Below are 115,343 nucleotides of genomic sequence, written 5' to 3' on the forward strand. Positions count from 1 at the left end.
AATTTCTTTGATGTAGTTTTCTGCAGTTTGTTTCTTTGGTGTTTTCATAATAATTCAAATTTAAGGATTTTGAAAACACTCTCTTAGTTTTTGTCTAAATCAATACACTTTTTGCTGACGATTTACAGGCTCCACACAAATTTTCACCTTATCGTTTAAAAACAAAGTAGGAATGTCACCCACTACCTTCATACACCAACTCCGGAAATCAGATGAAATTGTAAAGGAATAAAGTTGCTACATCCCAAATTTAATAACATGAGCTTTTTCCGCGTCAGTCAAAGTCACGGCAAATAACGTATTTGAACGTATTAAGCTATAGAACTCGCAGCTCATCAAAGGTAATCTCAAAAAAATGTAGCAAATTGCACAAGTAAGAAACCCTAATTTTAGTAACGTTTACTAAGTTTCACAAAAAAAACTTTCCATTTTTCTTTCCCTTTCTGATTCGCTTCTGAAAAGAAACCAATCCAACCCCCCACATTTGCACCATAACACGAAATAAACAAGTTATGGTCACCCTCCTATTCCCATCCCGCAACCAATTCAACCTCCTAAACAATTTTACCCGCCCCTGTCATGCTGAACTCGTTTCAGCATCCACCCTTAAACAATTAACCCCTTAACCGATTAAACAACCTCAGAACCTTAGCACCTTAGTACCTCAGCACCTCAAAACTCCTCAAACATGACCCCATCTCTCCTTCTCACCGCATTCATCAAAAAAGCACAAACCGATAAAACCCTAAAAACATCGCACATAAGCCTATACATAGCCATCATCAAATGCTGGGAAGAAAACAACCAAATAAACCCGGTAAGCATCTCCCGAAGCGAACTAATGAAAATGAGTAAAATAAACGCCAAAGCCACCTACCACAAATGCATCAAAGAACTACACAACCTCAGCTACATTCTATACCAACCCTCCTACCATCCCCTTAAAAAAAGTCAAATCACCATAATCCATATCCCAAAAACTCCACACCCTCTCAGGCCAAACATTTCGCAACACCCCCCTTAAACACATAAACCTTTTAAACTTTTAAACAATTGTAAACCTCAGCAAGTCAAAACCTCAGAACCTTAGCAGCTCAGTCCCTCAGCACCTCCAAAAAAAAAAATGAAAAAACCCCTCTCACCAATCCAGCTCCTAAAAATCAAATCCTTCTGGAAATGGTTTGCCCAAAACGAAATGCAAATCATCAAAGCATACGTAAGTGCTACCGATGAAAAAAGCATATTGAAAACCCTAGATCGCAAACTCGCCTATGTATCCAAAAGAATTGGATTCTTTTTTGAAGTACAAAACGCAAATCCCGTGCGTTTAAAACTTACCATCTCATCAAAGGGATATAGCAAACTATTCCCAAAAATAGAAGCCCTAGTAGAACACGCTCCAAAATTAGAATTGTGGCTATTCGAAGCACTCGTAAAACCACACAGCGACATAAATAAATTCAAATTGGGTCTGGACTATAATATTACATATAAAGGCGTACCACTCAAAATCAGCAAACTCTATTTTTCAATAGAAGAGGTAAATTACATTCGGAAAGAATTAAAAATTAGGGTATACTTGTATAACTATGATGATTGCTCTGATAATCCATATGTGTTCGAGGCAATAGAATTGTGCATCTTAGATATAATTGGAGAAATATATTATCGAAAAAATATAGCAGCTTTCCAAGTCGCTCAGTTACCACAAAACCCAAAAAAACTGATTCCTTTTTATGAACTTTTAGAAAATGTAGAATACATAAGAAATATCAACAAAAGAACAAACAAAACAATCTAGAATATTTCCTTAAGCAAATACCACCCGCAAAAACCTATTCATCGCTGAATAAGTTTTTTTATGTAAAAAAAAACTAAGACGCTATACCTAACTCGTACCTTCCCCTAAAAAATAGTAGCCAAAATAATTCGTTAAAATCGGCGTTCCAATACGCTAAACTCAGTATCTCAGAAACTTTAAATCACGAATTTTCTTATAACTATTTTCATTTGGTAACTCTATAGCAATCCCATAGTAATCCCATAGTAAAGCCATGGAGAAGCCATGAATGTTAAAGCTTTTAATAGTAGGTTATTTCTCATCAAGAAAAACAAAAAAAAGCAACGTTATATTCTGCCTCACCGCAACCAATTAACCGCTAAACCAAATCAAATCTTGCCCCTTGCCTATTGCCTTTTGCCTTTTGCCTTTTGTCAAAAAAAAACCCCGCTATAAAAATAACGAGGTTAAATATAGTAGTATAATGGTTTTAATCAGGCGTACCCACTAATCCCGTAGCATCAGACAAAAGCTTTAGCTTAACAGCTACTCCTTTATCATCCAACATTGTCATTTGAAAAGAATCTTTACTGGCCATAGCATACGAAATCAAACCGGTAAACTTGTTATAAGAGATATTAAGCTCTTTTAAGTTCTTTAATTTCTCAATTTCAAAAGGCACTTGCCCAATGAAATTATTTTCAAACAAACTCAAGTTTTCAAGTTGCTTTAAATTCTCAATTTCATAACTCAAACGTCCTGAAAAGTTGTTGCTGCTCAACATCAACACTTTTAATTGCGTTAATTCATAAAGTCCCTTTGGTAATTCACCTTCTAGACTATTGTTAAACAACGAAAGGTTTTCTAACTTTTTCAATTGACCAATTTCAGAAGGAATAGATCCGGTTAGATTGTTCATATACAACTCCATACTTTCCAAATGCGTAAGCTTAGCAATACTGCTTGGTAAAGTTCCCGTTAATTTATTGAAAGAAATATTCAAATGTTTTAATGAAGTTAAATTCCCTATAGATGAAGGAAGGCTACCACTAATATCGTTTCTGAATAAATGTAGCGTTTCAAGAGAAGTGAGTTGAGTCAAAGCTTCCGGAAATTGTCCGCTGATATTATTATTAGGCAAAGAAATACCAACAACCCTATTGTTTTTTACGGTAACCCCATAAAAATTCTCTACAGGTCCTGAAATGTTCCAAGTGGTTTTCCAGTGCTTTCCATTTGTGGCTTCATAAAATTTTATAAGTGCCTCTTTTTCTATTGACGATACTTCAGCCATTGCCGAAAAAGCAATAAAACTTAACAAAAGTGATGTAATTTTTCTCATAAGTATAGTAGATTTGGGTTCAAATACAGTGTAAATATATAAAACAAAATCGTTTAAATACAAATTTAATCGACAAAATGCGTTAATTTTGATTTTTAAGTGTTTTTTTTCTTACAATAATAAGTGTAGTTTATCAATTTAATTATCGCCAAGCAATAAACCGTTAAAAGTGTTAAATAAAAACTAAGTAGAAAAGGTATTAGAAGATTAAAAATTAAATTTGACACACAATATACCAAACAAATCCAGCAAAACTTTACTTCTTAATGAAAATAAAACACGTACTCATTTGGTTAGTAGTTATAGGGCTACTAGCTCTAATCATTTTCAGAATTTTTTCAAATAAAGAAAAAAACGAAAGCTCAAAAGGAAATGGCCAAATGCCAAAATCAGTAGCAAAAGTAAATGGGATGGTGATCACTCCTCAAAATTTTGCCAATGAACTAACTTTATCAGGTTCGATTGAAGCAAATGAACAAATTGAAGTAAGAAGTGAAGTATCAGGAGTTGTACAAGGTATCTATTTCAACGAAGGCCAAATGGTTTCCAAAGGACAGCAATTGGTAAAAGTAAACGACCTGGAACTGAGAGCTCAACTATCGCAAGCCAAAACCAAACAAGCCCTTGCAGCGGAAAACGAACGAAGAGCTAAATTGTTGCTTCAAAAAGAAGCCATCAGTCAAGAAGAATTTGATATGGCCTCTGCCGAATTACAATCGGCTCAAGCACAAACCCAATTAATTCAGGCTCAAATTGCCAAAACGTCAATAGTGGCTCCCTTTTCAGGAAAAATTGGATTGCGTTCCATTTCACCGGGAACCTATGTTTCTCCAACAAATCTAATCGCTATTTTAGTAAACACCACACAAGTGAAACTAACTTTTTCAGTTCCCGAAAAATATGCCGGTTTGATAAAAATCAACACTCCTATTTCATTTACAACCGCCAATTCTAAAGAAACACACACCGCCAAAATTTATGCTTTAGAGCCTGCAATAGAACAAACAACCCGCACCATGCAAATTAGAGCTGTTGCAGAGAATAAAGAAGGAATGTTGATTCCGGGAACTTATGCCAACATTGTTTTACCACTAGAGGCTATCAATGACGCTATTTTAATTCCAACAGAAGCGATTATTCCAATTCAAAACGGAAAAAAAGTATTCATTTCTGAAAAAGGATTGGCCAAAGAAGTAATTATCGAAACATCGAATCGAACGGAGAAAGAAATTTTAGTTACCTCAGGGTTAAAAGTGGGTGATACGGTGATCACCTCCGGAATTATGGCCATTCGAAATGGGGCTCCTTTAAACATCAATTTGTCTAAAAACTAAATCGAATGAGTTTATCCACTATAAGTATCAAGCGACCGGTTTTAACAATTGTGATGAATCTAATGATCATCCTCTTTGGAATCATTGGATACACCTACTTGGGTGTTCGTGAATTTCCATCCATAGACCCGGCACAAATCACAGTGCAAACCAATTATACAGGAGCTAATGCTGATATTATAGAATCCCAAATCACAGAACCTCTAGAAAAAGCAATCAATTCAATTGATGGTATTCGAAACATTTCATCAACCAGTGCTCAAGGAACAAGTGTGATTTCTATTGAATTTAATCTGGGTAAAAATTTAGAAGAAGCGGCTAATGATGTTCGAGATAAAGTTTCACAAGCCGTTAGAAGCTTACCTCAGGATATTACCGCTCCACCAGTAGTTTCTAAAGCAGATGCCAACTCTGACCCTATTCTTACCATGACCATGAAAAGTGAGAATAAAAACGTTTTGGAATTAACCGATTATGCTGAAAATGTAATTTTACAACGACTACAAACCATTCCGGGGGTGAGTAGTGTGCAAATTTGGGGGCAACGAAAATATGCCATGCGATTGTGGATTGACCCGGTAAAACTTTCCGCTTATGGTTGTACAGCATCCGATGTTTTAAATGCATTAAACAAACAAAATGTAGAGTTACCCTCAGGTAAATTAACAGGAGACAACACAGAACTAACAGTAAAAACACTAGGAAATCTTTCAACAGAAGAAGATTTTAATAATATTATTGTAAAATCAGAAGGCGAAAAAATTGTACGTTTATCTGATGTTGCTAAAGCGAGTTTGGAAGCCGAAAATTTAGAAACCCGATTGAGTGATTCCGGACAAACTATGATTGGATTGGCCATTACGCCACAACCGGGAACAAACTATCTGGACATTTCGGAAGAATTTTATAAGCAATATGAAATTCTTAAAAAGGATTTACCACAAGATTTTGAACTTAATGTAGCCATTGACACTACCATTTTTATAAAAAAAGCCATTCTGGAAGTAGCAGAAACTTTATTAATTGCATTACTACTTGTTACATTAGTAATCTATTTTTTCTTTAGAGATTGGGCCATCGCATTTCGTCCTTTAATTGATATTCCGGTTTCTTTGATTGCCACCTTTTTTATCATGTATGTTTGCGGATTTTCCATTAATGTATTAACACTTTTGGCAATTGTATTGGCAACCGGGTTGGTGGTTGATGACGGGATTGTCGTCACAGAAAACATTTTCAAAAAAGTAGAAGAAGGCATGTCGCCCATTGAAGCCGCCATAAAAGGCACCAATGAAATCTTTTTTGCCATCATTTCAATTTCCGTAACACTTGCCGCTGTGTTTTTGCCCATTATCTTTTTAGAAGGCTTTGTGGGAAGACTGTTTCGCGAATTTGGTATTGTCATTGGAGCAGCCGTTTTAATATCCGCCTTTGTTTCACTGACATTAACACCAATGCTAAATGCTTATTTAATGAAAGGCGGCAAACAAAAAAGGTCTAAATTTTATGAAATGACAGAACCATTTTTTGTTAATCTGAATAAAGGTTATGCCAACTCACTAGGTAAATTTATGTCAAGAAAGTGGTTAAGTTTTCCTATTTTGATTGCTTGTTTGGGGCTTTCCTATCTTTTTTATTCCATACTTCAAAAAGAAACAGCACCTTATGATGACAGAAGTATGGTTTTGGTCAATGTTACTGGCCAAGAAGGTGCCACATATGATTATATGGACCGATTCATGCAGGATTTATCACAGTTAATAACCGATTCTATTCCTGAAAAAAAAGTAAGTTTGATTGTAACCTCACCGGGCTTTGGTGTGGGAGCAGTAAATCGTGGATTTGCACGATTATCACTAATTGACCCCGAAGAAAGAGACGCTTCACAAAAAGACATTGCAAACAAACTAACACAATGGACACGCGGTTTTAATGATGCAAAAACGGCAGTTTCAGAACAACCAACCATATCTGTGAATAGACGAGGTGGACTGCCTATACAATTTATTATTCAAGCCAAAAACTTTGAAAAGTTAGAAGAAAAAATTCCTGAATTTATGGAAGAAGTTTCTCAAGACCCCACTTTTTCAATTTCTGATGTTAATTTAAAGTTCAACAAGCCTGAAATTTATGTAACCATTGATCGTGAAAAAGCTGAATCAATGGGTGTTTCTGTTTTGGATGTTGCCCAAACGCTACAACTCTCTTTGAGCGGACAACGTTTTGGCTACTTTATTATGAATGGAAAACAATATCAAGTGATTGGACAGTTTGATAGAAAAGACCGCTCTCAACCTCTTGATTTAACATCCATTTATGTGCGGTCTTCAGGTGGTCAACTCATTCAATTGGACAATGTGGTAACTGTTGAGGAGCAAAGTAGTCCGCCACAATTATTTCACAATAACCGTTATATGTCGGCTACCGTTTCTGCCGGTTTGGCTCCCGGAAAAAGTATTGGCGATGGCATTGAATCCATGGAACGCATAAAAGACAAAGTTTTAGATGAAACATTTACAACCGATTTAGGAGGTGAGTCTCGTGATTTTGCAGAAAGTAGCTCCAACACCATGTTTGCTTTTGGATTGGCATTATTATTAATTTTCTTGATTCTAGCCGGTCAGTTTGAAAGTTTTATTGACCCGTTAATTATCATATTAACGGTTCCAATGGCAGTAGCAGGAGCGTTGTTTTCGCTATGGTTATTTGGTCAAACATGGAATATTTTTAGTCAAATTGGCACCGTAATGCTAATCGGTTTAGTAACTAAAAACGGAATCCTGATTGTAGAATTTGCCAACCAACTTCGAGAACAAGGCAAATCAAAATATGATGCCGTTATGGAAGCGGCAGAGTCCAGATTGCGTCCCATTTTAATGACAAGTTTGACCTTAGCTTTAGGAGCCATGCCAATTGCTGTTTCCATTGGAGCTGCTTCAAAAAGCAGAATGGGAATGGGTATTGTAATTGTTGGCGGAACCATATTTTCGTTAATCTTAACTTTATATGTTATTCCCGCTGTATATTTAATGTGGTCTCGCGAGAAAAAACTCAAAAAAGAACTCGAACTATTAGACCAATATGACAAAGAGTCAATTTAACTACATGAAAAATATTCAATATATCGTTATCTTTTTTGGAATTACCTTTGGCCTCAAAGGTCAAAATCTACTTTCATTGGAAGAGGCGATTTCAAAAACATTAGAAAATAATTTTGATATTCGAATCGCCCGAAATGAATTAAAAATTGATGAAACAAATGTAACCGTTGGAAATGCCGGAATGCTACCTCGAGTTAACGGGATTATTACTAACAACAATACCATTTTAAATATTGATCAAACTTTTGCAAACGGAAATGAAGTTGAAATTGATGGTGCTAAAAACTTGAACATCAATTATGGAATTGGTTTGGAATGGACACTTTTTGACGGTTTTAGGATGTTTGCCCGACACAATCAACTAAAAGAAATTCAAAAATTAGGCGAAACCGAATTAAAAGTTTCTATTCTATCAAAAGTAAGTCAAGTATATGAAACTTATTTTCAACTGGTAAATCAACAACAACTTTTAAAAAATATTGACAGTATTATAGCTGTTTCAGAATTTCGGTTGAAAACTGCCCAAAACCGATTTACTATCGGAAAAGCATCAAAACTAGAAGTTTTAAATGCAGAAGTAGATTATAATGCTGATGTTTCAACCAAAATTCAACTCAATGAACAATATGCCATTTCTAAAGTGCTTTTGAATGAATTATTGGTGCAACCAGCTGAAACCGATTTTGTAGTTGTTGAAATCATTTTAATTGATGAGTCTTTAAAATTAAATGACTTATTAACCGCCGCAAAAGAACAAAACCCGGAACTCCAAATTCAGTTTATCAACAAGAAGATTCAAGAGTATGAATTGAAACAAATCAAAGCCAATAGATATCCTACTTTTAATTTAACAACAGGGTATAATTTGGTTAGATCACAAACTCCATTTGGATTCGTAACCGAATCAACAGGACGAAATTTCAACTACGGATTTGTAGCATCTTTGAATTTATTTGACGGTTTCAATCAAAATAGAAACGAGAAAACATCAAAACTTCAATTGGAAAATACGCAACTTCAAATTGAAAAACAAAGTCAGGCTATTCAAACCCAATTGAACACGCTATACCAAAGTTATCTTTCCAATTTGGCCTTATTGACTATAGAACAAAAAAACGAAAAAATTGCCAAACAAAATTTAGACATTACACTTGATAAATATAAAATTGGTACAATCTCTCCTGTAGAATTCAGAACCGCCCAAGTTAATTATGCCAATGCCGTAATTCGATTAGCTAACGCAGAATTAAATGCAAAGCAAACAGAAATTAATCTGAAAGCAGTTGCAGGAAGTTTAAACCTATAACCGAAAACTTTTTATTTCCTAAAAACACAAGTTATTTATTTTTTGCTACTTTTGATAGACTAACCAATAACTAATTAACTTTATGGAAATGAATTTTATAGCAATTCTTGTTGCTGCCTCAACCACATTGGTGGTCGGTTCAATTTGGTACAGCCCTATTTTATTCGGAAATGCTTGGATGAAAGAAACGGGACTTACAGAAGAAGATTTGAAAAAAGGAAGCATGCTGAAAATTTTCGGCTTAACTTATGTTTTTTCAGTATTCTTTGCCTTGATTTTTCAAGTGTTGTGCATTCATCAATTTGGCCCTTTAGGAATGATTGGCGGACCTGAATTTATTGATGCTGCAAAACCTTCCTATGCCGCTTTTATGGCTGATTATGGGGATGCTTTCAGAACATTCAAACACGGAGCTCTTCACGGATTCATGTCCGGATTGTTTCTAGCCTTCCCTTTGATAGCAATCAACGGATTATTTGAAAGAAAATCTTGGAAATACATCTTTATCCATACCGGTTACTGGTTGGTAACCATGACCATCATGGGAGCCATTCTTTGCGGATGGGTATAATTACAATTGGTCTATTTCTGTAGCCAAAGTAAAGTCTTTATCCGTTAAACCGCCACTATCATGTGTGGTCAAACGGATGGAGACTTTGTTATAGACATTGGTCCATTCCGGATGATGGTTTTGCTTTTCTGCAAGCAATCCTACTTGAACCATAAATGCTAATGCTTCAGAAAAACTTTTAAATGTAAATGCCTTAAAAATCCCGTCGTCTTTAAACTGCCATTTTTTTAACGATTCCAATTTTGATTTAGCAGTAGCTTCTGTATACGTTTTCATATTTTTTTTATTTATATAAAGTTAAATAATAATTGTAATTAAGTAACATACTTTAACTTTATTGGCTTAAATCACAAACTTTACTATTCCTTTGGAAAACAACTATTCCTTTAAAATTTATACCTCTACACAAGAATTAAATGGCCAATGGGATGTGATTGCAAAGTCAAATATCTTTCTGTCCAAAGCATATCTCGAAATTTTGGAAGAGGCAGCTCCTATCAATATGACTTGTTTTTTTATTGGTTTTTTTGAAAAGGAAAATCTGGTAGGAATCGCTATCGCTCAATTTTTAAATCTAAATAAGTTAGAATCGTTTGGAGAAAGAGAACGATGCATTAAAACGGCCGTTAGAAATTTTATATTCAAAAACTTTTGTTCGCATGTTTTATTCTTAGGAAATAATATGCTTAGCGGTCAGAATGCTTTTGTTTTTGACAAACATTTGGCTGCAAAAAAAGGAACACACTTACTTTATCAAGCTTCAGAAGAAATAAAAAAAATACTAAAAAAGAAAGGCACAAAAGTACATATCACCACCTTTAAAGATTTTGAAGAAGAAGAAATCAACGATTTTACATCGCCTCATTTCAAACAATTGTATCAGTTTACCATACAACCTAACATGGTTTTTACGGCAGACCCAAACTGGCACTCTTTTGAGGATTACATCGCTTCACTCTCAAAAAAGTACCGCGACCAATACAAACGTTGTCGAAAAAAAGCGGAAGGTATTCACAAACAAAAGATGAATCTGGAAGAAATAATCGCTAATGAAGATACCATTTATAATTTGTATCACCATGTGGCTCAAAACGCCCCTTTTAACACCTTCTTTCTATCAAAACATCATTTCAGAACAATGAAAGAAAAACTAAAAGACCAGTTTTTATTTTATGGTTATTTTGAAAACGGCAACTTAATTGGATTCAATACATTAATTAAGAATGGCACTCAAATGGACACCTATTTTTTGGGCTATGATGAAAAAGTGCAACGCGAAAAAATGTTGTATTTAAACATGCTTTATGACATGATTGCCTATTCAATCAACAAAGGTTTTGCTGCAATAATTTTTGCTCGAACAGCTCTGGAAATCAAAAGTTCTGTTGGGGCAAAACCAATAGAAATGTTTGGTTTTATTCAACATGCCAACGCAATGATAAACAAAAAAATGGAACGCTTATTTTGTTATTTAGAACCTAAAACGGAATGGAAAGAACGCAATCCGTTTAAGTAGTTGCGGGTTTAAAAGTTGCAGGTTGCGGGTTTTTGCCACAAAGAAAGAAAGGCACTAAGCTTGTGAAAACTTTAAACTTAAAACCTGAAACTTCTTTTTACCACTAAACCCTTAGCCCGGATTGAAGTGGAAAGCCTTTTGCCGGATTGTTGTATTTTTTCTTGCTGAAAAAGAGCGACCGGAGGAAGCTCCTTTTTTAGCTTAGAAAAAAACAATAAGAAAAAAAAGCTTGTAACGGAAAGCCGGATTAGCTACAAATTATCAATGTCGCCTTGAACAACTTCCCAATCTTCAAGAAGTTGATCCAATTCTTTCTTTTTCTTGTTATAAGCAACAAAAAAATTGGCATCTTCAATATGTTTGTCATAATTGGAAGCTAAAGCTTTATCATCGTTTTGAATGTCAATTTCCAATTGTTTGATTTGACTTTCAATTTTGCTCAAACGGTTTTGAAGGGATTTGCTTTTCTTTTGATCTTCATAGGAAACCGATTTGTTTTCTTTGGTGTTGGAATTGACAACTACGTCTTTTTTCTCAATTTCACGCATGTTCATGGCGTTGCGTTGTTCTAAGAAGAAATTAATATCCCCTAAATATTCTCTGATTTTTTGGTCTTTAAATTCATAAACCACATTGGCCATGCCTTGCAAAAAATCCCTGTCGTGAGAAACTAAAAGCAAGGTTCCTTCAAACTTATTTAATGCGGCTTTCAATACGTTTTTAGACTTAATATCTAAGTGATTGGTGGGCTCATCCATCAATAAAACATTAATGGGCTGCAATAGAAGTTTACACAAAGCCAATCGATTTCGTTCACCTCCCGAAAGTACTTTTACTTTCTTTTCTACATCATCACCACGAAACAAAAACGAACCCAACATGTCTCTGACTTTAGAGCGATTACTGTCTGTTGCGGCATTAACCATGGTCTCCAACAAAGTAATTTCGCCATCTAAATATTCGGCTTGATTTTGAGCAAAATAGCCCAATTGCACATTGTGACCTAACTTGATACTTCCTTCATAAGGAAATTCATTAACAATGGCTTTGATAAACGTAGATTTCCCTTGTCCGTTTTGACCCACAAAAGCAATTTTGCTACCGCGTTCCACCAACAAGGAAATGTCTTTTAAAATCGTTTTATCGCCATAAGCTTTGGTAACATGTTCGGCTTCAATAACCACTCTTCCCGGAGTCACAGAAACAGGAAAAGAAATATTCATTACCGAATTGTCATCTTCATCAACTTCAATCCGTTCTACTTTATCTAATTTCTTGATAAGCGATTGAGCCATAGAGGCTTTGGAAGCTTTTGCCCGAAACTTTTCAATCAACTTTTCAGTTTCTTCAATTTTTTTAGCTTGGTTTTTTTGGGTGGCCAATTGCTTTTCGCGAATTTCCTCACGCAAGACTAAATACTGTGAATAGGGCTTATTATAGTCATAGGCTTTACCTAAGGAGATTTCAATGGTTCGGTTAGTAACGTTGTCTAAAAACATTGTATCGTGCGATACAATCACCACAACGCCCGGAAAGTTTCTAAGAAAACTCTCCAACCAAATAATACTTTCAATATCCAAGTGGTTGGTTGGCTCATCCAACAACAAAATGTCATTGGATTGCAATAACAATTTAGCCAATTCAATACGCATTCGCCATCCGCCGGAAAAAGTATCGGTAGCGTTATTAAAATCTTCTCTTTTGAAACCTAAACCTAATAAGATTTTTTCGGTATCACCCACATAATTATAGCCCCCTAAAACTTCATAATGATGGGTTACATCACTCAATTCATCTATCAATTCAGAATAAATCTGGCTTTCATAATCAGTTCGTGTAGCCAGTTGATGGTTGATTTCATCAATTCTTCGTTCTGTTTTTTTAATGTCTTCAAAAGCTTGGTAGGCTTCTTCTAAAACAGTTCTTCCCTGCTCAAAATCAATATCCTGACGAAGAAAGCCCATCCTTACTTCCTTTTCGGTAGCAATACTTCCGGAATCGGGTTTAAAATCGCCGGCTAAAATTTTTAGCATCGTTGATTTACCGGCACCATTTTTACCTACCAATCCCACTCTGTCACCTGAACCTAATCGAAAGGTTACTTCTTCAAATAAAAATGTTCCGCCAAAGGAAACCGATAAATTGTGTATGTTTAGCATAATTTTGTTACAAATGTTACATTGGATAACTTATGAAAAAGATACCTTTGTATAAAATTTTTGCAAATGTTAAAAAAAGGATCCAAATTGAATAGCATTTTAACAGGAAGTTGTCCTAAATGCCATGAAGAAAGTATGTATTTGGAAAAAAACCCCTATAAAATGGGTAAAATTTTTGAAATGCATGAAACATGTAGCCATTGTGGTACGCGTTATAAAATTGAACCTTCGTTCTTTTACGGAGCAATGTATGTAAGTTATGGTTTAAGTATTGCTTTTGGAGTTGCCGCATTTATTATTGCCAATGTATTTATCGGCTTGGGGTTGATTCATTCCTTTATAGCCATTGTTGCTACATTAATCCTTGCTTTTCCCATAATTCTAAGATTATCAAGAAATATTTGGATTAGTATGTTTGTACAATTTGATCCAAACTGGAAATCAAAAACAAATTAATCCCAATTGATTTTTTTAAATCGCTTGATATCAACCGCCGGATCTAATGGCACTTCATTTTCAATAAAATTGAAAAGTACTTTTGCCATAGCTGGAGCCAACATCACGCCACGAGTGCCGAGACCATTTAATACATGTAAGTTAGAATAGTTAGGATGTCTTCCAACCATAGGTCGTCTGTCTTTCACAGTAGGTCGCACTCCGGCTAAATGACTTACAACTTCAAAATCGCAGTGTAAGAGTTCTTTCAAATGAGAAAGTAATTCTTGTTTACCTTCCTCTGTAGGTGTTGGCGTTTTATCCTCCCAATTATAAGTAGCTCCAACTTTGTATAAATCATTTCCCAATGGAAGTATAAAAACGGATGATTTGATGATAACGTCCAGTTTTAAATCAGGTGCTTTTATAATTAACAACTCCCCTTTTGTGCCATCTAAAGGTAAAAGTGAAAAATAGGGATTGGAATGAATGCCATAACCTTCAGCAAAAATGACATGTTTGAATTTTTCATTATTGTAAATGACAAAGTCACGAGTCACTTCCAATGCATAGTAATCAAACGTTTCTTTAATTAAAACTTCCGATTTTGACAAAAACTCATGATAATTATTCAACAGCAAAGCAGTATCAACATAACCGGATTGCATCACTTCACCATAACCGAAAGGAGAAGCAATGCCATTATAGGTGGTATGATTTAATTTGGTTGCTAAAAAGGGAGCCAAATTGGGTTTGTCTGAGGCTACAAACCAATTGTTTTGTTCTTCCACAGAAAAGAGTTTTCTGAAAATGGGAATTTTAAAATCAAGTTTTGAATTTAATTTAGACTCCAGATCAGCATAAAAATGATTGACTAAATCAATTTGCTCTTGCGATTTCCACACTTCACTAAATCGTTTTAATATGACCGGATTGTACAAGCCACCGGCTATCGTAGAAGAATTTTGAGAATAATTTTCATAAACTCGTATTGTTTTATCGTTTCTAAGTGCGATTTCTGAAAAAGCAATTCCTGCTAAACCCGAGCCAATAATTAAATAATCTGTCATGTGGTAAAAATAAAAAACTCTTACCTAATGGTAAGAGTTTTTAGTTTATTTATTTAGGAATTAATAATTCCACATATCTTGTTCAAAATTTCTGATTTTTTCTTTCACTCTTTCAGATTCTAACAATTGATTAAGAGCGTTGTCTTTCATATACTTTTGAATGTCTCTATCACCATAAACATTTTCTTCTCTGTAAATTACAGCGTTAAAACGTCTTGAATTTAACAAGTGATCAAACGTTATTGGCATGGCAGAATTTCTATCATTGAATGCTTTGTATTCATGAAGAACGTCACGAGCAGCAGGGAAATAAACCCAAAATAACTCAATATAATCTTGTTCTTCCTTATCTAATGTAAAGATATCCGGAGTAACAGGACAAATACCTAATAGCCTGTATTTCAATTCACCTTGACGTTTGTCAAAATACCAATAGCCTTTGATTTTATAATCAGAAACGTGAAACGATTCGATGTTATAAGGAACGATATACTCTTCCGAAATAGGTATACCAGCATTATATTGTTCTCTACCGGCGTCTGTCGTGTCTTTACGAGTTAATGCTGATTCAATATCTTTCATAGACTTCTTAGCAGTGAAATAACTGTCGGTGTAAACCTCTGTAAGTTTACCTGACTTCATTGCTTCTGTCAATACATCATATAAAGGCTTTCTATCCGGTCCTAAATCACCGTCAACAGGAAAATACAATGGAAAATTGATACGTTCATCTAAATCAATGATTTCCCATACTGTTTTACCCATTAAAACATCACGGTCATGAACATAACCATATTGCAATGGCTTGTCATTATCTGCCTCTAATTGAGCCGCTGTTTTTAAACCTATTTGGTCCGGTGTTTTAGCGTTTAATAGATTGGATTGAGCAACTGTGGGTACAGTTACAAAACCAAACGACAGAGCTACTAATAAATATCTTAAATTCATCATTTAAAGAATTGTAGGTTAATTTGAAAGATAACGCTTATCTCTTTATTTTTATTGTACTTCGTAGATTACCGGAGCTGTTTTAGGCAACATATACTCAGGTGAGCCTACTAATCTTGTCTTAATTTCTGAAATAGTAATTTGGTCACCTCTACCAGCTTTTTGAATAGCTGCAGCAGCTTGTGCATTCATTCTAGCACCTTGTACCACAACAGTTGGTTGACCTGTAACTTTGATGTTGAAACCTGTTACATCAATGCTTAAATCAAAATCAAAATCAACTAATTTAGCCCCTACAGTAGAAACTTCAAGACTGCTTTTTGGTCCTTTTACCAAACCTAATTCACCACGCACAGTTCCTTGTGGTGCAGGAATCCCTTTGATTCTAAAAGCCTTTTTATCAGAAACTGATGTGCCATCAGGAAGCTTACCACTAACATTGATAACAACTTCAGTTCCAGATTGTGGACGCATAATATATTTACCAGCAGCCCCGCCAGATAAACCAGGAGCAGTAGCCGTAACTAAATTTGCAGGAACACCGGCAAAAGAAATTGTCATTGGGTTATCAACTCCTCTATATACTACGTTCATTTTATCAGCAGAAATTGTTGCTGAATTTGGACGAGGAATTACAGAATATGATGATTCTACAGGAATTTCAAATGCTTTTCCATCAAAATCTGTAAATGTCATTTTACCCTTAATAGTTTGTTCTCCAACATTACCAGAAGGAAACTCTAAAATTGTTTGTCCCTGTTGCATTGCAGAAGCAGGCAACTCTCTTCCATTGATTACAACAGAATTAGCTTTAAGCGTTGCATCTTTTTTACCAAGAATAATTTTTCCTTTGAAAGACTCACCACTAAAGAAAGCTGTTTTATCCGGAACAACGATAGCATCAAAATTGGTTAAAGAGGCTTCTACTTTCAACTTTTCAGCCACCATAGATGTCAAAACGTCTGATTGTGTTTTTCTAATATCAGATTGTAACGCTGACAATTTAGTCATAGATGCAACCATTGGATATCCTTTATAATGATAATCTAACCAATCTATTGATTTTCCATCACGGTTTTTTACCGGTTCTGTACTAAATGCACTGTTAGCAGAAGCAAGTACACCAGCATATTTAGGGTCATTACCTAATACTTTAGCTAAACCGTCTTTGTAACCTTTAATTTTATTTAAAAATTCTTGACCTGCCGGTTTTAATTTATCACCAATAAAGAATTTTTCATCTAAGAAATCTGCTTTATCTTGTATTTCATAATCTTTTGGATCTTCAACAGTTTTCATCATCTCAGTTTTCAATCCTTCAATATGAGCATAAAAATCATTTGATAATTTTTCAACTTCTTTTGCTTTTGCAACTAATGGAGCAAACTTTTCTGGCTGTGATTCCATTTGTTTTTCCATTGCTTTTAAGTCATTATCAATACGACTTTTAGCATCTTCATTTGACAAAGCAAGTTTTTCTGTCATCAATCCAAATGCCGATAATACTTCTTTTGACATGTTTAATGCCAACATCGCGATGAAAACCAAGTACATTAGGTTAATCATCTTCTGTCTAGGGGTTAATTTTCCTCCTGCCATTTCTAATTAGTTTTTAAATTGTTTGTTAAATTGATAAAACTAATTATCCTTTATTTCCCATTGCAGACAACATTCCGCCATAAACATTGTTTAGGGAAGCAATATTAGCCGTCATAGCTTGCATTTGATCTTTTAATTTAGCTGCATTTTCTGCAATTTCTTTGTTTGCTTCTGCATTTCTAGAAGCACTTTCCAATTGTACTTTATATAGGCTGTTCAAAGATTCCATTTGAGCTGCTGCCATAGATAATTCTTCGCTGTATTTTTTCTGACCTACCATTGAATCTACAGTTGGTGCAATTCCTTTTGCTGCTGATTCAAAATTTCTAATGCTGTTACCTAAACTAGACATTAATTCTCCGTCTAACTTGGCTTCTTTTAACATTGCATCTAATTTTTGTGACAACAAACTTTGAGCATCTTCTTTTACTGCTTTGTTAGATTTAGCTTCTCCTCCTGCTAATTCAGGATATACTAATGACCAATCCAATTCATTATCTACTGGTTCAAATGCAGAAAGTGCAAAAATAATTGCCTCAGTCACAAGACCGATAGTAAGCATTACGTTTCCTGTTAAAGGTCCTATTTCAAAGTGAATAATTTTAAATAAAGCTCCTACGATAACAACTGCTGCTCCCATACCGTAAGCGAAATTCATTGCTTTTTTACTTAAAAGTGCCATAATAATAATTTTTAGTTAGTTAATTTTAATTTATTGTTTGTTTGATTAGATAAAATTTTATTTTGCTCTACCTCTGTTGTTCGCATTTCTGGTAACTTGTGTTCCCATGTAATCTTGAACAGTTCTAAAGCCGATGTAACTTCTTGCTGAATCTGCATATTCATAATCTCTTGAACTCACTTGAAGGAAATAAGCAACATCCTTCCAAGAACCACCACGAATTACTTTACGCTTGTTTTTCAAATCACCTACAGTTGGGTTCATTGTTGAAACATATTCATAAGAAGCAGCATCATAAGAAGAGTCTGTCCATTCTGAAACGTTTCCTGCCATGTTGTAAAGATTATAATTGTTTGGCTCATATGATTTGGCTTCAACAGTGTAAAGTGCACCATCTGCAGCATAATCTCCACGATTTGGTTTGAAGTTTGCTAAATAACAAGCTCTGTCATTTTTAGCATAATTACTTCCCCAAGGATAAGTAGCCGATTCTAAACCACCTCTTGCAGCATACTCCCATTCTGCTTCAGTTGGCAATCTAAAACTATTGATCAAATCTCTTTTATTCTTTTTTGATTTGATATAAATATTTTTCTTCAATGTTCTCCAAGCACAAAATGCTTTAGCTTGCGTCCAAGAAACTCCTACTACAGGATAATCACTATATGCTTGATGCCAAAAATAATCATTGTGCATTGGCTCATTATAAGAGTATTCAAAATCTTTAATCCATGCTGTTGTATCAGGATATACTTTTACATTTTCACTTCGAATAAAATCAGAACGTTTTCCAGTTTTAGCTTTGGCCGCAGCTTGAATATCCATCCAGGTATAACGAAACTTCAATTTGTTCACATCCATAGTTCTTAAACCATTATAAGATTCAGAAGCAGGAAGATACAATGAATCCATAACCTCAACGTAATACTCGTCTGGATATTTAGATGTATCAGTATGTAACTTTACACTTCTATTAAGTCTTCTACCAGCATAAGGATCTTCTTCAGTTCCTATACTATAATAGTTCTCATACATATATTTATCGTATGGAGACATTTTTTCAGGATCAGTATCCTTGAAGGCATAATCACCAATTGACGCACCACCTTTTTTCCCTGAACCTTTACCGGTTGCAGTTGAAGTTTGTCCAAGTTCATCAGCCAAAATAGCTAACCGAACTCTGATGGTTGAATCTTTTACCCATTCTACGAATTCTCTGTACTCGCTATTGGTAATTTCTGTTTCATCCATATAAAAAGAACGAACTGTAACAGTTTTAGTTGGAGCATCTAATACATTGGCTAAATCATCATCTGATTTACCCATAATGTATGCTCCTCCGGGAATTAATGTCATTCCGTAAGGTTTTTCAGGATGCCACTTTTTTCCGGGCACACCTACCAGCTCTCCTTTATCACCTGAACTACAGCCGATGAGTAAAAAAGACAATGTTGAAAATGCAATGAACTTCTTCATATAAATTTGGGTTATCATGTATTCAAATTTTGAGGTCGTAAACCTATTTATTATTTTTTAAAAAAACAATTAAATGCCATACTTTTTAATTTCATGTCCAAAACTATGTATTAAATATGAAACTTGAAAATATTTTATCGATAAAATACTTGTTTTATCGATAAAATGCAATTTTTTAATCATTTTGTAAGTTTATAATTACTTTAAAAAGATAAACAAAAGCCAATTAACACAACTTTAATAAAGTTTTTATGTTTTAAATATCACAAAATATTTTTTCTTTGTGCTTTCCACCATCTTTCTGGAATATCTTGGTCACAAGCAGCCAAATAATCTTGATGGGAACAAGGCAATAACGTATTTCTTTTTAATTTATTATTAACATTTAAAATAAACGGAATTTCAATCCACCATCTCTCAGTTAATATGCTTTTATAAAATATCAATTCAATATCATCAATAAGGACAATATACCTAATAAAATTATTTTTGTTACTGTAAGGACTTTCAAAAGTACGATAGTTATAACCTTCTATAAAATACCAAATTATTTGAGCTACCAAAGGGCTCTCTTTTGAAGTGTTGTTATGATTAAACAAACCTAATACGGCAACTTTTTCACTTATACCAGCATATCTCGAGAGGGAACAAATTTCTTTACCATCAAAACCATTGGGTATAAATGTAGTAAAATTTCCGGAAGCAATCGATTTTACGGATGTTAAATCTATGGATACAACATCAGCATCTCTTAAAACCGGCTCAGCAATACTTAAATTTGAAACTACATCGCCTAATCTAAAAGCATCAAAATACAATTTTTCAATTAAATCAATCTCTTCTTGAGAATTGTAATAGGTTTGAAAACCCAAATTACTAAAATTAAAAAGATTTGTAGGCTCATTAATAATTATCTTAGAAAGATAAGAATCCGAAGTGTTTCTGGATTCTTCCTTTCCAAAATCAAACTTATTATCAATGGCTACCAAATTAACCATTTGATCTAAATTATCATAACTACGATACAAAGCATATGTCAAATCCTGAGAGCCTCCTAAAACAATGGGAATAATTTGTTTTTTTATTAATTCTGAAATAATCTTGGAAACTGCAAAATAAGTATCTTCTTGAGAATTTCCTTGTGGAATATCACCTAAGTCAGCAATAATGGAATGCCAATTACCCGGGTAAAGAGCATAAAATTCTTTTCGAGTTAGGCTTAAATCTACAGCTTCAAATGAATTATTTCCTCTATTGTCTAAAACACCAACAATTGCAATGTTAATTTTATCTAAATCGGGAAAATCTTCTAGAGTATGAAACACCGTTTTTTTTCCAAGTGTTTGTGAATTTAGATTTTTTACAAAGTCTAAAACCGAAACGTCAACAGGTTCTAAAAAATCAAATTCCATAAATTATTTCTTTTTTGCAGGTGATTTTTTGGTTGTTGATTTTTTAGCAGCTGTTTTCTTTACTGGAGCTTTCTTCTCAATTAATTCTTGCACTTGAGCTAACGTTAATTTTTCTGCATCAACATCTTTGCTCAATTCAATTTTAATTTTTCCTTTGGTAATAACAGAACGACCCCAACGGGCTTTTTCAACTTTAATCCCTTCGGTTTTCCAATCATGGATAACTTTGTCAATTTCTTTTTGCTGCTTATCTTCAATCAATTCAACTAAATCGGATTGCGATAATTTATCAAAATTATATTTTTTACTTACATTAATAAACATCCCATTCCATTTGATAAATGGACCAAATCGACCAACTCCTTTTTGAATTGGTAACCCTTCATATTCTCCAATTGGAGCATCGGCTTGATTTTTTTCATCAATCAACTCTTGTGCTCTTTCTAAAGTAACATCCAGTGGATCCTCTCCTTTTGGCAAGGAAACAAATGTTTTTCCAAATCGAACATACGGCCCAAAACGACCATTGTTTACTTCAACTTCTTCTCCTTTATATACACCTAAATTTTTTGGCAATAAAAACAAGTTTAAGGCTTCTTCTAAAGTAATGGTTCCAATATTTTGATCAGTTCCTAAACTTGCAAATTGTTTATTCTCATCATCAATATCACCAATTTGTGCCATCGGACCAAATTTTCCTAAACGAACCGAAACCGGTTTTCCAGTTTTGGGATCTTTTCCTAAAATACGTTCGCCGCTTTCTCTATCAGCATTTTCTTCAACATTTTTAACAATCGGGTGAAAATGATTGTAGAAATCACGCATCATTTTTGTCCAATCTTCATTTCCTTCGGCAATTTCATCAAAATCTTGCTCCACTTTTGCCGTAAAATTATAATCTAAGATGGTAGAGAAATTTTTTACCAAAAAGTCATTTACAATAATTCCGATGTCTGTTGGCACCAATTTCCCTTTATCAGAACCGGCGTTTTCTGTTAAAACTACCGATTTAATGTCGTTTTCTTTTAGAGTTAATTGATTGTATTTTCTTTCTTGCCCTTCAAAACTTCCTTTTTCAACATAGTTTCTATTGATAATAGTAGAAATTGTTGGTGCATACGTTGATGGTCTTCCAATTCCTAATTCTTCTAATTTTTTCACTAAAGAAGCTTCGGTATAACGACTTGCAGGTCTTGAAAAACGTTCGGTTGCTGTGATATAGTTGTTAAGCAAACGCTCGTTGATTTTCATTGCCGGTAACATGCCTTCTTGTTCTTCATCATCGTCATCATTTCCTTCCAAATACACTTTTAGAAAACCTTCAAATTTGATTACTTCTCCGGTTGCAGCAAAATGTTCGGTGTGATTGTTGGCTTCAATTTTTACGTTGGTGCGTTCCAATTCGGCATCACTCATTTGGGAAGCTAAGGTTCTTTTCCAAATCAAATCATATAAACGTGCTTGATCTCTGTCAATATTTAAGGTGTGCTTTGACATATCCGTTGGACGAATTGCTTCGTGAGCTTCCTGAGCACCTTTTGATTTACTAGTAAAATTTCTTGGTTTGCTAAATTCCTTTCCATACGAATGCGTAATTTCAGCTTGAGCTGCAGCCATCGCTTCTTGGGAAAGATTGACACTGTCTGTTCTCATATACGTAATATGTCCCGCTTCATACAAACGTTGTGCAATTTGCATAGTGATTCCAACCGGAAGGTATAATTTTCTGGCCGCTTCCTGTTGCAATGTAGAAGTTGTAAACGGAGCTGCAGGAGATTTTTTGGTAGGTTTTGTTTCTAAATCCGATACCTTATATATAGAACCAATATTTTTTTGAAGAAAATCTTCTGCTTCTTTTTTAGTTGAAAAATTCTTTGGCAATTTGGCTTTGAAGGTTTTCCCGGCTTCATTAGCAAATTCTGCCGTAACAGAATAAGACGCTTGTGCTTTAAAATCTTGAATTTCTCTTTCTCTTTCCACAATCAAACGAACAGAAACCGATTGCACACGTCCGGCCGATAAACCGCCTTTTACTTTTTTCCACAAAACCGGAGACAATTCATAACCCACCAAACGGTCTAAAACTCTTCGGGCTTGTTGAGCATTTACTAAATTATAATCTATGGAACGTGGATTTTCAATGGCTTTTTGAATGGCTGTTTTAGTAATTTCGTGAAAAACAATTCGCTTGGTTTTTTTGGGGTCCAATTTCAATTCTTCGGCTAAATGCCATGAAATCGCTTCTCCTTCTCGATCTTCATCACTCGCCAACCAAACCATTTCGGCATTTTTAGATAACGTTTTGAGTTTACTCACTAAGGCTTTTTTATCGGCAGAAACTTCATATTTGGGTTTAAAATTATTCTCCACATCAACTCCGATTTCTTTAGATGGAAGATCAGCAATGTGTCCATAACTGGACTCTACCTGATAATCGCTTCCTAAAAATTTTTCGATTGTTTTTGCTTTTGCCGGTGACTCAACGATAACTAAATTCTTTGCCATGTACATATTTGTTTGGCAACAAAAGTATGGTTTTTTTTTAATTATTGATTTTTGGAAAAAAATTAAGACCAAAAAGATCTTCAATTTTTTGAAATTTAATCGAATAATAAGATTGATTTTGAATCTCTAATCAAGGTTATAAAGTGTTGATATTCTTTTTGAATGATTATCAATTTTTTGAAAAACTTTGTTGAAAAACATTTTTCTATCTCTAGTTCCTGAAGAGTTTAATAATTTTGAGTTTTTTACTTGATGAAGAAAGTACAGTCTGGCGTTTTCTGTTGTTGGAATATCATTTGTTATAAAATAGCCCAACAAAGTATAGGGAACAAATAACGATTTTTTATGTTCATTTTGAAAAAGAACATTATTATTCAAAATCAAAAGCTCGTTGTAATACAAATAATAATCTGAATTATTTTTTGAACTTTTCTCTTCTATTTTATAAAGTTCTTTTTTCAATTCCTCTAAAATCATCAAAGCATTTTCATAACTCAAAAGACCAGAATCAAAAAAATAATTAACTTGTTGTACAGTACTATTGATTGTTGTATCATTCCAAATTTCATGAACTTCAGAAGTTTCATAGACTCTTTTTAAAGTGAGACTCGCTTGCAATAGTGACTGTTGTACTGTAAATTTTTCAAATGACAGTTGTTCTTCTAACTCTAAAAGCAAATTCTGCCAAACATACAGTTTAAATTTAGAGAGCAATGTTCCTCCTATTGTATAAAACAAAGGAATATCTTTTGCAGAATAGTAAATTGTGGAATCCGTATCAAGATAAGAAGAAAGCTTAGATGCAGAAAAATCAAAATATAAAGCTAGGTCTTCGAACGAACTAATTTCTTTTGTCTTCTCTACAACAACCTTGTTTTCTTCATTATAAATTGTATCCAACGAAATCTCATATTGTTTACATAAAATTACTGCTTCCTCTATAGAAATTTTACTCTTTTGCGAAACTCTGCGATGTGCCGCATCATAACTTATCTGAAGCACTTGAGCTACGGTATCAATTAACGAAGTATTTGGAGCTATCTTCTTTCGAATAATTTTCAACAAAATTTCTTGATAATTCATATTTGCGATTTTCACAAATATAAAAAATATTTTAATGAATACATGCAATTTTAAATGCGTAAATCGCAATATTTTTGATTGAATTTAAAATCATATAAAAATGAAAAAGTATTTAACACTCATTCTTTTATCCGTTGTGATCATAGGATTTGGGCAAGACACAGAAAGTAGACTATTTAAAAATCAAATTTTTAGTTTTTCTCCAATTGCTAAAGATGTTAAAACAGTAAACGGAATGACTTTAGGAATAGGTCATTTTGAAACTACTGACATCATCAACCAAAAAATCAATGGATTAAATTTAGATGTCAATCCTTTAGGAATTATTGCCATTCTCTTTATAGATCCTGAAAAAGGGTTGGATTTAGGAAGAAACATTCAACACAATGGATTGCATATATCCCTTTCAGGATATCATGGAAATGCCAACTTGAATGGAATTGGAGTTTCGTTTTATCATTTCGGAAAAACATCAAACGGAATCAGTTTTAATGCAAGTTATAATAGTGTTGCTACTTCCAATGGCATTTTTATTACCGGAATAGCAATGATTAGCGAAACCGCTAGTGGAATTTTTATAACCGGAATTGGCAATGATTTTGAATTTTTAAAAGGAATTTCAGCTGGCATTTCCAACCGTACATTTGAGTTAAAAGGCTTGCAAATTGGAGGTTATAATCTTGTAAAAGGAATAAATAAAGGAATTCAAATCGGAATTTTTAATCATTCCAAAGCCGATAAAGGTTTTCAATTGGGTTTATGGAACGTGTCTAACAAAAGGTCTTTACCTTTAATAAATTGGTAATTATGAAACTAGTTAAAAACATGCTACTAATTATGATTTTTTCTACACAAATCATAGCAGCTCAAGAAACTGAAGCAGACACTCTAGCTATTAAAAGCAAAAAATATGAACGTTTTTATATAGAAACCGGAATTCACATACCTATTGATAATCTAGCAAAAGTTATTAAACCTTCTCCTCAAATTGGAGTTTGGTATAGAAGTAAATTTCAAGAAAATAACTTCGTAGAAATCGGCTTCAACGTATTTATACCTTTAAAAAATGAATCTTTTGTTTTTAAAGTCCCAGACACTTTAATTAAAACAAATACTGAGGGTGTTTCCGGAATGGTTGGCTTTAGATTTAATAAATTATACCATCCTTTTCATAAAAAAGAGGTTTCAATTGAATGGAACACCTCGTTTGGTTATGCGTTTTTTATGTACGATGCAAATTATCATCGTTATTTAAACGAATTAGAAAGTGAAACAAAAACAAACAAACCTTATTCCCGAGCGTTTAGTACTTTCCATATAGGAACGGGATTTAAATTTAATTATAAAAATATTGGTTGTCAAGTGCATTATCAATGGACTCCCTATGCTTTGTTTTCTGATTACATAGATAAAAATTTTGGAGCTCAAGCTCTTCAAATCGGCATTTTTTACAGACAATAATTTTTTACTCAATTTTATGTTAAACAACATCTGCCATCTTGTCATATTTTCAATTTTAGTATTATCTTTGCAGACTGATTTCAGATAAAATCGATTATGGAGAAGACAATTGAAGAAAACAAGCAAGGAACCAGCTTGGTTTTAGAACAAAAAGAAGGCAATACCAAAAAGCTTTTTATAGAAAGTTACGGATGTCAGATGAATTTTTCTGATAGTGAAATCGTAGCTTCCATTTTGCATGAACAAGGTTATAACACTACCCAAAATTTGGAAGAAGCCGATTTGGTTTTGGTCAATACTTGCTCGATTCGTGATAAAGCTGAACAAACCGTTCGCAAACGTTTAGAAAAATACAATGCCGTAAAAAAAATCAATCCAACAATGAAAGTGGGTGTTTTGGGTTGTATGGCCGAGAGATTAAAAAGTCAGTTTTTGGAAGAAGAAAAAATTGTAGATATGGTCGTTGGTCCTGATGCCTACAAAGACATTCCAAACCTATTAAAAGAAGTTGAAGAAGGTCGAGATGCAATCAATGTGATTTTATCTAAAGATGAAACCTATGGCGATATTTCTCCTGTTCGATTAAACAGTAATGGCGTGAATGCATTTGTATCCATCACTCGCGGATGTGATAATATGTGTACTTTTTGCGTTGTTCCATTTACCCGTGGTCGTGAAAGAAGTCGTGAACCACAAAGTATTTTAGAAGAAATCAAAGATTTATCAGACAGAGGCTTTAAAGAAGTAACGCTTTTAGGTCAAAATGTAGATAGTTATTTATGGTATGGTGGTGGTTTAAAGAAAGATTTCGACAAAGCCACCGAAATGCAACAAGCTACAGCAGTTGATTTTACGCAATTACTTGAAATGTGTGCCGTTCAATTTCCAAAGATGCGTTTTCGTTTTTCTACTTCCAATCCACAAGATATGCATGTGGAAGTAATCGAAATCATGGCCAAATACCATAACATTTGCAATTATATTCATTTACCGGTTCAAAGCGGAAGCACAAGAATTTTGAAAGAAATGAACCGTCAACACACCCGTGAAGAATACATGGCGTTGGTGGATAAGATATATGAAATTATTCCTGATATTTCGCTTTCGCAGGATATGATTACCGGTTTCCCAACAGAAACAGAAGAAGATCATCAAGACACCTTGAGTTTGATGGAATATGTGAAATATGATTTCGGATTTATGTTTGCTTATTCGGAGCGACCGGGAACATTAGCCGCCAGAAAAATGGAAGACAACGTGCCGGAAGAAGTGAAGAAAAGACGATTAAACGAAATCATCGACTTACAACAAAAATTAGGTTTAGAAAGAACCAAACGTTTTATTGGTCAAGAAGTGGAAGTTTTAATTGAAAAAGAATCCAAACGATCTACCGAGCATTGGAGCGGTAGAAATTCTCAAAACACAGTGGTTGTTTTTCCAAAAGAAAATTACAAAGTTGGTGATTTTGTGATGGTAAAAATCAACGATTGTACCGCTGCTACATTAATTGGAGAAGCGGTTGGGTATTCTGAGATGATGAATTAATTTTTGTTTCAGGTTTAAAGTTTCAGGTTAACTCCTAAACTTGAAACCTGAAACCTGAAACTTGAAACGTAAAACTAAACATGGAATCCGTACAAGCAATAAAACAACGATTTGAAATCATCGGAAACGATCCGAAACTCAATCGTGCGATAGAAAAAGCCATTCAGGTTGCTCCTACCGATATTTCGGTTTTGGTAACCGGTGAAAGTGGTGTTGGAAAAGAAAGTATTCCAAAAATCATTCATTCTCTTTCGCATAGAAAACATGGAAAATATATAGCTGTAAACTGCGGAGCAATTCCTGAAGGAACAATTGACAGTGAACTCTTTGGTCACGAAAAAGGTTCCTTTACCGGAGCTACCGGAGCTCGTGATGGTTATTTTGAAGTGGCAGATGGCGGAACCATTTTTTTAGATGAAGTAGGCGAATTACCATTAACGACTCAAGTTCGTTTACTTCGTGTGTTGGAAAATGGTGAATTTATCAAAGTAGGTTCCTCACAAGTACAAAAAACAAATGTTCGTATTGTAGCTGCCACAAACGTCAATATGTTTGATGCGATTGAAAAAGGCAAATTCCGTGAAGATTTATATTATCGTTTGAGCACTGTGGATATTAATTTACCGCCATTACGTGAACGAAAAGACGACATTCATTTATTATTTAGAAAATTTGCCGCCGATTTTAGTCAGAAATACAAAATGCCGCCCATCAAATTAGATGACAATGCGGTTGAATTATTGTTGAAATATCGCTGGAGCGGAAACATTCGTCAATTGCGGAATATTGCCGAACAAATTTCTGTTTTAGAAACCAATAGAACTATTTCTCATCAAACACTTTCCTCCTATTTACCACAAGAAGGCTCTAACCTTCCTGCTGTTATCAAAGATAAAAAAGCAGAAAATGATTTTAGTACAGAAAGAGAAATTCTGTATAAAGTACTTTTTGACATGAAAAGTGATTTGAATGATTTGAAAAAACTCACACTGGAATTGATGCAAAATGGCAGTTCAAAAGTGCAAGAAGCCAATAAAAATCTTATTCAAAAACTATACGGTCAAAAAGAAGAAGCCGAAATTGCATTTGAACAACCCAAAACTGAAAGCATTCCTTTGCAAAATCAATTTGAACAAGAAGAATTTGAAGACGATGATGACGACCAAAATTATCTTTTTGCCGAAACAGTTGAAGAAGAAGAAACCTTGCGATTGGATGCCAAAGAAATTGAACTCATCAAAAAAGCATTAGACAGAAACAAAGGAAAACGAAAAGCTGCAGCTGATGAATTAGGCATTTCGGAACGAACTTTATATCGAAAAATTAAACAATTTGATTTGTAAAAACATGAAAAAAATAGTCAAATACGGTCTATTTCTACTAGCAATTATTTCAATAAACAGTTGTAAATATTACAACTTCACCGGAACGGGAAAAATTGATGCAGAAACATTTCAGGTAAATTATTTTCAAAATAATGCCGAATTAATTGAGCCGGGAATAGAAAGAGATTTTACGCTAGCATTACAAGATTTAATTCAAAATCAAACGAACTTAAACCTTACTACATCAGGTGCTGATTTAATTTATGAAGGTGAGATTACAGCCTTTAGAATTTCTCCAATGACGGCAACAGCTGACCAACGTGCTGCTCAGAACAGAGTAACAATGAATGTTAGAGTTAAATTTACCAACACAAAAAAAGAAGAAGATGATTTTGACAAAACCTTTTCCTTTTTTTATGATTATCCTGCCAATCAACAATTGATAGGAGCAACACTTCAAGCTGCGAAGAACGAATTGTTCGAGAGAATTACACAAGACATTTTCAATGCTTCTTTGGCTAAATGGTAAATCCTTTTAATTTTTTATTCAAATTTGTTAAAAAAAACTATCTTTGTTTGTAAGCTAAATACATCACTTTGAATCTATCTGAATACACATATCTACTTAACAATCCTAATGCTATAAATGAAAAACAAGCTAAAGCATTAGAAGTTGTATTAGATAACTTTCCCTATTTTCAAAGTGCTAGAGCTTTATATTTAAAAGGACTTTACAACCAAGACAGCTATAAATATAATTTCGCTTTAAAACATACTGCCGCTCATACCTCAGACAGAAGTGTTCTTTTTGATTTTATTACTTCTGATGAATTTACCATTATTGAAAAAGATATCTACGAACGTAAATTAGCAGAATTACAAGATATTATTGTTAATGACAGTGAACTACTAGTTGCATCTGAAAATTCAATTCAAAAAGAAGAAATTAAAAAAATCATTGAAGTTGAAATTGAAAATGTTGAAATCAGTACAGAAGAAACCTTTTCAGCAGACTTAACTATACTTCCTGAGGAAACAGAAGCGGCTAAAGAAAAAAGCATTTCTAATGAAGTAGAATTAGAAATTATTGAAGATCAAAATATACCATCTACTACTATTCAATCAGAAGCAATTGAAATTGAAGACAAATTGGAAATTGGAAAACCAATTGCATTTTCTCAAAATGAAAAGCATTCGTTTGAAGAATGGCTTCAAATCACAAAAATACAACCTATTGACAGGACTGAAAGTAGTGTTTTAAGCATAAAACCAACAATAGAAGCAACTTCTGAAGCAAAAAAGGAATCCAATTCTAAAAAGAAAAAAATAGAATTAATAGATAAATTTATAGAATCAAACCCAAAAATTACGCCCGCAAAAGACATCGTTGAAAAAGCCACAATTGCAGTAGAATCAAGTGACAATACACAGTTGATGACTGAAACTTTGGCACGTGTTTATTTGGAACAAAAAAAATATCAAAAGGCAATTCAAGCCTACGAAATATTAATTTTGAAATATCCAGAAAAAAGTATTTTCTTTGCAGACCGAATTAAGGACATAAAAATTTTACAACAAAATAATCAATAACAATGAGTTTCTCAATTTTCTTATTTTTAATAACAGTAGTTTGTGTTTTACTTATCATAGTAATTATGGTTCAAAATCCTAAAGGTGGTGGTTTATCTTCTTCATTTGGTGGAACACAACAATTAGGTGGCGTTCAAAAAACTACAGACTTTTTAGATAAAAGTACATGGACACTTGGTATCGTACTAATAGTTTTAATTTTATTATCAAGTTTGAGTGATTTTGGTCAAACCAATACCATCACAATTGATAAAGGTGCTTCAACTCCTGTTGCTGCTCCGGTTCAACAACCTTTGACTCCAGCTGCAACTCCTACTCAGGCTGAAGGTGAATCAAGTTCTGAAACAAATCAATAATTAGAAATTATATAAATAGTTAATCCCGAAAAAATTCGGGATTTTTTTTTGGATGTACTGAAAAAATGTCAGTTTGAAACCTATGGCATAATTTCTGACTATTAGGAAAACAACAAATTAAATTTAATTAAAAAATATATTTTATGTCAGTAAACATTAAACCCCTTTCAGACCGCGTTTTAGTTGAGCCGGCTGCAGCCGAAACAACTACAGCCTCAGGAATTATTATTCCGGACACTGCCAAAGAAAAACCACAAAAAGGAATTGTTGTGGCAGTTGGTAATGGTAAAAAAGACCATACTATGACTGTAAAAGTTGGTGACACCGTTTTATATGGCAAATATGCCGGAACCGAATTAAAGTTGGAAGGCAAAGATTACCTTATTATGAGAGAAGATGATATTCTTGCAATCGTATAATAAAATAGAAAGATTAAAAAAACATCAAATAAATTAAATAGTACTATAAAATGGCAAAAGATATAAAATTCGACATTGAAGCACGCGACGGTTTAAAACGTGGTGTTGATGCATTGGCAAACGCAGTAAAAGTAACTTTAGGACCAAAAGGTCGAAATGTAACAATCAGCAAATCATTTGGTGGACCAACAGTAACCAAAGATGGTGTAACGGTTGCCAAAGAAGTTGAATTGAAAGATCCATTGGAAAATATGGGTGCTCAAATGGTTAAAGAAGTGGCTTCAAAAACCAATGATTTAGCTGGAGACGGAACAACAACTGCAACGGTTCTAGCTCAAGCTATCGTAAAAGAAGGTTTGAAAAACGTAGCGGCCGGAGCAAATCCAATGGATTTAAAAAGAGGAATTGACAAAGCTGTAGAAGCAATTGTTGCTGATTTGGGCAAACAAGCTAAAGAAGTAGGAAGTTCTACTGAAAAAATCAAACAAGTAGCTTCGATTTCTGCTAATAACGATGAAGTAATTGGCGAATTAATCGCAACTGCTTTCGGAAAAGTGGGTAAAGAAGGTGTTATCACTGTTGAAGAAGCCAAAGGAACGGATACATATGTTGATGTGGTAGAAGGAATGCAATTTGACAGAGGATATTTATCGCCTTACTTTGTAACCAATCCGGAAAAAATGAATGTGGAATTAGAAAATCCATACATTCTACTATATGATAAAAAAGTTTCTTCTTTAAAAGAGTTATTGCCGGTTTTAGAACCAGTAGCTCAATCAGGAAAACCATTATTAATTATTGCAGAAGATGTTGATGGAGAAGCTCTTTCAACGTTGGTGGTAAATAAATTACGTGGAGCCTTAAAAATTGCTGCTGTAAAAGCACCTGGTTTTGGTGACAGAAGAAAAGCGATGTTGGAAGATATTGCCATCTTAACCGGAGGAACCGTAATTGCAGAAGAAAGTGGTTATACTTTAGAAAACGCAACGTTAGAAATGTTAGGAACAGCTGAAAAAGTTTCTATTGATAAAGACAATACAACTATCGTAAACGGAGCAGGAAATGGTGATTTGATTAAAAATCGTGTTAACCAAATCAAAGCTCAAATGGAAACAACAACTTCTGATTATGACCGTGAGAAATTACAAGAACGTTTGGCTAAATTAGCAGGAGGTGTTGCTGTTCTTTATGTTGGTGCTGCTTCTGAAGTAGAAATGAAAGAGAAAAAAGACAGAGTTGATGATGCTTTACACGCAACAAGAGCAGCTGTTGAAGAAGGAATTGTTGCCGGTGGTGGCGTCGCTTTATTAAGAGCTAAAAACGTTTTAGCCTCTTTAAAAGCAGACAATGCGGATGAAGCAACCGGAATTCAAATTGTTTCTCGTGCGGTTGAATCGCCATTGCGAACCATTGTTGAAAATGCAGGTTTAGAAGGTTCTGTGGTTGTTGCAAAAGTAGCCGAAGGAAAAGGTGATTTTGGATACAATGCAAAAACCGACGAATATGTAGATATGCTAAAAGCCGGAATCATCGATCCGAAAAAAGTAACGCGTGTGGCTTTGGAAAATGCTGCTTCTGTTGCCGGAATGATTTTAACTACAGAGTGTGCTTTAGTTGATATTAAAGAAGAAAATGCCGGTGGCGGAATGCCGATGGGTGGCGGAATGCCGGGAATGATGTAATTTGGTATTAAGATTCGAGTATTAAGTATTAAGACTTGAGTATTAAGACTTATAAAGATAAAAAATCCGTCATGAAGAAATTCGTGACGGATTTTGTTTTTTATTAAATACTTAGATTTTGCAAAATTGAAAACGACATTGTATGATTCATGATATCATTGGTCGTACTTGGATTTAAATAATGATTCATATAACCCAATTCAATTCGAGTCTGTTCTTTAAAATGAATACCTAATCCAGTGAAAAATCGGTTTTGATCAAAGAATTTGGAATTAACTTTATTTTGCCCAATATTTAAAAATACTTCTGATTGAATGACACCATACAATGTATTATTAGAATTTTTGAAGTTAGATAAATGAATTAAATTTCTATTCAAATAGCGAAATCTGTTTTGATAATTTGTTGCAACAACTTCTGTGTTTTGATCAACTACTCCCAATCTGTCCACAAATCGCTGTTCAACTCGAATTCGATGATTCATTAGATTTTTATCTTCTTTCCATTTGTGATTGTAAACCAATTGTTGCCAAATTCTGTTTTCACCAAAATAATCATCAAAAGTTGGACTAAAAGTGTTGATTAAACCATATCCTAAACCCAGGTTTAACTTTGAATTAACATGATAAACGCCTCCAATCCTAAATAAATTTTGACGGCTATAATTTAGGTTGTCATCAAGTCTAAACTGAGCTTCAACATGAATGCCAACTTTTTCTTGAACCTTAATCTGACCAACGTATGCAAACCAATTGGCTTGATCTTCATTTTTATTTTGAGAATTCACCTCCGTAAAACAAGATAAAAAAACACAAAATAGAACACTTTTCGTAATCCAATTAACCCTCATAACCGGTCATTTTAGATTTTTATTCTTTTCTCTCATATAAGCAACATCCATGAAGGTCATTATAAACTTCATCTTTTGCTTTTGCTTTATTGGTATCGTGACCCACTTTTGCTATTGCCTCGTGAACTTGATCAATTGAACATTTGGTTTCATCTAAGATTAAATGCAAATCATGATGATCAATATGCCATGTGGCCGATTTAACACCTTTTACAGACAATGCAGCCTTTTCAATACGTTTTTTACACATATCACAATTGCCATTTACTTCGATATCGTATTTAGCATTTTTATTTTTCTTCTCTTGAGCTTGAACTGAAATTCCTAAGAAAGATATCATCAGTAGTAAAATTATTTTTTTCATTTTTAATATTGATATTTTTATTGATTTTTGAGATTGTTATTGAATTTTAAATCGTAATCCGGCATAATACATCGCACCAAAAACCGGAGCATATACCATTGAACTATCAAAATACGCACCAAAAGGATCGTTGCTTCCTAAAATTGCATTTTTTTGTTGGTAATTTCCAAAGTTTTCGGCTCCCACATAGACTTCAAAAGTTCTAGAAAATGTTTTGGTAACCTGTGCATTCATCACCGAAAAAGGATTTGTAAATTCTTTTAATCGATATTCCTCCGGGTTAGTTTGTGTTCGTGGCAAACGTTGTTTTCCCATCCAATTATAGGTAAAATCAAATTTCCATTGTTGCCCGTTATCTTTCACATGTGTTTCATAAGCAATGTTTGTGAAAAAACGATGTTTGGCTTGCAAAGGTCTTTCTACTAAACCAATCGTGTAATCTGTTTGAACATCATAATATTTATAAGCTGTTCTAATGTTGAAATGCGTTGAAAATTCATAACTCAAATCTACTTGCAAACTATTGGCAAACGATTTTCCGTCAAGATTATAAAAAAGTACTTGTTGCGGACTATTATCCACATCAACAATGGCTTGGTTTTGAAAATCGGTTCGATAAAAATCTACTGAAAATTCAGCATCTTTTCCAAACAGCTTAAATCCTTGTAAAAAACTAACGCCATAATTCCATGCAATTTCAGCATCTAATCCGTAAATTTTTCCGTTAGTATCTAAAATTTGAAATTGACGTGATGATGCAAAAAGTTGTTGGTTTTCGGCAAAAATATTAGCACTTCTTTTCCCTCTTCCGGCAGAAACTCTAAAAGTGGTTTTTTCAAAAGGTTTGTATCGTAAATGAGCTCTTGGCGTAACAAAAACCCCTAAACGATTGTGATAATCAATTCGACCGCCTAAAACATAACTCAAATCGTCATCATTGCAATAGGTGTATTCGAAAAAAGTTCCGATGGAATTGTCAATTCTACTAAAATCAGTTGCATTCACTACTTCACTAAATTGATCATAAGTGAAATTAATACCTGTTGCAAATTTGTGTAACGTATTGCTTATAATCGAATTGTAAATCAAATTGGAATAAAAACTACGTTGCGTGATATCATATTCATTTAATCCAAAATACGAATTTTGTTTATGATAATTGAATGCGTTTTGAAAACCAAAACTTCGCCATGGAATTTCAGGAGAAACACGACCAATTTTTGAGGAAACATCTAACTTTTCCGTACTGATTTCTGAACCCCAAAAATTGGTTGTTCCTTTATCTCTATCCGGATCAAAATCTACTTGACCGGTTTGTTTTTCATCATTCATATAACGAAGATTAATAAAACTCACCCAGCCTTTTTCGGCATCAACATATTGCCAACGATTGATGGCATTGATTTGTTTACCTATCGGATTATCTAAAAATCCGTCATCATTCATGTCATTTTTAGAAACTCTTGCATTTCCGTGAAGAAACAAACTAGTTGACCATTTGTCGGATATTTTTCTATTAAAATGCGTATTCAACTCAAAGCGTGAATCGGTTGAACCATAAGCATTCAAGAAAAAAGGGATATCATCATGAGGTTTAATCATTTCATAATTGATTTGACCTGAAATGCTTTCAAAACCATTGGCTACCGAACCTGCTCCTTTGGTAATTTGAATGCTTTCTACCCAAGTTCCGGGCACAAAAGAAAGTCCGTAAGCCTGAGAAGCTCCACGAATAGCCGGAATGTTTTCTTCTGTCATCAAAATATAGGGACTTGTCAATCCTAACATTCTAATTTGACGACTACCGGAAACCGCATCCGAAAAATTCACATCAATGGATGGATTGGTTTCAAAACTTTCAGACAAATTACAACAAGCTGCTTTTAGCAATTCTTTGCTTGTCATCGTTTGAACATTGGCTGGAGTTAAGTAATTTTTTTGAAGTGATTTTCTAACTTTAGTTAATGTCACCTCATCAAGTGTGGTGTCAAACTCTAAATTTTTAGTCACAAATTTAGGTTCAATGACCGTGACTTTTTCAGTTTTAAAGCCAACATAACTTATAACTAAGACCGTATTTTCTGAAGAATAAGGAATTGAAAAATTCCCTTTTTCGTCTGTAACAGTACCAATTTCTGTATTTTCCCAATAAATATTTACACCGGGAAGTGGTAGATTGTTTTCATAAGTAATTTTGCCGTTTATTTTTTCTTGAGAAAAAGAATAAATTGTAGTGAGTAAAAAGATGAAAACGATTATGGTTTTTTTCATGTAAAAAATTTTAAATTAAACAAAGTAATTCACTAAATGTGAGAACAGTTTAATTTAAAATTAGGCGTAAAATACCAATTGAGAATAAAGTTTATATAACGGAGGTGTATTTGAATCACAATAATAATGCAACTCTTCTTTGTTAATTTCTCCTGTAAATTCAGCAAAAACCGGAAGTTGATAGTTTGAAAGAAACGCCACAAAAGAGAAATCAAAGTTGATTTGACTAACAAGCATTTCGTCAAAATCGGCTTGAACAGTTTCGTCAGAACAACAACCATCATGATCGGAAAAAGAAGAACTACAACATGATTTTTCATCAGGCTGAGCATCCATTTCACAAGGTTCTTCCAAATTAAAAATGGATGATATTGAAGCAATTTCACCTCCACAATAATGCACATTAAAAGCCAACCCACTGGTAGCAACCAATAAGTGAATAGCCAAAAACAAGCTCATGGATTTTTTAAAATTCATAATGCAAAAGTACAATTTTTTGAAATAGTCAACAGTAATTTGATGTTAAAACAATTAAACTTCAACAATTTGACCCAATAGCGGTACTTTGCAGTTGTAATTAAATGTTTCTATTATTTTTAATCGTAAGGCATCGGCAGCTTCATTTTCGCCATGAACCATAAAAATCATTTTGGGTGGAGCTTGTAGTTCTTTCAACCAATTTAGTAAATCATTTTGATCTCCATGAGCAGAAAGTCCTTCAACCAAAACAACTCTTGCGTTTACAGTATAATATTTGCCAAAAAATTTAATTTCTTTATCACCTTCTAAAAGTTTTCTACCGCGGGTTCCTTCAGCTTGATAACCAACCAGCATTACTGTGTTCTCTGGTTTATCAATATATCTTTCAAGATAAGATAACACCCTTCCGCCGGTAATCATTCCGCTGGCGGCAATTACAACTTTGGGCTGTTTGCTATAAATTGCTGCAATGGAATCTTCAAAGTCAGAAATCATTGTGAACACACTACACATTTCTTCGCACTCGTGAGGATTCAGTTTATGCCATTTTATGTTTTCTTTAAAGACATCAATAACTTTAATTCCCATTGGGGTATCTATAATATAAGGGATATCGGGAATTCGATTCTGTTTTTTTAACTGCCACAACAAATACATTAACGTTTGAGCTCGTTCTACCGCAAAACTTGGAATAATTACGTTTCCTCCTTTTGCAACTGTTTCATTGATGATATTTTCTAACTCAAAATAAACATCTGTTTCAGGATGAACTCTGTTGCCATAGGTACTTTCCAAGAATATAAAATCTCCTGATTTCGGTTTTTGTGACGGATACATCAAAACATCATCATCTTGACCAATATCGCCAGAGAACACAAACTCTTTTCCATCAACATGCAACGAAATAGAACAAGCACCTAAAATATGTCCGGCTTGAAAAAATGAAAAAAAGGCATCTTCTGATAGGCGGATTTGCTGGTCTTTCTCTACCACTCTAAAAAATGAAGTTACTTGTTCTGCATCAGCAACGGTATACAAAGGTTCTGCCGGATTGTGTTTAGAAAAATGCTCCTGATTGGCTTTTGATGCTTCTTCTTCTTGGATTTTGGCACTATCGGCTAAAATTAATTTTGCAATTTGTTTGGTTGGAGCAGTACAAAATATTTTTCCTTTAAATCCATTTTTCACCAACAAAGGCAACCATCCACAATGATCCAGATGTCCATGTGTCAATAATACAAAATCTATAGTTGAAGGTGCTACTGACAAAGGTGCTCGATTTAGTTCTCGCAAGGCTTTGACACCTTGAAACATGCCACAATCAACTAAAATCCGTAATTCATCATGTTCAATAAGTGTTTTTGAGCCAGTAACTGTACCTGTTCCTCCTAAAAATTGAATTTTCATAGTAAATTATATTTAATTGCATAATTCGCTTGCTTCCTTGAGTATGTTATTTATTCTATTGGAACTCAAACCAACTTTTGACAACCAGATTGGCTTTTTAAGCAAATCTTTCACTGTTATAATGTCCTGCATTAACAACTTGTCTTTTTCTAATCGTGTTAGAGTTGTCAAACAAGTTACAGGATACATTTGATAACTATCTATTTTATTTTTTAAACCGTTTTCAAACGGATAATCCCAACTTAAAAGATGTAAATCACAACACAAACCAAATTTGACAGCATCTTCGGTAAATCGATTATTAGAAATTATCCAGCACTTTTCAATACTCTCATTTTCATTAAAGAGATGTGCTTTTTTACCTTTTAAGTCGTTAAAACGTGATAGAATATACATAGGCACTTTTACATCAGTTTTAGCATCTTGATTGCCGTGAAACTTACATTCAATCATTGCAATTTGATTGTCTAATTTGATCACCACATCAACTTCATGACTAACACATTTTCCGTCTAAAATTAGATTTGTTATTGTTTGAAAACCTTCAAATTCAAATAGTTTGGCGATGTATTTTTCAAAATAAAAGCCAGCAGGCCCTAAATCTTGAATAGCTGTTCTTAAATTGTAACGTGCCGCATGAACATTTGAAAAGCTTTTTAAAAGTTGAAAAGCCAATTTATAAATCTTTTTGGTTGGAATGCCTTCATATAACGCTTTTTCAATCTCGTGCATTACTTGACTGATTATTTTGTCGTTTGCACCTGATTTTAGTAAAGAATTCTTAAGCTTCTCCCTTTCAAAATGCACCAACTCACCGGAAAATTTTGTAACTTTCATATCAAATGAATTTCACTATTAAAGATATGAAATTTATTCGGAACCAGCGTTTTTTTGAATGTAAAAAGCAGGTATAAATAAGAGTAAAAACAAAGGTTGAATTAGAAATCTTCTAATATAAAACAACAAAAAATTATAACTTTCATTAGAAAACTGTAGTAAAATAAAAAAAGCAACAATTAATACAAAAAATAAAAGCAAGTATAGAATCATTGCGAATTTTACAAGTTGTATATCTTTAAGAATTACATATAAAACAAGCAAAGAAAGAGAAGTATTTAATAGATATCGAAATAATAAATTCCAAAACAACGCAAAAGAGTTGTAATCAGGAAATGGCAAATTGAGGTAATCATTTTTAAAATAATTTAAAAATGGGTCATAAAACATTACTGTTTCGTAATTACGCAAAAGTGCAAAACCAAGCAAACAAAGCAGTAGTATAAAAAATCCTTTTTTATCTTGTTGAAGTTGTTTTAGCATAAAAAGAAAATTTATTTACCCAAATTATCCACAATAAAAACACTACACCATAAATTACTAAAGGAAAAACAACCCCATGAAGAATATGCTCATGTTGTGGATAATAAAACAATGCAATTGACAACAGTGCAATCCTAATTATATTTAAAAGATGAATTAGTAAACAACCGGAAAGTATAAAAATCATAGTTGTAATTAATTTTCCTTTGAAAGCCAAAACAAAAGCAACAAATAAAATCATAACACTTACTGCATTACATCCTTCAACAACTCGGGCAACATATTTTTGATTTACAAATAGTTTATAAGACGGTTCCGATTCATGCGGTTGAATTTCGCTCGAATGTCCAAAAAAAACAATTGTTTTTTGAGTTTGTGAGGCAACTACCTCCGTAAATCGATCGTTTTCATTTTTAGCCACATCATATTGACTCAAATAATACTGATAAAGAAGTGTCAAAACAGCATAAGTCAAAAAGAATTTAGCCAAAAAAGTCAAAAAGGGTTTGTATTGCGTAAAATAGTTTTTCAATGGATTGATTTTTAACAAAAATATATAAAAATCAGGTTTTTCAATACTTTATATTTGCAAAAAAATAGCTAATGAAATTTGAGAAACTAAAACCTGGAGTGATTGAAATACTTCAAAAACCGAATATTGAAATCAACGAAAAACTAAAAAATCTTTGCCAATATTTACAAGATAATGTTTCCTACTACAATTGGGTAGGTTATTATTTTGCAAATCACGATAATCAAACATTGCATCTTGGTCCTTATGTTGGTGCAGAAACCGATCACACCGTTATCCCTTTCGGAAAAGGAATTTGCGGGCAAGTTGCCGTTTCTAATCAGAATTTTGTAGTTCCGGATGTTGCTGCTCAGGATAATTATATTGCATGCAGTATAACTGTAAAATCCGAAATCGTCGTTCCGCTTTTTGTGAATGGCGAAAATATTGGCCAAATTGACATTGACAGTCATGCCCTAGATCCATTTACTGAATCAGACGAACGTTTTTTGGAATTTGTAAACAAGGAAGTTGCAAAGTTGTATTAGAAAAAACTTGTCCATCTAAAAAATAAAATTACCTTTGCAACCGAATTAGGAAACACCTATTTCATACATAAAAATCATTTAAAATAATATTGGAATGTATTTAACTAAAGAAACAAAAGCTGAAATCTTCGCGAAACACGGAGGAAAGGCTGAAAACACTGGTTCTACAGAAGGACAAGTTGCCCTTTTTACTTTTAGAATCGCTCACTTAACTGAGCATTTGAAAAAAAATCGTCATGATTACAACACTGAACGTTCATTAGTACTTTTAGTAGGTAAAAGAAGAAGTCTTCTTGACTACTTAAAGAAAAAAGATGTTGTGAAATATCGTGAGTTAATTAAAGAATTAGGAATTAGAAAATAATCAACTAAGGGGCTTTGTGCCCCTTTTTGTTTTACATATTTTAACGTAAAGTTCCCGTTTGCCTTTGGGTAGGGAATAAAAAAGTTTGGTTTTTCATTGGGTTACACAACAACTACACACAACAACACAACGAAACCTAATAATTAATACCAAATTAGAATTTTTATGATTCCAAATGTAACAAAAGAGGTTATCGATTTAGGAGATGGACGTACCATTTCAATCGAAACCGGAAAATTAGCGAAACAAGCAGACGGTTCTGTGGTGGTTCGTTTAGGCGATTGTATGCTTTTAGCTACAGCTGTTTCTGCCAGAACAGCAAATCCAAATGTAGATTTTTTACCTTTAACGGTAGATTATCGTGAAAAATTTGCGGCTGCAGGAAGATTTCCCGGTGGTTTTTTCAAAAGAGAAGCCCGTCCAAGCGACAGTGAAGTATTAACCATGCGATTAGTTGACCGTGTTTTACGTCCGCTTTTCCCGGATGATTATCACGCAGAAACACAAGTAATGATTCAATTAATGTCTCATGACGAAAATGTGATGCCTGATGCACTTGCCGGTTTGGCTGCTTCTGCTGCGTTAGCTGTTTCCGATATTCCTTTTTACAATTTAATTTCTGAAGTACGTGTTGCTCGTCTTGATGGTAAATTTATCATCAACCCAAGTAAAGCTCAATTGGAACTATCTGACATCGACATGATGATTGGTGCTTCTATGGATTCAGTAGCCATGGTGGAAGGAGAGATGAAAGAAATTTCAGAAAAAGAAATGGTGGAAGCCATTAAATTTGCTCACGAAGCTATAAAAGTTCAAATTCAAGCCCAATTGCGTTTACAAGAAGCATTTGGCAAAAAAGAAATTAGAACCTATGAAGGCGAACCTGAAGATGAAACGGTTTATGCCAAAGTAAAAGCAGCAGCCTATGACAAATGTTATGCAATTGCTCAAGCCGCTTCGGGAAAAAGCGAAAGAACTGAAAAATTTGCTTTAGTAAAAGAAGAGTGTAAAGCTTTATTTACCGAAGAAGAATATGCAGAAAATGCAGATTTAGCCGGTCTTGTTGGAAAATATTACTACAAAACAAATAAAGAAGCTGTTCGTAATGTTATCCTTGAAAAAGGAATTCGTTTAGACGGAAGAAAAACAACCGAAATCAGACCAATTTGGTGTGAAATCGATTATTTGCCATCTGTTCATGGTTCATCTTTATTTACACGTGGTGAAACACAAGCGTTAGCAACTGTAACTTTAGGAACTTCAAGAGAAGCGAATCAAATTGACTCGCCATCAGAACAAGGTGAAGAAAAATTCTACTTGCATTATAACTTTCCTCCTTTTTCAACCGGTGAAGCAAAACCGTTAAGAGGAACTTCAAGAAGAGAAGTGGGTCACGGAAACTTGGCTCAACGTGCTTTAAAAAACATGATTCCTGCAGAATGTCCATATACAATTCGAATTGTTTCAGAAGTTTTAGAATCAAACGGTTCTTCTTCTATGGCAACTGTTTGTGCTGGAACAATGGCTTTGATGGATGCTGGCGTTCAAATGGTAAAACCTGTTTCAGGTATTGCGATGGGATTAATTACTGACGGTCAAAAATTTGCAGTTTTATCTGATATCTTAGGTGATGAAGATCATTTAGGTGATATGGACTTTAAAGTTACAGGAACGGCAGACGGAATTACCGCTTGTCAAATGGATATAAAAATCGACGGATTGCGTTATGACATCATGGAGCAAGCTTTAGACCAAGCTCGTGAAGGCCGTTTACATATTTTAGGTAAATTGGTTGAAACGATTGCTACGCCAAGACCAGACGTTAAGAAACATGCTCCAAAAATCATCATGCGTACCATTCCAGGTGCTTTCATTGGTGCTTTAATCGGTCCTGGAGGAAAAGTAATTCAAGAATTACAAAAAGCTACAGGAACAACGATTGTTATTAATGAAGTAGATGAGCAAGGTGTGGTAGAAATTTTAGGAACAGATCCGGATGGAATTGCAGCAGTATTAGCTAAAATTGATTCGTTGATGTTCAAACCGCAAATGGGTGAAGCTTACGAAGTAAAAGTAATTAAAATGTTAGATTTTGGTGCCGTTGTAGAATATACTGCCGCTCCAGGAAATGAAGTTTTATTACACGTTTCTGAATTAGCATGGGAAAGAACCGAAAATGTTACCGACGTTGTAAATATGGGCGATGTTTTCCAAGTGAAATACTTAGGTGTTGATCCTAAAACCAGAAAAGAAAAAGTATCAAGAAAGGCTCTTTTACCAAGACCTCCAAGAGATGAAAATAATAAAATAACACCAAAACAAGGTTAGTAATTTCATTTATTAATTCACAAAACCCTGACTTCTATTTTGAACGTCAGGGTTTTTATTTTTTAAAAAAATTATAGAATGCATAAAAAAATAGTTGTAAAATTAATTCATATGAATTTAACGTTTTAAAATTGTAAAATTTTTAGCTTTTATTAACATTTATATTATATTTGTCTTAATGCCTTGTAATTTTAAAATGAGTTTTAAAAGAACCTACACCATTCTATTTTTTCTATTTGTAAGTTTACTTAAACTTCAAGCTCAAGATTTTGTCGTGAGTGGAAAGCTTATTGACAACAAAGGAGTTACAATTGAGTCTTCTGAAATTTTACTTCTCCAAGACAAAAGAATTAAAGGCTCGGGATTAACTGATTTAAATGGAAATTTCTCGATTTCTTTACCAAAAGGAGTCTATCAATTGCGTTGTTATTATGTTGGTGTTGTTATATATGCCACCGATTTTAATTTAATTGAAGACTTAAATTTAGGCAATTTGATTTCTTTTGAAGACACGAACCAGCTTTCAGAAGTAGAAATAGTTGCCAAAAAAAGAATCATGGAAACCAAAATTGATCGTACTGTATTTAATGTTGAAAACAGCATTAGATCAAGTGGAATGGATGGTTATGAATTATTAAAAGGGACACCGGGTGTGTCTATTCAAGGGAATGCCATAACAATGATTGGAAAAACCAATGTAAGTGTGATGGTTGATGACAGAATTATAACTTTATCAGGAGAAGATTTAAATAATTATTTAAGAAGTATTAGTTCAGAAAATATCAAAAGCATTGAAGTTATAACTACACCACCGGCAAAATATTCTGCGGATGGAAATAGTGGATTACTTAACATTAGACTCAAAAAAGCAATCGATAACTCTTGGGCTGTTACTCTTAGAAGTAGTTATTTACAATCAACTTTTGCAACTTTTGCAACCGGAATAGGTTTTACATATAACAAAAACAAAATAAGTTTATTTACGGATTTTGTAAAACAACAAGGTTCAAACGAAATCACGGAAACAGCAGATACTTATTTTAGTGATGAAAACTGGATAAGCAGAACAAAAAGAGAGGATTTTGTTGATGTTTATAGAGGTATATTTAATTTAGATTACAAACTTACTGAAAAGGCTAAAGTTGGCTTTAAATACATTGGCTTGTTCAACAAACCGGACATTGATGATGTTAACAACACCAAAATCTACGATTCCAATTCGAATAATTTACAAACAACGATTTTGACCAATGGCTTTAACAATTCAACAACAAAAAATAATTCTATCAATGCATTTTATTCACAAGAACTCGATTCAATAGGCAAACGAATGACTTTTGATATTGATTATTTTGAATATCTTGATTCACAAGATCGTATTTTTTCTTCACAAGATTATGATGCTAATAGCAACTTGGGACCTTCATACATTAAAGCTAACAATAAAAGTATTCAAGATTTAAAAAATTATAGTGCTAAAATTGATTTTGAAATTCCTTCAAAATGGGCAAATTTTGGGTTTGGAGGTAGAGTAAGTTGGGTTGACAACACTAGTGACATTAGTTTTTTTGATTTAACAAGTGGCAGTCCGATTGTTGACCCTCAACAAACTAATATTTTTGATTATACTGAAAACACACAATCCATTTATGCTAACTTTTCTAAATCATTAAATGAAAAATGGCAAACACAGATAGGCCTTAGATATGAAAATACACAAACCGTTGGCATAACAAAAGCATTAGATCCTGATTTAAATGAAACCAATAAATTCAATTACAACCAGCTTTTTCCAACCGCTTATTTACTTTATACAGCAAATGAAAATTATTCCATATCTTTGAATTATAGCAAAAGAATTGGCAGACCAGATTTCTACTCTTTGAATCCTTATAAATGGTATTTTAGTCCGTTTTTAATTGTAGAAGGAAATCCTTTTTTACAACCTTCGTTTACAGACAATTTTGAAATCAATCAAAGTTTCAAAGAAAACATAACTTTCAAACTGTATTATTCCAACACAAAAAACGGAAGTTTCCAAATTCCATTAATTGAATTAGACCAAAATCCTCCAATTACTAGAATGTTTAGAGATAATTTTTATGACCAAGAACGTTTGGGAGCGACTTTAACTTATTTGTTTAATAAATTCAACTGGTGGGAAAGCTCCAATACTTTAAACGGCTATAACAACACCACAACTTTTATCAAAACCATACCATCAGATGAAATAAATGGATTTAATTATGCTATCTACACTAATAATACTTTCACTTTAAATAAAAATAAAAACTTTTTTGGAGAAATAAATTTCAGTTATAATGCCCCTGGTTTTAATCTTTTCAATAATTTCACTTCATCACATCGATTAGATGCCGGACTTCGCTATTCATTAAGAGATAAAGGATGGAATTTTGTATTATATGGTTCTGATTTATTAAGATCTACTTTTGTTTATGTAAGCTCTACTTTAAACAACACACCACAAACTCGTTCTATTTATTATGATGATCGCACAATCAGATTATCAGTCAGTTATAAATTTGGTAACCGAAAACTTGGTGTAGCACTGAGAGAATCAGGCAACGAAGAAGAAAAAGAAAGAATAAGATAATTTTTTTAAATTATTTTGTAACATTTTAGGTTTATTGAACGTATAACTACCTGAAACTTTAATAACAAGGAGACAAATTAAATGAGACAACTTAAAATTACCAAGCAGGTTACCAATCGTGAAACCGCTTCCTTAGACAAATACCTACAAGAAATTGGTAAAGTTGATTTAATAACCGCAGACGAAGAAGTAGAATTAGCCCAAAGAATAAAAGCCGGTGACCAAAGGGCACTAGAAAAATTAACCAAAGCAAATTTACGTTTTGTGGTATCTGTTGCAAAACAATACCAAAATCAAGGTTTAACACTGCCCGATTTAATTAATGAAGGTAATTTAGGTTTAATTAAAGCCGCTCAACGTTTTGATGAAACGAGAGGTTTTAAATTTATTTCCTATGCCGTTTGGTGGATTCGTCAATCGATTCTTCAAGCCTTAGCTGAACAATCTCGTATTGTAAGATTACCATTAAATAAAATTGGTTCGATCAATAAAATCAATAAAATGTATGCTTTATTGGAGCAGTCTAATGAGCGTCCTCCTTCAGCAGAAGAAATTGCAAAAGAATTAGACATGACCGTTAATGATGTTAAAGAGAGTATGAAAAACTCCGGACGTCATTTATCCATGGATGCCCCATTAGTTGAGGGTGAAGATTCTAATTTATATGACGTCTTACGCTCAGGTGAATCACCAAATCCTGATAGGGAGTTAATTCATGAATCACTTCGTACAGAAATAGAACGTTCACTAGAAACACTAACCCCAAGAGAAGCTGACGTTGTTCGTTTGTATTTTGGTTTAGGTGACCAACACCCTATGACGCTTGAAGAAATTGGAGAAACTTTTGATTTAACACGTGAACGTGTTCGCCAAATTAAAGAAAAAGCTATCAGAAGATTAAAACATACTTCAAGAAGTAAAATTCTTAAAACCTATTTAGGATAGGCTTTTTAAGTCAATTTTTGTATTTAAAAAAAATAATGTAAATTGCATTCACAAAAATTTGGTATACAAATTGCAATAAAGATACTAAGACTACAAACAGTTTAAACTGTTCGTTTTTTGATTGATGATTGAAACTCCGGCTGATTACCGGAGTTTTTTTTTATTCTAGTTTCTGATATATAATTATCTTTGCAAATCATAACTAACCACAACAAAATCTAAACAGATTAAACAACTACAGCATGAAAAACACCTTAATTGCTCCTTCCGTATTGGCTGCCGACTTTGCCAACTTGCAACGCGACATTGAAATGATAAATAATAGTGAAGCAGATTGGTTCCATATTGATATTATGGATGGGGTTTTTGTTCCAAACATTTCATTTGGAATGCCTGTTTTGGAAGCAATTACTAAGCATGCAAAAAAAACAATTGATGTACATTTAATGATTGTTGACCCAGATCGTTACATCAAAACTTTTGCTCAATTGGGCTCAACAAACTTAACCGTTCATTACGAAGCTTGCACACATTTACACCGCACATTACAAGCTATAAAAGCAGAAGGCATGAAAGCTGGTGTTGCATTAAATCCTCACACGCCAGTTAGTTTATTAGAAGACATCATCAAAGATATTGATTTGGTTTGTTTGATGAGCGTAAATCCGGGGTTTGGTGGACAGTCTTTCATTGAACAAACTTACACTAAAGTAAAGCAATTAAAAGAAATAATCCTTCGCAATAATGCCTCAACTTTAATAGAAATTGATGGAGGTGTAACAAACAAAAATGCTAAACAATTGGTTGATTGCGGTACCGATGTATTAGTTGCAGGTAATTTTGTGTTTAAGGCAGAAAATCCAACTGAAACCATTAGTGAATTGAAAAAAATGCTTTCCTAAAAATAGGAATCTAATAATTAGCATAGTAACTATAAAAAAAGGCTATTCATGTTATTTGAATAGCCTTTTCTAATATGTCCAATTGGATGAGAGCAGTTACTTTGGTATTCTAAATTGTGATTAATATTGTTCGATTAAATATTTTATCAAGTCGGTAGTGGTAACAATACCTACCAATAAGTTACCCTCAACAACTGGTAAAGCATGAAACTCTTTTGTAGCCAAGATTTCTGCAACTTCCTTTATGGTTGTTTCAGGAGAAACTGTAATTAGCTTTTTAGCCATAACTTGTTCAACTGTAAACATATTATAAACAGTTACATCTACCACATCATCATCGTCATCAACTGCATCCACAAAAGAAATGCGAAGTAAATCGGTAAAACTTAACATCCCTACAATTGTATTGTCTTTTACAACAGGAATGTGTCTTATATGATGTTTTTTAAATAAATATTCCGCCTTAGTTAAGTCATCAGTAATATTGAGTTTAACTACATTTTTAGTCATAATTGACGACACTGGAACTTTCTGTTTCATAACTCGAAGTATTTAATTATGAAGCAAAATTGCTTTTATAAATTTACAAAAAAAATGATTTAAGTCAGGCCCAAATCAATTAAATTTTCATAAATAGGTTATATCATATTAAAGATTTATCATTTTTCTTACTTTATTAAAAAGTTCAGGATGCTCTTCTTTGAATTGTTCGGGGGTTTCAAAGAAATGTTCTAAAATTACAGCTATGAACTCAAAATGATTGGTGTAAGCATAAATTCTAAAATAATTGGATGCTACCAATTTATCTAAAACCTCGGGTTTTTCAATGTATTCTCTAATCTTTACATACATTTTTGCAAACTGTAACGAGCTAGCATCTGTTCTTTTTAATCCATGTAAATGAGCTGCATGTGCGAATTCGTGAATTCCTAAATTTAGATTGTCATTTTCATATTCATAGCCGTTAAGAAAATCTTGCCATGAAAAAACCAATGCTTTCATTCTAGGATTAAATTCTCCTTTATGCCAAGCATCATTAACTGTTGAATAATAAATAGAAGGATATAAAATTATTTTATCAAATACATCAAGCAGGTATTTTCGCATTCCGAAAGTTACTTTTACAGCTGTGCCAGCTATCATTAATTTCATTTCATCCGTAACAACTAAATCTTCTTTTGATACAAATTGATAATGCGAAATAAATTTAGCTACTCTATGTTCAAAATAACGCTTTCTTTTTGTGTCTAATTTATTGTAAAACTGGATTTTATTTTTGAGAATATTCCTTTGCTTTTCAGATACAATTTTAGGTGAGATATAAAAATGAATAAAAACCGGCTTGTTAAATAGCTTAAGATGGTAGTGTTCGATTGTATTTAATACAATAGCAAAAAACAAAAACAAAATAAGAAGAATAAGTATTATTAACAAAACGAGTACGACTACCATGAAAAAATAATTGGGACAGTTTTGTAAATATATTAAAAAAATTGAACCTTCAATTTATTACTGCATGCTTACAAACAATAAAAGAAACAAAAACACCAAAACTATTGGAGTATTGTTTCTTTTATTACTTTTTAAAAGTGACCTCGGAGGGGTTCGAACCCCCAACCATCAGAGCCGAAATCTGATATTCTATCCAGTTGAACTACGAGGCCATTTTTTTATTTAGTGTACGAATCTACAACAAATAAAATTATGCTAAAAGCTTTTTAACGATAGTTGAAATAGTTTTCCCATCGGTACTTCCTCCTAACTGTTTTGAAGCAATTCCCATCAACTGACCCATTGATGCCATTCCAGAAAATCCATTCTCAGCAATAATTTGAGCAACTGCTACCTCTACTTCTGCTTCTGTTAATTGTTGTGGTAAGAATTTTTCAATGACAGCAGATTGTAACAATTCCGGCTCAGCCAAATCTTGTCTTCCTTGTTGAACATATATTGATGCACTGTCTTTTCTTTGTTTCACCAAACGCTGTAATAACTTAATCTCTTCCTCAGACGATAATTCGTCTTTTGAACCCGTTTCTGTCAATGCCATTAAAATAGCTGATTTAACCGCTCTCAATGCTTCTAAAGACAATGTATCTTTAGCTCGCATTGCATTTTTTATTTCTTCATTAATTGTATTTTGTAAACTCATGGTTTTATAATTTTATATCCTATTTAAACAGGTTGCAAAGGTAAAAAAAATAACCCGAAAACAACAGTGTCATTTTCGGGTTGAACAAGGTAGGTTAGTTAGTAGTATTAATCTACATTATCGTGTAAAAAAGAATTATTTGAACGCAATTGAATATCATCATTACTGTCTGTTCCTAATGAAATTCTGGATGTGTTGTTTGACATTGGATTTGTTGAGATATCAACTCCACTTCTCTTAAATGCCGGTTCTTTTTCTAACTCTTCTATTCGATTTGAATTGTTATGAAACTTATAATTAAAATCTTTTAATTTCTTTCTTCTTTCATCTGCCCGAAATTTTAAAGTCTCTTCAATTGTCATCTCAAGTGGATTAATTTCTTCATGTGAAGTTGAAAATTTTTCTGTAACAGGCTCAACATTTTTCATAGTGATATTTAATTCTTCCTGGACAGACTCTTCCACTTTTGCTAATACAGGCTTAGAATTTAACAAATCGTTTTCTACTTCCATATATTCTTCTAGAGAGTAACGCACTATTCCAGTTTCATTTAATTCCGTCATAGGAACAACCTGAATAGGACTGTTTACTTGAATTTCATTTGCCGCTGCCGCTGATTGATTTAGGTCAAAAAGGATGGTCTTTTGTGCTTCAGGTTGTTTGTTTTGATTTGTAGGCAAATCAAAAGTAAAAGCAATTTGCTCTCTCTTTTCAACAATAACAAACTCTGGTTCTCTTACAAAAATTTCTCTTATTTCAGAAGTAGTATGTATTAATTGATTTTCAAATGATGGAGAAACAATTTCATAAGTAGTTTCTATGTTTTTTATAGCCTCTGTTGTTTGAACTAAATCTGAAACAGTAGTTGGAGCAACAACCTCCATCTCGTCAACTAATTCAAAAACAATTTTTTCTTCATTTGAAGTTTTAGAAACTACTTCGTCAGATTTAAAATCTGAAACCGTATTAACCACTTTTGAAAGTAAGTCAATAGAATTAGTTAAACTATCTTCAAGTGAATGAATTATCTTTTTTGGCTCAGCATTAACGATGTCTTTTTGTTGCTCAACATTAAAACCCGTAGCTATGATTGTTACAGCAATAGAATCATTTAATGTTTCATCTTCTCCAACACCCATAATTATATTTGCATTGAAACCGGCTTCAGTTTGAATATGATCATTAATTTCACCAATTTCATCAATAGTAATTTCAGAAGAACCAGAAACGATAAGCAACAATACGTTTTTGGCTCCTGTGATTTTATTATCATTCAACAACGGCGAATCCAAAGCAGAAATAATAGCATCTTTTGCTCTGTTTTCTCCTGATGCTGTTGCAGAACCCATAATGGCTGTTCCGCTGTTTGACAACACCGTCTTGGCATCTTTTAAGTCAATATTCTGCGTGTAATGATGCGTAATCACCTCTGCTATTCCACGAGAAGCAGTAGCTAAAACTTCATCAGCTTTTGAAAATCCGGCTTTAAAACCTAAATTTCCATAAACCTCTCTTAATTTATTATTATTGATAACAATTAAAGAATCTACTTGTTTTCTTAATCGCTCAATTCCCGACATGGCTTGTTCTAAACGCACTTTCCCTTCAAATTGGAAAGGCATTGTTACGATTCCAACAGTTAGAATGTCTTTTTCTTTTGCCATTTGAGCAATCACCGGAGCAGCTCCCGTTCCTGTTCCGCCTCCCATTCCGGCAGTGATAAAAATCATTTTAGTATTGGTGTCCAACATTTTTTCAATGTCTTCCATACTCTCCATGGCTGATTGTTGACCTACTTCAGGGTTTGCTCCTGCTCCCAAACCTTCGGTCAAATTAACACCCAATTGAATCTTATTGGGAACCGGGCTATTTTGAAGAGCTTGTGAATCTGTATTACAGACCACAAAATCTACACCCTTAATTCCTAATTTAAACATGTGATTGATGGCATTGCTACCGCCCCCACCTACACCGATAACTTTAATTACATTTGATTGGTTTTTTGGTAAATCAAATGAAATACTTCCAAAATCTGAGTTGCTTATCATAATACTTGGTTTTGCTATTTAATTTTTAAAACAATTTTTGAATTTCAGGCTATTCAGCGTTGTCTAAAAATTCTTTTATTTTTTCTACATACTTGTCAAAAAAGGAACGTTTGATTTTACCTTCAGTCGTTTCTTCTTTTATTTCTGATTTTGGGGCTTCAGGAATACTTTCTTCTTGTTTTTTTACTTCAAATTTTACCGGTTGTTCCATTTCACACATTGGCACGGCACTTTTTGAATTGTTTCCAATACTGTTCATCACTAAACCAACAGCAGTAGCATATAACGGACTTGAAATTTCTTCATCAGAATTTCCGGCCAAGTGTTCATTAGGATAACCAATTCTTGTGTCCATTCCGGTGATATATTCAACCAATTGTTTGATGTGTTTTAATTGTGCACCACCTCCGGTTAAAACAATTCCGGCAATTAATTTCTTTCTTGGATCTTCATGACCATAGGCTTTGATTTCAGCAAAAACCTGCTCAATAATCTCCACTACTCTTGCGTTGATTATTTTTGAAAGATTTTTTAATGAAATTTCTTTTGGATCACGGCCTCTTAATCCAGGAATAGAGACAATCTCGTTGTCTTTATTTTCTCCCGGCCAAGCAGAGCCAAATTTCACTTTTAACAACTCCGCTTGTTTTTCAATAATAGAGCAACCTTCTTTGATGTCATCTGTGATGACATTTCCGCCAAATGGAATTACGGCTGTATGTCTGATAATTCCATCTTTAAAAATTGCCAAATCCGTTGTTCCACCACCAATATCAATCAAAGCCACACCTGCTTCTTTTTCTTCTTGGCTCAAAACAGCATCGGCCGAAGCTAATGGTTCTAATGTCAATCCTGACAATTCAATTCCGGAGCTTTGAATGCATCGACCAACATTTCTAATGGAAGCTGCTTGACCAACAACCACATGAAAACTACTTTCTAATCGACCACCATACATTCCGATAGGTTCTTTGATTTCAGATTGACCATCAATTTTAAATTCTTGAGGTAAAACGTGAATAATTTCTTCACCCGGAAGCATTGCCAATTTATGAACTTGATTGATTAATTGTTCAATATCTTTATCGCCAATCACTTCATCAGGATTAGGTCTACTAATGTAATCGCTATGCTGAATACTCCTAATGTGTTGACCTGCGATTCCAACCACAACATCTTTGATGCTATAACCTGATTTTTCTTCAGCTTCTGTTATTGCCGCTTGGATGGATTGTATGGTTTGTGTAATATTATTCACCACACCACGATGTACTCCTAAACTTTTAGATTTACCAACACCTAAAATTTCAAGTTTTCCGTATTCATTTTTCTTGCCAATCATTGCTACAATTTTTGTTGTACCAATGTCTAAACCTACTGCAATGTTTTGTTTTTCCATACTTCGTGTTATTTTGTGCAAACCACTTGTTGCGAATATTTCAAATCAATTTTTTTGTATTGATATATCGAACTATCTTGAATTGCTTTGTAAAAAAAAGCTTCGTAATTTTTAAATTTATCTTCAAAAGCTAACGATTTTCCAAAATCAATCACATAATCAAAGTTTCTATTCTTCATCATCAACTGACCTGTTGGCAATATTTGAACTCCAATGATGTTTTTTTTCAAAAATTCGGAATCATAAATATGCCGTAATAAATCAATCAGTTGAGACAATTCGTCTTGACTATTCATGCCTGAAATTAGTGGAACTCTTGCTGAATGAATGTCTGATAACGGCATTTTTGTTCCCTCATAATCAATATAGTATGACTCATTAGCATTAAAAACTCTAGCTATTGGCGTTTTTTGTTTTACTACTGCTTTTAAGACGCCATCAATACTAACATAGACTTGAGATTTCTCAACCATGTCATGCTGATTTATGGCAAATTCCAAACTATTCAAATCTAACGCAACTTTCCTAATAGCTGAAGCATCTTTTTTATTTTCTATTAACAATTTATTAACCGTTTCATGAGTTACAAAAAGTTGGTCTTCTCCAACAAATTCTACTATAGATTTTGTTAATTTTCGTTGTTCATTTCGCTTTGTAGAAAAGGCAAAAAGAAATACAACCAATCCTAAAACCAGCAACAAACGCAAATTGGTCCAGTTAAAATGTTTTTTCATACAATGCTTTTTTAATTGGATCTACTAATTCACCTATATCACCTGCTCCAATTGTAACATAAACTGTAGCGTCACTCATTACTAATGCCTGCAACAATTCGTCTTTTTGTACAATTTTTTTATTGGAATTAATAATTTTAGACAACAACCAAGAAGAAGTAACTCCTTCAATTGGCAATTCTCGAGCCGGATAAATATCTAATAAAATTATTTCGTCAAAAACTTGCAAACTTTTTGCAAAACCATCAATAAAATCACGAGTTCTTGAATATAAATGCGGTTGAAAAACAGCTACAACTTTTTTGTTTGGATACAACTCTCTAACAGCATTATGAACCGCTTCAATTTCTGTTGGATGATGAGCATAATCATCAATATAAATTAAATTTTCTTGTTGAATTTGGTAGGAAAATCGCCTTTTAATTCCGGCAAATGATGCTAATGAATTCACAATTTTTTCTCTAGATATTCCATACGAATTTGCCATTGAAAAAGCCATTAATGCATTCATCAAGTTATGTTTTCCGGGTAGTTTAAACTTTACGCCCGAGATATAATCTGTTGGAGTTTTTATATCAAAAACATAAGCACTATTTTCAATTCTTATATTTAAAGCTTGAAAATCTGCATTTTCATTAATTCCGATGGTGGTTCCCGATAAAGGAAGACCAATAGGAACAAATAATCTTGATTTATCTTGAATTTTATTGGCAAATTCAACAAAAGAAGCTTCAATTGAGGCACAATCGCCATAAATATCTAAATGATCTGCATCCATTGAAGTCACACAGGCCATATCAGGATGTAAATGTAAAAATGACCTGTCAAACTCATCGGCTTCAACTACTGTTATTGATTTTCCGTTTCCAATTAAATTGGTGTTGTAATTTTCTACAATTCCTCCCAAAAAGGAAGTAGCATCTGCTCCACTTTCATACATTATATGACCTAAAATACTGGAAGTTGTTGTTTTTCCGTGAGTCCCGGCAACTGCAAAACAAAAAGTATCTTTGGTAATAATTCCTAAAACTTCAGCTCTTTTTTTAATGGTAAAATCTCGCTCCATAAAATAATTCCATTGTGAATGTGTCACCGGAATTGCAGGAGTTATAACCACCAAAGTGTTTTCTACAAAATAATCAACTGGAATTAAACTGATTGCATCCTCAAAATGAATATTCATTCCGGTCGCAATCAAATCGTCTGTAAGCGATGTTGCTGTTTTGTCATAACCGGAAACATTTTTTCCAATAGAATGAAAATAGCGTGCAATTGCACTCATTCCGATGCCTCCGATACCTATGAAAAAAACATTATGTATTTGATTAAGATTCATTTATGTAATTAATTTTTTTATTTCTGCAACAATTTCTTTAGTTGCATTCGGTTTGGCTAATTTTTTACAATTAGCACTTAATTCCTTCTGTAATAATTCATCAGAAAACAATGAATTCAATTGTTTTTGAAATTCCATCTCCAGATTTTTTTCTTCAATTAGCAAAGCTCCTTGCTTATCAACAATTGCTCTTGCATTTTTGGTTTGATGATCTTCGGCAACGTTGGGAGATGGTATAAAAATTATTGGTTTTCCCACCAAACACAATTCTGAAACCGATGAAGCTCCTGCTCTTGAAACAACAAAATCAGCTGCTGAATAAATCAAATCCATTCTATCAATAAACGCAACAACAGTAACATCTTCTCTTTCGTTAAAATGTTTGTATTCTTCAAAATACAATTTTCCGCATTGCCAAAAAACTTGAACACCGAAGCCTAAAATTGCATCAATTTCTTTTGCAATTAGTTGGTTAATTCGTCGCGCTCCTAGACTTCCTCCCAAAATTAAGAGTATCTTTTTTGAAGGATTCAGGGAAAAATATTGCATTGCTTCTTCTCTATTTCCTTCTGAAGAAATCAAATCCTGACGAACCGGGTTTCCTGTTAAAACAATTTTATCTTTTGGAAAAAAACGTTCCAAATTTTCATAAGCTACACAAATCCGATTGGCTTTTTTACTCAACCATTTATTGGTAATTCCCGGATAGGAATTTTGCTCTTGAATTACCGTTGGTACTCCAAGAACAGATGCGGCTTTTAATAAAGGGCCGGACGCAAATCCGCCGGTTCCTATCACTACATTAGGCTTGAAATCATTTACTATTCGCAGTGATTTCAATAAACTTTGAGATAATTTCAACGGAAATAACACATTGTCAAACGTTAATTTTCGTTGAATTCCGGATATCCACAACCCTTTTATTTCATAACCTGCTTGCGGTACTTTTTGCATCTCCATTTTATCTTTTGCACCCACAAACAAAATTTCGCAATCGGGAAACTCTAACTTCAATTCATCAGCAATAGCAATGGCCGGATAGATATGTCCACCCGTTCCGCCGCCACTAATTATGAATTTCAGTTTCTTCATTCCATTATTTATTTAACACCGCATTCATTGGATTATCTTCAATGGAATAATCCTCACCTTCTTTTACATCAGATTCAGACGCTTCATCATCTTTGATTTGCTTTTCTATCAATTTTTGAAGAGCAGCATCTCTTTTTGCTTTATCTGCATTTTCTGCAGCAATCTCTTCGTCTTTTTTAGTAACATTCAAAATGATTCCTATGGCTAAACACGTTACCCAGATTGAACTCCCTCCACTACTAATTAAAGGTAGAGTTTGTCCTGTTGTTGGCAGTAATTCAACTGCAACTCCCATGTTTATCATGGCTTGAAAAACAATAGGAAAACCTAAACCAACCACCACTAATCGTCCAAAAAGTGTATTTGCTTTTTGAGCTGTAACAATGATTCTAAAAAGTAATAAAAGATAAATTCCAAGAATAGCAAACCCTCCTACCAAACCAAATTCTTCTACAATTATTGCATAAATAAAATCTGATGATGATTGGGGCAAGAAATTTTTCTGCACGCTTTTTCCGGGTCCTAATCCATAAATTCCACCTGTTGCAATGGCGGTTTTGGCTCTTTCAATTTGATAAACCTCGTCAGGATCTTTAACTGAATTATCTGAATATCTTGTAATTCTGTTTTCCCAAGTTTCAACACGTTCAAAAATATGAGGGACTTTATCAGGATTAACTGCTTTCAAAACTTTGGCAACTCCAATAAATGAAATTAGCAACAACAATCCTGAGGCAAATATTATTCCAAGATACTTCAAAGGGTATTTTCCAATAAAAACCAACATGGAAACCATCATAAACATAAAGGCTGCCGTAGAAAAATTGGCCGGTAAGATTAATATCAATGTTAGTCCCACCGGAATCCATAAATCAACAAAAGACGATTTGAATGTGATTGGTTCTTTGTGTGTTTTTGACAAATAACGAGCCACAAAAACCATAAGAATAATAAATGCAAACGTTGAAGGCTGTAATGAAATACCGCCAATTTCAACCCATCGTCTGGCATTTCCTTTTTCCACCCCAAAAAACAAGGTATAAGCTAATAAAATCCAAATAAACGGTAATAAAAATCGGGATATGCTTCTATAATAATGATAGGGAATTCTATGAATTTGATAAATGACAAAAAACCCTAATGACACGTGAATTAAGTGTTTTACCAAGTAACCAAGTGTATTTCCGGTTCCGTGTCCGGCATAAGCTAAATTACTACTCGCACTAAAAACAGGCATAAACGAAAACAGAGCCAAGAGAGCAACCAATGCCCAAATAACTTTATCTCCTTTTATGTGTTTTAAAATTGTTTTCATAATTTATAAAATGACTATAAATTTCTAACTGCTTGTTTAAATTGACGGCCTCTGTCTTCATAATTTTCAAATAAATCAAAACTTGCACAAGCAGGTGATAACAAAACAGTATCTCCTTTTTCAGTTAAATGTTGAGCTGTTCTAACCGCATCGTTCATGCTTCCCACCTCAACCATTACATCTACCACATTTCCAAAGGCATCAATAATTTTTTTATTGTCAACACCCAAACAAATAATTGCTTTCACTTTTTCACGAACTAAAGGCATCAATTCAGAATAATCATTTCCTTTATCAACACCCCCAACAATCCAAACTGTTGGTGTGTTCATACTATCTAGGGCAAAAAAGGTAGCATTCACATTAGTAGCTTTACTGTCGTTTACATACAGCACGTTTTGAATTTTTAGAACTTTCTCTAAGCGGTGTTCAACACCTTGAAAATTGGAAAGGCTTTCGCGAATAGTTTGTTTTCTGATTCGCATTAATTGAGCTACTGAAGCAGCTGCCATTGCATTTTTCATGTTGTGTTTCCCCTCAAGAGCAATGGATTTTGTTTCCATTGTAAATTCTTCTTCGTTGATGTAAAGTTCCATAGTGTTTTGATTTAAATAGCCTCCTTTTTGATTTTTGACTAATAGCGAAAAAGGAATCAATTGAGCATTAGTTTTGTTGTTTAAAAGCCAGTTTTGAATTTCTTGATCATCGGCATCATAGATTAAATAATCTTCTGACGTTTGATTTTTTGTTATTCTAAATTTAGAATTTATATATTTTTCATACTTGTATTCATAGCGATCTAAATGATCGGGACTTATGTTTGTGATAATAGCGATATGTGGTTTATAATTGATTATTCCATCCAATTGAAAACTACTTAACTCCAACACATAAACATCATAATTTTCATCTGCCACTTGCCATGCAAAACTTTTACCAATATTTCCAGCTATACCTACATTTAATCCCCCTGATTTTAGTAGATGATATGTTAGCATTGTTGTTGTGGTCTTTCCGTTACTTCCAGTAATTCCAATGGTTATAGCATCGGTAAATTGTGATGCAAATTCAATTTCTGAAATAACAGGAATGGCTAAAGCCTTTAATTTTTTTACAATTTCAACTTTATCCGGAATCCCCGGACTTTTCATCACAACATCAGCATTCAAAATTTTTGATTCTGTATGCTTTGATTCTTCCCATTTAATGCCGTTAAGCGTCAGAACTTCTTTATAATTTTCTTGAATCTTTCCAAAATCAGAAAGAAACACATCATACCCTTTTTTCTTTCCGAGAATTGCGGTTCCAACTCCACTTTCGCCTCCGCCTAAAATTACCAATCGCATCTTATCTTAATTTTAGGGTTACAATTGAAAGAATGGCCAGCAATATTCCAACAATCCAAAACCGAGTAACAATCTTACTTTCATGATATCCTTTTTTCTGATAATGATGATGTAAAGGAGACATGAGAAAAATTCGTTTGCCTTCGCCGAATTTCTTTTTGGTATATTTGAAATAACTCACTTGTAAAACCACTGATAAATTTTCTGCCAAGAAAATGCCACAGATAACCGGAATTAAAAGTTCTTTTCGGATTGCAATTGCAATAACGGCTATGATTCCGCCAATAGTTAAACTTCCTGTATCACCCATAAATACTGCCGCCGGATAACTATTATACCACAGAAAACCAATCAAAGCTCCTACAAAAGCGGAAATAAACACCGTCATTTCACCCGAGTTTGGGATATACATAATATTGAGGTAATTGGAAAAAATGATATTACCTGAAACGAATGTAAAAATCCCTAATGTGAGCACAGAAATAGCCGAAGTTCCTGCTGCTAATCCGTCAATACCGTCTGTTAAATTTGCTCCGTTTGATACGGCTGTAATGATAAATATCACGACCGGTATAAATATTAACCAAGCATAATCTTGAAAACCATCACCGAAAAAGGATATGATTTCAGCATAATCAAATTCGTTATTTTTAAAAAATGGAATTGTTGTTGCTGTTGATTTCTCTTCTAAACCCACTTGAGAAATCCCTGATTCTGCAGTCTGTAAAATATTTGTTCTTTGCGTGTCTTTTCTAACGGTAACACCAGGATGAAAATATAAAACAGAACCAACTATTAATCCTAATCCAACTTGACCAATGACTTTAAACTTCCCTTTTAATCCTTCTTTATCTTTTTTGAAGATTTTAATGTAATCATCAATAAACCCTATTGTTCCCATCCAAAGCGTTGTAACTATTAACAAAACAATATAAATGTTGTCTAATTTTGCCAATAACAAAACTGGGATTAAAGTTGCCAAAATGATAATCAAACCACCCATTGTTGGCGTACCTGCTTTTTGAGTTTGACCTTCAAGACCAAGTTCTCTCACAGTTTCACCAACTTGTTGATTTCTCAAAAAATTGATGATTTTCTTTCCGAAAATGGTAGATATCAAAAGTGACAAAAGCACCGCCATACCTGAACGAAAAGTAATGTATTGAAATACTCCTGTTCCCGGAAGATTTGTTGATTTGTCTAAGAATTCAAATAGATAATATAACATAGGCCTTTATTTATCAAGTTGATTTAAAACTTCTTTTACTGTTTCCATATCATCAAAATGATATTTAACACCCTTTATTTCTTGGTAATTTTCATGACCTTTTCCGGCAATAAGAATAATGTCATTTGAATTGGCTAATTGACATGCCACTCTAATTGCTTGGCTTCTATCAACAATTGCTAATGTCTTTTTTTGATTATGAAGTTCCACGCCTTTTTCCATTTGTTGGATAATATCAATCGGATCTTCACTTCTTGGATTATCTGAGGTTAGAATAACCTTGTCACTCATTGCAGTAGCAATTTTTGCCATTATGGGTCGCTTGGTTACATCTCTATCACCGCCGCAACCAACAACGGTAATCAATTGTTCGTTTTTAGTCCTGATTTCGTTCAAAGTCTCCAACACATTTTCTAATGCATCTGGCGTGTGAGCATAATCAACAATGGTGGTGATTTTATTTTTTGTGATAAAAAATTGAAACCTTCCCGAAACGCTTTCTAAGTTGGAAACCAATCGCAATACTTCAAAACTATCTAATCCAAGTTCAACAGCTGTTGCATAAATTGCCAATAAATTGTAGGCATTAAAAGCCCCAATTAATTTTACCCAAACTTCATTTTCATTAATTTTTAAAAGCAAGCCGCTCAATTGATTTTCAAGAATTGTTGCCTTATAATCAGCATAGGATTTTAAAGCATAACTCACTTTTTTAGCCGACGTGTTTTGAGTCATAAAACTTCCGTTTTTGTCATCAACATTACTGATGGCAAAAGCAGTTTTTGATAATTCATCAAAAAATGATTTTTTCACATCTCTATATTCAGCAAAAGAAGCGTGGTAATCTAAGTGATCATGAGATAAATTGGTAAATACACCTCCGGCAAAATGTAAAGCTTTAGTTCTTTTTTGGTGAATGCCGTGCGAACTTACTTCCATAAAACAATAAGCAACACCGGCTTTATTCATTTCGTCCAAATAATAATTTATGGTCAATGAGTCCGGAGTTGTATGTGTTGCTTTGTACTCTGTTTCATCAACCATAATTTTAACGGTGGAAAGCAACCCGACTTTAAAACCCGCGTTTTTAAACAATTGAAACAACAATGAAGCAATGGTTGTTTTTCCATTTGTTCCGGTTATACCAATTAATTTTAAATTTTTTGAAGGATTTCCATAATAATTTGAAGCCATTAATGCCAAAGCAAGATTGGTGTCTTTCACTTGAATATAGGTAACTCCATTTACAATCATATCAGGAAATTTGTTGCAAATCACAGCAACAGCTCCTTGATTTAATGCATTTTTGATAAAATCATGTCCATCTGAAAGAGTTCCTTCAATGGCAACAAACACATCATTGAAGGTTATTTTTCTGGAATCAAATTCAAGTTTGTTTACCTCCAAATCGGTGGTTCCTTTAACCGCCTCAATGCTTACTTTATATAATATGTCTTTTAGTTGCATCATGACAATTCAAGGATTATAATTTTATTTTGTTGCAAAGGTTCTCCCGGATGAATGGATTGTTTTTTCACTTTACCTTGTCCAATAATTTTTACTTTCATTTTAAGATTTTCAAACAATGCGACAGCATCCATGCCTGCCATTCCCACAACATTTGGTATGGTTTTGTTCTCTTTGTTGATTAGCGTATAATACTTTTCAAAATTGGCGTCTTGAAGCTTATTTGATTTATCAGATTCTCTAACTTCATTGGTTGAAGGCACATCTGTAAATACTTTTTGAGCAATTCGTTTAAAAACCGGTCCGGAAACATCAGCACCATAATATCCTTTTGTTGTACTAGGTTTATGAATGACAACTATACAAGAATATTTAGGTTGATCAGCTGGAAAATAACCTACAAATGAAGAAGCATAATAAAGGTTTGCTTTGTTTGCATAATCAACTTGAGCGGTTCCTGTTTTTCCTGCCATTGAAAAATCTTTAGAATATAGTTTTGAACCTGTTCCGCGTTTTACAACGTTTTCCAAAACCACTTTCACTTTATCAATTGTTTCTTTTGAGGCTATTTGAGATACAATTACTTCTTTATCAAAAGTTTTAATTGTTTTATTCCACTCTTTAACTTCTTTTACAAACAAAGGCTTTATCATTTCACCATCATTTGCAATAGCATTATATAAGGTCAACGTTTGAAGTGGCGTCATAGAAACTCCATATCCATAAGCCATCCATGGTAATGTTGTTCCATACCAATTTTTAGCACCTGGTTGAGGCATAATTGGTTTTCCTTCTCCGGCAATTTGTAATCCTAAAGGTTCATTTAATTTCATTCTATTTATATGACCTACAAATGCTTTTGGGTTATTTTTATAATTATCGTAAACTGCTTGAACTAAAATGGTATTGGATGACAATTCAAACCCTCTTGCTAAAGATATTTTTCCGTAACCCCCTTTTTTAGAATCACGAACTCTTCTGTTGTAATATGTAATTTCACCTCCGTTTGAATCATAAACTGTATTTGTATCCGCTTTTTTATCTTCAAAAAGTGCTAATAAATCCAATATTTTAAACGTAGAACCCGGTTCATGAGATTCTTGAATCGCATAATTTATCGTTTCAGAATAGTTGCCGTTTTTATCTCTTCCTAAATTTGAAATTGCTTTAACATGTCCGGTTTTTGTTTCCATAACAACCACGCAGCCATGATCGGCTTCATAATACTGTAATTGTTTCAACAAAGCATGATGAGCAATGTCTTGCATATAAACATCAATTGTAGAAATGACATCATAACCGTCTTGTGGTTCAATTTCGTTTTCATCACGAATTGGCTTCCATTGTCCTTTGGACATTTTTTGCATTAAACGTTTTCCATCTTTGCCGTTTAAATAATCTTTAAATGCCCATTCAATACCTTTACCGTCAGGAGTTCCGTTTGGCGTTACTCTTTCATATCCAATGGTTCGTTCTGCAATCAAACCAATGGGATGCTCACGGATTGTTCTTTGCTCTGTAATAATGCCACCTTTATAAGGTCCTTTATTAAAGAGTGGAAAGCTTTTAATTCGCATGTATTGCGTGTAACTCAAACTTCTGGCTACCAAATAATACCTATTTTTGGTTGACCTTGCTTTTAATAATTCAGATTTGAAATATTGACTTGGTTTCCCTAACATAACAGATAAGGAATCACAAAGTGGTTGTAAATTTTGATTGAAATCATCTTGATTTGGAGCCACAGCATCAAATCGGATTTTATAATTTGGAATTGATGTAGCCAATAAACTACCATCTGAAGAATAAATATTTCCTTTGTTTGCAGGAATTACAAAATTTTTAACTGTTCTTTCTTTTGCTAATTTTCGGTAATGTTCACCTTCAACAACCTGAATGTTAGTAAGCTTTACAGCCACAGCAATAGCTAAAACTAAAACAACAAAAGCAGTCAGATACATCCTATATAAGATATGTTTATCGTTTGCTTCCATTTTTAAATTTTCAATTATTGGTTTGAGTTACTACTTTTATTTTTTTTGGAGGAACGGTTGACGGCACTATCCCTCGTTTTTCCATTTTTTCAGAAATGGTGCTTTCCATTTTCAGTTTCATTAATTCTGAACGCCTGTCTACAAATTCTGATCGGTATTCTTTTACTTCTTTTGTCAATTCAACTGTTCTGAAAACCTTTTTTTCATACCGATGAATGTTATTAATCATTAACATGGCTAAAACAATCAAAAAAACTATAAACTTCCAGCTCTTTGACGCATCTTCATTGACCAGAAATCGAGCTTTTAATATGTTATAAACACTACTTTTCATTTATGCCTTTTTTTTCAGCTATTCTAAGTTTTGCACTTCTTGCTCTATTATTCACCCTTATTTCCTCATCACTCGGAACAATCAGTTTACCAACATGTTTTAACGGCACTGAAAAATTTCCAAAAAAATCACGTTCCGGTTCACCTTCAAACATTCCATTTTTTATAAACCGCTTTACTAATCGGTCTTCTAAAGAATGATAAGAAATTACACTTAACCTTCCTTCTGGTTTTAGAACCTCAAGTGCTTGTGTTAAAAATTCTTTCAGAACTTCCATTTCTTGATTCACTTCAATTCTTATGGCTTGATATATTTGAGCTAAAATTTTATGGCTTTTATGTGCTGGTAAGAATCTGCCCAACACATGCTTTAATTGTTCCGTGTTTTTTATGGGATGCTCTTTTCTAGCTATAACAATTGTGTTTGCAATTGCCCCTGCATTTTTCAATTCTCCAAAATCAAAAAACAATCGTTTCAAAGCCGCTTCATCATAATTATTCACCACCATAAAAGCACTTAAATCTCCTTTTTGATTCATTCTCATATCCAATTCTGCATCAAATCGGGTTGAAAAACCTCTTTCTGCCACATCAAATTGATGAGATGAAACCCCTAAATCTGCTAAAATTCCATCAACCGATTTTATGCCTTGAAATCGTAAAAAATTTTTGAGATACCTGAAATTCTCTTTTATTAAACAAAAACGCTCATCATTCAAAGTGTTTTCCCAAGCATCTTGATCTTGATCAAATGCAAACAATTTGCCTTTTGGACTCAATCTTTTCAAAATTTCTTTGGAATGACCACCTCCACCAAATGTTACATCAACATAAACCCCATCAGGATTGATGTTTAATCCATCAATGGATTCTTTCAATAGAACCGGATTATGATATTCCATTATCGTCATCATTTACATTTCCCATTACGTCTTCTGTCAAATCTGCAAAATCAACTGTGGCATCATCAATTGATTTCTCATATAAATCTTTGTCCCATATCTCCACAATGTTTACTGCCGAAGACAAAACCAAATCTTTTTTTACCGAAGCAAATACTACTAAATCTTTAGGAATCAACAATCTTCCTAAGTTGTCAATTTCAACCACTTTTACACCTGCCGTAAAACGTCGTATAAAATCATTGTTCTTTTTAACAAATCGATTTAGTTTGTTAACTTTATTCATCAACAGATTCCATTCAGCCATTGGATAAAGCTCCAAACACGGCTGAAAAACAGAACGCTTCAACACAAAACCTTCTTGTAATGATGACGCCAATTGCTTTTTCAAAGGAGCCGGCAATAGCAGCCTCCCTTTAGCATCAACTTTACATTCATATGTTCCGATTATACTGTTCACCTCAAAACGTTTTGTGTCTATACCTAGCAAAAATAAAAATATTTTACCACAAATTACCACAAATTACCACTTTGTTGATAAGTTTTACCACTTTAACCAAATTCAGGCTAAATTGCAGAGACACAATTTTTTAAGATTTTCTTAACGAAGCATGAAAAAAGAAAAGGTTTGCAATAATAAAAAAGCCAAAAAGCTGATTTTGATGAAAATAATTCAAGGAAATGCCGTTTTAAAAAACAGCAATAAAAATCAATAAAATGTTGATTTCATGCTTTTTAGTAATTGTTAAGATAAAATTTTAAAAAAAGGAAAACTCTTTGATAAATTAAATTTTTGAAAAATTCATTTTAATCTATAAAATCTTATATTTGTGAGGAATTGAATAATCATTTTTTAATGAAAGACAACTTTAAAAAAGAAGGGAAATACTCTTATTTTGAAGCAGGCGAAGGAACTCCAATAATCGTTTTACATGGTTTAATGGGAGGTCTAAGTAATTTTGACGGAGTGGCTACTTTTTTCCCAAAAGAAGGCTACAAAGTTGTAATTCCTGAACTACCTATTTATACACAAAATATTCTAAAAACAAATGTGAAAGCTTTTTCAAAATATGTAAAAGACTTCATCACATTCAAAGGATATGATAAAGTAATATTATTAGGAAATTCACTAGGAGGTCACATTGCTTTGTATCATACAAAAATGTATCCTGAAAAAATGGCCGGTCTTGTAATTACAGGAAGTTCAGGTCTTTATGAAAGTGCGATGGGTGATAGTTATCCAAAACGAGGTGACTATGAATACATCCGCAAAAAAGCAGAAGATGTTTTTTATGACCCAAATATTGCAACAAAAGAAATTATTGATGATGTTTATAATACGGTTAATGATAGAATTAAACTTATCAAAACATTGACAATTGCAAAAAGTGCCATTAGACACAATATGGCAAAAGATTTGCCAAAAATGACTACACCAACTTGCATTATTTGGGGTAAGAATGATAAAGTAACACCTCCAGAAGTAGCTGAAGAATTTGATCGCCTTTTACCCAATTCAGATTTATATTGGATTGATAAATGTGGTCATGCCGCTATGATGGAACATCCGGACGAATTTAACCGATTGCTTTTTGACTGGTTAAAAAAGTCAAATTTATAATTCCCTTGACAAAAGGGATTTTTTTTATACCATGAAAATAAATACAGCTGAATTTATAATTAGTAATTCCGAAGTAAGCAAATGTCCGAAAGATCCGCTTCCGGAATATGCTTTCATTGGACGTTCTAATGTTGGGAAATCCTCATTAATCAACATGTTGACTAATCATAAAAACTTAGCCAAAACCTCTTCAAGACCCGGAAAAACACAATTGATTAATCATTTTAAAATTAACAACAATTGGTTTTTGGTTGATTTACCCGGTTATGGTTATGCAAAAGTCTCTAAAAAAACAAAAGAAATTTTTCAAAAATTCATTACTGATTATTTTGAGAAAAGAGAACAATTGGTTTGTGCTTTTGTCTTAATTGATATCAGACATGAGGCCCAAAAAATTGATTTGGAATTCATAAATTATCTTGGCGTAACTGAAGTTCCTTTTTGTATTGTTTTTACAAAAACCGATAAAATTGGCAAAACCAAAATTGACTCACATGTTTCTGCATATGTGAAACAAGTTTTAGCCAATGGTTGGGAAGAAATGCCTCAATATTTTATCACTTCTTCAACCGAAGCTGTTGGTAAAGAAAACATTTTAGAATTTATTGATGATATCAATCAGCAGTTTTTTAAGTCAAATACTTTTTAAGCTTTCAATTCTAATTTTTCAGCAAAATATTCGCAAAAATCCCGCATAGTATCAGCCATTTTTGTATCGGTTGTGGCTCTTTCATAGGTATCTGACATTGCGACTAAAGTCTCGTAAAAAAATCGTTTCATGTCATCCACAGGCATATCTTTTGTCCACAAATCAATTTTCATGGTTTGCTTTTCTTGATTATTCCAAACTGACAAGAGTATCGCCTTTGATTCTTGATTAACCACACCACCATCTTCTGCAGTCCATTGAAGTTTTTCAGGAACTTGATTTTCGTCTAATTCTATAGAAAGTTTTATTTCAGATTGTTTAGTTGCCATTATTTTTTTGGTTTATATCGGGATAATTCAAATAACTCTTTAGCATCCATAGCTAATAATTGCTGCAAAGATACATCATTGTTTTTCATAAACGAACGCACGATTTGCCAACCTAACCATATGCCAACACGACCTGGAGATTCATTATCAATATCAAGATAGAATTTTGAAAAAGGTGCCGGAGCAATAAATCGATGCACTAATTTTAAGTCCGTACTATAAAGATAAGCTTCTTGAATAAAGTTTAGCCACATATAATTTTCGTTGGCTTCACACCATTCTAGTTGTTCTTTAGTATATCCTATTTTATCATTATCGGCATATTCCGGCAATAAAATATCTTTCAAATAAAGCTCCTTTCCATAATAAATCATTTGAGAAAGAAACATTCTATCACGTGCAGGAGTAGTAACTTTTGTTGAAAATTCAGAAACAATATCCGGCAAAATTTGTGACCGTTCAAATGTTTGACAGAAATAACTAGGAAATTCATTGATATAGAATTTGTGGTCTTTCCCTAAGTATAAATCAATGGACAACAACATTATACTATCCGTTAAAATAACTTTATTTTGGTATTCCATTTCACTGATCAAAGTGATTACCTTTGACGGCATTTTAAAATCAGGAAAATAAAATTTTATATGACGGTATAAATCTTCAATTTCATTTTGAACCGAAGAGAAATCACTATACTTTTTCTGAACCTCATCATATAATTCTCTATAAATTGGATCTTGAATTTTATCGACAAAAACACTATCATGATATTCTTCAGGAAAAAAAACAGCATACTTAGAACGCATAGACTTAAATTCTGAAATAGGTGTTTCATATAAGATCTTATCAAAACGTTCAATTTTCAAATCAACTGGTAACAATTCAATTTCTTTTTCAAAAGCTGATTTTTTATTACACGAAACAAAAACTGAAAAAAGAATCACTAAAAATATATACTTTGGCATGTTTAAAAAAATAAAGTGTTAAAGCCTTTTATCAATTGGATTTTTTATTTTTACAAAAACTTTTTTGACGCTGCAAATATACAATGCTCAAATGACACCTAAACAAATGACCCCTAAAAATACTACTCTTGCTATTGAAAAAATCAACCAACACATTGTAAATTGGCTAAAAGACTATGCCATTAACGCAAAAGTAAATGGTTTTGTTGTAGGCGTTTCGGGAGGAATCGATAGTGCGGTTACTTCTACACTATGTGCTCAAACAGGTTTGCGAACATTATGTCTTGAATTACCGATTCATCAAGCTCAAAGCCATGTTGACAGAAAAAGAGAGCACATTCAACAACTCAAAAGCAGGTTTTCAAATGTTGAAAGCCTCAATGTTGATTTAACAAATGTATTTGAAACTTTAAAAAATGATTTACCTGATTTTGAAAATCATCCTCAGCACCAATTAACGCTCGCAAATACCCGTGCAAGATTGCGAATGACAACTTTATATTATTTTGCAGGTATTCATGGCCTTTTAGTTGCAGGTACAGGAAACAAAGTTGAAGATTTTGGTGTAGGTTTTTATACAAAATACGGAGATGGAGGTGTTGATTTAAGTCCTATTGCAGATTTAATGAAATCTGAAGTTTATAAATTGGGGGCGTTTTTAAAAGTACCTAATTCAATTCTAAAAGCACAACCCACTGATGGTTTGTTTGGAGATAGTAGAACTGATGAAGACCAACTTGGGGCTAGCTATGACGAATTGGAGTGGGCAATGAATAAAGACACTGAAGGCAAAAAAACAACAGATTTCTCGGGAAGAGAAAAAGAAGTTTTTTTAATTTTTAAACGATTAAATTCGGCTAATCAACACAAAATGAGACCTATTCCAGTTTGTGAAATCCCTAATAAAATCAAATTTTCCTACTAAAGAAGTAAAAATTTTTAACATTTTTACTACATAAATGAAAAATTTATGTTACCTTTAACTGCCCTAAAAAAATTAATCATTTCAACCAAAATACCACTTATTATGATTAAAGTTTGTTTAGCCGACAACCAACCTGTTGTTCACTTTGGGGTTAAATCGTATTTTAAGGATCATGCTGAAATCAGTTTAGTTGGCCATGTGGGCAATTATAATATGATTTTAGACTTACTTAAAATCAAACCCGTAGATGTTTTAATTTTAGATCTTGAACTTGAGGGTTTGAGCAGTTTAAACATGGTAAAATTTCTTTTGAAGGAATTTCCAAGTACAAAAATTATAATTTTCAGTAATTTATCTGAAAATATCTATGCACCAAATGCTTTGAAAGCGGGTGTCTCTTCTTATTTACACAAAACATCAAAATTGGAAACTTTAGGTAATACAATTATAAAAGTTAGCCATGGAGCAATTATTTACAGTGATACTGTAAAGAAAAATTTGGCTTTGATTGCAAAGCAAAACAAAAGCGAGCGTTTGTATAGAAAACTATCTAATCGCGAAATTGAAGTGCTTCGCTTTTTAAGTGATGGAAAGAAAAACAATGAAATCTCTAAAATTTTAGGATTGAATGAAAAAACCATCAGTACTTATAAATTGCGATTACTCACCAAATTGAATGTAACCAACCTAGTTGATTTAGTTAACAAAGCAAAAACATTAGAAATAGTTTAATGACAAAAAAGACCTCAAATTGAGGTCTTTTTTAATTATAATCTGTTCTCATTCTTCCAATTCTACGTGTAATTGTAACTTTGAGTTTGTTATAGTCATTTATTAAGGTTATAATTTCCTCGGGTTTAAACTCGGGTGTTTCTGCTTGTATTTGCTTCATCAAGTCTTTATTAATTTTATTAATAAGGTATTCTCTAAAAGTAACTATAGTTTCTGAAACCAATCGAGACAGAATTTCAAAATCATCTTTTTCCTTTACAAAAACCTGTTTTTTACCTAACCAACCATGCAATTGGTATTTTTCATCATTCATCAAGATATCTGTGACAACAGCTGCATGTTCCGGCATTAAGTTGTTGAGATAATTGTTTTTATCAAACAATTCATTTTGGTGATATTGTGAAACTAAATCAATATAAATGGCGTTAAAAATTGGATTAGCCAATTCAATCTCATCTTCTTGTAAACTCAAATAAATGCGTTCATAAATTTTTTGTTTTACCTTTTCGATAGTTTCAAACTCTTTCCCATTATCATCAAATTGAATAAAAACATTTTCAAATTCTACTTCGTGATGACCGTATAGCATTAAAATTTCAAGGATTGACTTTTCTAATAGATTAACAATGTCAACTCTTGAAACATTTTGATCGGTTTCATTTTTAACTACATCAAATACTTTCTGTTCTTGTTTAAATTTTTTGTTAGCCTCAGTCAAATCTTTTTGTGCCATTTGAGCCAAAGTGCTAAATAAAACATCTTCAGAAATATCCATTATTCTACTACACTCCTGAATGTAAATTTCTCTTTTTATTCTGTCAGGAATTTTAGAGATGCTAGTTACCATATCCCGGATTAATTCTGCTTTTTTGATAGGATCATTCTTGGCATCTTTAATTAACAAAGACGCTTTGAACTGAATAAAATCTTTAGCATTTTCGTCTAAATACTTTACCAATTCTTCATAGGGTGTTTTCTTTGCAAAACTATCCGGATCATCGCCATCGGGGAAAGTACAAATTTTGACATTCATGCCTTCTTCTAAAATCAAATCGATTCCGCGTATAGAAGCTCGCAAGCCCGCCGCATCACCGTCAAAAAGCACCGTAATATTTTTTGTCAACCGATTAATCAATCTAATTTGGTTGGATGTTAACGCTGTCCCTGAGGAAGAAACTACATTTTCAATTCCGGCCTGATGCATTTGAATCACATCGGTATAGCCTTCCACCAAAAAACAATTATCAAGTTTAGCAATAGCTTGTTTGGCATGAAAAATTCCGTAAAGTACATTACTTTTATGATAAATTTCACTCTCGGGAGAATTCAAATATTTGGCGGCTTTTTTATCATTTGTTAAAATTCGGCCACCAAAACCGAGCACTCTTCCCGACATACTTTGAATAGGAAACATCACGCGTCCTTTGAATCGGTCAAACTGCTTATCTTCGCCAATAATAGTGAGTCCGGTCTTTTCTAAATAGTCTAGTTTATAGGCTTTTCCAAGAGCTTCTTTAGTAAAAGCATCCCAAATATTAGGCGAATAACCTAAATTAAATTTTTTGATGGTTTCAGTAGAAAAACCACGTTCTTTAAAATAGGATAATCCGATGGCTTTTCCTTCTTCTTCTTCCCACAAAACATGTTGGAAATACTTACTTGCAAATTCGGAAACCAAATACATACTCTCTTTTTCATTGACTATGGCTTTATCCTCATCACTTGAAACGGTTTCTTCAATTTCAATGTTATATTTTTTGGCCAAATACCTAATAGCTTCAGGAAAAGAAAAATGCTCGTGTTCCATCAAAAAAGTAACTGAATTCCCACCTTTTCCAGTGCTAAAATCTTTCCAAATCTGCTTCACGGGCGAAACCATGAAGGAGGGTGATTTTTCATTGGAAAATGGACTCAAGCCTTTCAAATTACTCCCGGCACGCTTAAGCTGCACAAAATCACCAATTACCTCCTCAACTCGGGCAGTTTCAAAAACTAAATCAATGGTATTTTGTGAAATCAAATTGAGAATTTTTATTAAAACTAAACAATGGTTTTTATTAAAAAAATATAGCAGGTTAGCTAATTAGGTTTTGAAAATAAATCGAAGTAACAATTTAAATCAATTTTAAAATTTATTAAAACTCAAATTTATAATGCTCAAATTTATAGTGATAAAAGCTAACTACAAAATAAAAATATTTTTATTTTAACTGAATATGTAAATCTATTTTTAAAGCAAACTTTTATTCATTGAATTAACTGGGATTTATTTATTTCTTTTTGATAAAAATTATTGCAATAAAAAATTGAACTCTAAATAAATGAACATTAATTACAGACTTTTAGAAAAAGATAATTACTACTTTAAAACTAATATAAAATGGGATATAAAAAGCGATATTTTTAAAGAAGTTGAAGAGAGGTAGAAAAAAAACTGTAAGTTGATTTTTATAGATTCAGCCGTTTACCAAAATAGTGCCTATTTATTGCCCTAAATTTTGGAATACTTTGGCAACGGCTAAATTCTAAAAAAAAAAAATTTTTACAGACAATAATACAACAGCATTTTTATTTATGTTTGCTATTTACTATATATTTAAAAAAAAATCAGTTGGAATAAAAAAAGCTTCATTAAGGAAGCTCATTTATACTTTCGCTAAAATTTTAATTAAAATCAAATCTCAAACCTAAAGAAATATTATTTTGATCAACCGGATTGTCTTTAAACAAAGTATTCAAATTATATTTCAAATACAAACTTGTTTCTTTATAACCGATGTAGGTTGACAAACCATAAACAATTGGATTTGTATTAAAATCACCTTTTTCTTTTATTTTTACTCTAACATCATCTTCTTTATATTTTAAAATTTGTTTATTTTTTACATTAAAACCTGCAAATCCTCCAACTCCCAATCTAAAAGATTGGTGTGTTTTAAATCGAGATGCACCATCTTCTGCAATAGTTTTTGGCGTAAAATCAAATTCTAAATGCATTGGAACTACCAACTGAACATTTCTAAAACGGCTCTCCCTCAAATCTAAACCGAAGTCTTGTAATTCAGTTTGATTTCCATTTTTTACAAAATATCGATTATCTGTAGCTCTTAAATTATTATACATCAAAGACAAACCATATTTTAAATGTAATAAATTATCGCTTTTAAAAATTCTGGTATTATAAGTTAAGCCCCATTCATAAGAGTGTGAACCCCAAAATCTGAAATCGCTGTCCTCAATCGAGCCAAGATCACCATCAGTTATTAAATTATTTAAACCAAAAGAAAAGACAAACTGTGATGTTGTTCTTTTTTCATAATGAGGTTTACAAGCTTTATAATTTTTATTGTCTTTATCACCTCGTTCGTAGGTAATTATAAGCCTATTCCTACCCATTCTGACAGTATCAGTATCTTGAGTAGTATTAGTCGCTATAGTTCCATCAACTTGTTCTCTAACTAATAAAGTTAATTTTTGTTCTTCATCAGCCACTCGAGTTTCAATATTTTTTGCTCTTAATTCTGCAGCTTTCAATTTATCAGCATCAGCTTTTTCTTTAGATATAACTCCATTTTCAAAAAGTTTATTAATATCTTCAATCTCATTTTTAAGAGCCTCTTTTTCTTCAGCTGTTATTTTTTGAATGTTTTGAGAAATAACTTTAGCTTTTTCTTCAAAAGAAACTTGACCATACAACTGCGTAGCAAAGGCACATAGCAATATTGCTACATAAAGAATAATTTTTTGCATAATTTTAAAATTTAACTGTTCGTGATTTGATTGTTTTATTCGTGATTTCTGTTAGCTAATGATGATTTAGCTGCATTATATTTATCATTAAAGGTTTGAATGACTTTATTTCTGAAACTTTCATTGACTTCATTTTCTATTGAATTAAGCAAAACATTTGCATCCACCTTAACTTGAGGCTTTGATGGCAATTCTTTTAATTTTAATTTTTCATCGGAAGTAATTTCTGCCAAAAGAGATTCAGGATTTATATAATTGTTTGTTGATTTTTCAATAATTTTATTCTCAACAATTGGATTTTCTTTGAGAGGCTGAACATCCAAAATAATGTCTTTTTTAGGATTGATTTCTTGTTTAGGCTCTTTTATTTTTTCGGTTGGAATGCTAACAAATACCTTTTTTTTAGCTTCTAGAATACTATTTTTTGTTTCTAATGTTGTTTCATTTTTAATTAATTTAGAATCCTTTTCCAAAACAATAGGGTTAGATGGATGTGCATTTTCATTTATATTCTCTTTATTTACCATAAAAATACCAAACAGTGTGAATCCAATAAATCCAGCTGCAATCGAAAGCCATTTATAATTTCTATTCGGCTTTTGTTCTTCTAATGAAAGCATTGCATCCATACGATCCCAAGCCTTTTTCGAGGGTTGAATCTCTCTCTGATACAGTTTTTCTCTGAAGAGTTTTTCTATATTATTCGGTTCCGTTTTCATAATTTTTTAACTTGTTAATTTGATTTTGAAGCATCTTTCTGGCATGTGATAGTTGCGATTTTGAGGTCCCTTCATTGATACCTAACATTTTTGCTATTTCTTGGTGTTTGTATCCTTCAATCGCATAGAGATTAAAAATCATTTTATAACCATCAGGTAAGCAGTCAATAAGAAATTGAATATCTTCTACCGAAAATTTACTCTCAATGTTATTATGCCTTTCTTCAAAAAAAGTCTCCTCTTCAATAAACTTCACTTGTTTTTGAACTCTAATAAATGAAATACATTCATTAATCATAATCCTTCTTATCCAACCTTCAAAACTGCCTTTGTGTTCAAAATTTTTCAAACTTGAAAAAACTTTCATAAAAGCAGTAATCATCACATCCTCAGCTTGGTGTAAATCTTTAATATATTGCCTACAAACTCCAAGCATTTTTGCTGAAAATTTTGTAAAAATCTGATGTTGTGCATGTCGGTTATTTTCTACTGCCAGTCGGATAGTATTTTTCTCGTCTTGATGTAATTGCAGTACCTTCATCATTTATACCTATTCAGTTTCAATAATTTATTATTGATAATTATTGTTGATCTACATTATTATAGACGAATAAAAATATAAAAGGGTTGCATGAAAAAGAAATTAATTTGAAATTCTTTTTTTTATATAAGTTTTAGGTGAAACTTTTAGATACTTTTTAAAACTTAATGAAAAATAAGATAAAGAATTGAAACCGGAATTATCAGCTAACTGTTGAATATTTGTTTCGCCTGCTTCTATTAGTCTTATCGAATATTCTATTCTGAATTCTCTGATATACTGACTTGTATTGCATTGTTTTTGTTTTCGAATCCTTTTATCAAGCGTAGATTTACTTATAAAAAGTTCTGCGGCCAAAGAATCAATTGATATATCAGACTTGATGTTTCTTAACAACAAATCATTCAGCAAATCAAAAAAATTTTTGTTTTTTAACTTAATAGTGATTTTAGAAAATGGATCGGGCTTGGATTTTTCTAAAATTTTGTGTTTATAATTCAAGAAATTCCTTGTTTTTAACAACAACTCTTGTATTTTAAAAGGCTTAATAATGAAGTCATTAACACCATTTTGCAATTGTCTTATTTTCATATCTAAAGAGATATCTGCTGTTATGACTATAAATGGAACTTCATCAAACTTTTTCAATTTTCTTATTTTCAGAAACAATTCCTCTCCTGACATTACAGGCATCATGAGATCGCAAATAATTAAATCGGGTATAGTACGCTCAAGAAAATGAAAAGCTTCAAGGCCATTTTGGCACCATTTCACATTGTAATTATTTAACTTCAATAAGTCTGAGATAGTTTGGCCTAGAGACAAATCATCTTCAATTAAAAGAATTTTTACATTTAATAAATCCATATTATAAAATTAAATTATTTTTTTTTAATTATTAATAATTTAATTTAAATCTACAGTAAGTACTAGTGGTTTTTTATACTCCATAGTTACATTTGGTTAGTAAATTCTCTAATTTTTATTATTATTAAAGCATCTATGGAAACTATTATGTACAATCCTACCGTAAACAAAAATCAGTTAAAAATTTACAGTAGTACAGTACTATGGATTAATGAACAAAAATTATACCTCAAATATAAAAAACAATTTAATGTTTTTGATTTGAATTCTATTAATTCTGCTATTCTAATTAAAGAAAAAAATAAAAATTATCAATTTTTTATTTTTAGTTTTACTTTATTTTTTATAGTATATTATTTTATTAATTTTAACTGGTATCTTTTTGGTTTTCATATTTTGTCTTATGTGTTTTCATTTTTATACCTTAAACAATATGATTATTTTTTTACGCTTTCTATGAATAATAGTCATTTTAAGATTAAAATAGAACCCTCAGATAAATCAATTTTTAAGGAATTCTTGAAAGATTTTTATTCAAAAAAAGCATTACTTAAGGCTTCTTAATTCAACTTGTAATAGTGCCCTAAAATGATAGATTTATTAACCGGTATTTCAAAAGCGAACAATCATTTACTCAATGAGCATTCTATATCAGAAGCGCTACAACTATGCATCACAGCTTTAGGGGACAACATATCCATTGATAGATGTTACATTTTTAAAAATCAAATTGACGATGGTATTTTAAAACTCTATTACGAATATGAATGGTGCAATGAAAACGTAGAAGCATACATTGGAAACCCTGATTTAAATGGATATTCCTATGATGCTTTTCCAGGGCTTTATGAAGTGCTAATTCAAAACAACCCTTTATATGGAACTGTAAGAGAAATTTCAAATGAATTTTTTAGAGAAATCATGGAAATGCAAGGTATCAAGTCCTATCTCTTTACACCCATTTTCTCTAATAACGAATTTTGGGGCTGGATAGGATTTGATGACTGCCAAAATGAACGAATATGGAAAAAAGAAGAAGTTAATGCACTTCACTCTGTTGCAAACAACATAGGTATCAGACTTAATCAAGATAAAACCAGACAAGAACTCATAAATACTCTTTATGAGTTAGATTTATATATTAAAAGTTCAAAACAAGCCAAATGGGAATGGAACTTAATCACCAACGAAGTTATATTTTCTTATAATTGGTTTGGCATGTTAGGATATTCTAATAGTGAGTTGGAGCATAATTATTCTACATGGAAAATAATGTACATCCTGATGATATTGATTTGGTAGAAAGAAATATTTCTAATTATCTAAAAGGAATTAGTGACAAATTCGAAGGAGTTTTTAGAATGAAACACAAAGAAGGAAAATATGTGTGGATAAAGTATTCCGGACTAGCTACCTATGACAGTTATGGAAAGCCTATTAAGCTTTTAGGAACCCATATTGATATTAGTGAAATAAAAGAAAAAGAACGTGAATTAGAAATATCAGAAGAAAAATTTAGATTTATTGCGGAAAACACTACCGATTTAATTTGTCAACATGACCTTGATGGAATTTTTACTTACGTTTCTAATTCTTCTAAAGAAATAATTGGCTACTTACCTGAAGAGCTTGTTGGACAAAATCCATATGAAAATATTCATCCTGATGATATATTTGAATTAAAAAAAAGACATCTTAATATCATTGCAGACAAACAATTAAACACTTCAACCTTTCGCTTTCGAAAGAAAAACAATTCATATGTTTGGTTAGAAATCATTTCAAAGATAATAACAGATCTTGATAATAATTTAATTGGAATTCAAACTTCAAGTAGAGATATTACTGAGCGTATAAATGCTGAACAAGAGATGAAAATGGCCTTGCAAAAAGAAAGAGAACTAAATGAATTAAAATCTGGCTTTGTAACAATGGCCTCGCATCAATTTAGAACACCTCTTACTGTTATTTATTCAAATATTGAACTTTTGAATTACAAAGTAACCTCATTGAGTCCAGATTTAAAAAAAGATATTGAAACGATATCTGACAGGGTCATGAATGAAATTGATCGTATGACTGAGCTCATGAATAATATTTTGATATTTGGAAAATACGAATCGGGGAATCTTAAAGTTGAAATTCAGGAAATATGTCTCAACTCCTTTTTTGAAAAAATAATAGAAACCTATTTTAATGATGAACACGATAATCGAAAAGTAATTTTCGAATCAAATGGTGAATGCAGAAAAATAAAATCTGATGAAAGTTTATTGATCCATATTTTCAATAATTTAATTTCAAATTCTTTAAAATATTCAAAAAACAGACCGAGTCCTATCGTTAGAATTAATTACTATCAGGATCATTTTAGAGTAGAAGTAATTGATTTTGGCATCGGAATTCCTTTAGAAGAAAACAAACACCTATTTCAATCCTTTTTTAGAGCCAGCAACACCTCTACTATAAAAGGCTCAGGACTAGGATTAATCATAGCAAAACAATTTACAGAACTATTAAATGGTTCCATTTCATTATATAGTGAAGAAGGAAAAGGAACAATTGTTACATTAAAATTTCCTTATGAAAACTAAAATACTTCTGGTTGAAGATGATGATCTAATCAGAGAAACAATTTACGAATTACTTGTTATTAATAATTTTGAAACCATTAGTGCAGAAGATGGATTGGAGGCATTAAAAAACTTAGAACACTGGACCCCCGACATAATAGTTAGTGACATTATGATGCCCAACTGCAACGGATATGAATTACTTAATGCAGTGAGAAGCAATCAAAAATACAATCAAATACCATTTATCTTTTTAACCGCCAAAAAACCAGAAGTGGAATTAATTGAAGCCTCCATAAAAGGTGTTGACGGTTACATATCAAAACCTTTTAAAATTGATGAGCTAATAGCAACGATTGAAGTAAAACTAAAAAGATTTCAAGAATTAAAAAATCATTCAGATTTACTTGATATACATTTTGATGATTACTTAGTTGATGAAATAAACACTCCCCTTTATCTTATTTTAAATAATGTAGAATTTTTAAAAGACCAATATGATTTAAGTAATAAAACTGAATATTTTGAAACAATAAAAGACGCTGCGGAAAAATTGAACCGAACATTTACGAATGTTATTAACTATCAAAAAATAATTGCAAACAAGTATTACATTAATAAAAATGCAACGATAGAAATTGAACCTTGTATTATAGAATGTTTAGATAAAATAATAAAAATAAATTCAAACTATAAAAATGAGATAACTTTAGATATAACTAACGCATTGATAAATATTTCAAGAAAAGATATTTTGTTTATTTTATTAGAACTAATTGACAATGCATTTAAATTTTCAAAATCTAATTCTCAAATTAAAATTATAGGAAAAGAAAAAAACAAACTGTATCAATTAAAAATTGTAGATTCAGGTATTGGAATGAGTAAAAAACAACTTAAACAAGTTGGCAATCTTGTTCAATTTAACCAAGAAAGGAATGATATAAAGGGAATTGGATTAGGTCTTTTCTTAAGTAAAAAAATTATTGAAAAATATGAAGGCAAAATAAATATTAATTCTTCTGAAGGAAATGGAACTGAAGTAGAAATACTTATACCCTTAGCATAATTTTATTTTTTCCTCTCAATTACATAATTCACCATCAAAATCAAAGCATCTTTGTATGCTGAAGTTGGAAAATTATTTAAAAGTTGCAAAGCTTCTTGTTGAAACTGAATCATTTTTTGCTCTGCATAGTCCAAACCTTTGTTGTTTTTCACAAAAGCAATAACCTCTTTGACTCTTTTTTTATCTTTATTATGATTTTTGATAGAATTGATGAGCCAACTTTTTTCTTTGGAAGTACAATTATTTAAGACATAAATAAGAGGAAGTGTCATTTTTTGCTCTTTAATATCAATTCCGGTGGGTTTGCCGATGGCTTCGTCTGTATAATCAAATAAATCATCTTTAATTTGAAATGCCATTCCGATGAGTTCGCCAAATTTTCTCATTTTTTCGACCACTTCTTGATTCTCGGGTAAAACCGAACAAGCTCCAAGCGAACAACATGCTGCAATTAACGTAGCCGTTTTTTGGCGGATGATTTCATAGTAAATATCTTCGGTAATATCTAATCTTCGGGCTTTTTCAATTTGAAGTAATTCGCCCTCACTCATTTCGCGAACGGCAACAGAAATGATTTTCAATAAATCAAAATCATTATTATCAATAGAAAGCAGTAATCCTTTAGATAATAAAAAATCCCCCACTAAAACGGCGATTTTGTTTTTCCACAACGCGTTAATAGAAAAAAATCCGCGACGGCGATTACTGTCATCCACAACGTCATCATGAACTAATGTTGCAGTGTGAATTAATTCAATAACCGAAGCACCACGGTAGGTTCGTTCGTTTACTATACCTCCTGAAACCATTTTGGCCGTCAGGAATACAAACATCGGACGCATTTGTTTTCCTTTTCGGTTTACTATATAATAAGTGATTCTGTTGAGCAACGCCACTTTAGAAGACATCGATTCGTAGAACTTTTTTTCAAAAAGTTCCATCTCCTTGATGATGGGTTGCTTGATTTGTTCAGTGATTTTCATGAAAGTTCAAAGATAGTTAGAAAGTTAGAAAATCACAACTTGAATTATTAGGAAACTGCTTCATTTTTATTAGCTAATTGACCACAAGCAGCATCAATATCTTTTCCGCGACTTCTACGAACCTTAGCAATCACGCCAATTTTGTCTAATGCTTTCACATATTCTTCTAAAGCAGCATCCGAAGCTTGTTGAAACATTCCATCATCAATGGGGTTATATTCAATTAAATTGACTTTACAAGGCACGTATTTACAAAATTTAACCAAGGCATCAATCGATTTTTTATCATCGTTGATACCTTTCCAAACCACATATTCATACGTGATTTTGCTTTTGGTTTTTTGATACCAATATTCTAAACTTTCACGTAATTCTTTTAACGGAAAACTTTTGGAAAATGGCATGATTTCAGCACGAATTTCATCGATTGCTGAATGTAGCGAAACAGCTAATTTGAATTTCACTTCTTCATCCGCCATTTTTTTAATCATTTTCGGAATCCCGGAAGTGGAAAGTGTGATTCGTTTGGGTGACATTCCCAATCCTTCAGGTGACGTAATCATTTCGATGGCTTTGATGACGTTATTATAATTCATCAAGGGTTCACCCATTCCCATAAAAACAATATTGGAAAGCGGTCGCTCAAAATACAAACGGCTTTCGTTGTCGATGGCAACTACTTGATCGTAAATCTCGTCAGGATTTAAGTTTCGCATTCGTTTTAAACGAGCAGTTGCACAGAAATTACAATCTAAACTACAACCCACTTGACTGGAAACGCAAGCGGTTGTGCGAGTTTCAGTGGGAATTAAAACACTTTCCACCACTAAACCATCATACAAACGAACGGCGTTTTTCACAGTTCCGTCTTCGCTGCGTTGCATTTGATCTACTTTGATGTGATTGATGACAAAATTATCTTCCAACATTTGACGGGTTTCTTTGGAAACATTGGTCATGTCTTCAAAAGAATACACTTTTTTACTCCACAACCATTCATATACTTGATTGCCGCGGAAAGCTTTGTCGCCATTGGCTACAAAAAAATCACGTAGTTGTGTTTTGGTTAATGCCCGAATGTCTTTTTTGGTGGTGCTCATGGTGCAAAAATAGGAACTATTTACGGAATTGATTGATTTGTAATTTGTAATTTTGTCGAAAATCATTTTACATGCATTTCCTTTCCGAAGATTTAGAAGATTACGTCACGGCTCATTCGCAAGATGAACCGGAATTATTAGCTCAATTAAACAAAGAAACCTACCAAAAAATATTGTTGCCTCGAATGTTGAGTGGACATTTTCAGGGACGGGTTTTGAGTATGTTATCCAAATTAATTCGACCCACTTCCATTTTGGAAATTGGAACCTACACGGGTTATGCTACCTTATGTTTGTGTGAAGGCATGCAAGAAAACGGCATCGTTCATACCATTGACATCAAAGAAGAATTGGTTGATTTTCAACGGAAATACTTTGATAAATCGCCTTGGGGAAGTCAGATTGTGCAACATTTGGGTGAAGCTGTAGATATTATTCCAACCTTAGAAATAAAATTTGATTTGGTTTTTATTGATGCGGATAAAGAGAACTACCTAAACTACTATGAATTAATAGTTCCGAAAATGAATAAAGGCGGCATTATTTTATCAGATAATGTGTTGTGGTCCGGAAAAGTAGTTGAACCTTTGAAAGAAGGTGATTTGAGTACGAAAATTTTATTGGAATACAACCAACGTTTAAAGAATGACCAAAGAGTAGAAACCGTTTTGTTACCTATTCGAGATGGATTAACGGTGAGTCGGGTGCTTTAACTGATTGGAAAATACTTTGCTTGAGTAATTTTATAAATTCGATAAAATAAAGTTCCTGTAAACAATCCGAAAATATAACCTGAAAGTATGTCTGATGGAAAATGCAATCCCAGATAAATTCTACTGTAAGCAAAAACTAGAGGAAAAATAAACATCATAAAGCTGTAGCGATAGTATTTTCTAGATATCAAATAAAAGAAAGTTGTAGTTGCCATGGAATTGGAGGCATGACCCGAAAAAAAACTAAATGATTTTCTTGACCAACCTTCTTTAATTCTTAACAATCCCTCTAATGTTGGATCATTACATGGTCGCAATCGCTCAAAACTATATTTTACAAAATTGGTAAATTGATCTGTAACTAAAATTAAAAGAGCCAAAAACAAAACAATAAAACCGAATTGTTTCCAACCAATTTTTTTGATAAGAAGGTAAAATAAGGCTACAAAAAAAGCAGACCAATAAAATTGTTTGGTAATAATCAACCAAAAACCATCCCATTGGTCGGAACCGAGATTGTTCAGAAAAAGTAAAAGTTCTTTATCTAATTCTATTAGTTTCTCCAAATTTAAAACTGTCTTTTAATTGGTCCGGTAATTTTTTCGATATCTTCTTTTACTTTTTCTATTTCAGTTGTAAAATTGGTTTCAACACCTGCTGTGGAATCGACAGTGTTGCTAAAACTTTGTTTTACTTTATCAATTTCTTCTGAAATTCCACCTGTAATACTTTGAGTGTCTATGCCGTTGGCTTCGGCACTCTTTTGAATTTCGCTTTTAATATCATTAGTAGCGTGTTTCAAATGCTTCATAAATTTACCTGCTGAACGAGCTATTTCGGGAATCTTATCCGATCCAAAAAGCATCAGTACAATAAAAATTATAAACAATAATTCGCTACCACCAATTCCAAACATAATCCAATTTCTTTACTGCAAAAGTACGAAGATTATTTGTTTTGTGAAGTTTCAAATTTGGAATCTGTTTTTTCTCTTGGCCAAACGTTATTGTCAACATCAATATCAGCAGTTTCTAATTTTGGATCCACTTGAAATTTGGTTACTTTCTTTTCAGTAGCAAAAACGCGTTTGGCAGTTTGATTGTTTTTTCTCCAAATTTGTTCCGGAAACTTGTGCATTTCTTTAGTACCATCTTCAAAAGTTAATTCCACAAGAATAGGCATAATTAATCCGCCCGGCTTTCCAAAACTAACTTCATAGAAGAATTTTGGTGATTTCAATGAAGCTCTTTCTTGAGGAGAGAATTTTTTATTCAAAAACTCATTCAAATCTTTAAACTCTTCAACGTTTAAAGCTTTCTTTTTGGCTGCAGCCAACTCTTTATTATTCTCTTCAACTAGATAAACAAAAGGTCCGTTTGCATTTCCAAATCTTCCTCTTCTTACGTTTGCATTTTTCAATTCTTCAGTTGGAGTATCCGTAACAAAATATTGTTTTACATCTGTAATTTCAATATCAACAAAATCTGTTGAATAAAACCAACCTCTCCAAAACCAATCTAAATCAACTGCAGAAGCGTCTTCCATGGTTCTGAAAAAATCTTCGGGAGTTGGGTGTTTGAACTTCCAACGGTTGGCATATGTTTTAAATGCATGGTCAAATAATTCTCTTCCCATGATGGTTTCACGTAGAATGTTTAAGGCTGTTGCGGGTTTGCCGTATGCATTTGCTCCAAATTGATGAATCACTTCAGAATTTGACATAATGGGCTCCAAGAAGCGTTGATCGCCTTTCATATAAGGCACAATTTTATGAGCAGGACCTCTACTTGACGGATAATTTTCCATAAACTCTTGTTCTGTCAAATATTCCAGGAACGTATTCAAACCTTCATCCATCCAACTCCATTGACGTTCGTCTGAATTGACAATCATAGGAAAATAATTGTGTCCTACTTCGTGAATAATAACACTTATCATTCCATATTTAATTCGGTCAGAAATATAACCGTCTTGATTTGGTCTTCCATAATTCCAACAAATCATAGGATATTCCATTCCTTGATCTTCAGCAGAAATAGAAATGGCTTTATGATACGGATAGTCAAAAGTAAGTCTGGAATAGGTTTTTAATGTTTGTGCAACTGCTCGGGTTGAATAATCTTCCCAAAGTGGATTACTTTCATTTGGATACAACGAAATTGCCATTACGTTTTTGGTGTCCAATTTAACCGCCATGGCATCATAAATAAACTTTCTTGAAGAGGAAAAAGCAAAGTCCCTCACATTTTCTGCTCTGAATTTCCATGTTTTAGTTTTATCTGAAAATCCTTTTTCGTTAGCTTTTGCTTCTTCAGGAGTTACCACTAAAACGGGTTTGTCAAAAGTTTTTTCAGCCAATTCATATCGCTTAACTTGCTCTGGTGTAAAAACTTCTTTTCGGTTTAATAAAACTCCGGTAGCTTCTAAAATATGATCTGCAGGAACGGTAATATTCACATCATAATTTCCAAAAGTTAAAGCAAATTCACCTGTTCCCCAGAATTGCATGTTTTGCCATCCTTCAACATCATTATAAACAGCCATTCTTGGAAAAAATTGAGCAATAACATACAATCTGTTTCCGTCTTTTTCAAATTCTTCATAACCGGAACGATCTCTGTCTACTCTATAATTATTGACATTATACCACCACTTAATGGAAAAAGAGACATTTTCTTTAGGTTTTAATGGAGTGGGTAAATTGATTCGCATCATGGTGTTGTTCACAGTATAAGACAAGGGTTTGCCTTTTGCGTCATGAACATAATCAATTTTAAAACCTCCATCAAATTTCTCTTCCATATAGTTTTTGGTAAAACTGTCTAATGGCAAAACACTATTGATGGATTGATTTTCAACCAAAGGTGATTTTGAATCTCTAGCTTTTTGATTTTGGTCCAATTGCACCCATAAATATTCTAAAACATCGGGAGAATTATTGTAATAGGTTATGGTTTCTTCACCATAAATCTTTTTATTTTTATCATCTAAAACAATGTTCATCTTATAATCTGCTTGTTGCTGATAATAAGCCGGTCCAGGAGCTCCTGAAGCCGTTCTGAACATGTTTGGAGTAGCATAAATATCGTAATTCTGACTGAATTTATTATTGTCATAATGACCCTGCTCCTTTTTTGTTTCTACTTTTTCTTGGGAAAACAAAATAGCAGGAATAAGCAATAGAAGTAAACTATTCTTCATTTTAATTGATTTAAGCTTCGAAAGTAAGAATTTTAAAAAAGGTAGTGTGAATTTTTTTAATATTTTAACACATCAACTGATTTACTAACAGTTAATAATGCACTTCGCTTTTTTCCTAGAACAGAACTATGAATGATGTTTTGTTGTTCTGAAATGAAATCAAAAAGCATGGTATTTTTGACTTCTATGGATGAAATCTTTGAAATATTTTTTGAAACGGAATATAAAATAATCACATCATCTTCAATTTCTCTGTTCACAATTTGAAGTTTTGCAGATTTATTATTCACTTTGATTGAAAAATTCTCAAAGTAATATGCTTCAAATGCTTTTGTCATTTCAGGAGTCTCTCTTTTATCTGCTAAATAAAATATTGATTTGTGCTTTTTTTCTAAAGCATTATTAACATCATCTATAAAAAATCGAGAAGTGATTTGAAGTTCCTTTTTTTCAGAAACAAAATTAATTTGATTGATGGAAACATAAAATTTGTGAATCGAAGCAGCTGTTAAGCTTACGCAAATTAGCACTCCAAGAGAAAAAAAGCTGATTTTTTTTAGCATTTTTAATTTTTAGGTATTTTTTTAAACGTCTCACTTTTAGAAATCAAATAGTCAATAAGTTCAATTTCTTTATTGGGTGCCATTAGTTTTTTTACGGAAGAATCATTTTCACAATAATTTAAAAACAGTCCAATTTCGTCATGTTTTAAACCCAAAGTTTCAGTAAAAAAGTGATAAGTAAACTTTTCTTTGACCACATCTTGAAAATATTGATCATTAGTATAATTGGATTCTTTTGGTTTATCTTTTGCAAAGAAATTATAAATTGATTTTCCTATTCGTTTCAAATCCATGGCATATTCCATACTACCATCAGGAAGCATTGCTCTGTTTTTTGGTGAGGAATATTGATCGCCTTCAAGCATTAAATCTTTAATTTCTAGTTTATTAATTTCAGGATCAATCATTACAACTTTCAAGTTTTTATTATCACGAGCCAAATCACCCGATAACGAAAACGGAGACACAATTACTTCATCCAATTCATTAACACGAACACTTAATTTCACCTTCATTATTTTGATAGCAAAATCGAGTTCTGTTAAAATTAATTTTGTAGGCTTTATTATTACACTCGAAAAAACCAATGTATCTGTTGGTCTTGCATAAAGTGTAAAATAACCCAAATCATCAGAAACGGCTCCTTTGTTTGATGAGATATTAAAAATCGTTACCCGTTCAATTTCTATGGAATCAGAAACCACTTGACCACGCAATATTTCTCGAGGAACAATTTGTCCAAAAGAATTAGTCACAAAAAGTAAAATAAAAAAAAGTAGTGTTTTAGTTTTCATCTTTTAAAAATTCATTAAAATCGGCTGCCAATTTACCTAATAAAAAAGTAGCTCTTGTTTTGTTTTTTTGATTTAAAGCAGTCGCCAAATCGGCATCTTCAACTACATAATATTTGAAACCATCAACATATAATTCGGGAATTTTTAATGTGTTATTAAAAAAATCTCCATCATAAAAATCGTCCAGTTTTTCTAATAAAAATTCGCGTTTTTCAACTAAAATTTCTTTCTTCAGCATTTTAGTCCTTCCTGAAATCCAATTCAAAATTGGGTCAATCGGAAGAATTCCACCACCGGAAGTTGCGGTATACAATTTTCGTTCAGCTGGTGTGTATTTTTTTGGGGTATAATCAATAATTCCCAAATCTTTAGCGTTAATTTTTGTGTATTCAGTAACAACTACTTCTTCTAATTCTGTGATTTTTTCTTGTAATTTAATTGAAACAAAACCGGTTTCAAATTCTTTTTTACTAATGCTTTTTCGAGCATATTCCAAATGTACTGCAGAAAAAACCAACAAATCATCTTCCTTTGCTAGAATTGAAAAATCGCCTTTACTATCTGAAACTGTTGATTTTTCATTTACTAAATTTAAAACATGAACTCCTTCAGGTGAGGCACCTTCTACTTCAATTTTGCCTTTTATAATTTTTTCAGAATTCTCCTGAGCCATTACTTGAATAGCAAAAAAAGAAATGAAAAATAGATACAAGTACTTTTTTATCACAAATAAAATGATTGATTTAAAACCTTAATTATTCTAACGAACTTACGAATTTTTACGGATAAAAGCTATTGTTTTAAACAGCAAAAAAAATCCATTTGCCAAATTTATTTTTTGTAAAAATAACAACTGTTTCCCTTAATTTACTCCCAATCACTTACTAATATTTTGTTAATCTGAAAGTTTAAAGGCTTAATTAAATTTGAATAACCAATATTAAGTAACTTTGTTTTAAATAAATTTTGATGAAAAACCTACTTATTGCAAGCACTTCAACTTTACATAATGGAGGCTATTTAGACTACCTATTACCGGAATTAAAAGAACATTTTAAAGGTTGTTCTGAAATTATTTTTATTCCATATGCCAGACCAGGCGGCATTTCACATGATGATTATACCACAAAAGTGAAAGCTGTTTTTTCAACAATAAATATTGCCGTAAAAGGTTTACATGAATTTAAAAACCCAAGTGAAGCTATTCTAGATGCAAGTGGAATTTTCACAGGAGGTGGCAATACTTTTCTATTGGTTACACAATTGTACAAAAATAATTGCATGACCGTTTTAAAACAAGCTTTGGAAAACGGAACTCCCTATTTAGGAACCAGTGCCGGAAGTAACATTTGTGGCATTTCTATGCAAACCACAAACGACATGCCTATCATTTATCCGCCAAGTTTTGAAACGCTGGGAGTTATTCCGTTTAATTTGAATCCGCATTATTTGGATCCCGATACAAATTCAACTCACATGGGCGAAACCCGTGAAACAAGAATTAAAGAATTTCATCAATTCAATAACCTTTCTGTTTTGGGTTTACGCGAAGGAAGCTGGCTTGATGTAAAAGGGGATTTAATAGTATTAAAAGGAGCATTAACCGCTAGATTATTTCAACCCAATAAAGAGCCTTCAGAATTGCCAACAGAAAGTAAAATGAATTTTTAATTTTTTGATAGCATTGATAAAAACAAAAAACCTCAAGCTTTCGTTTGAGGTTTTTTTAGAGCGGAAGACGAGGCTCGAACTCGCGACAACCAGCTTGGAAGGCTGGAGCTCTACCAACTGAGCTACTTCCGCTTTTGTGAGTGCAAATATAGAAAATTAGTTTTCTTCAATGCAAGTTTTTTTTAAAAATATTTAATTGCTTCGTAACAATTTAATCATGAAAACATTTTTAAATTTCTAATGGTTTTATTTTTAATTTGTTATACCTTTAGTTTTCAGGAAAAATTCGCACCCTTACATGAAAACCATCAAAGAAATAAGTTCACTTGAGACCTATTCTGTGAGACATCCCGTTTTAAGAGAGGGACAATCAATGGAATCCTGCAAATTTGATGGTGATGATTTGACCTCAACCATTCATTTAGGTTTGTACATCAACGCCGCATTGGTTGGTGTTGTTTCTGTATTTGAAAAAAATTATGTTTTTTTTGATTCAAAAAAACAATTTCAAGTAAGAGGAGTGGCTGTTTTAAAACACCATCAAAAAATGGGTTATGGCGAAGAATTGCTTTTGGAGGCTGAAAATCATGCAGTTAAATATTACGGCACTTTAATTTGGTTTAATGCTCGGGAAAATGCCGTGGGTTTTTATAAAAAAAAGGATTATGCAATTTGTGGAGATCCCTTTTTTATTGAAAATATTGGCAAACATTTTGTAATGTATAAAAATCTTAATCCGATTCGTTACTAATATGAGTAGAAGTTACTTTTTCATTGTATTGCTTGTTACCCTCTTTTCCTGTAAAGATAAAAATAAACTCATTGAAACTGATGTAGAAGATGAAACTACAATCAATACAGTTGAGAACAGAATTGCAGTAATAGATTCTGTTTTTCTTTCAAAAACTAACGATTCTATGTTGATTTCATTTTACAAAAAAAATGCATTGAAAACATTTTGGTCAAATCATTCGTGTCGTGAAAATTTGGTCCAATTATTTCAATCTGTTGAATTTGATGGGCTACATTCAAAAGATTTTGATTTAAAAAAAATAAACAAAAATGAAAAATCATTTCAAAAATTAAATGACAATGAATTAGTTGACTATGATTTTTTACTAACCAAAAATCTGATTCAATACATAAAAAAAGTAGCTATAGGTTCACTTGATCCCCAATCGCTTTACAAAGATTGGGATTTAAAAAAAAACAAAATCGACATACAAGAACACTTGCTTGATTTTCAAAAAAAGGATTCTTTTGATTATGCACTTTTTAGAATAAAACCAAAACACAAAGTATATCAAAGTTTAGAAGAAGCACTAAAATTATTGGAAACTTTTCCAAAAGACGATTTGAGCAAAATTGAAATCTCAGATAAAATTGTTGCAAACGATACAAACAATGTACTTATTCCAATCAAAAAAAGATTGATGTATTGGAACGATTTAAAACCCATTGATAGCTTAACTTCTATTTATGATGAATCGACACAAAATGCGATAAAAAAATTCCAAATGCGTCACGGCTTAGCTCCGGATGGTATTATTGGAAAAGGAACTGTTGCCGCTTTAAATTTCTCAAAAGAAAAAAGAAAAGCACAAATTATTGTCAACATGGAACGCTGGAGATGGTATCCAAAAGAATTTGAAAGAGACTATTTGATAATCAATATTCCCGATTACACTTTATTGGCTATTAAAGACAAAGACACTTCAAGAACCCATAAAGTTATTGTTGGAACAGCAAAAAGAAGCACACCAATTCTCTCTTCAAAATTGAGTTATGTTGTTTTTAATCCTACTTGGACAGTGCCACCAACTATTTTAAAAGAAGATGTGATTCCCGCAACTCAAAAAAACAGAAGTTATTTGGCCAAAAAGAACATTACTGTTTATGATTCAAAAGGACAAATTGTTTCAGCTGAAAATTGGCAAGCCTCTCAAGCAAGAAGTTATCGCTATGTACAAAGTCCGGGATCAAGTAATTCATTGGGATTAGTGAAAATTATGTTTCCTAACAGATTTTCAGTTTATCTTCACGACACGAATACTCGAGGGTATTTTGAACGCGAAAACAGATCGATAAGTTCTGGATGTGTAAGGGTTCAAAACCCTTTTGAATTAACAGAATACCTTTTGAACGATCCTGAAAAATGGAACAAAGAAAGAATTGATGAAATTATTAAAGAAGGTGCAACAAAAAATGTAAACATTAATCATAATTGCTACATCCATTTATTATATTGGACCGCTTGGAGTGAAAATGGTCAACTTATTTTCAGAGATGACATTTATAATTTAGATGCTGAATTGTATAAAAAACTAAGAAACTAATTTAGATTGAACCGTGTATTTTGGAGAAGGATAGTAAATGAAAAGACATGATTTTTCTTTTATTACATTGATGATGTCCTTTGTCAACTCAATCGGTAATGCAGGGCAGCCTTGGCTTCTTCCTAACCTGCCGGTTTGTTTCACAAATTTATCAGAAACATAATCTGCACCATGAATTACAATAGCACGATCTCTAGCTTTATCATTGATGCCTTTTTCTAATCCATCTAAACGTAATGAAAACCCATGCTTCCCAATATAGGTTTCAGCGGTAGCATAAAATCCTAAACTACTTTGATACGATTCTTCTTTGTTTGAAAATTGTTTTGCAAATTCCTCACCGGTGTTTCTGCCGTGAGCCACTAAAGTGTGGTATAAAATTTTGTGAGTAGTCATATCAATAACCCACATTCTTTTTTCGGTTGAAGACAACGTAAAATCAATAATTGTTAAAACATCTTTTTTGATTTTTCCGGTTTCCTTCAATTGATAAAAACCTTCAAGAGCAGAAGAAAAACTCTGCATATTAGGAAGAATGGAAAAATTTGAATTTTTCAATTCAGAATAAGCAGAATTGACTTTTGATTCAAAAGTAACAGGTGCATTTACGGCAACTAGTTTGGGGTCGGTACTTGTTTTAAATGTTGTTGATGATGTTAAACATATTGTCAACAAAACTGTAAATATCTTGTATATCATTGAAATTCTAGAAGTTACTGTTAGACTTGGGGCTCCAAAAGTAAATATTAAAAATTAAAAACCAAGCGTTAGTTCAATTAATTCATAAACATTTCACTTTAAATTTGTTATATTTTTTGCACAAGTTAAATTAACGCACATTTTTACTTAATCGTATATAAATCTGTAACATTTTTTAAAATAAGCACTCTATTAAATATTCCAACTTCAATTTCTTAAGAAAATGATAAAGTAATTGTAAGTAAAAATCTATTATCTAAATTTGAACGTTTTATATTCCAATATGCAAAAAGTTGCCCCATTCTTTCTTCTGTTTTTTTTGGTTACCACAACTTCAAACTTATATAGTCAAAAGAAATCTGTTCAAGCTGTAAAGACTTCGCAACCTGTAGTTATAGATGGAAAATTAGATGAATCCATTTGGCAAGAAGCACTTCCTGCATCAGATTTTATTATGTTTGAACCGGACAATGGTCAACGGGAATTCAATGATAGAAAAACAGAAGTAAAAATTTTATATAATGACAATTCAATATATATAGGTGCAATTTTATATGATAATCCGAATTTGATAAACAAAGAAATTACACAACGTGATCGATTTGGTGTTTCTGATCATTTTGGTATTTTTATTAATGGTTTTAACGACGGTCAGCAAGATTTTCGTTTTTTTGTGAGTGCTGCAGGAGTTCAGATGGACTGTTTAGCAACTGAGAATAATGAAGATTTTTCATGGGATGCAATTTGGGATAGCAAGGTTCAAATTACCGAATATGGTTGGGTTGTAGAAATGGAAATTCCTTTTGCGGCATTACGCTTTTCAAAAGAAGAAAGCCAAATATGGGGGTTGAATATTTTAAGAGAAATTAGACGTGACAGACAAAAATTTACTTGGAGTTTTATCGACAGAAACATTGGGAATGTTATAAATCAAGCTGGAGTTTTGACCGGAATTGAAAACATAAAGCCTCCTACCCGATTATTTTTTATTCCTTACACTTCAGGCTATGTGGAATCTTCTACTACAAATACTATCAGTACCGGAAAAGTAGGTATGGATATCAAATACGGCATCAATGACTCTTTTACTCTAGACGCCATTTTAGTGCCTGATTTTGGTCAAGCTGCATTTGATAATGTGGTTTTAAATTTGGGGCCATTCGAACAACAATTTAATGAAAACCGCCCTTTCTTTACAGAAGGAACTGATTTATTTTCTAAAGGAAACTTACTTTATTCAAGAAGAATTGGTGGGCCGCCTTCATCCTATCCAACTATGAATGAGGAAGAACAAGTCATTGAATATCCTAATACCGTAAACTTATTAAATGCAGTAAAAATTTCGGGGCGAACCGATGATGGTTTGGGGATTGGTTTTTTAAATGCGATAACCGAAAAAACAACCGCAAGAGTCTTAAATACACAAACCAACGAATCTAGAAATGTTGTTGTTGAACCACTTTCAAACTATAATATTCTTGTTTTTGATCAACGTTTTAATAAAAATTCTTCCGTATCTTTTATAAATACAAACGTATCAAGAGTTGGCGATTTTCGTGATGCTAATGTTAGTGCCGTTATATTTGACATCAATACTTCTGGAAATAAATACAATGTTTCGGGAGATCTAAAAATGAGCAGTATATATGATGTAGAAAATACAAATGGTTTTTCCAGTTATTTTAATGTGGCTAAAACTTTTGGCAAATCGAGGTATGGAATTGCAACAAAATATGTTTCTGAGCAATTTGACATTAATGATTTAGGAATAAATTTTGTGACAAATTATCATAATATTTATGCCTATTATAATTACAGAATTTTAAACCCAACAAAAAAATATAATTCATTTCGGGTTAACACAGATTATTATGTTGAAATTGAAAATACAACCGGAAAACTACAAGAACATTGGTTAAAAGCAAGTATAAATTCAACAACTTTAAAAAACGATTACATCGGTTACAACTTATTAATTAGTCCTGTGCAAACGTTCAATTTTTATGAATCACGTGTTTCTGGGCGTGTTTTAGCTATTCCTGAAAATGTATATGCAAACATTTTTTTCTCATCAAATTACAACAGAAAATTTGCACTTGATATTGAACCCAATATTCGGATTTTTAAACAAGAAAATAGAATAAATTATAACTTTTTTGTTAGTCCAAGATATCGATTTAACGACAGATTAACTTTGATTTATAGTGCCAATTATAACCGTCAAAATAGTGACATAGGCTGGGTTGATTTTATGAATGACGACATTATTTTGGCAGAGAGAAATAGGTCTACGTTTACCAATTCGTTAACCGGAAAATATGCTATAAATGACAAAATGACTTTAAATTTAACTTCAAGACATTATTTTTCATTTGCTGAAAACATAAAATTTCATACACTTCTTGAAGACGGGAGTTTTGAAGAAAATCAAAACTATACAACAGATAAAGATGTAAATTTCAATTTGTGGAATTTTGATTTATCTTATTCTTGGTGGTTTGCTCCGGGAAGTCAAATCACGGCTTTATATAGAAACAACGCTCAAGATTTTACGAGAGACATAAACAAAAACTACAGCTCTAATGTGAGTAATTTGTTTGAAACCAATTTAAATCATGTGTTTTCTGTGAGCTTACGTTATTTTATTGATTACAATAAAGCCAAAAATTGGATTAAAAAAGCCTAATTCATTCTTTTAAAAAGTTCTGCATTAATTATCTTTGTTTCAAATTCAAAGAAATGAACAAAAAAGTAATCCTAATGATTTTAGACGGATGGGGCCATTCTCCCGATCCAAAAGTTTCTGCTATTGACAACGCCATCACACCTTTTATTGATTCACTTTACAGAAATTATCCAAATGCTGAGCTACGAACTGACGGATTAAATGTTGGTCTTCCAGAAGGTCAAATGGGAAATTCTGAAGTGGGCCACATGAATTTAGGTGCCGGTAGAATTGTTTATCAGGAGTTAACCCGAATTAATTTAGCAGTTCAACACAAAACTTTAAACAATGAAACCGTTTTGCAAGATGCCTTTCAATACGCTAAAACCAACAAAAAAGATGTTCATTTCTTAGGATTAGTATCTGATGGTGGGGTTCATTCTCACATTGATCATCTGAAAGGATTGGTTGATGCCACACAAGACTTTGGACTAGAAAATGTATATATTCATGCCTTTACTGACGGCAGAGATGTTGACCCAAAATCTGGTGTTCGATTTATTTCAGAAATTGAAAATTATTGCAAAAACACTACCGTAAGATTAGCTTCAATCATTGGCAGATACTATGCCATGGATAGAGATAGAAGATGGGAACGTGTTAAACTTGCTTATGATCTTTTGGTTAATGGCATAGGAAACCATTCACAAAATGCAGTTGATAGTCTTCAGGACAATTATGCAAAAGAGGTTACTGACGAATTTATTCAACCCATAATTATGGTTGATGAAAACAATAAACCATTAAGCACAATTAAAAATGGTGATGTGGTTATCTTCTTTAATTTTAGAACTGATCGCGGCAGACAATTAACGGAAGTTTTGACTCAGTTTGATTGTCACGAGCAAAACATGCACCAATTGGATTTATACTATGTCACTTTAACTAATTATGATGAAACCTATAAAAACATTAAGGTAATATACAACAAAGACAATATCACTGAAACATTAGGAGAAGTATTAGCCAAAAATCACAAAAAACAAATTCGAATAGCTGAAACTGAAAAATATCCTCATGTTACTTTCTTCTTTTCAGGTGGTCAAGAAGATGCTTTTGAAGGTGAAATACGAATATTAAGAAGTTCTCCGAAAGTAGCAACTTATGATTTAAAACCCGAAATGAGTGCTTTCGAATTAAAAGATGCTCTACTTCCTGAATTAGTAAAAGGTGAAGTTGATTTTGTATGTTTAAATTTTGCCAACGGAGATATGGTTGGTCACACTGGTGTAATGGAAGCAGCTATTAAAGCTTGTGAAGCCGTTGACATTTGTGTAAAAGAGGTTGTTGAAACAGCATTAGCAAATGGTTATACAACAATTGTAATTGCGGATCATGGTAATTGTGAAACTATGGTAAACCCAGATGGTTCGCCAAATACTGCTCATACAACCAATCCTGTTCCTGTTATTTTAGTAGATCCTGATAGAAATTATATAGAAAATGGTGTATTGGGAGACGTAGCACCAACAATATTGAAAATTATGGGAATTGAAAAACCAGATGCCATGACTGGAAAAGAACTGGTTTAAAATTAAAATAGTTATATAACAAAAAGCCACTTGAGTGGCTTTTTTTATTAAAAAAAAGTTAATTACCCGCATATTTAATAGTTTTACTATTATATTTGCGATATAATTTATTAACTATGTGATTATGCAGTCAATACTTGGGGGTCTTAAAGTAGCTATTAGTTCTAAAATCTACCTAAAAGATCCTGAAACATCAGATTTAGGAAAAAAAATTATTGAGCAAAGTATTCTTTTGATTGACGAGATTGGCTTTGACAATTTTACATTCAAAAAATTAGGAGAAAAAATTGGCTCAAACGAGAGTTCTATTTATCGTTATTTTGAAAATAAACACAAACTATTACTGTATCTAACTTCTTGGTATTGGGGTTGGATGGAGTTTAAACTCGTTTTCACCACCAACAGCATTTCTGATCCCATTGAAAAACTTACAAAAACTATAATAATTCTAACGGAAGACATAAAGGAAGATGTCACTCATCCACATATAAACGAAGTTGTATTAAGCAGAATTGTAATTTGTGAATTTTCAAAATCCTACCTTACAAAAGAAGTGGATGAAGAAAATAAAGAAGGCTATTTTATGTTTTATAAACGAGTAATAACTCGATTAATTGAAAACATCACAGCCATAAAACCCGATTATTTGTATCCTAAAAGTCTTGCATCAATGATTGTAGACGGTGCACTACACCAACATTTTTTAAAAAATCATTTCACATCAATCACAGATTGCTCTGAAAAAACAACACCAACAGAATTTTTTACCAATTTAGTTTTTAAACAGTTAAGCTAAAAACGTCAATTAATGAAAAAAAACGCCCAAGAATTAACGCCTCTTAAACGATTCTTCAACCTTTTAAAATTAGATAAAAAAGATATTTATCAAGTATTTTTTTATGCGATTTTTTCAGGTATCGTGAGTCTTTCATTGCCTTTAGGAATACAAGCCATTATTAATCTTATTCAAGGAGGAAGAGTTAGTTTGTCGTGGATTATTTTAGTTGTAGTAGTGATTTTGGGCGTTATTTTTAACGGCATTTTACGATTAATGCAACTCAGAATTACGGAAACCATCCAACAAAAAATATTTATTAGATCTTCTTTCGAATTTTCCTATCGTTTTCCTAAAATTAAATTCACCGAATTTCACAATAATTATCCACCTGAACTAGCCAATCGTTTTTTTGACACCATAACCGTTCAAAAAAGTGTGGCCAAATTAGTGTTAGATTATTCGGAATCGTTGTTACAAATTGTGTTTGGATTACTTTTACTTTCCATTTATCACCCGCTTTTTATATTGTTCGGACTTTTATTATTTGTTGTTTTATACTTGATTTTCAGAGTTTCCTTTGAAACCGGATTAAAAACAAGTTTAACAGAATCAAAATACAAATACAAAGTAGCTCATTGGATTCAAGAAATAGCACGTAATTATTTTGGTTTTAAAAGCAAAATTGAATCAGAATTTGCTTTAAACAAAAACGACAAGCTAGTAATAGAGTATCTCAAATCCAGAGAAAGTCATTTTGAAGTAATTAAAAGACAGTTTATTCAACTAATAGGCTTCAAAGCTTTAATCTCTGCAGGATTACTATTAATTGGTGGTTATTTAGTTATCAATCAACAATTAAATATTGGTCAATTTGTTGCCGCAGAAATCATTATTTTATTAGTGATTAATTCGGTAGAAAAAATTATAGTTGGATTGGAGACTTTTTATGATGTGTTAACTTCAATAGAAAAAATTGGTCAGGTGGTTGACTTGGAAATAGAAGAGGATGAAACATTCGAAAGCACCTATTGTTATAAAAATATTCATTTTGAAATTGATGACTTAAATTTTGCGTTTCCTGATTCTACTAAAAAAATTCTAAACAATGTTTCATTTCACATCAACCAAAATGAAAAAATATATTTAGACGGTAAAAATGGTTCCGGAAAAACAACTTTACTCCGAATTTTGGCAGGGTTAATTCCAACAAATACTAGTTCAATATATATTAATGATGAACATTATAATAAAATAAACATTGAACAATATCGAGCTCAAATTGGCATTATTACTGAAGGTCAATCACTTTTTGAAGGGTCAATCTATGAGAACATAACATTCAAAAATGAATCAATATCCACTGAGCGATTAAAATGGGTAATAGACAAGCTAAAATTAACAGACATTATCAAAAAAATGCCTAAGGGTTTAGATGAAAAAATTCTTACCGATGGTAAACAACTGCCAACATCATTAGCTCAAAAAATTCTTTTGGCACGAGCAATTGTTAATGACCCTCTAATTCTATTCTTAGAAAATCCTTTTGACAAAATGGATGATGATGAAAGTAGAGAAATCATCGATTTTATTTTATCAGAAGAAAATAATTGGACTGTGATAGTAAATTCAAAAAATGAATATTGGAAACAAAAGTGCAATCGAATCATAACGTTAGAAAAAGGAAAATTAATTTCAGACACTAAGTAACATGCTTAATATCGCTAAAAAAAATATAAACGAAAAAGTGAATCTAACTCGATTTATAACCATTCGAAAGTTGAGCGAAAGACGTTATTTTAAAACGTTTAATAGACTTTTACTTTGGTTTTTTATAGGAAGTTTTCTGTTTGTCTTACTTCCTTGGACGCAAAACATTCAAGGAACGGGTTATGTTACAACAATTTCACCGGAACAACGTCCGCAAACCATTCACACAGCCATAGCCGGTAGAATTGAAAAATGGTATGTGGCAGAAGGACAATATGTAAACAAAGGCGACACTATTTTATTTATTTCTGAGATAAAAGATGATTATTTTGATCCTAATTTGGTTGCTAACACCGAGAACCAGATGAAAGCCAAAATGCTTTCAGAAGAATCTTATGAAGGAAAAGCCAATTCACTTTCGTCTCAAATTGCAGCAATTGAACGTGAACGCATTTTAAAATTGGAACAAGCCAAAAACAAAATCGAACAATCGCTTTTAAAGGTAAAAAGCGACAGTATGGATTTAGAAGCTGTAAAAACACAACTCAAAATTGCTCAAACCCAATTTAAACGTTCCGAAGATTTAAACAAAGAAGGTTTAAAACCAATGACCGATGTGGAAGACAAGCGTTTGAAATTGCAAGATGCGGAAGCAAAAATTATTACACAACAAAACAAATTACTTACTTCTCGAAACGAATTAATTAATGCAAAAGTTGAAATTAATCGAATTTCAGCTGAATATACTGATAAAATTTCGAAAGCTCAAAGTGAACGTTTTACCGCATTAAGCAGTCAATTTGATACCGAAGCTCAAGTGAATAAATTGCAAAACCAAGTCACGAATTACAAAATGCGAAATGAACTTTATTACATCAAAGCTCCCCAAAACGGTTATGTAAACCGTGCTTTGCAATCGGGAATTGGTGAGACAATTAAGGAAGGAACGCCTGTGGTGAGTATTATGCCATCAAAATATGACATAGCGGTTGAAACCTACATTCAACCCATTGATATGCCGCTAATTCACAAAGGCGAAAAAGTACGAGTTTGGTTTGACGGATGGCCTACCATAGTTTTTAGCGGATGGCCAAACACTTCTTACGGAACTTTTGGTGGTGAAATTGTTGCAATTGAAAATTTCATCAGTGTAAATGGAAAATACCGTGTTTTGATTGCTCAAGACCCTAATGATAAACCATGGCCAAAAGAACTCAACATTGGTGCTGGTGCTCAAACATTTGCCTTACTGGACAATGTACCAATCTGGTATGAACTATGGAGAAAGTTAAACGGATTTCCACCAGATTTCTATACACCAATACAAACCAGTGAAACTAAAAAATAGCTAATCGATGATAAGATTATTGGTAATATTACTCCTCTTTTCTACTATATCTAGGTCTCAAAATAGTAGTCGCGAAGCTGTATTAACACTTGATGATTACTTAGGATACGTTAAACAATTTCATCCTTTGGTGAAACAAGCTAACTTAGAAGTGAGTCAAGCTCAAGCAGGAATCATAGCAGCTCGTGGCGGATTTGATCCAAAAATTGAAGTAGATTATGAAAACAAACAATTCAAATCAACAGAATATTATGATTTATTAAATGCTACGTTTAAAATTCCGACGTGGTACGGAATTGAAATTAAAGCCGGTTTTGATCAAATGGAAGGGGTGTATTTGAATCCGCAAAATACTGTACCTCCAAATGGTTTGGCAATGGCTGGAATTTCTGTGCCGCTTGGTCAAGGTTTACTCATTAACAATCGAATGGCCGATTTGAGAAAAGCTAAAATTTATGCTAATTTATCGCAAGCCGCACGCGATTTGGAAGTAGCCAACGTACTTTATGACGCAATAAACAGTTATTTTAATTGGTATAGAAGCTATACTGAATACAAATTATATGAAACTTTTTTAAAAAATTCACAAGAACGATTTAATGGAATTAAAGGGTTAATCTCTGCCGGAGACAGGCCCGCCATTGATAGCATTGAAGCCGGAATTTTAGTTAAATCCAGAAAACTGAGTTTAGAACAATCCCGTTTAAAATTATTAAAATCAAAATTAGAAATATCAAATTTTTTATGGTTTGAAAATAATCTTCCGTTGGAGTTACAAGATAACATTTTACCGGAAACCGAATTGGAAAAAAAGGTTGAAAACACCTTAAAAACAAACGGATTATTATTAGCCGACATCGATTTTCAAAATCATCCAAAGATTCGATCCTTGCAAAATAAAGTTTCAATTTTAGAGGTGGATAAGCGTTTGAAGGGTGATTTATTGAAACCAACCATCAATTTAAATTATAATTATTTGTCTGAACCGGAATTTGTGAGAGATTTTAATACCGTAAATTATAAGTACGGCGTAAACTTCAGTTTTCCTTTATTTTTAAGAAAAGAAAGAGGAAATTTTAAAATTGCAAAATTCAAATTACAGGATGCCGAATTGGATTTGCAACTTGAAAACCAAGTCCTCAAAAACAAAATCGATTATCAATTAGAAGAAATAAATTCATTAAAAAATCAAATTCAAATTGCAAATGATTTGGTGAATGATTTTAATATGATGTTGGATGCCGAGGAAAGAATGTTCTTTTTTGGAGAAAGTTCGTTGTTTTTAATAAATTCCAGGGAAAACAGTTTATTAAGCACCAATTTGCAACAAATTGAAACCGAATTTCGATTTTTTGTTGCTAATGCAGATTTGTTTAAGTTGATAGCTAATCCGCAGTTTAATGATTAAATTTTAAATCTTGGTTATACCTGACAGGTTCAAAAACCTGTCAGGTTTAATATAGTAAAACTAGCAAATCATTTTTTTTATCTCCATCATTTCATAATAAGTTTTCTCAATCCATTCTCTGTGATTTGGATGTGCGATTCTAACCATTTCAGCAGCACGTTGTTTTAAGGTTTTACCGTATAAATTAGCAATTCCATATTCCGTAATAATGTATTGCACATGTGATCTTGTAGTAACAACACCTGCTCCTTGTTTCAAAAAAGGCACTATTCTACTTTCTCCTCTTCGGGTTTGTGATGGCAAAGCAATAATTGCTTTTCCTCCTACACTCAACGATGCCCCTCTAATAAAATCCATCTGACCTCCCACACCGGAATACATTTTACCTCCAATGGAGTCTGCACAAACTTGACCGGTAATATCAACTTCAATGGCTGAATTAATGGCTACCATTTTTGGGTTTTTTCGAATTCTTGCCGTATCATTTACGGCTGATGATTCTTTCATTTCTATAAAAGAATTGTCATCAACAAAATCATATAAACGGCGTGAACCCATTAAAAACGTTGCCAAAACACGACCACGTGTTGTACCTTTGTAGTTGCAATTGATGACATCTTTTTCAATTAAATCAATAACTCCATCCGAAAACATTTCGGTGTGTAGTCCTAAATCTTTGTGATTTGATAATTTACTTAAAGCTGCATTTGGGATAGACCCAATCCCCATTTGAAGCGTACTTCTATCTTCAATAAGTGAGGCAATATATTCACCAATCTTTTCTTCCTCGGGTGTAAATTCATCTATTTGATGTGAAAAAATAGACTCATTAACAGGGACTAAATAGTCTATTTCAGATTCGTGCAGAATTCCATCGCCAAATGTACGCGGCATTTGTGGATTCACCTGGGCAATAACAATTTTTGCATTTTCAATTGCAGCCAATGAAGCTTCAACAGAAACGCCAAGTGAACAATAACCATGTCTATCAGGTGGTGAAACGTGGATAAAAACCACATCTAATGGTAGTACATTTTTACGAAATAAATTGGGTAATTCGCTAAGAAAAACCGGAGTATAAGACCCATTTCCGGCTTTTAGTGTATGACGAACATTGGCTCCAATAAAGAAAGAATTGACATGAAAACTTTCTGCTAAATCGGGATTAGCATAAGGTGCTTCGCCTTCAGTGTGAAGGTGACAAATCTCAACGTTTTTTAGTTCGGATGCTCGTTGTGTCAATGCTTTGGTTAAAACAGACGGTGTTGCTGCAGCCGCCTGTAAATAAACCCTATCTCCAGATTTAACTACTTTTACGGCTTCTTCAGCTGTTACATATTTGCTCATATTTCCTAAATTTTGAGCAAAGATAAGATTGAAAATCTGTTTAAAAACTGATATTTCTCATTGTTTTTGGGATTTTTAGCCACGGTAGTAGTGCCCCCCCTTGCCTAAGGTAGGCAAGAAGCCTTTTTCAGGATTAGGGCAGTTTTTCTCGGGCAAAAGAGCGACCAACGGAAACTCTTTTGCCCGAGAAAAACTGCCCAAAGACAAAAAACCTTGTAGCGGATGATGGGATTTTGCTTCTAATAAAAAATAATAAAATTGTGTACCTTTGCCACTTTAAATTTTGATTATGATTATCCCAAAAACCCGAGAAGAAATTGAGTTAATGCGTGCCAGTTCGCTATTGGTTTCAAAAACACTAGGCATGATTGCTAAGGAAATTAAGCCCGGTGTAACGACACTTTATTTAGACAAATTGGCAGAAGAGTTTATTCGTGATCATGGCGGGGTACCTGCTTTTTTGGGTTTGTATGGTTTTCCTAATTCGTTGTGCATGAGTCCGAATGCTCAAGTGGTTCACGGAATTCCTAACAACAAACCGTTAGAAAGTGGGGATGTAATTTCGGTAGATTGTGGGGTTTTGATGAATGAGTTTTATGGTGATCACGCTTATTCGTTTGAGATTGGCGAAGTGTCACCTGAAGTAAAAAGGCTTTTAAAAGTAACCAAAGAATCATTATATGTTGGGATTCGAGAATTTAGAGCGGGTAATCGTGTGGAAGATGTGGGAAATGCAATTCAAAGACATTGTGAATCAAATGGTTATGGGGTTGTTCGCGAATTAGTAGGCCACGGTTTGGGAAGAAAAATGCATGAAGATCCCGAAATGCCTAATTATGGTAAAAAAGGACGAGGAAAATTGTTTGTAGAAAGTATGGTGGTTGCGATTGAGCCGATGATTAATATGGGGACAAAAAACATCAAACAACTAAAAGACGGTTGGACGATTTTGACGGCTGACATGAAACCAAGTGCTCATTTTGAACACAATGTGGCGTTGATTGATGGCAAACCTGAGTTGCTTTCTACGTTTCAATATATATATGATGCATTGGGGATTGTGAGTGATGAGGAGAATGAATTTAGAAAGTTACCTTTGGTAATATGATAAAAAAAATATTTAAATCTATATTAAATACCATTCCACGACCTATTCTTATTCGGTTAAGTTATGTGGCAAAACCAATTTTGGAATTTTTATTGAAAGGAAATCGGTTTACCGACCCGATTGACGGAAAAAGTTTTAAGATGTTTTTGCCTTATGGATACGGAAAACAGCGTAACAATGTGTTGTCTCCAAGTACTCTTTCTTTAGAAAGACATCGATTGTTGTGGTTGTATTTGAATGAACAAACAGACTTTTTTACTGCTCCAAAAAAGGTTTTACATTTTGCTCCTGAGCAAGCATTTTATAAACGTTTCAGAAATCAAAAAAATTTAGATTATACTACTACTGATTTATTTTCGCCTTTGGCGGATGTGAAAGCTGATATATGCAATCTTCCTTTTGAAGACAATTCGTATGATGTGATTTTGTGTAATCATGTTTTGGAGCACATTCCTGATGATACCAAAGCTATGCAAGAATTGCATCGGGTTTTGAAACCGGGCGGAATGGGAATTTTTCAAATTCCACAGGATTTGTCAAGAGCAACAACTTTTTCGGATGACTCGATTACAGATGAAAAAGAACGAGCCAAAATATTTGGCCAATATGACCACGTTAGGGTTTATGGCAGAGACTATTTTAACAAATTGAGGAGCATAGGTTTCAAAGTTATTGAAGAAGATTATACGTCAAAAATTTCGCCTGAATTGGTGGAGAAATATTGTCTGGCAAAAGGAGAAATTATTCCGGTTTGTTTTAAAAACTAATTTTGTTGTTTTTAAATACTATTTTCTCAAATAAAAAAACCTACAAGGTTTAAAAACCTTGCAGGCTGTAATGAATTATTCCTCCGGCATTAACATCGCCACCACCTTATCTTTAGTCAGATATTTTTTTGCTACAGCTTGAATATCTTTTGCGGTTACTGCATCAATTTTCTGTTCAAATTGCAAAATTTCTTCAGCAGAAGTAGCATTTGTATAAGCTCTTGTTAAATTAGACATCCAATAATTATTTTGTTTTATTTTTTCTTTGTAATCTAATTTTTCGGCTTCTTTAAATTTGTTTATATCTTTTTCTTCAGGTCCGTTTTCAATAATTTTATTCAATTCTCTTAATGCAGATTGAGTCAAGGTCTCAGCATTTTCAGGGCCGCAAGGGAAATTAATTGAGAAGTTATAACTTCCATTTGGTACTTTGCTCATGCTTCCTCTGGCATTTACTCCATAAACACCACTTTCGTTTTCACGAAGCTCTTCAACTAATTTAATTGTCAAAACTTCTCCTAATGCTCTGAATGAAAGTGCTTCTTTAGCGTCATAAACACAATCTCCATAATACATAATGTTAACAGAACTTTTAGGGTCTTTTCCTTTATTTACAATTTTCTTGTGTTCTCCTTTTAACATTCTATATCCCAGATCAACAGCCTTTTCTTTTGTTTCATTTGCCGGTAAAGAAGCTAAATATAAACTTGAATATTCTTCTAATTTTTGTTCATCTATGTTTCCTACAAAGAAGAAATGGAAATCACCTGCATTTGCAAATCGTTCTTTATACTTGTTGTAAGCTAATTGGTAATCGGTTTTAGCCCAAGCTTTCTCATCTGGTAAAACTCCAAAAAATCTAGGATTCTCTTTTAACAAATAACTGTATAATTCTTTTTGAAAATACATGGAAGGCATAGATGCCATATTTGCCATAAATGAGTTTTCTTTTGCCTTATAACTATCAAAAGCTTCTTGGTCAAAATTCAAATCTGTAAAATAAGCATGGATCATCTGCATCAAATATTCATAATCTTTTGGAGCTGCAGAGCCATTCATCCCTTCTGAAAAACTTCCTACATAAGGATTTACTCTTGCTACCTTTCCGGTCATGAATTTATTCAAATCATTTAATTTCATTCCAGAAATTCCGGCTTCTGTTAATCCATTCATTGCCCATTGTACTTTTTCATATTCGTCATTTGAAATTAAATTTGATCCGCCAAAACTCATTGCTTCAAATAAAATCTCATCATTTTTAAAGTCTGTCTTTTTATAGGTAACTTTAGCTCCATTTGAGAGAGTTAAGGTTGTGGTTCCAATTTTATCATTCGTTTCTTTTTTTACAATGCTTCCCTTTTTTATAGGGTTACGCAACAAACTTTCTGCCAAAACTGAATCTTCATATGGCTTCAAACTAGAAGGGTCAATAGCAATAGCAGCTAATGTTTGTTGTTCTGTTGGCTTAACTAAACCTTCTTTTTCTGGTCCGGTTAAAATCACAACCCTATTATCATCCTTTATGTAGTTTGCAATAAGTGAATTTGTTTCTTGCAATGTTATTGTAGGTAGTAATTTTTTTGATGTTTCAAATGTCCATTCAATACTTGGAGCGGGTTGGTCTATCAAAAAATTACGTTGAAAAGAATTCATATACCTGTTTGACTCCGTTTTATCTCTCTCATTATAACGTCTTTCCATACTCGTTAGCATAGATGTTTTTGCTCTATCCAACTCGCCTTGCGTAAATCCGAATGCTTTAACACGTTCGTTTTCTGTAACTAAAACTTTCAACGCTTCCAATTGTTTATCTTCGCCAACCATTGCAAAAGATTGGAATGCATTTTTTGTTCTGGCATACGTGCTTCCGTAATAAGAATTTCCAAAAGTATAAGGTGGATTTGGATTGTTTGCTATTTCATTTAATCGATTGTTTAACATCGTACTAAATAAATTTTTGACCAGTTCTTGTCTGTAATCACCAACGGTTTTAACTAGTTTTGGTTCTTCATAATCTTTATAAAGCAATTGTACTTGTGAAAAAGCTGCTTCTTTATCACTTTCAATGGCTACAAATGTTTCTTTATGATTTGGTACGTCAAATACTTTTCTGGGCTTTTCTTTTTTCGGATTTTTATATGGGCTAAAATGCTTAATGATCATTTTTTCAATTTGATCAACATCAATGTCACCAATTGCTATAACACTCATCAAGTTCGGACGATACCAATCTTTATAGAAATTAAGCACTTTATCATGTGTGAAATTCTCTAATATCTCTTTTTGACCAATTGGAAGTCTTTTGGCATACATAGAATTGTACATCATTTTTGGCATAAACTGACCCATCATTCTTTTGTCTGCTCCTAAACCAATTCGATACTCTTCCAAAACCACTCCCCTTTCTTTGTCAATTTCTTCAGGAGTAAGGACTGTATTAAACGCCCAATCTTCTAAAATCTCAAAACCTTTTGTCAATTTTTCATTATCATCAGAAGGAATTGGCAAAAAATAAACGGTTTCATCAAAACTGGTATAGGCATTCAAATGTTGACCAAATTTCACACCAATACTTTGTAAATAATCCACTAACGTATTCTTAGGAAAACGTTTCGTTCCGTTAAAGCACATGTGTTCCATAAAGTGTGCTAAACCTTGTTGGTCGTCATTTTCAAGAATTGAACCTGCATTTACAATTAATCGTAAATCTACTTTATTTTCAGGTTTCTTGTTATTCTTAATGTAATAGGTTAAACCGTTTTTAAGTTTCCCGGTTCTTACAGTTGGATCCAAGGGTATTGGACTATCCATTTTCAATTCTTGAGCAAATACCATTGCCGGCAATGCCAGTAAGAACAAGACTAGTTTGTTGCGTTTTTTCATTTGTATAAGTTTATTGATTATTGTAAAACTAAACCTATAACTTCATGTGTTAAAATTTATTATATTTTTTTTAACGTAACATCCTACATTTAGAATCATTCTAAAATAAGTGTCTGAAAATTAGCTGTTTTGAATTGTTGCATTTGATTATTTTCATCTGTATAAATCAACAAAACATACAAATCATTTCTTGAAGCCAACAATTTCTTAGTTTTCTCAAAATCCATAATCATAAATGCGGTGGCAAATCCATCGGCGTCAATACATTTTGATGCTAATACTGTGGCACTTAAAATAGTGCTTTTTTCTGATATGCCGGTTTTTGGGTTTATGATATGAACAAATTTTTGCCCCGTAAGACTATCTGTTTTTACTTTTCGATAGTTACCTGATGTAGCCATACCAAGATTCTCTAGTTTAATTTTGGCTATTAATGTTCGTTCTTCCGGAGACTGAGTCGGATCATCTATTCCAACAATCCAATTTTTATCTTCAACAGTATTTTTTCCAAATGCAAAAATTTCACCACCAATTTCAACAATTGCATTTTGAATACCTTTAGATTTTAAAAATTCTGAAACAACATCAACAGAATAACCTTGGGCAATAGCATTAAAATCAAAATAAGTTTCAGAATGTTTTTTAGAAATAGTGTTATCCTCATTTAATTTAACTTTATCGAAACCTACATAGGTCAATAAACTATCAATTTTGGACTGATTTAAATCGATTTTTTCTTTAGTTGGGCCAAATCCATATGCGTTAACTAAAACACCGATAGTTGGGTCAAAAAGCTTGTCTGTAGCTTGATAAATTTCTTGCGAGGTAGTAAATGTTTTAGAAAAAAAATCATCAACAACTATTGTAGTATCTCCGTTATTGATTTTGGAAATCTTTGAATCGGGTCGATAAGTTGACAAAGACAAATCAAACTCCAATAGTAGTGAATCAATTGAAGCTTTTTTTATTGTTTCATTTGAACTGATATATTTAATTGCGTAGGTGCTTCCTTGAGCTTCTCCTTGTAGGATAAAAATTTGCTCCTTTTTGGAATATTCGCAACTGATTACTAAAAAAGCAATAACGAAAACACTAACTAATCTCTTTAATTCCATTGTAATTGATGATATAATCTTCATTTTTTGTAACTGGCTTTTCATAATCCAACGCATTTGCAATTCCCACTCCTGCATAAAGGACTTTTGCTTTAAGTTTTACGGCATGTTCTTTAAAAGTCTCGATCCAAATAGCATCATAGTCTTCAGGATTGTTTGGATAATTAAAAACGGTGACCAAAACGAAATGTAAGGTATTGGTGGCTTTATCTACACAAACAAACTGTGGATGTCGTTTGAGTTGACTATTAACAGCAATGAACTCAAAACCTTGACTTTCGAGTTCTTTTCCGACATGGTTCATTGCTAAATTGTGAAGTTCTTGTTCGGTCAAAATATTCATAGTACAAAAGTAGTTAGAATTACGAAAAACAAGTCTTAATTAAAACAAAAAACCGACACATTTTTGCATCGGTTTCAGTTTTTAATTATCCTCCAAAGTCATCAAAACGGATATTTTCAGGTGGCATACCAAAATCTTCGCCCATTTTTTGAACGGCATTGTTCATCATTGGTGGACCACAGAAATACAATTCAATATCTTCAGGACTATCGTGCTTAGATAAATAGTTATCAATTACTACATTGTGAATAAATCCAACAAAACCATCTCCTTCACCATCTGTTCCGTCTTTTACTTTCCAATTATCTTCCGGTAATGGTTCAGAAAGTGCCATGTAGAATCTAAAGTTAGGGAAATCTTTTTCTAAAGCTCTAAAGTGATCTACATAAAACAATTCACGTTTTGAACGACCACCATACCAATAGGTTACCTTTCTTCCTGTTTTAACGGTTCTGAACAAGTGATAAAGATGTGAACGCATCGGTGCCATTCCAGCTCCTCCACCAACATATAGCATTTCCGACTCACTTTCGTTGATGAAAAATTCACCGTAAGGACCGGAAACAGTTACAGGATCACCAGCTTTTCTTGAGAAAATGTAAGATGATGCTATTCCTGGGTTTACAGCTGCCCAACCATTTTTAGCTCTATCCCATGGTGGAGTAGCTACACGAACATTCAACATGATTTTTCTTCCTTCTGCAGGATATGAAGCCATCGAATAAGCCCTTTCAACTAATTCGGTATTTTTCATTACCAATGGCCATAAATTAAATTTATCCCATTCTGCTTTGAATTTTTCAGGTTCACCAGGATGTTCTTCGGGATGAGCTGTGATGTCAATATCTGAATATTTTACTTCACATTTAGGAATTTCAATTTGAATATAACCCCCAGCTTCATAATGCATATCATCTGGTAATTCAACAATAAATTCTTTAATAAATGAGGCAACATTGTAGTTGGAATGTACTTTAGCTTCAAATTTTTTGATTCCGAAAACCTCTTCAGGTACTTCAATAATCATATCATTTTTCACTTTTACCTGACATCCTAAACGCCAACCTTGAGCAATTTCTTTTCTTGTAAAATGTGGTTCTTCTGTTGGAAGAATAGATCCACCACCATTAGTTACAATACATTTACACTGAATGCAAGTTCCACCTCCACCACAAGCAGATGGAAGAAAAATTTTGCTGTTTCCTAGTGTTGTAAGTAGTGTATTTCCTGATTCTACTTCTAATTCGTTTTCTCCGTTGATTTTAATTTTTACCGGCCCGGAAGGTAATAATTTTGCTTTTGCACCTAATAACATTGCTACTAAAAGGAAAACAATTACAAGAAAAACTACAACACTGGCTATGATTACTGGTGTATTCATTATATCGTATCTTAATATTTATATTTTAATTCCCATAAAACTCATAAAACCTAACGCCATCAATCCTGTGATTAGGAAAGTAATTCCTAAACCACGAAGTGGAGCAGGAACATGAGAGTAAGCTATTTTTTCACGAATAGCTGCAATAGCTAAAATTGCTAAAAACCATCCGATACCGGAACCAAAACCATAGGTTACCGCTTCTGTTACTCCGCCAAAATCTTTCTGTTGCATAAATAAAGACCCCCCTAAAATGGCACAGTTAACGGCAATTAACGGAAGAAAGATCCCTAATGCTCCATATAAAGCCGGTGCAAATTTTTCAACAATCATCTCTACTAATTGTACCATCGAAGCAATAACTGCGATGAACATGATGAAACTTAAAAAGCTCAAATCAATATCAGCATACTCAGCTCCTAACCAAGATAAAGCTCCTTGTTTTAATAAATAATTGTCTAACAAAAAGTTGATTGGCACAGTAATCGTTAATACGAAGATTACAGCAACACCTAAACCAACCGCTGTTTTAACTGTTTTTGAGACCGCCAAATAGGAACACATTCCTAAGAAGTAGGCGAAAATCATATTTTCTATGAAAATACTTTTTACAAATAAACTTGCTAATTCTTGCATGTTATAATAGTTTAATAGCTAGGCTATGATTAGTGTTTTTCGATTAATTTACGGTTTTTTGAACGTTGAATCCAGATGATGATTCCAACTACAATAAGTGCCATTGGTGATAATAACATCAAACCATTGTTTTCATAACCCATATCATAAAATGATTGCGGAACAACTTGAATTCCGAATAATTTTCCGGAACCCAATAATTCTCTAAAGAATGCTACGGCAATCAAAATCCAAGCATATCCAAAAGCATTTCCGATACCGTCTAAAAATGATCTCCAAACGCCGTTACCTAATGCAAATGCCTCCAAGCGTCCCATTACGATACAGTTGGTAATAATTAATCCGACAAATACAGATAATTCTTTACTCACATCATATGCAAATGCTTTTAAAACTTGGTCAACAATAATTACAAGCGATGCTACAATTACCAATTGCACAATAATACGAATACGATTTGGAATTGAATTTCTCAATACAGAAATAATCATATTACTAAATGCCATTACAAACAATACAGCAATTGACATTACGATAGCAGGTTTTAACTGAACCGTAATTGCTAACGCTGAACAAATTCCCAAAACTTGAACCGTAATTGGGTTATTGTCATTTAATGGGTCTGATAAAAGACCTCTATTTCTTTTAGAAAATAAACTTTCTTTCTCTTCAGCCATGATCTTAATTATTAGAGGCTAATTTGCCTTTTTGATTATCAATATATTGTTTGTAATGAGCTAAACGTTCTTTAATCATATCTGTAACGCCATCTCCGGTAATGGTTGCCCCTGAAATAGCATCTACTTTATTATCGTCTTTGTTTACTTTATCATTATTTCCTTTGGCTACAGCAACACCAACTAAATTTCCGTTTTTATCAAAGATTTTTTCATCTTTAAAATAATCTAAAAACCATTGTTGTTTGATCTCCGCTCCTAAACCGGGTGTTTCTCCTTTGTGGTCAAAAGATACTCCGGCAATGGTATTGAAGTCATCGTTCAAAGCAATATAACCCCAAATAGCATCCCAAAGACCCGCTCCACGTAAAGGAATAATATAAAATTTATTTCCATCTTTTTCAGCAACATACAAAGGAAAACGTTGCTCCTCAGGTTTCTTTTTTAATTCAGCTTTTAAATCTACAGTAAATGCATTCACCGATTCGTCAGTAGAACCATCAACTTTTAAAGCCAGTTGTTCTTTGATAAATTCGTCAAATTTTCCCTGAGCTTCTTCTCTTGACACATCCGTTACACCTATGGTAGAAAGAATGTTTTGCATTTTTTCATTTTTTACGTTGATGTCTTGCATCGGTTTTAATGATGTAGCTGCAAAAGCCAATAAAGCTCCTACGACCACTACCATAATTCCGGCAAATAAAAACGTATATCCGTTACTATTTCTATCCATGATTATGCAGTTTTTAATTGTTTAGCAACTCTTTTCTTTCTTCTCTTAATGTTACCTTCAACCACATAATGGTCAATTGTTGGTGCGAAAACATTCAACAACAATATAGCTAACATTACTCCTTCTGGATAAGCCGGATTGAAAACCCTAATCATAATACTAAAGAATCCTATCAAAAATCCGTAAATCCATTTTCCTCGATTGGTTTGAGCGGCAGAAACCGGGTCGGTTGCCATAAAAACAATACCGAAAGCTAAACCACCTACTAATAAATGTAACATCCCAAAATCCATTAAGGCATTGGCACCCCACAATTCGAATAAGAATGCCATGACAGCTGCTCCTAAAAATCCGCTGACAATGATTCTCCAACTTCCCACTCCGGTGATGACTAAAATGGCAGCTCCAACCAAAATCCAAAGTACAGATGTTTCTGAAATAGATCCCGGAATTGTTCCCGCAAACATACTCCACATATCATAACCTGCTTCTTGACCGGCAGCTAATTTTCCTAAAATTGTTTCTCCCGAAATAGCATCTGTTGTGGAAGCATCGGATACCCAAATTTTATCTCCAGACATATAAGTTGGATACGCAAAAAAGGCAAATGCTCTTGCGGTTAAAGCCGGATTTAAAATATTCATTCCAGTCCCACCAAAAGCTTCTTTACCAATAATTACGGCAAAAATCACCGATAAAGCCAACATCCATAAAGGTAAGTCAATTGGCATAATCATCGGGATTAACAATCCGGTAACTAAATAGCCTTCATTTACTTCGTGACCTCTTACGATGGCAAAATAGAATTCAATTCCCAATCCAACTCCATAAGAAACGGCAATCATTGGCAATACTTTCCAAGCTCCGTGAATTAATGCATCCATAAATGGAACTACTTCTTGAATTTGTGACAAACTTTGGTAACCTGCATTCCAAGTTCCAAAAATCAACGCAGGAACTAAAGCCAAAACCACGGTAATCATGGTACGCTTTAAATCTACTGCATCTCTAATATGAGCTCCGTGTTTTGTTGTATGATTTGGAACATATAAAAACGTATCCAACGCATTCACAGCCGGTGCAAACTTTTCCAATTTTTCGCCTTTTCCGAAAGGCTTTTTTATTTGGTCTATTTTATCTCTTAAAAACTTCATAGCTATTTATTTAACCTACTTCGTTAATCATTAAATCCAAGGCTTCTCTGATGATTACTTGTGCTTCTAACTTAGAAGTATTTGTATAATCAATCAACGCAAAATCTTCAGGAGCTACTTCGTAGATTCCTAAATTTTCCATTTTTTCAATGTCATTTGCCAAACATGCTTTTAACAATTGCATTGGATAAATATCTAATGGCATTACTTTTTCCATTTCTCCGGTTACAACCAAAGCTCGCTCTTCACCATTTAAATTAGTATCAGCAACATATTTTTTACCCGGCATTAACCATGATAAAGCTGTACGTTGCATACTGTGTTTATTTGCCCCGGCAAATGGCAACCAACCAAACATTCTGTATTGATTTCCTTCCGGAATAACAGTAACTGTGTTAGAATAAAAGCCTAAGTTTCCATCTAGAGTAACTTTATCTCCAGTGAAAACATCTCCTGAAATGATTCGAACATTGTCTGAAGAAAGTTTTCCTGAAACAACATCTTTCATTTGAGCACCAAATTTTACAGAATAATATTGCGGATTTGCAACCTCTGAACCTGTCAAAGCGATTACTTTAGTAGCATCAAACTTTCCGGTTAAGAATAAATCACCAATGATAGCAACATCTTGAGGAGCAACTATCCAAACTCTCTCTCCGGCATTGATTGGGTCAATTTTAGCAATTTGAACACCCACATTTCCTGATGGATGCGGCCCATAAACCTTATGTAACTCAACCCCTGAAATTCCACTAAATACAGAATTTGATTTACCATTAACAGAAAGATGAACTTTGCCGGTGGTCAATTTTGCCAACACATCTACTCCAGCCTGAAAAGAAGCAATTTTATCTTTTAAAGCCACCTCAACATCTGCAGATAAAGGAGCAGAACTGTAAGCAGAAATAAAAATTGCTTTTGGAGAATCTGAAGAATTTGCCACAACATCATACGGACGCTGTTTAATAAAAGGCCAACAACCTGAAGCAAGCAAATGTGCTTTTACTTGGTCGCCCGACATTTCATTTGGATTTTTCTTGCCGTGCTCAACATAACTGTCTTGTGCATCAGCTTGTATTCTGATTTCCAAAATAACACGTTTGTCTCCACGTTTGATTTCTACAATTTTTCCGCTAACCGGCGAAACAAACTTAACTGCTTCGTCATCTTTAGAATAAAAAATAGCTTCTCCTGCTTTAACTTCGGCTCCTTCTTTAAGCACCAATTTAGGTGTAACTTTATGAAAGTCAGAAGGTTTAATAGAATAAACTTGTGAGCGTGAAATCGCATCAACTTTCGGTTGAGCTTCTCCTACCAATTTCAAGTCTAATCCTTTCTTGATTCGAATGTCTTTAGACATATGTTTTGAAGATATGATTAGTAAATATTTTTACATAATTTTAAACGGTGCAAATTTAAAAATTAAAATACAAATGCCCTATATGAATTAACAAATGTCTAAACGATTTCTATTTATTTATATTGATTCTAAATAAATTAGATTTCAGTATTAATAACTTACTCCGTTAATACAAATAAAAAAAAACAGCTAATCTTGTAAAAAAAAGGCTTACCTAAAATCTTAATTTAAAACTAAGCGATATTTAGTATATTTACGTTTTGAATCTAAATAAGAAATATGTCACGTAAAATTTTACTTCTACTTATTATCTTCTCAAGTAGTAATTCATTCTCTCAAATCCTTAATGAGGTGCATCCTGCATACAACATTAAAAGTATTGCATTCGTTCAAGGCGGACAAAACGTAGTGCCAATATTTAGATTAGGGGACAGTTTTAGATTAATTTTTGATGATTTATATGGCGATGAGGCCAATTATTACTATACTATCACACATTGCGATTACGATTGGAAAAAATCGCAACTTAATCTAAACGAATACATTTCGGGGTTGGACAATCAGAGAATTATTGATTATGAAAATTCATTTAAC

Annotated in this window: 104 protein-coding genes and 2 tRNA genes (1 of these 106 running past the window's edge); 43 read left to right on the top strand and 63 right to left on the bottom strand. The window is 32.8% G+C overall.

From position 1 onward, the window contains the following. Window positions 1-688: 688 nt before the first annotated feature. Complete coding sequence (locus tag B3L86_RS11560; protein WP_291119232.1) at window positions 689-1,024, top strand: hypothetical protein; 336 nt, start codon at window positions 689-691, stop codon at window positions 1,022-1,024. Window positions 1,025-1,123: 99 nt separating this feature from the next. Further along, window positions 1,124-1,801 carry a hypothetical protein gene (locus B3L86_RS11565; protein ID WP_291119236.1) on the top strand — a complete coding sequence of 226 codons (678 nt, stop codon included), beginning with the start codon at window positions 1,124-1,126 and terminating at the stop codon, window positions 1,799-1,801. 469 nt (window positions 1,802-2,270) lie between these two features. Here the strand turns inward: B3L86_RS11565 and B3L86_RS11570 are convergent, their stop codons facing one another. Further along, entirely contained in the window at window positions 2,271-3,122 is an 852-nt protein-coding gene (locus B3L86_RS11570) for a leucine-rich repeat domain-containing protein (RefSeq protein WP_291119239.1), read from the bottom strand. Window positions 3,123-3,388: 266 nt separating this feature from the next. Between B3L86_RS11570 and B3L86_RS11575 the strand changes: the two genes are divergently transcribed. The 4 genes from B3L86_RS11575 (at window position 3,389) to B3L86_RS11590 (ending at window position 9,434) form a co-directional block, all read left to right on the top strand. Further along, on the top strand, window positions 3,389-4,456 hold the full coding sequence (locus tag B3L86_RS11575) for an efflux RND transporter periplasmic adaptor subunit (protein ID WP_291119242.1): 1,068 nt from the start codon (window positions 3,389-3,391) through the stop codon (window positions 4,454-4,456). A 5-nt stretch (window positions 4,457-4,461) separates the two neighbouring features. After that, window positions 4,462-7,557 carry an efflux RND transporter permease subunit gene (locus B3L86_RS11580; RefSeq protein ID WP_291119245.1) on the top strand — a complete coding sequence of 1,032 codons (3,096 nt, stop codon included), beginning with the start codon at window positions 4,462-4,464 and terminating at the stop codon, window positions 7,555-7,557. Window positions 7,558-7,561: 4 nt separating this feature from the next. Continuing rightward, entirely contained in the window at window positions 7,562-8,863 is a 1,302-nt protein-coding gene (locus B3L86_RS11585; RefSeq protein ID WP_291119248.1) for a TolC family protein, read from the top strand. 88 nt (window positions 8,864-8,951) lie between these two features. Beyond that, window positions 8,952-9,434, top strand: a complete 483-nt coding sequence (locus B3L86_RS11590) for a DUF1761 domain-containing protein (RefSeq protein WP_349679492.1) — start codon at window positions 8,952-8,954, stop codon at window positions 9,432-9,434. On the opposite strand, the gene B3L86_RS11595 is transcribed toward B3L86_RS11590, so the two are convergent. Continuing rightward, the gene (locus B3L86_RS11595) at window positions 9,435-9,710 is read right to left on the bottom strand and encodes a 4a-hydroxytetrahydrobiopterin dehydratase (RefSeq protein WP_291119252.1); all 276 of its coding nucleotides are present in this window, start codon (window positions 9,708-9,710) and stop codon (window positions 9,435-9,437) included. 91 nt (window positions 9,711-9,801) lie between these two features. On the opposite strand from B3L86_RS11595, the gene B3L86_RS11600 reads away from it, so the two are divergent. Further along, on the top strand, window positions 9,802-10,950 hold the full coding sequence (locus B3L86_RS11600; RefSeq protein ID WP_291119254.1) for a peptidogalycan biosysnthesis protein: 1,149 nt from the start codon (window positions 9,802-9,804) through the stop codon (window positions 10,948-10,950). 251 nt (window positions 10,951-11,201) lie between these two features. Here the strand turns inward: B3L86_RS11600 and B3L86_RS11605 are convergent, their stop codons facing one another. Continuing rightward, window positions 11,202-13,109, bottom strand: coding sequence for an ABC-F family ATP-binding cassette domain-containing protein (locus tag B3L86_RS11605; protein ID WP_291119257.1), 1,908 nt, complete (start codon window positions 13,107-13,109; stop codon window positions 11,202-11,204). A gap of 66 nt (window positions 13,110-13,175) precedes the next feature. On the opposite strand from B3L86_RS11605, the gene B3L86_RS11610 reads away from it, so the two are divergent. After that, a complete protein-coding gene (locus B3L86_RS11610; protein WP_291119260.1) occupies window positions 13,176-13,565 on the top strand; it encodes a DUF983 domain-containing protein in 390 nt (129 codons plus the stop codon). Here the strand turns inward: B3L86_RS11610 and B3L86_RS11615 are convergent. From B3L86_RS11615 to B3L86_RS11650, 8 genes are all read right to left on the bottom strand, one after another. Next, complete coding sequence (locus tag B3L86_RS11615; protein WP_291119263.1) at window positions 13,562-14,614, bottom strand: NAD(P)/FAD-dependent oxidoreductase; 1,053 nt, start codon at window positions 14,612-14,614, stop codon at window positions 13,562-13,564. The genes B3L86_RS11610 and B3L86_RS11615 overlap by 4 nt on opposite strands. 60 nt (window positions 14,615-14,674) lie before the next feature. Further along, entirely contained in the window at window positions 14,675-15,562 is an 888-nt protein-coding gene (gldN, locus tag B3L86_RS11620) for a gliding motility protein GldN (protein ID WP_291119622.1), read from the bottom strand. 51 nt (window positions 15,563-15,613) lie between these two features. Beyond that, entirely contained in the window at window positions 15,614-17,161 is a 1,548-nt protein-coding gene (gldM, locus tag B3L86_RS11625; protein ID WP_291119266.1) for a gliding motility protein GldM, read from the bottom strand. 43 nt (window positions 17,162-17,204) lie between these two features. Then, entirely contained in the window at window positions 17,205-17,843 is a 639-nt protein-coding gene (gene gldL / locus B3L86_RS11630) for a gliding motility protein GldL (RefSeq protein ID WP_291119269.1), read from the bottom strand. Between the two features lie 57 nt (window positions 17,844-17,900). Continuing rightward, on the bottom strand, window positions 17,901-19,319 hold the full coding sequence (gene gldK / locus B3L86_RS11635; protein ID WP_291119625.1) for a gliding motility lipoprotein GldK: 1,419 nt from the start codon (window positions 19,317-19,319) through the stop codon (window positions 17,901-17,903). Window positions 19,320-19,582: 263 nt separating this feature from the next. Continuing rightward, window positions 19,583-20,731 carry a formimidoylglutamase gene (locus B3L86_RS11640; RefSeq protein WP_291119272.1) on the bottom strand — a complete coding sequence of 383 codons (1,149 nt, stop codon included), beginning with the start codon at window positions 20,729-20,731 and terminating at the stop codon, window positions 19,583-19,585. A 3-nt stretch (window positions 20,732-20,734) separates the two neighbouring features. Then, window positions 20,735-23,236, bottom strand: a complete 2,502-nt coding sequence (gene topA, locus B3L86_RS11645; RefSeq protein WP_291119274.1) for a type I DNA topoisomerase — start codon at window positions 23,234-23,236, stop codon at window positions 20,735-20,737. Window positions 23,237-23,362: 126 nt separating this feature from the next. Next, complete coding sequence (locus B3L86_RS11650) at window positions 23,363-24,319, bottom strand: hypothetical protein (protein ID WP_291119277.1); 957 nt, start codon at window positions 24,317-24,319, stop codon at window positions 23,363-23,365. Between the two features lie 100 nt (window positions 24,320-24,419). On the opposite strand from B3L86_RS11650, the gene B3L86_RS11655 reads away from it, so the two are divergent. The 9 genes from B3L86_RS11655 (at window position 24,420) to groL (ending at window position 32,697) form a co-directional block, all read left to right on the top strand. Next, on the top strand, window positions 24,420-25,124 hold the full coding sequence (locus tag B3L86_RS11655) for an LA_2272 family surface repeat-containing protein (RefSeq protein ID WP_291119280.1): 705 nt from the start codon (window positions 24,420-24,422) through the stop codon (window positions 25,122-25,124). 2 nt (window positions 25,125-25,126) lie between these two features. Beyond that, window positions 25,127-25,780 (top strand): hypothetical protein, encoded by a 654-nt coding sequence (locus B3L86_RS11660; protein ID WP_291119281.1) that lies wholly within the window; start codon window positions 25,127-25,129, stop codon window positions 25,778-25,780. 96 nt (window positions 25,781-25,876) lie between these two features. Continuing rightward, window positions 25,877-27,325, top strand: coding sequence for a tRNA (N6-isopentenyl adenosine(37)-C2)-methylthiotransferase MiaB (miaB, locus tag B3L86_RS11665; protein ID WP_291119284.1), 1,449 nt, complete (start codon window positions 25,877-25,879; stop codon window positions 27,323-27,325). Between the two features lie 80 nt (window positions 27,326-27,405). Next, window positions 27,406-28,668, top strand: coding sequence for a sigma-54 interaction domain-containing protein (locus B3L86_RS11670; RefSeq protein ID WP_291119287.1), 1,263 nt, complete (start codon window positions 27,406-27,408; stop codon window positions 28,666-28,668). Window positions 28,669-28,672: 4 nt separating this feature from the next. Next, window positions 28,673-29,179 (top strand): LptE family protein, encoded by a 507-nt coding sequence (locus tag B3L86_RS11675; RefSeq protein WP_291119290.1) that lies wholly within the window; start codon window positions 28,673-28,675, stop codon window positions 29,177-29,179. Window positions 29,180-29,247: 68 nt separating this feature from the next. Further along, window positions 29,248-30,240 (top strand): tetratricopeptide repeat protein, encoded by a 993-nt coding sequence (locus tag B3L86_RS11680; protein ID WP_291119293.1) that lies wholly within the window; start codon window positions 29,248-29,250, stop codon window positions 30,238-30,240. Between the two features lie 2 nt (window positions 30,241-30,242). Continuing rightward, window positions 30,243-30,596, top strand: coding sequence for a preprotein translocase subunit SecG (secG, locus tag B3L86_RS11685; RefSeq protein WP_291119295.1), 354 nt, complete (start codon window positions 30,243-30,245; stop codon window positions 30,594-30,596). 143 nt (window positions 30,597-30,739) lie between these two features. After that, complete coding sequence (locus B3L86_RS11690; RefSeq protein ID WP_188360561.1) at window positions 30,740-31,015, top strand: co-chaperone GroES; 276 nt, start codon at window positions 30,740-30,742, stop codon at window positions 31,013-31,015. A gap of 50 nt (window positions 31,016-31,065) precedes the next feature. Next, the gene (gene groL / locus B3L86_RS11695) at window positions 31,066-32,697 is read left to right on the top strand and encodes a chaperonin GroEL (RefSeq protein WP_188360560.1); all 1,632 of its coding nucleotides are present in this window, start codon (window positions 31,066-31,068) and stop codon (window positions 32,695-32,697) included. Between the two features lie 103 nt (window positions 32,698-32,800). On the opposite strand, the gene B3L86_RS11700 is transcribed toward groL, so the two are convergent. Genes B3L86_RS11700 through xrtF form a run of 8 tightly spaced genes read right to left on the bottom strand, consistent with a single transcriptional unit; the run spans window position 32,801 to window position 39,921 of the window. Next, window positions 32,801-33,547 carry a DUF2490 domain-containing protein gene (locus B3L86_RS11700; RefSeq protein ID WP_291119299.1) on the bottom strand — a complete coding sequence of 249 codons (747 nt, stop codon included), beginning with the start codon at window positions 33,545-33,547 and terminating at the stop codon, window positions 32,801-32,803. A 19-nt stretch (window positions 33,548-33,566) separates the two neighbouring features. Next, window positions 33,567-33,911: a heavy-metal-associated domain-containing protein gene (locus B3L86_RS11705; protein ID WP_291119301.1), complete on the bottom strand. Its 345-nt coding sequence runs from the start codon at window positions 33,909-33,911 to the stop codon at window positions 33,567-33,569. A gap of 36 nt (window positions 33,912-33,947) precedes the next feature. Further along, a complete protein-coding gene (locus tag B3L86_RS11710; RefSeq protein WP_291119304.1) occupies window positions 33,948-36,182 on the bottom strand; it encodes a TonB-dependent receptor in 2,235 nt (744 codons plus the stop codon). Between the two features lie 60 nt (window positions 36,183-36,242). Further along, the gene (locus B3L86_RS11715) at window positions 36,243-36,659 is read right to left on the bottom strand and encodes an HYC_CC_PP family protein (RefSeq protein WP_291119307.1); all 417 of its coding nucleotides are present in this window, start codon (window positions 36,657-36,659) and stop codon (window positions 36,243-36,245) included. Between the two features lie 54 nt (window positions 36,660-36,713). Further along, entirely contained in the window at window positions 36,714-38,069 is a 1,356-nt protein-coding gene (locus B3L86_RS11720) for an MBL fold metallo-hydrolase (RefSeq protein ID WP_291119310.1), read from the bottom strand. A 12-nt stretch (window positions 38,070-38,081) separates the two neighbouring features. After that, window positions 38,082-38,906 carry an ATP cone domain-containing protein gene (locus B3L86_RS11725; protein ID WP_291119313.1) on the bottom strand — a complete coding sequence of 275 codons (825 nt, stop codon included), beginning with the start codon at window positions 38,904-38,906 and terminating at the stop codon, window positions 38,082-38,084. A 33-nt stretch (window positions 38,907-38,939) separates the two neighbouring features. Continuing rightward, window positions 38,940-39,389 carry an exosortase F system-associated membrane protein gene (locus B3L86_RS11730; protein WP_291119316.1) on the bottom strand — a complete coding sequence of 150 codons (450 nt, stop codon included), beginning with the start codon at window positions 39,387-39,389 and terminating at the stop codon, window positions 38,940-38,942. After that, window positions 39,364-39,921 (bottom strand): exosortase family protein XrtF, encoded by a 558-nt coding sequence (gene xrtF / locus B3L86_RS11735; protein WP_291119319.1) that lies wholly within the window; start codon window positions 39,919-39,921, stop codon window positions 39,364-39,366. Before xrtF ends, B3L86_RS11730 begins: the two co-directional genes overlap by 26 nt. 71 nt (window positions 39,922-39,992) lie before the next feature. Here xrtF and B3L86_RS11740 point away from each other — a divergent pair, with 71 nt between their 5' ends. The 6 genes from B3L86_RS11740 (at window position 39,993) to rpe (ending at window position 47,601) form a co-directional block, all read left to right on the top strand. Beyond that, window positions 39,993-40,448, top strand: coding sequence for a GAF domain-containing protein (locus tag B3L86_RS11740; protein ID WP_291119322.1), 456 nt, complete (start codon window positions 39,993-39,995; stop codon window positions 40,446-40,448). Between the two features lie 94 nt (window positions 40,449-40,542). Further along, window positions 40,543-40,812, top strand: coding sequence for a 30S ribosomal protein S15 (rpsO, locus tag B3L86_RS11745; protein ID WP_112086130.1), 270 nt, complete (start codon window positions 40,543-40,545; stop codon window positions 40,810-40,812). Window positions 40,813-40,977: 165 nt separating this feature from the next. Further along, window positions 40,978-43,140: a polyribonucleotide nucleotidyltransferase gene (locus tag B3L86_RS11750; protein ID WP_291119325.1), complete on the top strand. Its 2,163-nt coding sequence runs from the start codon at window positions 40,978-40,980 to the stop codon at window positions 43,138-43,140. Between the two features lie 196 nt (window positions 43,141-43,336). Further along, on the top strand, window positions 43,337-45,754 hold the full coding sequence (locus B3L86_RS11755) for an outer membrane beta-barrel family protein (RefSeq protein WP_291119327.1): 2,418 nt from the start codon (window positions 43,337-43,339) through the stop codon (window positions 45,752-45,754). Between the two features lie 81 nt (window positions 45,755-45,835). Continuing rightward, window positions 45,836-46,699: a sigma-70 family RNA polymerase sigma factor gene (locus B3L86_RS11760; protein ID WP_007804760.1), complete on the top strand. Its 864-nt coding sequence runs from the start codon at window positions 45,836-45,838 to the stop codon at window positions 46,697-46,699. Window positions 46,700-46,941: 242 nt separating this feature from the next. After that, window positions 46,942-47,601, top strand: a complete 660-nt coding sequence (rpe, locus tag B3L86_RS11765) for a ribulose-phosphate 3-epimerase (RefSeq protein ID WP_291119329.1) — start codon at window positions 46,942-46,944, stop codon at window positions 47,599-47,601. 120 nt (window positions 47,602-47,721) lie between these two features. On the opposite strand, the gene B3L86_RS11770 is transcribed toward rpe, so the two are convergent. The 17 genes from B3L86_RS11770 to B3L86_RS11850 form a co-directional block, all read right to left on the bottom strand. Further along, window positions 47,722-48,141: a CBS domain-containing protein gene (locus tag B3L86_RS11770; protein ID WP_291119332.1), complete on the bottom strand. Its 420-nt coding sequence runs from the start codon at window positions 48,139-48,141 to the stop codon at window positions 47,722-47,724. A 108-nt stretch (window positions 48,142-48,249) separates the two neighbouring features. Beyond that, entirely contained in the window at window positions 48,250-49,053 is an 804-nt protein-coding gene (locus tag B3L86_RS11775; protein WP_291119335.1) for a zinc-dependent peptidase, read from the bottom strand. A gap of 138 nt (window positions 49,054-49,191) precedes the next feature. Next, window positions 49,192-49,265 (bottom strand) — tRNA-Arg (locus tag B3L86_RS11780). A 38-nt stretch (window positions 49,266-49,303) separates the two neighbouring features. Further along, on the bottom strand, window positions 49,304-49,753 hold the full coding sequence (locus B3L86_RS11785) for a GatB/YqeY domain-containing protein (protein ID WP_291119338.1): 450 nt from the start codon (window positions 49,751-49,753) through the stop codon (window positions 49,304-49,306). A 107-nt stretch (window positions 49,754-49,860) separates the two neighbouring features. Next, entirely contained in the window at window positions 49,861-51,801 is a 1,941-nt protein-coding gene (gene ftsZ, locus B3L86_RS11790) for a cell division protein FtsZ (protein WP_291119340.1), read from the bottom strand. Between the two features lie 49 nt (window positions 51,802-51,850). Then, window positions 51,851-53,200 (bottom strand): cell division protein FtsA, encoded by a 1,350-nt coding sequence (gene ftsA, locus B3L86_RS11795; RefSeq protein ID WP_291119343.1) that lies wholly within the window; start codon window positions 53,198-53,200, stop codon window positions 51,851-51,853. Window positions 53,201-53,208: 8 nt separating this feature from the next. Next, window positions 53,209-53,934 carry a cell division protein FtsQ/DivIB gene (locus B3L86_RS11800; protein ID WP_291119345.1) on the bottom strand — a complete coding sequence of 242 codons (726 nt, stop codon included), beginning with the start codon at window positions 53,932-53,934 and terminating at the stop codon, window positions 53,209-53,211. Then, a complete protein-coding gene (murC, locus tag B3L86_RS11805; RefSeq protein WP_291119348.1) occupies window positions 53,918-55,270 on the bottom strand; it encodes a UDP-N-acetylmuramate--L-alanine ligase in 1,353 nt (450 codons plus the stop codon). The genes B3L86_RS11800 and murC overlap by 17 nt, the downstream gene beginning before the upstream one ends. After that, a complete protein-coding gene (murG, locus tag B3L86_RS11810; RefSeq protein ID WP_291119351.1) occupies window positions 55,271-56,362 on the bottom strand; it encodes an undecaprenyldiphospho-muramoylpentapeptide beta-N-acetylglucosaminyltransferase in 1,092 nt (363 codons plus the stop codon). Between the two features lie 4 nt (window positions 56,363-56,366). After that, complete coding sequence (locus B3L86_RS11815) at window positions 56,367-57,677, bottom strand: FtsW/RodA/SpoVE family cell cycle protein (RefSeq protein WP_291119354.1); 1,311 nt, start codon at window positions 57,675-57,677, stop codon at window positions 56,367-56,369. 14 nt (window positions 57,678-57,691) lie between these two features. Continuing rightward, complete coding sequence (gene murD, locus B3L86_RS11820; RefSeq protein WP_291119357.1) at window positions 57,692-59,023, bottom strand: UDP-N-acetylmuramoyl-L-alanine--D-glutamate ligase; 1,332 nt, start codon at window positions 59,021-59,023, stop codon at window positions 57,692-57,694. A gap of 1 nt (window position 59,024) precedes the next feature. Then, window positions 59,025-60,251, bottom strand: a complete 1,227-nt coding sequence (gene mraY, locus B3L86_RS11825; RefSeq protein ID WP_291119360.1) for a phospho-N-acetylmuramoyl-pentapeptide-transferase — start codon at window positions 60,249-60,251, stop codon at window positions 59,025-59,027. 6 nt (window positions 60,252-60,257) lie between these two features. Continuing rightward, complete coding sequence (locus B3L86_RS11830; RefSeq protein ID WP_291119363.1) at window positions 60,258-61,721, bottom strand: UDP-N-acetylmuramoyl-L-alanyl-D-glutamate--2,6-diaminopimelate ligase; 1,464 nt, start codon at window positions 61,719-61,721, stop codon at window positions 60,258-60,260. Then, entirely contained in the window at window positions 61,718-63,712 is a 1,995-nt protein-coding gene (locus B3L86_RS11835; protein ID WP_291119366.1) for a penicillin-binding protein, read from the bottom strand. The genes B3L86_RS11830 and B3L86_RS11835 overlap by 4 nt, the downstream gene beginning before the upstream one ends. A 10-nt stretch (window positions 63,713-63,722) precedes the next feature. Next, the gene (locus B3L86_RS11840; RefSeq protein ID WP_291119368.1) at window positions 63,723-64,046 is read right to left on the bottom strand and encodes an FtsL-like putative cell division protein; all 324 of its coding nucleotides are present in this window, start codon (window positions 64,044-64,046) and stop codon (window positions 63,723-63,725) included. Beyond that, the gene (gene rsmH, locus B3L86_RS11845) at window positions 64,036-64,959 is read right to left on the bottom strand and encodes a 16S rRNA (cytosine(1402)-N(4))-methyltransferase RsmH (RefSeq protein WP_291119370.1); all 924 of its coding nucleotides are present in this window, start codon (window positions 64,957-64,959) and stop codon (window positions 64,036-64,038) included. Before rsmH ends, B3L86_RS11840 begins: the two co-directional genes overlap by 11 nt. Further along, entirely contained in the window at window positions 64,934-65,407 is a 474-nt protein-coding gene (locus B3L86_RS11850; protein WP_291119373.1) for a division/cell wall cluster transcriptional repressor MraZ, read from the bottom strand. Before B3L86_RS11850 ends, rsmH begins: the two co-directional genes overlap by 26 nt. Before the next feature lie 396 nt (window positions 65,408-65,803). Between B3L86_RS11850 and B3L86_RS11855 the strand changes: the two genes are divergently transcribed. After that, window positions 65,804-66,568: an alpha/beta fold hydrolase gene (locus B3L86_RS11855; protein ID WP_291119376.1), complete on the top strand. Its 765-nt coding sequence runs from the start codon at window positions 65,804-65,806 to the stop codon at window positions 66,566-66,568. A 31-nt stretch (window positions 66,569-66,599) separates the two neighbouring features. Then, complete coding sequence (gene yihA / locus B3L86_RS11860; RefSeq protein WP_291119379.1) at window positions 66,600-67,217, top strand: ribosome biogenesis GTP-binding protein YihA/YsxC; 618 nt, start codon at window positions 66,600-66,602, stop codon at window positions 67,215-67,217. On the opposite strand, the gene gldC is transcribed toward yihA, so the two are convergent. Both gldC and gldB read right to left on the bottom strand, forming a co-directional pair. Further along, window positions 67,214-67,546, bottom strand: a complete 333-nt coding sequence (gldC, locus tag B3L86_RS11865) for a gliding motility protein GldC (RefSeq protein ID WP_291119381.1) — start codon at window positions 67,544-67,546, stop codon at window positions 67,214-67,216. The genes yihA and gldC overlap by 4 nt on opposite strands. Beyond that, window positions 67,546-68,511, bottom strand: a complete 966-nt coding sequence (gene gldB, locus B3L86_RS11870) for a gliding motility lipoprotein GldB (RefSeq protein ID WP_291119383.1) — start codon at window positions 68,509-68,511, stop codon at window positions 67,546-67,548. The genes gldC and gldB overlap by 1 nt, the downstream gene beginning before the upstream one ends. A gap of 106 nt (window positions 68,512-68,617) precedes the next feature. Between gldB and nadE the strand changes: the two genes are divergently transcribed. Then, window positions 68,618-69,436 (top strand): NAD(+) synthase, encoded by an 819-nt coding sequence (nadE, locus tag B3L86_RS11875; RefSeq protein WP_291119386.1) that lies wholly within the window; start codon window positions 68,618-68,620, stop codon window positions 69,434-69,436. Between the two features lie 102 nt (window positions 69,437-69,538). Beyond that, window positions 69,539-70,168, top strand: a complete 630-nt coding sequence (locus B3L86_RS11880; protein WP_291119389.1) for a response regulator transcription factor — start codon at window positions 69,539-69,541, stop codon at window positions 70,166-70,168. Between the two features lie 31 nt (window positions 70,169-70,199). Here the strand turns inward: B3L86_RS11880 and dnaG are convergent, their stop codons facing one another. The 5 genes from dnaG to B3L86_RS11905 form a co-directional block, all read right to left on the bottom strand. After that, window positions 70,200-72,188 (bottom strand): DNA primase, encoded by a 1,989-nt coding sequence (dnaG, locus tag B3L86_RS11885; protein WP_291119391.1) that lies wholly within the window; start codon window positions 72,186-72,188, stop codon window positions 70,200-70,202. A 644-nt stretch (window positions 72,189-72,832) separates the two neighbouring features. Next, a complete protein-coding gene (locus B3L86_RS11890) occupies window positions 72,833-73,918 on the bottom strand; it encodes a hypothetical protein (RefSeq protein ID WP_291119394.1) in 1,086 nt (361 codons plus the stop codon). A gap of 35 nt (window positions 73,919-73,953) precedes the next feature. Next, the gene (locus tag B3L86_RS11895) at window positions 73,954-74,637 is read right to left on the bottom strand and encodes a hypothetical protein (protein WP_291119397.1); all 684 of its coding nucleotides are present in this window, start codon (window positions 74,635-74,637) and stop codon (window positions 73,954-73,956) included. Beyond that, window positions 74,618-75,178: an RNA polymerase sigma factor gene (locus B3L86_RS11900; protein WP_291119628.1), complete on the bottom strand. Its 561-nt coding sequence runs from the start codon at window positions 75,176-75,178 to the stop codon at window positions 74,618-74,620. The genes B3L86_RS11895 and B3L86_RS11900 overlap by 20 nt, the downstream gene beginning before the upstream one ends. Window positions 75,179-75,280: 102 nt before the next feature. After that, window positions 75,281-76,045 (bottom strand): response regulator transcription factor, encoded by a 765-nt coding sequence (locus B3L86_RS11905; protein ID WP_291119400.1) that lies wholly within the window; start codon window positions 76,043-76,045, stop codon window positions 75,281-75,283. 588 nt (window positions 76,046-76,633) lie between these two features. Here B3L86_RS11905 and B3L86_RS11910 point away from each other — a divergent pair. The 3 genes from B3L86_RS11910 to B3L86_RS11920 are packed head-to-tail and all read left to right on the top strand — an operon-like array spanning window position 76,634 to window position 79,687. Then, on the top strand, window positions 76,634-77,347 hold the full coding sequence (locus B3L86_RS11910) for a GAF domain-containing protein (RefSeq protein WP_291119403.1): 714 nt from the start codon (window positions 76,634-76,636) through the stop codon (window positions 77,345-77,347). Next, a complete protein-coding gene (locus tag B3L86_RS11915) occupies window positions 77,308-78,639 on the top strand; it encodes a PAS domain-containing sensor histidine kinase (RefSeq protein ID WP_291119406.1) in 1,332 nt (443 codons plus the stop codon). Before B3L86_RS11910 ends, B3L86_RS11915 begins: the two co-directional genes overlap by 40 nt. Beyond that, window positions 78,629-79,687: a hybrid sensor histidine kinase/response regulator gene (locus B3L86_RS11920; RefSeq protein ID WP_291119409.1), complete on the top strand. Its 1,059-nt coding sequence runs from the start codon at window positions 78,629-78,631 to the stop codon at window positions 79,685-79,687. The genes B3L86_RS11915 and B3L86_RS11920 overlap by 11 nt, the downstream gene beginning before the upstream one ends. Before the next feature lie 2 nt (window positions 79,688-79,689). Here B3L86_RS11920 and B3L86_RS11925 read toward each other — a convergent pair whose 3' ends face one another. Both B3L86_RS11925 and rlmN read right to left on the bottom strand, forming a co-directional pair. Further along, window positions 79,690-80,670, bottom strand: a complete 981-nt coding sequence (locus B3L86_RS11925) for a polyprenyl synthetase family protein (RefSeq protein ID WP_291119411.1) — start codon at window positions 80,668-80,670, stop codon at window positions 79,690-79,692. A gap of 47 nt (window positions 80,671-80,717) precedes the next feature. Further along, window positions 80,718-81,770, bottom strand: a complete 1,053-nt coding sequence (gene rlmN, locus B3L86_RS11930; protein WP_291119631.1) for a 23S rRNA (adenine(2503)-C(2))-methyltransferase RlmN — start codon at window positions 81,768-81,770, stop codon at window positions 80,718-80,720. 71 nt (window positions 81,771-81,841) lie between these two features. Between rlmN and B3L86_RS11935 the strand changes: the two genes are divergently transcribed. After that, entirely contained in the window at window positions 81,842-82,483 is a 642-nt protein-coding gene (locus B3L86_RS11935; protein ID WP_291119414.1) for an O-methyltransferase, read from the top strand. Here B3L86_RS11935 and B3L86_RS11940 read toward each other — a convergent pair. Genes B3L86_RS11940 through B3L86_RS11965 form a run of 6 tightly spaced genes read right to left on the bottom strand, consistent with a single transcriptional unit; the run spans window position 82,480 to window position 87,768 of the window. Beyond that, complete coding sequence (locus B3L86_RS11940; protein ID WP_291119417.1) at window positions 82,480-83,049, bottom strand: phosphatase PAP2 family protein; 570 nt, start codon at window positions 83,047-83,049, stop codon at window positions 82,480-82,482. The genes B3L86_RS11935 and B3L86_RS11940 overlap by 4 nt on opposite strands. Window positions 83,050-83,051: 2 nt before the next feature. Then, window positions 83,052-83,399, bottom strand: a complete 348-nt coding sequence (locus B3L86_RS11945) for a Sec-independent protein translocase subunit TatA/TatB (RefSeq protein WP_291119420.1) — start codon at window positions 83,397-83,399, stop codon at window positions 83,052-83,054. 32 nt (window positions 83,400-83,431) lie between these two features. Next, window positions 83,432-85,684, bottom strand: coding sequence for a M1 family metallopeptidase (locus tag B3L86_RS11950; protein WP_291119423.1), 2,253 nt, complete (start codon window positions 85,682-85,684; stop codon window positions 83,432-83,434). Window positions 85,685-85,740: 56 nt separating this feature from the next. Next, the gene (locus B3L86_RS11955; protein ID WP_291119426.1) at window positions 85,741-86,247 is read right to left on the bottom strand and encodes a DUF6702 family protein; all 507 of its coding nucleotides are present in this window, start codon (window positions 86,245-86,247) and stop codon (window positions 85,741-85,743) included. Between the two features lie 2 nt (window positions 86,248-86,249). Next, on the bottom strand, window positions 86,250-87,041 hold the full coding sequence (locus B3L86_RS11960; RefSeq protein ID WP_291119430.1) for a hypothetical protein: 792 nt from the start codon (window positions 87,039-87,041) through the stop codon (window positions 86,250-86,252). Beyond that, the gene (locus tag B3L86_RS11965; RefSeq protein WP_291119433.1) at window positions 87,031-87,768 is read right to left on the bottom strand and encodes a hypothetical protein; all 738 of its coding nucleotides are present in this window, start codon (window positions 87,766-87,768) and stop codon (window positions 87,031-87,033) included. Before B3L86_RS11965 ends, B3L86_RS11960 begins: the two co-directional genes overlap by 11 nt. 242 nt (window positions 87,769-88,010) lie before the next feature. On the opposite strand from B3L86_RS11965, the gene pepE reads away from it, so the two are divergent. Then, entirely contained in the window at window positions 88,011-88,712 is a 702-nt protein-coding gene (pepE, locus tag B3L86_RS11970; protein WP_291119436.1) for a dipeptidase PepE, read from the top strand. A 59-nt stretch (window positions 88,713-88,771) separates the two neighbouring features. Here the strand turns inward: pepE and B3L86_RS11975 are convergent. Next, window positions 88,772-88,844, bottom strand: a tRNA-Gly gene (locus B3L86_RS11975). A 166-nt stretch (window positions 88,845-89,010) separates the two neighbouring features. On the opposite strand from B3L86_RS11975, the gene B3L86_RS11980 reads away from it, so the two are divergent. Together B3L86_RS11980 and B3L86_RS11985 are read left to right on the top strand one after the other, a co-directional pair. Further along, a complete protein-coding gene (locus B3L86_RS11980; RefSeq protein ID WP_291119439.1) occupies window positions 89,011-89,463 on the top strand; it encodes a GNAT family N-acetyltransferase in 453 nt (150 codons plus the stop codon). A 1-nt stretch (window position 89,464) separates the two neighbouring features. Then, window positions 89,465-91,048 (top strand): L,D-transpeptidase family protein, encoded by a 1,584-nt coding sequence (locus B3L86_RS11985; protein WP_291119442.1) that lies wholly within the window; start codon window positions 89,465-89,467, stop codon window positions 91,046-91,048. Here B3L86_RS11985 and B3L86_RS11990 read toward each other — a convergent pair. Then, window positions 91,037-91,747 (bottom strand): murein L,D-transpeptidase catalytic domain family protein, encoded by a 711-nt coding sequence (locus B3L86_RS11990; protein ID WP_291119445.1) that lies wholly within the window; start codon window positions 91,745-91,747, stop codon window positions 91,037-91,039. The genes B3L86_RS11985 and B3L86_RS11990 overlap by 12 nt on opposite strands. A gap of 283 nt (window positions 91,748-92,030) precedes the next feature. On the opposite strand from B3L86_RS11990, the gene B3L86_RS11995 reads away from it, so the two are divergent. The 6 genes from B3L86_RS11995 (at window position 92,031) to B3L86_RS12020 (ending at window position 101,245) form a co-directional block, all read left to right on the top strand. Further along, window positions 92,031-94,433 (top strand): DUF5916 domain-containing protein, encoded by a 2,403-nt coding sequence (locus B3L86_RS11995; RefSeq protein WP_291119448.1) that lies wholly within the window; start codon window positions 92,031-92,033, stop codon window positions 94,431-94,433. Between the two features lie 53 nt (window positions 94,434-94,486). Beyond that, a complete protein-coding gene (gpmI, locus tag B3L86_RS12000; protein ID WP_291119451.1) occupies window positions 94,487-96,004 on the top strand; it encodes a 2,3-bisphosphoglycerate-independent phosphoglycerate mutase in 1,518 nt (505 codons plus the stop codon). Window positions 96,005-96,128: 124 nt separating this feature from the next. Further along, on the top strand, window positions 96,129-96,800 hold the full coding sequence (locus B3L86_RS12005; RefSeq protein WP_291119454.1) for a TetR/AcrR family transcriptional regulator: 672 nt from the start codon (window positions 96,129-96,131) through the stop codon (window positions 96,798-96,800). Window positions 96,801-96,812: 12 nt separating this feature from the next. Further along, a complete protein-coding gene (locus B3L86_RS12010; RefSeq protein WP_291119457.1) occupies window positions 96,813-98,489 on the top strand; it encodes a peptidase domain-containing ABC transporter in 1,677 nt (558 codons plus the stop codon). A gap of 1 nt (window position 98,490) precedes the next feature. Next, window positions 98,491-99,837, top strand: coding sequence for an HlyD family secretion protein (locus B3L86_RS12015; protein ID WP_291119460.1), 1,347 nt, complete (start codon window positions 98,491-98,493; stop codon window positions 99,835-99,837). Between the two features lie 7 nt (window positions 99,838-99,844). Next, the gene (locus B3L86_RS12020) at window positions 99,845-101,245 is read left to right on the top strand and encodes a TolC family protein (protein ID WP_291119463.1); all 1,401 of its coding nucleotides are present in this window, start codon (window positions 99,845-99,847) and stop codon (window positions 101,243-101,245) included. Window positions 101,246-101,305: 60 nt separating this feature from the next. On the opposite strand, the gene B3L86_RS12025 is transcribed toward B3L86_RS12020, so the two are convergent. Beyond that, window positions 101,306-102,592: an acetyl-CoA hydrolase/transferase family protein gene (locus B3L86_RS12025; RefSeq protein ID WP_188360502.1), complete on the bottom strand. Its 1,287-nt coding sequence runs from the start codon at window positions 102,590-102,592 to the stop codon at window positions 101,306-101,308. 289 nt (window positions 102,593-102,881) lie between these two features. On the opposite strand from B3L86_RS12025, the gene map reads away from it, so the two are divergent. Both map and B3L86_RS12035 read left to right on the top strand, forming a co-directional pair. Then, the gene (gene map, locus B3L86_RS12030; RefSeq protein ID WP_291119468.1) at window positions 102,882-103,700 is read left to right on the top strand and encodes a type I methionyl aminopeptidase; all 819 of its coding nucleotides are present in this window, start codon (window positions 102,882-102,884) and stop codon (window positions 103,698-103,700) included. Next, window positions 103,700-104,467, top strand: coding sequence for a class I SAM-dependent methyltransferase (locus B3L86_RS12035; protein ID WP_291119634.1), 768 nt, complete (start codon window positions 103,700-103,702; stop codon window positions 104,465-104,467). The genes map and B3L86_RS12035 overlap by 1 nt, the downstream gene beginning before the upstream one ends. A 75-nt stretch (window positions 104,468-104,542) precedes the next feature. Here the strand turns inward: B3L86_RS12035 and B3L86_RS12040 are convergent, their stop codons facing one another. The 9 genes from B3L86_RS12040 to B3L86_RS12080 form a co-directional block, all read right to left on the bottom strand. After that, on the bottom strand, window positions 104,543-107,350 hold the full coding sequence (locus B3L86_RS12040) for a M16 family metallopeptidase (protein WP_291119472.1): 2,808 nt from the start codon (window positions 107,348-107,350) through the stop codon (window positions 104,543-104,545). A 95-nt stretch (window positions 107,351-107,445) separates the two neighbouring features. Next, complete coding sequence (locus B3L86_RS12045; protein ID WP_291119474.1) at window positions 107,446-108,489, bottom strand: FAD:protein FMN transferase; 1,044 nt, start codon at window positions 108,487-108,489, stop codon at window positions 107,446-107,448. Next, window positions 108,443-108,808 carry a Na(+)-translocating NADH-quinone reductase subunit F gene (locus tag B3L86_RS12050; protein WP_291119477.1) on the bottom strand — a complete coding sequence of 122 codons (366 nt, stop codon included), beginning with the start codon at window positions 108,806-108,808 and terminating at the stop codon, window positions 108,443-108,445. Before B3L86_RS12050 ends, B3L86_RS12045 begins: the two co-directional genes overlap by 47 nt. Window positions 108,809-108,893: 85 nt before the next feature. Further along, entirely contained in the window at window positions 108,894-110,189 is a 1,296-nt protein-coding gene (nqrF, locus tag B3L86_RS12055) for an NADH:ubiquinone reductase (Na(+)-transporting) subunit F (protein ID WP_291119480.1), read from the bottom strand. An 18-nt stretch (window positions 110,190-110,207) separates the two neighbouring features. Next, window positions 110,208-110,825 (bottom strand): NADH:ubiquinone reductase (Na(+)-transporting) subunit E, encoded by a 618-nt coding sequence (nqrE, locus tag B3L86_RS12060; protein WP_188360497.1) that lies wholly within the window; start codon window positions 110,823-110,825, stop codon window positions 110,208-110,210. Window positions 110,826-110,854: 29 nt separating this feature from the next. Then, window positions 110,855-111,502, bottom strand: a complete 648-nt coding sequence (locus B3L86_RS12065) for an NADH:ubiquinone reductase (Na(+)-transporting) subunit D (protein WP_291119483.1) — start codon at window positions 111,500-111,502, stop codon at window positions 110,855-110,857. A 4-nt stretch (window positions 111,503-111,506) separates the two neighbouring features. Beyond that, window positions 111,507-112,235 (bottom strand): Na(+)-translocating NADH-quinone reductase subunit C, encoded by a 729-nt coding sequence (locus B3L86_RS12070; RefSeq protein WP_291119486.1) that lies wholly within the window; start codon window positions 112,233-112,235, stop codon window positions 111,507-111,509. Window positions 112,236-112,237: 2 nt separating this feature from the next. After that, a complete protein-coding gene (locus tag B3L86_RS12075; RefSeq protein WP_291119489.1) occupies window positions 112,238-113,389 on the bottom strand; it encodes an NADH:ubiquinone reductase (Na(+)-transporting) subunit B in 1,152 nt (383 codons plus the stop codon). 10 nt (window positions 113,390-113,399) lie between these two features. Beyond that, window positions 113,400-114,749, bottom strand: a complete 1,350-nt coding sequence (locus tag B3L86_RS12080; RefSeq protein WP_291119492.1) for a Na(+)-translocating NADH-quinone reductase subunit A — start codon at window positions 114,747-114,749, stop codon at window positions 113,400-113,402. 279 nt (window positions 114,750-115,028) lie between these two features. Between B3L86_RS12080 and B3L86_RS12085 the strand changes: the two genes are divergently transcribed. After that, window positions 115,029-115,343, top strand: partial view of a DUF5103 domain-containing protein gene (locus B3L86_RS12085; protein WP_291119495.1) — the 5' portion only. Its footprint extends 942 nt past the window's final position; the window shows 315 of its 1,257 coding nt (coding positions 1-315); it begins with the start codon at window positions 115,029-115,031; the stop codon falls past the right edge of the window.

This window comes from Flavobacterium sp. UBA6135, from assembly GCF_002428305.1.
In the GTDB taxonomy this organism is placed as follows: Bacteria; Bacteroidota; Bacteroidia; order Flavobacteriales; family Flavobacteriaceae; genus Flavobacterium.

What these genes read in the sequence shown, in the direction of transcription:
- B3L86_RS12070 (WP_291119486.1), bottom strand. Translation starts at nt 112,235, where the DNA reads ATGGATAGAAATAGTAACGGATATACGTTTTTATTTGCCGGAATTATG.
- nadE (WP_291119386.1), top strand. Translation starts at nt 68,618, where the DNA reads ATGACCCCTAAAAATACTACTCTTGCTATTGAAAAAATCAACCAACAC.
- B3L86_RS11585 (WP_291119248.1), top strand. Translation starts at nt 7,562, where the DNA reads ATGAAAAATATTCAATATATCGTTATCTTTTTTGGAATTACCTTTGGC.
- B3L86_RS11730 (WP_291119316.1), bottom strand. Translation starts at nt 39,389, where the DNA reads ATGCTAAAACAACTTCAACAAGATAAAAAAGGATTTTTTATACTACTG.
- B3L86_RS11690 (WP_188360561.1), top strand. Translation starts at nt 30,740, where the DNA reads ATGTCAGTAAACATTAAACCCCTTTCAGACCGCGTTTTAGTTGAGCCG.
- rsmH (WP_291119370.1), bottom strand. Translation starts at nt 64,959, where the DNA reads ATGATGACGATAATGGAATATCATAATCCGGTTCTATTGAAAGAATCC.
- B3L86_RS11980 (WP_291119439.1), top strand. Translation starts at nt 89,011, where the DNA reads ATGAAAACCATCAAAGAAATAAGTTCACTTGAGACCTATTCTGTGAGA.
- miaB (WP_291119284.1), top strand. Translation starts at nt 25,877, where the DNA reads ATGGAGAAGACAATTGAAGAAAACAAGCAAGGAACCAGCTTGGTTTTA.
- gldC (WP_291119381.1), bottom strand. Translation starts at nt 67,546, where the DNA reads ATGGCAACTAAACAATCTGAAATAAAACTTTCTATAGAATTAGACGAA.
- mraY (WP_291119360.1), bottom strand. Translation starts at nt 60,251, where the DNA reads ATGTTATATTATCTATTTGAATTCTTAGACAAATCAACAAATCTTCCG.
- B3L86_RS12020 (WP_291119463.1), top strand. Translation starts at nt 99,845, where the DNA reads ATGATAAGATTATTGGTAATATTACTCCTCTTTTCTACTATATCTAGG.
- B3L86_RS11715 (WP_291119307.1), bottom strand. Translation starts at nt 36,659, where the DNA reads ATGAATTTTAAAAAATCCATGAGCTTGTTTTTGGCTATTCACTTATTG.
- B3L86_RS11935 (WP_291119414.1), top strand. Translation starts at nt 81,842, where the DNA reads ATGCATTTCCTTTCCGAAGATTTAGAAGATTACGTCACGGCTCATTCG.
- B3L86_RS12015 (WP_291119460.1), top strand. Translation starts at nt 98,491, where the DNA reads ATGCTTAATATCGCTAAAAAAAATATAAACGAAAAAGTGAATCTAACT.
- B3L86_RS11725 (WP_291119313.1), bottom strand. Translation starts at nt 38,906, where the DNA reads ATGAAAGTTACAAAATTTTCCGGTGAGTTGGTGCATTTTGAAAGGGAG.
- B3L86_RS11990 (WP_291119445.1), bottom strand. Translation starts at nt 91,747, where the DNA reads ATGATATACAAGATATTTACAGTTTTGTTGACAATATGTTTAACATCA.
- B3L86_RS11700 (WP_291119299.1), bottom strand. Translation starts at nt 33,547, where the DNA reads ATGAGGGTTAATTGGATTACGAAAAGTGTTCTATTTTGTGTTTTTTTA.
- B3L86_RS12045 (WP_291119474.1), bottom strand. Translation starts at nt 108,489, where the DNA reads ATGAAGATTATATCATCAATTACAATGGAATTAAAGAGATTAGTTAGT.
- B3L86_RS11570 (WP_291119239.1), bottom strand. Translation starts at nt 3,122, where the DNA reads ATGAGAAAAATTACATCACTTTTGTTAAGTTTTATTGCTTTTTCGGCA.
- B3L86_RS11610 (WP_291119260.1), top strand. Translation starts at nt 13,176, where the DNA reads ATGTTAAAAAAAGGATCCAAATTGAATAGCATTTTAACAGGAAGTTGT.
- B3L86_RS11760 (WP_007804760.1), top strand. Translation starts at nt 45,836, where the DNA reads ATGAGACAACTTAAAATTACCAAGCAGGTTACCAATCGTGAAACCGCT.
- B3L86_RS11565 (WP_291119236.1), top strand. Translation starts at nt 1,124, where the DNA reads ATGAAAAAACCCCTCTCACCAATCCAGCTCCTAAAAATCAAATCCTTC.
- gldK (WP_291119625.1), bottom strand. Translation starts at nt 19,319, where the DNA reads ATGAAGAAGTTCATTGCATTTTCAACATTGTCTTTTTTACTCATCGGC.
- rlmN (WP_291119631.1), bottom strand. Translation starts at nt 81,770, where the DNA reads ATGAGCACCACCAAAAAAGACATTCGGGCATTAACCAAAACACAACTA.
- B3L86_RS11560 (WP_291119232.1), top strand. Translation starts at nt 689, where the DNA reads ATGACCCCATCTCTCCTTCTCACCGCATTCATCAAAAAAGCACAAACC.
- B3L86_RS11755 (WP_291119327.1), top strand. Translation starts at nt 43,337, where the DNA reads ATGAGTTTTAAAAGAACCTACACCATTCTATTTTTTCTATTTGTAAGT.
- B3L86_RS11945 (WP_291119420.1), bottom strand. Translation starts at nt 83,399, where the DNA reads ATGTTTGGAATTGGTGGTAGCGAATTATTGTTTATAATTTTTATTGTA.
- B3L86_RS11920 (WP_291119409.1), top strand. Translation starts at nt 78,629, where the DNA reads ATGAAAACTAAAATACTTCTGGTTGAAGATGATGATCTAATCAGAGAA.
- B3L86_RS11785 (WP_291119338.1), bottom strand. Translation starts at nt 49,753, where the DNA reads ATGAGTTTACAAAATACAATTAATGAAGAAATAAAAAATGCAATGCGA.
- B3L86_RS12065 (WP_291119483.1), bottom strand. Translation starts at nt 111,502, where the DNA reads ATGGCTGAAGAGAAAGAAAGTTTATTTTCTAAAAGAAATAGAGGTCTT.
- B3L86_RS12010 (WP_291119457.1), top strand. Translation starts at nt 96,813, where the DNA reads ATGAAAAAAAACGCCCAAGAATTAACGCCTCTTAAACGATTCTTCAAC.
- B3L86_RS11710 (WP_291119304.1), bottom strand. Translation starts at nt 36,182, where the DNA reads ATGAAAAAAACCATAATCGTTTTCATCTTTTTACTCACTACAATTTAT.
- map (WP_291119468.1), top strand. Translation starts at nt 102,882, where the DNA reads ATGATTATCCCAAAAACCCGAGAAGAAATTGAGTTAATGCGTGCCAGT.
- B3L86_RS11985 (WP_291119442.1), top strand. Translation starts at nt 89,465, where the DNA reads ATGAGTAGAAGTTACTTTTTCATTGTATTGCTTGTTACCCTCTTTTCC.
- B3L86_RS11660 (WP_291119281.1), top strand. Translation starts at nt 25,127, where the DNA reads ATGAAACTAGTTAAAAACATGCTACTAATTATGATTTTTTCTACACAA.
- B3L86_RS11720 (WP_291119310.1), bottom strand. Translation starts at nt 38,069, where the DNA reads ATGAAAATTCAATTTTTAGGAGGAACAGGTACAGTTACTGGCTCAAAA.
- B3L86_RS11655 (WP_291119280.1), top strand. Translation starts at nt 24,420, where the DNA reads ATGAAAAAGTATTTAACACTCATTCTTTTATCCGTTGTGATCATAGGA.
- ftsA (WP_291119343.1), bottom strand. Translation starts at nt 53,200, where the DNA reads ATGGAAAAACAAAACATTGCAGTAGGTTTAGACATTGGTACAACAAAA.
- murD (WP_291119357.1), bottom strand. Translation starts at nt 59,023, where the DNA reads ATGCGATTGGTAATTTTAGGCGGAGGCGAAAGTGGAGTTGGAACCGCA.
- B3L86_RS12075 (WP_291119489.1), bottom strand. Translation starts at nt 113,389, where the DNA reads ATGAAGTTTTTAAGAGATAAAATAGACCAAATAAAAAAGCCTTTCGGA.
- B3L86_RS11905 (WP_291119400.1), bottom strand. Translation starts at nt 76,045, where the DNA reads ATGGATTTATTAAATGTAAAAATTCTTTTAATTGAAGATGATTTGTCT.
- pepE (WP_291119436.1), top strand. Translation starts at nt 88,011, where the DNA reads ATGAAAAACCTACTTATTGCAAGCACTTCAACTTTACATAATGGAGGC.
- B3L86_RS11670 (WP_291119287.1), top strand. Translation starts at nt 27,406, where the DNA reads ATGGAATCCGTACAAGCAATAAAACAACGATTTGAAATCATCGGAAAC.
- yihA (WP_291119379.1), top strand. Translation starts at nt 66,600, where the DNA reads ATGAAAATAAATACAGCTGAATTTATAATTAGTAATTCCGAAGTAAGC.
- topA (WP_291119274.1), bottom strand. Translation starts at nt 23,236, where the DNA reads ATGGCAAAGAATTTAGTTATCGTTGAGTCACCGGCAAAAGCAAAAACA.
- B3L86_RS12025 (WP_188360502.1), bottom strand. Translation starts at nt 102,592, where the DNA reads ATGAGCAAATATGTAACAGCTGAAGAAGCCGTAAAAGTAGTTAAATCT.
- B3L86_RS11915 (WP_291119406.1), top strand. Translation starts at nt 77,308, where the DNA reads ATGGAAAATAATGTACATCCTGATGATATTGATTTGGTAGAAAGAAAT.
- gpmI (WP_291119451.1), top strand. Translation starts at nt 94,487, where the DNA reads ATGAACAAAAAAGTAATCCTAATGATTTTAGACGGATGGGGCCATTCT.
- rpsO (WP_112086130.1), top strand. Translation starts at nt 40,543, where the DNA reads ATGTATTTAACTAAAGAAACAAAAGCTGAAATCTTCGCGAAACACGGA.
- nqrF (WP_291119480.1), bottom strand. Translation starts at nt 110,189, where the DNA reads ATGAATACACCAGTAATCATAGCCAGTGTTGTAGTTTTTCTTGTAATT.
- B3L86_RS11800 (WP_291119345.1), bottom strand. Translation starts at nt 53,934, where the DNA reads ATGAAAAAACATTTTAACTGGACCAATTTGCGTTTGTTGCTGGTTTTA.
- B3L86_RS11615 (WP_291119263.1), bottom strand. Translation starts at nt 14,614, where the DNA reads ATGACAGATTATTTAATTATTGGCTCGGGTTTAGCAGGAATTGCTTTT.
- B3L86_RS11880 (WP_291119389.1), top strand. Translation starts at nt 69,539, where the DNA reads ATGATTAAAGTTTGTTTAGCCGACAACCAACCTGTTGTTCACTTTGGG.
- B3L86_RS11900 (WP_291119628.1), bottom strand. Translation starts at nt 75,178, where the DNA reads ATGAAGGTACTGCAATTACATCAAGACGAGAAAAATACTATCCGACTG.
- B3L86_RS11895 (WP_291119397.1), bottom strand. Translation starts at nt 74,637, where the DNA reads ATGAAAACGGAACCGAATAATATAGAAAAACTCTTCAGAGAAAAACTG.
- gldN (WP_291119622.1), bottom strand. Translation starts at nt 15,562, where the DNA reads ATGAATTTAAGATATTTATTAGTAGCTCTGTCGTTTGGTTTTGTAACT.
- B3L86_RS11855 (WP_291119376.1), top strand. Translation starts at nt 65,804, where the DNA reads ATGAAAGACAACTTTAAAAAAGAAGGGAAATACTCTTATTTTGAAGCA.
- murC (WP_291119348.1), bottom strand. Translation starts at nt 55,270, where the DNA reads ATGAATCTTAATCAAATACATAATGTTTTTTTCATAGGTATCGGAGGC.
- B3L86_RS11910 (WP_291119403.1), top strand. Translation starts at nt 76,634, where the DNA reads ATGATAGATTTATTAACCGGTATTTCAAAAGCGAACAATCATTTACTC.
- nqrE (WP_188360497.1), bottom strand. Translation starts at nt 110,825, where the DNA reads ATGCAAGAATTAGCAAGTTTATTTGTAAAAAGTATTTTCATAGAAAAT.
- B3L86_RS12040 (WP_291119472.1), bottom strand. Translation starts at nt 107,350, where the DNA reads ATGAAAAAACGCAACAAACTAGTCTTGTTCTTACTGGCATTGCCGGCA.
- B3L86_RS11750 (WP_291119325.1), top strand. Translation starts at nt 40,978, where the DNA reads ATGATTCCAAATGTAACAAAAGAGGTTATCGATTTAGGAGATGGACGT.
- gldL (WP_291119269.1), bottom strand. Translation starts at nt 17,843, where the DNA reads ATGGCACTTTTAAGTAAAAAAGCAATGAATTTCGCTTACGGTATGGGA.
- B3L86_RS11580 (WP_291119245.1), top strand. Translation starts at nt 4,462, where the DNA reads ATGAGTTTATCCACTATAAGTATCAAGCGACCGGTTTTAACAATTGTG.
- B3L86_RS11995 (WP_291119448.1), top strand. Translation starts at nt 92,031, where the DNA reads ATGCAAAAAGTTGCCCCATTCTTTCTTCTGTTTTTTTTGGTTACCACA.
- B3L86_RS11705 (WP_291119301.1), bottom strand. Translation starts at nt 33,911, where the DNA reads ATGAAAAAAATAATTTTACTACTGATGATATCTTTCTTAGGAATTTCA.
- B3L86_RS12080 (WP_291119492.1), bottom strand. Translation starts at nt 114,749, where the DNA reads ATGTCTAAAGACATTCGAATCAAGAAAGGATTAGACTTGAAATTGGTA.
- B3L86_RS11950 (WP_291119423.1), bottom strand. Translation starts at nt 85,684, where the DNA reads ATGAAGAATAGTTTACTTCTATTGCTTATTCCTGCTATTTTGTTTTCC.
- B3L86_RS11770 (WP_291119332.1), bottom strand. Translation starts at nt 48,141, where the DNA reads ATGAAACAGAAAGTTCCAGTGTCGTCAATTATGACTAAAAATGTAGTT.
- B3L86_RS11830 (WP_291119363.1), bottom strand. Translation starts at nt 61,721, where the DNA reads ATGATGCAACTAAAAGACATATTATATAAAGTAAGCATTGAGGCGGTT.
- B3L86_RS11590 (WP_349679492.1), top strand. Translation starts at nt 8,952, where the DNA reads ATGAATTTTATAGCAATTCTTGTTGCTGCCTCAACCACATTGGTGGTC.
- gldB (WP_291119383.1), bottom strand. Translation starts at nt 68,511, where the DNA reads ATGCCAAAGTATATATTTTTAGTGATTCTTTTTTCAGTTTTTGTTTCG.
- B3L86_RS12050 (WP_291119477.1), bottom strand. Translation starts at nt 108,808, where the DNA reads ATGAATATTTTGACCGAACAAGAACTTCACAATTTAGCAATGAACCAT.
- secG (WP_291119295.1), top strand. Translation starts at nt 30,243, where the DNA reads ATGAGTTTCTCAATTTTCTTATTTTTAATAACAGTAGTTTGTGTTTTA.
- B3L86_RS11955 (WP_291119426.1), bottom strand. Translation starts at nt 86,247, where the DNA reads ATGCTAAAAAAAATCAGCTTTTTTTCTCTTGGAGTGCTAATTTGCGTA.
- B3L86_RS11840 (WP_291119368.1), bottom strand. Translation starts at nt 64,046, where the DNA reads ATGAAAAGTAGTGTTTATAACATATTAAAAGCTCGATTTCTGGTCAAT.
- B3L86_RS11960 (WP_291119430.1), bottom strand. Translation starts at nt 87,041, where the DNA reads ATGAAAACTAAAACACTACTTTTTTTTATTTTACTTTTTGTGACTAAT.
- B3L86_RS11675 (WP_291119290.1), top strand. Translation starts at nt 28,673, where the DNA reads ATGAAAAAAATAGTCAAATACGGTCTATTTCTACTAGCAATTATTTCA.
- B3L86_RS11640 (WP_291119272.1), bottom strand. Translation starts at nt 20,731, where the DNA reads ATGGAATTTGATTTTTTAGAACCTGTTGACGTTTCGGTTTTAGACTTT.
- B3L86_RS11835 (WP_291119366.1), bottom strand. Translation starts at nt 63,712, where the DNA reads ATGGAAGCAAACGATAAACATATCTTATATAGGATGTATCTGACTGCT.
- B3L86_RS11605 (WP_291119257.1), bottom strand. Translation starts at nt 13,109, where the DNA reads ATGCTAAACATACACAATTTATCGGTTTCCTTTGGCGGAACATTTTTA.
- B3L86_RS11575 (WP_291119242.1), top strand. Translation starts at nt 3,389, where the DNA reads ATGAAAATAAAACACGTACTCATTTGGTTAGTAGTTATAGGGCTACTA.
- B3L86_RS11890 (WP_291119394.1), bottom strand. Translation starts at nt 73,918, where the DNA reads ATGCAAAAAATTATTCTTTATGTAGCAATATTGCTATGTGCCTTTGCT.
- B3L86_RS12005 (WP_291119454.1), top strand. Translation starts at nt 96,129, where the DNA reads ATGCAGTCAATACTTGGGGGTCTTAAAGTAGCTATTAGTTCTAAAATC.
- B3L86_RS11740 (WP_291119322.1), top strand. Translation starts at nt 39,993, where the DNA reads ATGAAATTTGAGAAACTAAAACCTGGAGTGATTGAAATACTTCAAAAA.
- murG (WP_291119351.1), bottom strand. Translation starts at nt 56,362, where the DNA reads ATGAAGAAACTGAAATTCATAATTAGTGGCGGCGGAACGGGTGGACAT.
- B3L86_RS11650 (WP_291119277.1), bottom strand. Translation starts at nt 24,319, where the DNA reads ATGAATTATCAAGAAATTTTGTTGAAAATTATTCGAAAGAAGATAGCT.
- B3L86_RS11775 (WP_291119335.1), bottom strand. Translation starts at nt 49,053, where the DNA reads ATGGTAGTCGTACTCGTTTTGTTAATAATACTTATTCTTCTTATTTTG.
- rpe (WP_291119329.1), top strand. Translation starts at nt 46,942, where the DNA reads ATGAAAAACACCTTAATTGCTCCTTCCGTATTGGCTGCCGACTTTGCC.
- B3L86_RS11815 (WP_291119354.1), bottom strand. Translation starts at nt 57,677, where the DNA reads ATGAAAACAATTTTAAAACACATAAAAGGAGATAAAGTTATTTGGGCA.
- B3L86_RS11595 (WP_291119252.1), bottom strand. Translation starts at nt 9,710, where the DNA reads ATGAAAACGTATACAGAAGCTACTGCTAAATCAAAATTGGAATCGTTA.
- B3L86_RS11925 (WP_291119411.1), bottom strand. Translation starts at nt 80,670, where the DNA reads ATGAAAATCACTGAACAAATCAAGCAACCCATCATCAAGGAGATGGAA.
- ftsZ (WP_291119340.1), bottom strand. Translation starts at nt 51,801, where the DNA reads ATGATAAGCAACTCAGATTTTGGAAGTATTTCATTTGATTTACCAAAA.
- gldM (WP_291119266.1), bottom strand. Translation starts at nt 17,161, where the DNA reads ATGGCAGGAGGAAAATTAACCCCTAGACAGAAGATGATTAACCTAATG.
- groL (WP_188360560.1), top strand. Translation starts at nt 31,066, where the DNA reads ATGGCAAAAGATATAAAATTCGACATTGAAGCACGCGACGGTTTAAAA.